The organism is Streptomyces sp. NPDC002784, from assembly GCF_053592135.1.
Genome location: NZ_JBSFVD010000001.1, coordinates 474,535 through 587,136, shown reverse-complemented (window position 1 = coordinate 587,136; position 112,602 = coordinate 474,535). Strand labels below are relative to the sequence as shown.

Below are 112,602 nucleotides of genomic sequence, written 5' to 3'. Positions count from 1 at the left end.
CGCCACCGGCCTCATCGACTACGAGGCCCTGCGCACCTCCGCCCGCGACTTCAAGCCGCTGATCATCGTCGCCGGTTACTCCGCCTACCCCCGTCTGGTGAACTTCCGGATCATGCGGGAGATCGCCGACGAGGTCGGCGCGACCCTGATGGTCGACATGGCCCACTTCGCGGGACTGGTCGCCGGCAAGGTCCTCACCGGCGACTTCGACCCGGTCCCGCACGCCCAGATCGTCACCACGACCACCCACAAGTCGCTGCGCGGCCCGCGCGGCGGCATGGTCCTGTGCGACGACTCCCTCAAGGACCAGGTCGACCGCGGCTGCCCGATGGTCCTCGGCGGCCCGCTGCCGCACGTCATGGCCGCCAAGGCCGTCGCCCTCGCCGAGGCCCGGCAGCCCTCCTTCCAGGACTACGCCCAGCGCATCGTCGACAACTCCCGCGCCCTCGCCGACGGTCTGATGCGCCGGGGCGCGACCCTGGTCACGGGCGGCACCGACAACCACCTGAACCTGATCGACGTGGCCACCTCCTACGGCCTCACCGGCCGCCAGGCCGAGGCCGCGCTGCTGGAGTCCGGCATCGTCACCAACCGCAACGCCATCCCGGCCGACCCCAACGGCGCCTGGTACACCTCCGGCATCCGCATCGGCACCCCCGCCCTGACCACCCGTGGTCTGGGCACCGCCGAGATGGACGAGGTCGCCGGTCTCATCGACCGCGTCCTGACCACCGCGGAGCCCGGCACCACCAAGTCCGGCGCCCCCTCCAAGGCCGCCCACGTCCTCGACCCCAAGATCGCGGACGAGATCTCCCGCCGGGCGACCGACCTGGTGGCCGGCTTCCCGCTGTACCCGGAGATCGACCTCGGCTGACCGGCACTCCCTGTTGAGTTGTCAAGGAACGGCGACGCGCACGGGTCGGTGACGCTCATGGGTCGGTGACGCGCACGGATCGGTGACCCGCTGACAGATCGGTGACCGGCGCACGGATCGGTGACCCGCGCACGGATCGGTGACGCTCACAGATCGATCAGCCGCTGTCGTGGCTCCTCCCGCGGCGGCCCCCCTCCAGGGCGGGTCGCCGCACGGCGTATCGCCAGCGTGCCGCCCGCCCCGGCGGCGAAGCCCACGGCCAGCCCCGGTATCGCCCACCACACGGCGTCCACCGCCGGGACCGGGCCGTCGGCCTCGGCCGAGGCCGCGCGCACCGGGCCGCCGAGCAGCCCCGACCGGTCCAGCCGCTCGAAGACCGAGCGCGGCGCCCGATGCCAGCGGATGTCGTCGTCCTCCACGTCCGGCGCCGGATCCGAACGCACCCACGGTGTGCCGTCCTCGGCGACGAACAGCTGGTCCTGCCGCTGCAGCGCCACGTCCCCGCCCGGCGGACTGGCGGTCATGGGCCAGCCGCCCACCCCCGTCAGCCCCCACACCACCATGAGCCGCACCGGCGGATGCCGTCCCTCGGTCCACGTCTCGGGCACCCGCTCGGTCCCGGTGTACGTCGGCTCCAGCAGCTGCCACAGCCGGGCGAACCGTGGTTCCCCGGACCGCACCGCGGTCGGCTGCCCCGCGCCGCCCGCGACCACCATCGCCACATCGGGCGCCCGCCCCGCACCGCCCACCGCCCCGGTCGCCGGTGCCCCGCCGCACAGCGCCAGCGCCGCCGACACCGGCCCCAGCAGCACCAGCCGCGCAGCCATCCGCCCCCTGGGCACCCTCATCCGCCCTCGACCTCCCCCTGTCGATCCCGTCCGCCCGTGCCCCTCACGCGTCCCGCAGCTCCTGCCGGGGCCCCGGCTCGCCCCTCCGGCCGCCCAGCGGAATCCGCGTGACGAAGGGCCGCAGTGTCAGCGCCAGCACCGCCCCGGCCGCACCGCCGGGCAGGGCCCACCACCAGTCGGTGTCCTCGCCCGTCCCCGAGGCCGCCACGGGCCGGGGCGCCGCGGCACCCTGCACCGGCGCCTCCGTCTCCTTCTCCGTCTCCGGAACGCTCGCTTGCTCCCCGCCGGCCGTGTACACCTCCCGCAGCGAGAAGGACGACAGATCCGCACCACCGTCCCCCTCACTCAGCACGCCCACGTCCGCCAGCAGGGCTCGCAGCCGCTCGGGGTTCGGGGCACGGTGCCAGCTGCCGTCCGTCCGTTCGGTGATGTCCATCGTCCGGTGCACCCAGACGTCCTCGCCCTCGGTGACGGGGAAGATCTGGTCGACCCGCCAGGGAGAGGTGTCGTGCACCAGCCAGGTGACGGTGACGCGCCGGTCCGCCATCGCGTCCTTGGGCGGGGCAGCCAGGGGGCCCGCCTGGAGGAGGGAGTCCAGCTGGGCGTACCTGCGGTCCGAGGCGTACAGCCCTCCCGCCTTCCCGGTCTCCGGGGAGGCCAGGAACGCGCTGGTCGGCCCCCCGGCCGAGGCCGGCGCCGCCTCCCACACCAGCATCCCCAGCGCCACCGTCAACGCCCCCGCCAGCGACGTCAGCCGACGCCGTCCGCCTCTCGAACCGAGCACTCGCCTGCACATCCGAAACCCCCAAGCAGCCGATCACCGAGCGGCCCGTCCGTGAGCCGCGTGTCACTTCTGGTACACCGCCCGGCCCGCCGGGGTTCCCACCCCCGACCGACTATTCGGAGGCCCCTTCCAGCGGCTGCGCGGCCTCCAGCGACGTCGCGATCTCCACCGCCCGCTCCTTCGACGCCACGCCCTCAAGACGCAGCGTGAGGATGTCGTCGTCCGCCGTGCCCGTCCCGTGCATCCACAGCAGGGTCGGCCCCGCCGTCCGCTCCTCGCGGGTGTACGGAGAACCGTCCGCGCTCACCAGCCAGAAGCTCAGCAGATGCGGTCGCGCGAACCACAGCGCGGGCTCCGGCACCGAGGAGCGGCCCAGCGTGAGCCACTCCGGCTGCTCCCGCACGGTCTTGATGAAACCGGTGTCCAGCCGGGCCGAGAACTCGTCCAGCCGGATCGTCCGGCCGCCCTGCTGCCAGCACAGGCTCACCAGGAACCGCCCCTGCGGCTCCCCGGTCACCGTCACCGCGTCCGGCGCGCCCAGCGCCCCCGGCACGGCCGGCTCGAACCCGGCCCGGCGCCCGGCCTGCGCGAGCGACACCGAGCCCGAGCCCTCGCAGCGAGGCACCTCGGCGCTCGCCGACGGCCGGGCGGACGGGTCGTAGCGGACCTCGACCCCGCCGAAGCCGAACCAGTCGAAGACCGCCGCCCGCACCGGGGGAGTGAGCACGAGCACCGTGAGCAGGCCGCACAGCGCCGCCGTCAGCGAACGCCGGCGCGCCCGCACCCACCGCCGCGCCGCCCGCATCCGCTCCCCGGCCCCCGCCGGCTCGGCCACCGGCGTCGGGATCCGCTCGGCGAGTATCTGCCCCAGCACGCGTTCGGCCATCGTCTCGGCGCCGTCCGCCCCCGGCCGGTCCAGCGACCGCCCGAGCGACCGCAGCTCCTCCGGCAGCCCGCGGCCGCCGTCACCGTCGTACGCCTTGTGCTCCTCACTCATGCTCCTCACCCCCTTCCCCGGGCTCGAAATCCGGCAGCAGCCTGCCGAGCTTGCGCAGTGCGCGGTTGAGCCGGGACTTGACCGTCCCGCGGGGCCAGCCCAGTGCCTGGGCCGTCTCCGGCTCGTCCATCTCCAGCAGATAGCGGTAGGTCACGACCAGGCGGTGCTCCTCGCTCAGTTTCTCCAGGGCGGCCAGCAGGGCCGCGCGGCGCTCCTCGCGCAGCGTCGCCGCTGCCGGGTCCGCCGCTTCCGGTATCAGCGGCTCGGCCTCCACGAAGGCGGCCTCCCGGCCGGCGAGCGTGCGCTGCCGGGCCGCCGTGCGCACTGTGTTCCTCGTCTCATTGGCGACGATCGACAACAGCCACGGCCGGAACGCCGAACCGTCCCGGAACCGCCCCAGCGCGCAGTACGCCTTGACGAAGGCCTGCTGCACCACGTCCTCCGCGTCCGCACCGGCTCCGAGCGCGGCGGCCGCCCGCAGCGCGATGCCCGTATGGGCACGCACCAGCTCCGCGTACGCCTCCGGATCCCCGGCGCGTACGCGAGCGATCACCACGGCCTCATCGACGATGCGGCCCCCCTCCCGCGTTCTCACACCCTTGTTACACCGCGGCAGACGGATCGGTTCCCACCTGTTGCGGACCAGTTCGCGATCAGTTCCGGATCGGGCGCCGAGACCTGAGAGAATGGTGAGCATGGCTTCTGACCGACCCCGTGTGCTCTCCGGAATCCAGCCCACCGCAGGCTCGTTCCACCTCGGCAACTACCTGGGCGCCGTCCGCCAGTGGGTGGCCCTCCAGGAGACCCACGACGCGTTCTACATGGTCGTCGACCTGCACGCGATCACGGTCCCGCAGGACCCGGCGGAGCTGCGCGGGAACACCCGGCTCGCCGTCGCCCAGCTCCTCGCCGCCGGTCTTGACCCCGAGCGCTGCACGCTCTTCGTCCAGAGCCATGTCCCCGAGCACGCCCAGCTCGGCTGGGTCATGAACTGCCTCACCGGTTTCGGCGAGGCCTCCCGCATGACCCAGTTCAAGGACAAGTCCGCCAAGCAGGGCACGGAGCGGGCCTCCGTCGGCCTGTTCACGTACCCGGTCCTCCAGGTCGCCGACATCCTGCTCTACCAGGCCCACGAGGTCCCGGTCGGCGAGGACCAGCGCCAGCACATCGAGCTGACCCGCGACCTCGCCGAGCGCTTCAACGGCCGGTTCGGCGCGACCTTCACGATCCCCAAGCCGTACATCCTCAAGGAGACGGCGAAGATCTACGACCTTCAGGACCCGTCGATCAAGATGAGCAAGTCGGCGTCCACGCCGAAGGGTCTGATCAACCTCCTCGACGAGCCCAAGGCCACCGCGAAGAAGGTCAAGAGCGCGGTCACCGACACCGACACCGTCATCCGCTACGACGCCGTGAACAAGCCGGGCGTCAGCAACCTGCTCACGATCTACTCGACCCTCACCGGGGCCGGAATCGCGGAACTGGAGCAGAAGTACGACGGCAAGGGCTACGGTGCGCTCAAGACGGACCTCGCCGAGGTCATGGTCGAGTTCGTGACGCCGTTCCGGGAGCGGACCCAGCAGTATCTGGACGACCCGGAGACGCTCGACTCGATCCTGGCCAAGGGTGCCGAGAAGGCACGTGCCGTCGCCGCGGAGACGCTGGCGCAGGCCTACGACAGGGTCGGCTTCCTGCCCGCCAAGCACTGAGCGCACCACCGCACACACGTACTACTGGCAGAGCGCTGCACATCACTTCGCTTGCGCCTGCCCCCAGCACAGCCGTGGCCGTACAGTCGATAGCCGACGGCTGAGAGAACCGACCGTCACGACGACAGGAGACGACGTGGGGACCGTAACGATCGGCGTGTCGATCGCGGTCCCGGAGCCTCACGGCAGCCTGCTCCAGGAGCGGCGCGCGGGCTTCGGCGACGCCGCGGCTCACGGCATCCCCACGCATGTCACCCTGCTGCCGCCCACCGAGGTGGACGCCTCGCTGCTGCCGGCGATCGAGGCGCACCTGATGGAGGTGGCGGCGGCCGGGCGGCCCTTCCCGATGCGGCTGTCCGGCACGGGGACCTTCCGGCCCCTGTCACCGGTCGTCTTCGTCCAGGTCGTCCAGGGGGCGGACGCCTGTTCGTGGCTGCAGAAGCAGGTGCGGGACGCGTCCGGTCCGGTGGCGCGTGAGCTCCAGTTCCCGTACCACCCGCATGTGACGGTCGCGCACGGCATCGACGAGGCGGCGATGGACCGCGCGTTCGAGGAACTCGCCGACTACGAGGCCGAGTGGCCCTGCACCGGGTTCGCGCTCTACGAGCAGGGCGCGGACGGCGTGTGGCGCAAGCTGCGGGAGTACGCCTTCGGCGGGGCGGTGGTGCCGCCGCAGGCGAGCCACGTCCAGCGCGGGTCGATCCCGGCGAGTTAGCTCCGCAGGGTGGGCCGGACGAAGGCCGCGGGTGATCTGCGGGCCGGTGCAGGCTGGTCGCGCCGTTCCTCGTGCCCCTGACACCGGCGCCGCCGATCTCCCGCCTAGATCGGCAGCCGCCGGAACAAGGCACGCGGCAGGTGCCGCAGCGCCGACATCACCATGCGCAGGGCCCCGGGCGCCCACACCGTCTCCGACCGGCGCCTGAGCCCCAGCTCGATCGCCGTCGCCACGGCTTCCGGGGTCGTCGACAGGGGGGAATCCTCCAGCCCGGCGGTCATCTTCGAGCGTACGAAGCCGGGGCGTACGACCATCACGTGGGCGCCCGTGCCGTGCAGGGCGTCGCCGAGGCCCTGCGCGAAGGTGTCGAGTCCCGCCTTGCTGGAGCCGTAGATGAAGTTGGCGCGGCGGGCGCGTTCGCCGGCCACCGAGGACAGCACGACCAGGGAGCCGTGGCCCTGGTTCTGCAGGGCGCCGGCACAGATCAGGCCCGCCGAGACCGCGCCGGTGTAGTTCGTCTGGGCCACGCGCACCGCGGCCACCGGGTCGCGCTCGTCGTGGGCCTGGTCGCCGAGGACGCCGAACGCCAGCAGCACGAGGTCGATGTCCCCCTCGGCGAAGATCTTGCCGAGCACCCACTCGTGGGACTCGGTGTCCAGCGCGTCGAAGGCGACGGTGTGCACGCGGGCGCCCAGCGCGCGCAGTTGCTCGGCCGACTCCTCCAGGGCGGGCGTCGGACGCCCCGCCAGCCACACCGTGCGGGTGCGCCGGGCGATCAGCCGGCGGGCGGTCGCCATCGCGATCTCGGACGTGCCGCCGAGGACGAGCAGGGACTGGGGGAGGCCGAAGGCGTCCTTCATGACGGCTCCTTGGGGGAGGGGGCGGGGAGGGGTGGAGTGGCGGGCCGCAGGCCGACGGGCGTGGGCTACAGGCCGAGGCGGCGGGAGAGGTCCGAGGTGAAGACCCCGCGCGGGTCCGTCTCGGCGCGCAGGGTGCGGAAGTCGGCCACGCGCGGGTACATCGCGGCGAGCAGCTCCGGGCGCAGGCGGGAGTCCTTGGCGAGGTAGACGCGGCCGCCCGCCGAGGCCACCTCCTCGTCCAGCTCGTCGAGGAGGGCGCCGAGGCCGGGGAGGTTCGCCGGGATGTCCAGGGCCAGCGTCCAGCCGGGGACCGGGAAGGACAGCCACCCGGGATCGGCCTCCCCGAAGCGCTTGAGGACCGCCAGGAACGACGGGCACCGGTGGTCCGAGATGCGCCGCACGATCCGGCGCAGGGCGTCTTCCCGCCCGTGTCCGACGACGAACTGGTACTGCACGAAGCCGCCGCGGCCGTAGACGCGGTTCCAGTGCGGGACCCCGTCCAGGGGATGGAAGAACCTGGAGATCCGCTGGAGTTCGCCGGTACGCGCGCGGGGCGCCCTGCGGTACCAGACCTCGTTGAACAGGCCGACCGTGCGGCGGCTGAGCAGGCCCTCGGGGAACAGGGCGGGCGGGGACGGCAGCTGGGAGGGGCGGAAGGCGAGCGGGTCCCTCCGCGCGCGCGTGCCGTCGCCCAGCGCCTCCAGGGGGGCGTGGTCGCCACGGGTGAGGACCGCGCGGCCGGTCGCGGCCCCGCGGGCCAGGAGGTCGATCCAGGCCACCGAGTAGCGGTAGCGGTGGTCGGTGGCGGTGAGGCGGGCCATCAGGTCGTCGAGGTCCGTCGCGCGCTCGGTGTCGACCGACATCAGCGAGGTCTCCACCGGCAGCAACTGGAGCGTGGCCGTCAGGACCACCCCCGTCAGACCCATGCCGCCCGCGGTCGCGTCGAACAGCGGCGTCCCCGGGCCGACGGTGTGGATCTCGCCGTCCGCGGTGAGCAGTTCGAGGGAGAGGACGTGCCGGGAGAAGGAGCCGGAGACGTGGTGGTTCTTGCCGTGGATGTCCGCGCCGATCGCCCCGCCGACGGTCACCTGGCGGGTGCCGGGCGTCACCGGCACGAACCAGCCGAGCGGCAGCAGCACCTGCATCAGCCGGTGCAGGGAGATGCCCGCGTCGCACAGGACGGTGCCGCCGTCGGCGTCGATGGCGTGCACCCGTTCCAGGCCCGTCATGTCGAGCACGGCGCCACCGGCGTTCTGCGCCGCGTCCCCGTACGCCCGCCCCAGACCTCTCGGGATGCCGCCCCGGGGCCCGCACGCGCGGACGGCGGCCGCGGCCTCCTCGTACGTCCGGGGGCGGATCAGACGGGCGGCGGTGGGAGCGGTGCGGCCCCATCCCGTGACGGAAACGGTGTCGGCAGGCATGTCGGCGACCGTATCGCCGGTTAACGAGCGATTCGTTGTGAAACATCCCTACTCTCCCCGAAATGGGTGATTAATGGGATGTCGCTCAATATTGCCGGAGTTACGGCGCGGTCGGCGTGAACAGTGAGTCCCCATGGACCATCTGGACCACCGAATCCTTTCGGCGCTGCGTGTGTACGGCGGTGATCCGCGCGTCGCCGGCCCCGCGCGGGCCCTGTCCTGGGCCGGTGAGCACGGTGCCCTGTGGCTGGCGGCGGGCCTCGCGGGAGCCGCCGCCGACGGAGCGCGGCGCGGCGCCTGGTTGCGCGGGACCGCGCTCACCGCGGGGGCGCACCTCGTGAGCATGGGGGTGAAGAGGGTGGTGCGCCGCCCGCGCCCCGCGCACGTCGCCCCCCTCGTACGCACCGCGGGCCGCCACTCCTTCCCCAGCTCCCACGCGGCCTCCGCAGCGGCCGCCGCGGTCGCCTTCGGCATGCTGACAACGCGCGGCAGCACAGCGACACCCTTGGCCGCCACGGCAGCCGCGCCCGCCCGCCACGCAGCCGACACCGCCGCCCGCCAGGCAGCTCGCACCACCCCCACAGCCACCCTCCCCACCCTCACAGCCGCCCGCGTCGTCCTCCCGCCCCTCGCTGCCGCCGTGTGTCTCTCCCGTCTGGTCGTCGGCGTCCATTACCCCTCCGATGTGGTGGCGGGCGCCGCCCTGGGAGTTCTCACGGCGTGTGCGGGCGCGCGGTGGATGAAGGGCGGCGCGCATGACTGAGGCCACGCCCCTGGCCGGCACCGCGCCCGGCGCCGCGCCCGGCACCAGAGAACCCGCGCTCCTGGAACAGCGCACGCCCTCGCGCGCCACCGGCGCCACGACCCCCGGCCGCGGCCTCCTGCGCGGCCTCCTCCGGACCGCCCGCCCCAAGCAGTGGGTCAAGAACGTCCTGGTGGTGGCCGCCCCCGCCGCCGCGGGACAGCTCTTCACCACCCACGCCCTCACCCGACTCGCCCTCGTCTTCGTGCTCTTCACCGCCTGCGCCGCCGCCGTCTACCTGATCAACGACGCCCGCGACGCGGAGGCCGACCGCGCCCACCCCACCAAACGGCACCGCCCGGTCGCCGCCGGCCAGGTCCCCGTACCGGTCGCCTACGCCGTCGGCGGCGCCCTCGCCGTCCTCGCCCCGGCCGCCGCCGCCTGGCTGAGCGATCCCCTGGTCGCCGCCCTGCTCGCCGCCTACCTGGGCATGCAACTGGCGTACTGCGTCAGCCTCAAGCACGTCCTGGTCGTCGACCTGGTGGTGGTGACCACGGGCTTCCTGATGCGGGCCATGGTGGGCGGGCTCGCGCTCGGCATCCCGCTCTCGCGCTGGTTCCTGATCACGACCGGCTTCGGCGCGCTGTTCATGGTGTCGGCCAAGCGCTACTCCGAAGCCGTGCAGATGGCCGGACAGGCGGGCGCCACGCGCGCGTTGCTCACCGAGTACACCACCGGCTACCTGCGCTTCGTGTGGCAGCTCGCGGCCGGGGTCGCCGTCCTCGGGTACTGCCTGTGGGCGCTGGAGGAGGGCGGGGTCCCGCACACCAGCGTGCTGCCCTGGCGGCAGCTGTCCATGGTCGCGTTCATCCTCGCGATCCTCCGGTACGCCGTCTTCGCCGACCGCGGCACGGCGGGCGAACCCGAGGACGTCGTGCTGCGCGACCGCGCCCTCGCCCTGATCGCCCTCGTCTGGCTCGCCATGTACGGCCTGGCGGTGGCCAATTGGTGAGGACGCGCGTGCGGGCGGACCGCCGGGAACTGCTGGGCTTCGCCGCCGCGGGCCTGCTCGCCTACGCCGTCGACACGGGCCTGTTCGTCGCCCTGCGCGGACCGGCCGGCCTCGACCCGCTCACCGCCAAGGCGCTGTCCTTCGTGGCCGGCTGCACGGTGGCCTACGCGGGCAACGCGCTCGGCACCTACCGGCACACCCGCCCCAGGGGCCTGCGCCCGTACGCCGCCTTCTTCGCGGTGAACGTCGCCGGGGCCGCCGTACAGCTGCTCTGCCTCGCCGTCAGCCACTACGGCCTGGGGTTCACCTCCCCACGCGCGGACGTCGTGTCCGGCGCCGGAGTGGGCATGGCGCTGGCGACTGTCCTGCGGTTCTGGGGAACCCGTACATGGGTCTTTCACAACGAGGGGAGAGTCGGATCATGGACTGGCTGAAAAAGCTCCCCGTCATCGGGCCGCTCATGGCCCGGTTGATGACCACGCACGCGTGGCGGTCGTACGAGCGCATGGACCGGGTGAAGTGGACGCGGCTGGCCGCGGCGATGACCTTCACCAGCTTCGTCGCGCTGTTCCCCATGCTCGCCGTGGCCGCCGCGATCGCCGCCGCCACGCTCAGCAGCGACCAGCAGAACACGCTCGAGGACAAGATCGCCGAGCAGGTGCCCGGCATCTCCGACCAGCTGAACGTCGACGGCCTGGTGGACAACGCCGGCACCATCGGCCTCATCGCCGGCGCCCTGCTGCTGTTCACCGGCATCAGCTGGGTCGGCTCCATGCGCGAGTGCCTGCGCGCGGTGTGGGAGCTGGACGACGAGGAGGACAACCCCGTCCTGCACAAGGCGAAGGACGCGGGCATCCTGCTGGGTCTCGGCGGCGCCGTGCTGGTCACGATCGCCGCCTCCGCCGTGGCGTCCGCGCTGGTCGGCCGGCTGATCAAGGAGCTGGGGATCGCCGAGGGCGGCTTCGGCAGCGTCCTGCTGCACGTCGTCGCCTTCGCGGTCGCCGTCCTCGCCGACTTCCTGGTCCTGCTCTACGTCCTCACGCTGCTGCCCGGGGTCGAGCCGCCGCGCCGCCGCCTGATGGTGGCCGCGCTGATCGGCGCGATCGGCTTCGAACTGCTGAAGCTGCTGCTCAGCGGCTATATGCAGGGCGTGGCCTCGAAGAGCATGTACGGCGCCTTCGGGGTGCCGGTCGCCCTGCTGCTGTGGATCAACTTCACCTCGAAGCTCGTGGTGTTCTGCGCGGCGTGGACGGCGACCGGCACCAAGGCCGAAGAGGTCACCGACGTCGGCGTACCAGATCCGGCAGCGGCCACCGGCGGTTGACCAGGAACGCGCCCGCCGCGAGCAGCACCAGCAGCCCACCGGCCACCCCGAGCGCGATCCCGACGCCGGTCGAACCGCCCTCGGCCGCGGCGCCCACCACCGGCTTCGCGACCGGCTCGCCGTCCCCGGAGCCACCGGCCTCCCCGGAGCCGGCGCCGGAGTCGTCGGCGCCCGGCTGGGCGCTCGCCTCGACGGCGCTCCTCGGCGGCACCAGCTCGCCCACCGGCTGGACCCTGCCGGCCGCCTTGAAGCCCCAGTCGAAGAGCTGCGCGGTCTCCTTGTAGACCTCGTTGTGCTCGTCCTTCTCCGGGTTCATGACGGTGACCAGCAGCACCTTGCCGTCACGCTCGGCGACCCCGGTGAAGGTGGCGCCCGCGTTGGTGGTGTTGCCGTCCTTCACGCCCGCGATGCCCTGGTAGACGGAGATGCCGGCGTCCCCGCTGAGCAGCCGGTTGGTGTTCTGGATCTCGAAGGACTCGCGGACCTTCTTGCCCTTCTTGGTCTTCTTCGTCTCGCCCGGGAACTTCGCGGAGACCGTGGAGCAGTACTCCCGGAAGTCCTCCTTCTGCAGCCCGGAGCGGGCGATCAGGGTCAGGTCGTAGGCGGAGGAGACCTGCCCGGGGGCGTCGTAGCCGTCGGGGGAGACCGCGTGGGTGTCGAGCGCCTGGAGCTCCTCGGCGTGCGCGTTCATCTCCGCCACGGTCTTGTCGATGCCGCCGTTCATCTTCGACAGCACATGCACGGCGTCGTTGCCGGAGCGCAGGAAGACACCCAGCCACAGATCGTGCACGGTGTAGCTCTCGCCCTCCTTTATCCCGACCAGGCTGGAGCCGGACCCCACGTCCATCAGGTCGGAGGGGACCACCTTGTGCTCGGTGGAGGAGGGGAACTTCGGCAGCAGGGTGTCCGCGAACAGCATCTTCAGCGTGCTCGCGGGGGCGAGCCGCCAGTGCGCGTTGTGCGCGGCGAGCACCTCGCCGGACTCGGCGTCGGCGACGATCCACGAGCGCGCGGACAGCTTCTTGGGCAGTACGGGCACCCCGCTCGCCAGCTCGACCTGGGTCCCCGGCCGCCCGAGCCGCTCGCCGCCCACCGTCGACATGGTCGCCGGGGGAGTCGCGGACGGAGTCGGCGAGGGACTCGGGGCCGCGTACGAGACGGGCACGCTCAGCGCGAGGGAGGCGACGACGGCGGAAGTGACCAGCAGCGATCGCCTGGTGGTCTTCTGGGGTGCGGGCACGGACGAGAACGTACAGGGCACCGCGGGTGATGTCCCGCCCCGACCCCCACCCCGGCCGGGGAACCGGACACGCGGCGGTGATACTGAACGTATGAAGCTCAGCCGCCCCGTCTCCTGGTTCCTGCTCGCCTTCGGGGTGTGGAGCTGGTTCATCTGGATCACTTTCGTCAAGAACCTCGTCAAGGACGGCAGCGGGCTCGCGTTCGACGACGCGGGCGACCCGACGGGCTACTTCTGGGTGCACCTGCTGCTCGCGGTCGTCTCCTTCGTATTGGGGACGGTTGTCGGGGCCATCGGGTTGCGCGGGGTGCGCGCATTGCGCCGGACGTCATAGGCAGAGGGATACGACTTCGTGGTCATCGTCTTCGTGGTGCTCGTCCTGGCGGTCATGGTGACCGCCAACTGGTACGTGTGGCGCCGCCTGTTCCGCGACACCTCCAGCGGCCCCGGCTGGGTCCGCCGCGCGGGCGCCGCGCTGATCGCCGGCGGCTGGCTGCTGGCGTTCGCCGCCCTGGTGGCCGAGCGCACCGGCGCGCCCTTCTGGCTGCAGCAGGTGCTGGCGTGGCCGGGCTTCCTGTGGCTGGCGCTCTCGATGTACCTGCTGCTGGCCCTGCTGGCGGGCGAGGCCCTACGACCGCTGCTGCGCCGCCTGCTGGAGCGCCGCGAGCCCGCCGAGGCGCCCGTGCGGCAGGCCGAGCCGGTGCCGGTGGGCGCGCCCTCCCCGCCCGAGCCCGAGGGCCCGCTGCTGGTCGCCGCCCCCTCCCGCCGCCTGTTCGTCTCCCGTGTCATCGGCGGCGCCGCCGCGGCGGCGGCCGTGGGGACCGTCGGGATCGGCACGTACGGCGTGCTGAACGGGCCGAGCGTGAAGCGGGTCACCGTCCCGCTCGCCAAGCTCCCGCGCGCGGCGCACGGTTACCGCATCGCCGTCGTCAGCGACGTCCACCTGGGCCCGGTCCTCGGCAGGGGCTTCGCGCAACGGGTCGTCGACACCATCAACTCCACCCGGCCGGACCTCGTCGCCGTCGTCGGTGACCTCGTCGACGGCAGCGTGCGGGACCTCGCCCCGGCCGTGGCCCCGCTCCGCGGCCTCGACGCCCCCGCCTACTTCGTCACCGGCAACCACGAGTACTTCTCGGGCGCCGAGCAGTGGGTCGAGGAGGTGCGGCGCCTCGGTCTGCTCCCGCTGGAGAACGCCCGGACCGAACTGCCCTGGTTCGATCTCGCCGGAGTCAACGACATCGCGGGCGAGGAGGAGGGCCAGGGCCCGGACTTCGCCAAGGCGCTCGGCGACCGCGACCCGGCACGCGCGTGCGTGCTCCTCGCCCACCAGCCCGTCCAGATCCACGACGCCGTCGAGCACGGCGTCGACCTCCAGCTCTCCGGCCACACCCACGGCGGCCAGCTCTGGCCCGGCAACCTCGTCGCGGCCGGCGCCAACCCGACCCTGGCGGGCCTGGAGCGGTACGGCGACACTCAGCTCTACGTCAGCCGCGGCGCCGGAGCGTGGGGCCCGCCCACGCGGGTCGGGGCCGAGTCGGACATCACGGTCATCCAACTGGCCTCCAGGCAGGCCTGATCCGGGGTGTACCGACGGCACCCCGCCCCCTCACGTCGGCAGGGTCACCATCACCGTCAGCCCCTCGTCCGGCGCCGTGTCCACGACTACTTCGCCCCCGTGCGCCTTCACCACCCCCTGCACGATCGCCATGCCCAGGCCGCTGCCCGCGCCTCCTCCGGCCCGGAAGAAGCGGTCGAAGATGCGGGCCGCGTCCTCCTGGGCCAGCCCCGGGCCCCGGTCCGCCACGCGCACCCGCACGACACCGTCCGCCCGCTCCACCGCGAGGTGGACCGGGGCGTCGACGGGCGTGTGCGTGCGGACGTTCCCGGTCAGGTTGCCCAGTACCTGCCGCAGCCCCGACTCGTCGGCCCGGACCAGGAGGGCGCCCTCCGCCGACACCGTCACCGGGCGGTCCGGCTGCTGGACGCGCAGGTCCTCCGCCGCGTCCCGGACCAGCCGGCTGATGTCCACGTTGCGGAAGCGGAGTTCGGGCTGCTGGTCCAGGCGGGCCAGGCACAGCAGCTCGTCCACCAGGCGGCCCATCCGGTCGGCCTCCGCCAGCACCCGCTCCCAGGCCCGCTTGCGCTGGTCGGGGTCGTTGAGCATGCCCTTGTCGTAGAGCTGCAGATAGCCGCGTATCGCCGCCAGCGGGGTGCGCAGTTCGTGCGAGGCGTCCGCCACGAAGCGGCGGAGCTGGGCCGCGCTGCGCTCCCGGGTGCGGTAGGCCAACTCCACCTGGTGGAGCATGGAGTTGAGGGCCAGCCGCAGCTGCTCCACCTCCAGGGTGGCTTCCCGGCTGGAGGGCACTCTGCGGGTCAGGTCGCCCTCCGCGATGGCCGAGGAGGTCTCCACCATGTCCTCCAGTGGACGCATCCTGCGGCTGACGCTGAACAGGGTCAGACAGGCCAGCAGGGCCAGCAGCAGGGTGCCGAAGGCGAGGTCCAGCTTGAGCGCCTTGGCCATGCCCTCGTGCAGGGCGTCGGTGGAGATCGCGATCAGGACCACCGGACCGTCGGAGAGACGGGCGGCGACCACCCGGTACGGGGTGCCCTCCACCTCGATGTCCCGGGGTTCCGCCGCGGCGGCCAGGACCGTGGGATCACCGACCTCGGCGGCCACCGAACGCTGCCGTGCCGTCGGTTCCAGCGGGCCCAGGGAGACGGGCCGGCCCGCGCGGTCGACGGCCACGAAGACCGACCCGGTCGAGCTGGGCAGGGATTCGGCGCCGCTGCCCGCGAACTGGTCCATGGCGATGCCCAGTTCACCGAGCGACTCGATCTGGCGCATGCTGAACCCGGCGTTCTGCAGGGTGGTGCGGGTCGCCAGCAGCTCGGAGTCGATCTTGTCGAGGAGGTAGTGGCGGGCGGCCATCAGGCTGATCGCGGTCGCCGCGACGATGCCCAGGGCCAGCAGGGCCACGTTCGCCAGGGTCAGCTTGGCGCGCAGCGAGTGGATGCCGCGATGCCCCCGGCCCAGGCACCGGAACCTCATGCCAGCCCGTAGCCGACGCCCCGGCGGGTGGTGATGACGGGCGGTCCGAGGGTGTCGAGCTTGCGGCGCAGATAGCTGATGTAGGTCTCCACGACGGTCGACTCGGGCGGGGTGTGCTCGTACTGCCAGACGTGCCGCAGCAGTTGCTCCTTGGGCACGATCCGGCCGCCGTTGCGGACCAGGAAGCGCAGCAGGGCGTACTCGGTGGGGGTGAGCTCGACGGTGCGGCCCGCGCGGTGCACGGAGTACGTCGACTCGTCCAGCTCCAGATCGCCGTAGCGCAGCGGCGGGCGCTGGGGGAGGACGTCGGCGGCGCGGGTGCGGCGCAGGACGGCGGTGACGCGGGCGATCACCACGTCGATGTCGAAGGGCTTGGTGATGTAGTCGTCGCCGAAGCCCAGGGCGCCGACGATCTCGGCGGGCGAGTCGCGGGCGGTGAGGAAGACCAGCGCCAGCTCCGGCTGGCCGGCGCGCAGCTGACGGCCGAGGGCGCGGCCGTCGCCGTCCGGCAGCATCACGTCCAGCAGCGCCACATCGGGCCGGGTGCGCCCGGCGAGCGCCAGGGCCTCGCGGACGGTGCCCGCGGTCATCACCTCGAACCGGTGGTAGCGCAGGGCGATGGCGAGGACGTCCGCGATGCTCTCCTCGTCCTCCACGACCAGCACGGTGCCCACAGCCGTAGTCATGTGCCCAGTATCGGCGCGACCACTGACAACCGGACCGGTTCCCGGTTTGGAGTTCCTTGAGAGTCGGGCCCCTCGCCTGTCCGCGCGCGAGCGGCGGCCCCGATGGTGGTGTGCAGGACCTGGGGGACCGACCGACGACCGATGAAGGAGCGTTGAGCGTGGCGACATTGGCACGGTGGTGCTATCGGCACCGGCTGGTGGTCCTGTTGCTGTGGGTGGGGGCACTGTTCGGCCTGGGCTTCGGCGGTTCCGCCGCGGGCACGGACTACGCGAACGTCTTCTCCCTGCCGGACACGGACTCCAAGCGCGCGTACGACCTGATGGAGAAGGCCTTCCCGGAGCGCGCCGGAGACACCGACACGGTGGTGTGGAAGGTGGACGAGGGTTCCGTGCGGGACGCGGCCGTGGAGAGCCGCGTACAGCCCGCGCTGGAGGAGATCGCGGGGATGGACGGGGTCGGTGAGGTCACCGATCCGCAGGTGAGCGAGGACGGGCGGATCGCGTACGCCCAGATCACCTTCAAGGAGCAGGCCAACGGCATCCCGAAGGAGGTGATCGAGGACATCGTCGACACCGCGCAGGCCGCCGAGCAGGCGGGACTCCAGGTGGAGCTGGGCGGACAGGCGATCGCGCGTACGCAGGAGCCGCCGGCCGGCACCGCCGAGGCGGTCGGCATCCTCGCCGCGGCGATCGTGCTGTTCCTCGCCTTCGGCTCGCTGTTCGCGATGCTGCTGCCGATCGTGGTGGCGATCGCGGGCGTGGGCACCGGCATGCTCTCCACGATGCTGCTCAGCCATGTCACGGACGTGCCCGAGGTCGCCCCGCTGCTCGGCTCGCTGATCGGCCTCGGCGTCGGCATCGACTACGCGCTGTTCATCGTGACCCGGCACCGGCGCGGCATCCTGCGCGGGATGAAGCCGGAGGAGGCCGCGGTGACGGCCCTGAACACCTCCGGGCGCGCGGTGCTGTTCGCGGGCGGCACGGTGTGCATCGCGCTCGCCGGCATGCTGGTGATGAACATGCGGTTCCTGGACGGCGTGGTCATCGCGACCTCGCTGACGGTGGTGCTCAGCGTGCTCGCCGCGATCACCCTGCTGCCCGCGCTGCTGGGCCTGCTCGGCCCGCGGGTGCTCAGCCGCAGGCAGCGCCGCCGGCTGGCCGCGACGGGACCGGAGCCGGACGAGGCGAGCGGGCTCGCGGCGCGCTGGTCGGTGTACGTCCAGAAGCGGCCGCGGTCGATCGCCGCGGGCGCCCTCGTCGTCATGGCGGTGCTGGCGCTGCCGGTGCTGTCGATCCGGCTCGGCGCCACCGACCAGGGCAACCACCAGGAGTCCACGACCACCCGGCAGGCCTACGACCTGCTCGCCGAGGGCTTCGGACCCGGTGTCAACGGCCCGCTCCAGGTCGTCGTGGACGGCCCCGCCCCCGACTCGCTGGTCACCGCCATCGAGTCCACCGAGGGAGTGGCCCAGGTGGCCGCCGTGCCGCCCGCCAACGGCGTCTCGGTGATCAATGTGGTGCCGACGACCTCGCCGCAGTCGGAGCAGACCGACCAGCTGATCGACCGGCTGCGCGACGACGTGATCGCCCAGGCGGGCGTCGAGGCCCATGTGGGCGGTGTGACGGCCGTGTTCAAGGACTTCGCGTCGGTGACCTCGGACCGGCTGCCCTACTTCATCGCGGCGATCATCGCGCTGGGCTTCCTGCTGCTGCTGGTGGCGTTCCGCTCGCTGGTCGTGCCGCTGACGGCCGCGCTGATGAACCTGATCGCGGCCGCCGCGTCCTTCGGGGTGCTGGTGGCGATCTTCCAGTGGGGCTGGGGCACCGAGCTGATCGGCGTCGGCAAGGAGGGCCCGATCACCTCGTTCCTGCCGGTCATCATGCTCTCGCTGCTCTTCGGCCTCTCCATGGACTACCAGGTCTTCCTGGTCAGCCGGATGCACGAGGAATGGGTGCACACCAAGGACAACGCGCGCGCCGTGCGGGTGGGCCTGGCGGAGACCAGCCGGGTCATCAACTGCGCGGCCCTGATCATGATCTGCGTGTTCTCCGCGTTCGTCCTCAGCGGTGACATGGAGGGCGCGATGGCGGGCGTCGGTCTCGCGGCGGCGGTGGCGCTGGACGCGTTCATCCTGCGTACGGCGCTGGTGCCGGCCGCGATGTTCCTGCTCGGCAAGTCCAACTGGTGGCTGCCGGCCGGTCTGGAGAAGCGGCTGCCGCATCTGGCGGTCGAGCCGAAGGAGGAGGCGCTGGAGCAGCGGCCGGCGGTCGAGGGCGGTGCCTCGGTGGTGCACGGCTTCATCCGTACCGCGGACGGCGACCCGGTGCCGGGAGCGGCCGTCACCCTGCTGTCCAAGGGCGGCCGCCAACTGGACCGGGTGACCTCCCTGGCGGACGGCTCGTACATCGTCTCGGTCCCGGCGCCGGGCACCTATCTGCTGGCGGCGACGGCCTCGGCGCACGGCTCGCGCGCGGGGCACGTGGTGGTGGACGGTGAGCCGCTGGTCTACGACGTGGAGCTCGCCGAGGGCGAGGTCGACGCGGTCAACTGAGCGGAGGCGGCTTCCTGCCGGGGCTCGGCAGCACCGGCGTCATCCCCGGCAGGAAGTCCGTGCACCGACCGGTGCGGATCAGGACGACTGTGCCGCCTGGTACAGGTTCTGCGCGTCGGCGCCGAAGTAGGGGCCGTACATCCGGTTCGGGAGGAAGTTGTACTTGAAGCTGTTCACCGAGGACAGCAGTCCGGTGCCGGTGGACTCGTCGAACTGGGTGAACCAGGGGCCGCCGCTGGAGCCGCCGGTCATGTTGCAGGTCATGCCGTGGTCGTTGGAGAGCAGGAAGTCCCGGCTGGTGCTGCCGGAGCAGTAGATGAACTTCTCCCCGTCGTAGGGGCTCGCGGCCGGGAAGCCGAAGGCGTACATGCGCAGGTTGTAGCCGGTGTTGAAGGCGAGGCCCTGTCCGCCGACGACGTCCGTCAGCGACCGCCCGTTCAGCGGGGCGACGACGGCGGCGCCGATGTCGTAGTTGATGTCCTCGCTCGCCGTCCACTGCGGGGTGGCGAGGGTCCTGGTGGCGGTCCAGCGGCCGTGCGGGGACTGGCCGTCGTGGTAGCCGGGCACGAAGACCCAGTTGGTGTGCCAGGCGCCGCCCATCCGCACGCAGTGGCCCGCGGTGATGACGGTGCTCTTGTTGGCGCTGGTGACGGCGTTGCCGGAACAGGACGCCGTACGGCCCTGGTAGGTGAAGAAGACCCGGCCCGCCGTGGAGACCACGGCCCCGCCGCCGGTCCAGGCGCCGCCGCCGTGCGGGAAGGCCTGGATGCCGGTGCCGGTGCCGGTGTCGGTGGCCGGGACGGTGGCCGGGACGGTGGTCCGTGCGCCCTTGGCCGGCGCCGTGCCGCGGTGGCCGCTCACCGGGAGCAGGTCCAGCGGCTCGGCCGCCCGCATCCGCGCCGGGGTCCAGAACGCGGCGGCTCTCTCCTGCGCGGCTTGGGTGACCGGACGGACGCCGGTGTCGGACCGGGGCCCGGCGCTCGCCGGTACGGCCAGCGCTCCGGCGGCGGTGAGCAGGGCGGTGACGCCGACGAGGAGGGAGCGGGTTATCCGAGGTATGCCTCGCACGCGTACTCCTTTGTGAGGGGTGCGGAGTGGATCGAAGCTGTCAGGAGCGTCCCACCTGAGCGCCATTTTGGAAGGGTGCATGCCAAGTCGATGGTCGAAAACCGGCCGCCTCGGCAGGCGCGGGTCGCCTCAGGGCTGCCGGCCGAGCGCCGGGCGCTTGGTGTAGTCGGTGAGGCCGAGGACGTTCCCCCAGGGGTCGGCGACCTCGACGGTCCATCCGGTGGCCCCCGGGAAGGGCTCGTCCAGCGGCGCGATCCCGGCGTCGGCGAGCCGGCGGGCGGCCGCGCGGGCGTCCGGCACCTCCAGCCACAGACGGGGCGCGTGCCAGGGCGGCGGGCGGTGGTTCAGCCCCTCCTCCTGCCGCAGCAGGATGCCGGGGGTCTCGCCGCCCACCTTCAGCAGCGCGATCCCCGCCTCGTCGAACCGGAACGCCGCCGTGAACCCGGCGCGTTCGTAGAACCCGACGGCCTCACCGAGGTCACCGACGGGCAGCAGCACGTTGTCGAACCCGAGCAGTTCGTAGGACTCGTCATCTGACACACAGTCAGAGTAGGCGGATGATCGGCCGGATCCCGGGATTGTCAGTGGCGGCTCGTACGGTTGGCGCATGGGACAGGCCACGGTGAGGAAGGCCCCGGAAAGCCCGAAGGCCCCGCTCCCGATGTGCGGGAGCAGGGCCCTGGGTCAACGCGGCGGAGCTCAGAAGCGGCGCGTGATCAGCGCCTTCTTGACCTCGGCGATCGCCTTGGTGACCTCGATGCCACGCGGACAGGCGTCCGTGCAGTTGAAGGTCGTGCGGCAACGCCACACGCCGTCCTTGTCGTTGAGGATCTCCAGGCGCTGCTCGCCGGCCTCGTCACGCGAGTCGAAGATGAAGCGGTGCGCGTTGACGATGGCCGCCGGGCCGAAGTACTGGCCGTCGTTCCAGAAGACCGGGCAGGACGACGTGCACGCGGCGCACAGGATGCACTTGGTGGTGTCGTCGAACCGCTCGCGGTCCTCGGCGCTCTGCAGCCGCTCACGCGTCGGCTCGTTGGTGTCCTTCGTGATGAGGAAGGGCATCACGTCGCGGTACGCCTGGAAGAACGGCTCCATGTCGACCACGAGGTCCTTCAGGACCGTGAGGCCCTTGATGGGCTCGACCGTGATCGGCTTCTCGGGGTTGATGTCCTTGATCAGCGTCTTGCAGGCGAGACGGTTCTTGCCGTTGATCCGCATGGCGTCGGAACCGCAGATGCCGTGCGCGCAGGAGCGGCGGAAGGTCAGCGTGCCGTCGACCTCCCACTTGATCTTGTGCAGACCGTCGAGGACGCGCTCCTTGGGGTCGATCTCCAGCTGGAAGTCTTCCCAGGTCGCCTCGGCCGAGACCTCCGGGTTGAACCGGCGGACGCGGAAGGTGACGGTGATGTAGGGAGAGGCGGCGGAGTCCGCCTCCACCTTGTCCAGAACGGGGGTTGCCATCAGTACTTACGCTCCATCGGCTGGTAGCGGGTCTGGACGACCGGCTTGTAGTCGAGACGTACGGACTCCGTGCCGTCGTCGCCCACCTCGCGGTACGCCATGGTGTGGCGCATGAAGTTGACGTCGTCGCGGTTGGGGTAGTCCTCGCGGTAGTGACCGCCGCGGGACTCCTTGCGGGCGAGCGCGGAGACGGCCATGACCTCGGCGAGGTCGAGCAGGTTGCCCAGCTCGATGGCCTCCAGCAGGTCGGTGTTGAACCGCTTGCCCTTGTCCTGGATCGACACGTTCCGGTAGCGCTCGCGCAGCTCGGCGATCTTCTCGACCGCCGTCTTGATCGTCTGCTCGGTGCGGAACACCATGACGTTGGCGTCCATGGTCTCCTGGAGCTCCTTGCGCAGCGTCGCCACCCGCTCGGTGCCGGTGGACGTGCGCAGGCTCTCCACCTGGGCCAGCACCAGCTCCGCCGGGTTCTCCGGCAGCTCGACGAAGTCGGCCTTCTGGGAGTACTCGGCGGCGGCGATGCCCGCGCGCTTGCCGAAGACGTTGATGTCCAGCAGCGAGTTGGTGCCCAGCCGGTTGGCGCCGTGCACCGACACACAGGCGACCTCGCCGGCCGCGTACAGGCCCGGGACCACGGTCGTGTTGTCGGCGAGCACCTCACCCTCGACGTTCGTCGGGATGCCGCCCATCGCGTAGTGCGCGGTCGGCTGGATCGGGATCGGGTCCGTGTAGGGCTCGATGCCGAGGTAGGTCCGCGCGAACTCGGTGATGTCCGGGAGCTTGGCGTCCAGCTGCTCCGGCGGGAGGTGGGTGAGGTCCAGGTAGACGTGGTCGCCCTCGGGACCGCAGCCGCGGCCCTCGCGGATCTCCGTGTAGATGGAGCGCGAGACGACGTCCCGGGAGGCGAGGTCCTTCATGACCGGCGCGTACTTCTCCATGAAGCGCTCGCCGTCCTTGTTGCGCAGGATGCCGCCCTCACCGCGGGCGCCCTCCGTCAGCAGGATGCCCATGCGCCAGATGCCGGTCGGGTGGAACTGGAAGAACTCCATGTCCTCCAGCGGCAGCCCGCGGCGGTAGACGGCGGCCTGGCCGTCACCGGTCAGGGTGTGCGCGTTCGACGTCACCTTGAAGAACTTGCCGCAGCCGCCGGAGGCGTAGATGACGGCCTTCGCCTGGAAGACGTGGATCTCACCGGTGGCCAGCTCGTACGCCACCACACCGGCGGAGCGCTTGACGCCGTCCACCTCGGTGATCAGCTGGTCCAGGACGTAGAACTCGTTGAAGAACTCCACGCCCTGCTTGACGCAGTTCTGGTACAGCGTCTGGAGGATCATGTGGCCGGTGCGGTCCGCGGCGTAGCAGGACCGGCGGACCGGGGCCTCGCCGTGGTTGCGGCTGTGACCGCCGAAGCGGCGCTGGTCGATGGTGCCGTTCGGGGTGCGGTTGAACGGCAGGCCCATCTTCTCCAGGTCGAGGACCGAGTCGATGGCCTCCTTCGCCAGGATCTCGGCGGCGTCCTGGTCGACCAGGTAGTCACCGCCCTTGACCGTGTCGAAGGTGTGCCACTCCCAGTTGTCCTCCTCCACGTTGGCCAGCGCGGCGGCCATGCCGCCCTGCGCGGCGCCCGTGTGGGAGCGGGTGGGGTAGAGCTTGGTGAGCACGGCGGTGCGGCTGCGCTTGGTGGACTCGATGGCCGCGCGCATGCCCGCGCCACCGGCGCCGACGATGACGGTGTCGTACTTGTGGATCTTCATGATTCTCGCAGCCCCGTGCCTAGCGGATGTTCGGGTCGAAGGTGAAGATCACCAGCGTGCCCAGCAGGATGGTGAACACCGTGGCGGTGTAGAGCAGGCCCTTCAGCCACAGCCGGGTGTTCGCGCGCTCCGCGTAGTCGTTGATGACCGTGCGCAGGCCGTTGGCGCCGTGCAGCGTCGCGAGCCAGAGCATCAGCAGATCCCAGACCTGCCAGAACGGGGATGCCCAGCGGCCCGCCACGAAGGCGAAGCCGATCTTGGAGACGCCGCCGTCGAGCACCAGCTGGATCAGCAGGTGGCCGATGACCAGGACGACCAGGACGATGCCGGACAGGCGCATGAAGAGCCAGGCGGCCATCTCGAAGTTGCCCCGGGTCGACTTCGGGGTGTTCCTGGTGCGCTTGCGCGGGGCCTCGATGTAGGGGGCCGGGTTGTCGACGTTGTACACGGAAGCGCCCTCGACGGGGCCGATTCCGGACGCGGTCTTCTCAGTCGTGGACATGGGCGTCAGCTCCCGAAGAGTTCACGAGCGGCGTGGCCGAGGAGGGGGTAGATCGCCCCCAGCATCAGCACCAGCCACAGACCGACGGCGGCCCAGAGCATCTGCTTCTGGTAGCGCGGGCCCTTGGACCAGAAGTCGACGGCGATGATGCGCAGACCGTTGAGCGCGTGGAAGAGGACGGCGGCGGACAGCCCGTACTCCATCAGCGCGATGATCGGCGTCTTGTACGTCGCGACGACCTCGTCGTAGGTCTCGGGGGAGACACGCACGAGAGAGGTGTCCAGCACGTGAACGAACAGGAAGAAGAAGATGAGGACGCCGGTGACTCGGTGAGCCACCCAGGACCACATTCCTTCCCGGCCGCGGTACAGCGTTCCAGCCGGCACGGAAGTCCCTCCGGGAGCGGGGATTGGGGCCGCGCCGGCTTGTGCTGTCGGTCGGGCCCGGCCGGGTACGGTCCTCCGGCCCCCAGCATCGTAGCGACGCGCTGTCGGGATGCTTACGCCGGGCCTGTCGGTGTGATCAAAGTGGCACGCATATGGGTGAGCGGGTTCACCGCCCCGCGCCCCTGAGCAGGCCCCGCAACCGGCCCCTGGCCAGGCGGCGGAGTTCCTCCCAGGCCACCACCCGCTCCTCCTCCGGATCGTTTGTCAATCGTGACCGGATGGCCGTCAGGACGTGGTCCAGGCACTCGTTCGGCGGCACCTCGTCCAGGCAAATGACGAACACATGGCCGAATTTCGCCTCGTAGGCGGCATTCGCGGCATCCAGTGCCGTGTGGGCGGCCGAGTACGCGTCCTCCGGCAGCGCCGGCAGCGTCTCGCCGGCCAGCGCCTCCGTCAGGTCCGCCGGGGTCAGGTCGTACGCCGCTTCGTCCGACGCGGCCAGCAGGGCTTCCGGGGTCGGATAGGGCCGGTGGGCCGTGATGCGGTGGGCCCAGCGGGGGCTGCGCAGGCAGGCCAGGAGGGTGTGCCGGAGCTCGTCGGCGGGTGCCGTGTTGAAGCGCTCCAGCGTGGTGCCGCGCTGCGGGTGGGGTATGGCCACTCGGCCAGGGAGGTGTGTGGGCGTCACGTGTGTTTCGGCAGGGGATGCTGTGAGAGATGTGTCGCCACGTTATCGACCGGGGGTAGGAGTCGTCCGACCGAGGACCGAATTTCAGCCGAACGGGAGAGTTTCGGAACGTGTGGTGGACGCGTACCGCGCTCGCCGGTCGTAGGTTGGCCGGGTGAGCCAGCACAGGCGCCGGGCGCCGGAGAAGAAGGTCGGACAGCGAGCCCTCCTGGTCGGGGCCCTGGTCGCCGCGTTCGGCGTGGGCCTCGGAGTGTGGGCCTCCGGCGACGGCGGCGGCTCCGCCGGGCCCACGGGGGCCGCGGTGCGGCAGCCGTCCGGCGAGGCCACGTCCCGGTCGGCCGGGGCGTCCCGGTCCGCCGCCGCGCCGGTGCCGAGCCCCAGCCTGTCGTACGCGCTGTCCCGTGCCCCCCGGACCATTCCGGCGGTCCGCTCGCACGCGCCGGCGCGCGGGCCGGGGTGGCGGCCCGAGCGGGGCGGGCGGGTGGTCGTCGGGGACGCCGACCTGGCGGACGAGGGGCGGCTGGTCGCCGAGGAGCTGGGGCTGACCTACGCGGGCGAGAAGGACGACGTGCGGGCCGGTGACGTACGGCTGTCGCTCAACGACGACGAGGGCGCCGATCCGGAGTCGTACGCGCTGACCGTGCGCGGCGGGCGGGTGAACATCAGCGGGCCCGCCGACGCGGGCGTGTTCTACGGCACCCGGACGCTGAAGCAGGCGGTGCACGGCGGCGGGACGGCGCCCGAGGGGGTCGTACGGGACGAACCGGCGAAGAAGGTGCGCGGGTTCATGCTGGACATCGCGCGCAAGAACTTCACCGCCGAGTGGATCGAGGACCGGGTCCGGGAGCTGGGGGACCTGAAGTTCAACCAGCTGGGGCTGCACTTCTCCGACGACCAGGCGTTCCGGATCGAGTCCTCCTCGCACCCCGAGATCGTCTCCGATCCGCATCTGACCAAGGCCCAGGTCCGGCGGATCGTCCGGATCGCGGCGGAGCGGCACATCACCGTCGTGCCCGAGATCGACTCCCCGGGGCACCTGGGGGCGGTGCTCGCGGCCCACCCCGATCTCCAGCTGCGCAACGCCTCGGGCGCGGCCACGCGCGGGGCGATCGACATCTCCCAGGACGAGTCCGCCGAGATCGTCGACGACCTGCTGAACGAGTACGCCGAGCTGTTCCCGGGCGGCCCCTGGCACCTCGGCGGTGACGAGTACCGGGCGCTGACCGTCGCCGACCCCGAGGCGTCCTACCCGCAGCTCGCGACCGCGGCGCGGGAGGCCTACGGCTCCGGGGCGACCGTCGAGGACCTGACCACCGGCTGGCTCAACGACCGCGCCGACACGGTCCGCGTCCACGACAAGAACCCCCGGGCCTGGAACGACGGCTTCTTCCGCGGCACCTCCGTCAAGGCCGACGAGGACATCGTGGTCGCCTACTGGACCGGCAAGGAGATCGGCGCCCGGCCCCCGGCGGAGTACCTGGCGGAGGGGCGGCAGGTCATCAACTACAACGACGAGTTCCTGTACTACGTCCTCGGGGAGCCGCAGACCTTCGTCTATCCGACCGGGCAGCGCATCTACGAGCAGTGGACGCCGCGCGTGCTGCGCGGCACCCAGGCGGTGGCGGCGCGGTACGACGACCAGATCCTCGGCGGGTCCTTCGCCGTCTGGTGCGACCTCGCGAACTCCCAGACCCAGGACCAGGTGGCGGCCGGCATCCGGATGCCGCTGCGGGCGACCGTCGAGAAGCTCTGGAACCCACGCACGCCCCGGCAGTCCTGGGCGGACTTCAAGGCGCTGGGCGACCGCCTGGGCTGAGGCCCCGATGCCCGCCCAGGAGCCGGATCGTCCGATCCGGCTGCGAACGGGCGTACGGCTGTGGTGTATTCGGCCCGAGTCGAAGCAACAAAGCCTGGGGGAACAGAAATGGGCTATTGGGGGTATTTCGTCGTGGGGCGTGCCGAGCGGCCGCTCGCGGAGCTGGCGGCGCTGGCCGGCGCGCCGGGGCTGACCCTGCGCCAGGAGGCGCCGGGCGGCTGGCAGGTCTGGGAGTACCCGGGCGGTGAGGGCGACGTCGGGAACATGCACGAGCTGGCGCATCAGACCGGGGAGCCCGCGCTGTTCGGGTACGTCATGGACAGTGACTGCGCGGTGGTGGAGGCGGCGGGCCCGGAGAGCGGGGCGTGGACGGCCTGCCTCGGGCGGGCGGCGATGGCCCAGCGGCTCGGCGCGGGCGAGGGGCTCGTCCTGGAGGACTACTTCCTGGAGCCCCGGGGCGCCGCCGAGCGGGCCGTCGCCTGGGCGGCGGAGGCCGGGCACACCGTGGCGGCCGAACCGCTGCTCGACGTGTTCGGCGCCGACCCCGATCCGTTGGCCGAAAACCTCTTCTTCCGGATGCTCGACCGGCTCGGAGTGGTGCCCCTGTGACACTCCTGGGGCGTCGCACGCAGTAAGGGGAAGTGCGGGCTCCGTGAGGAAGGTGCCCCGGTGGAGCCCCACAAAGGCCCGCAAGAGGGAGGCGTGGATGAGCCTGGTGGAGTTGATCGCTCAGGCCGACGAACGCGGACTGGCCGCCAGCGGGTTGGCTTGTTTGGATCGGTGCGTCCCCCTGCTGGGCGGTGACGACGATCTGCTGCGGCCCCTGTGGACGAGCCTCGCGGACCCCGCCGGCGACGACTGGAACGACCGCCTCGCCCAGGTGCGCGGCACGCTCGGCGGCGGGGCGGACGAGCCGGCGGAGGCCGCGGACGAGGCCGTACGGCTGGCCCGCCGGATGCTGGAGGCGGCCCCGGCCCGCCACGCGGCCGCCGAGGTGCGGGTGTGGGCGGACGCCTGCTCGGTGGCCTCGCTCCAGATCCACCGGATGCTCGACCTGGTCGCCGACGAGGCGTCCTCGGTCGACGCCCGCCGCCAAGGCCGTACGCACGGCATGTCGCCGCTCGTCGCCGCCGAACTGCGGCGCCAGATCACCGTCCTGGAGCTGCTCGCCGGGCACGGCGCGGGCGGGCTGCGGCCGGCGCTGGAGGTGTCCACCGAGGGGCGGCGGGTGCTGCGCGCGGTGGTGTCACGGCGGGCACGGGGCCGCGTCTGAGGGGCCCGCGTCCTGGACCGTCAGCGCACGGGAGCGGCCGGGTGGCATCTCTGTGGGGTGACGAAACCCCGCGCCGCCGCGCTCTTGTCGGTGTGACGACGACAGAGCAGCAGACCAGGCCCTCCGCTGCGGCGAAGCCGGTGCGGTGGGCGGCGGACGTGGTTTCGACGATGCGTGAAGGGGCGCGGCTGCGTCTCGACTACTCGGCGCAGAGCCTGTGGCGGCTGGACCGGGTGATCGACGATCTGCGCCGGGAGGGCACCCCGCCGGCGGCCGTGGAGTGCGTGCTGCGCGGATTCGGGGCGTACGCCGGTGAGGTGATCGTCCGTCAGTGCGGCGCCGAGTGGTGGTCGTCCGGCGGCGACCACTGGATACGTACGCCCGACGGCAGGCTGTGGGACCCCTTGGAGGAGGCGCGCCGGTGTTTCACCGGGGACGGGTCGCTGCGGCTGCTGTGCCGGGACGCGGTGCGCGGGGGTTGTACCGCGGAACGCGTGTGATGTGTCACTCAGGTCCGAGCACGGCCGCGCCCAGGCACCCGCCGTCGCGGCCGACAAGACGGAGGGCGCGTTCACCGTCCGGGCCGTCGCCCAGGGCAAGTCGGCGGTCTTCACCGGGCAGGTCAAGAAGCTGGCCTACCGCGTGACCGCCGTTCAGGGCGACGGGCAGCGCACCGGCCCCGAGGAGGCCTTCGGCGACAAGCTCCAGGCCCTCGTCGAGGTGGACGGCGCGCCCAAGGCCGGGGTGACCGTGCGGTTCGACGTCGAGTACACCGCATCCAAGAGCGGTCCGCGCTTCTCGCCGGACCACTACGTGGTCGGAGTCCAGGCGAAGACCGACGCGGAGGGCATCGCCACCACGCCGGTGCTGTACGCCGGTACCGACCCGGGCACTTACACCATCGTCGCCCGCCCTCGGCCGAGCCGAGCGGATCGGCCTCGTCCGCGCCGGGCGCGTCGTCCGACGGGGGTACGGACACCTCCGGCACCGGTGGTGCGCAGGGTGACGGCTCCGACGGCACCGGCGGCGGCCTGGCCCTGACCGGCGCCGGCGGCATCGGCCTGCTGCTGGGCACGGCCGTCGTCCTCGCCGGCCTGGGCGTCCTCGCCCTGCGGCTGCGCACCCGCCTGCAGAACCGGGGCTGACGGAACGACGAAAGCGGCCGGGGCCCACGCAGTGGTGTGGGCCCCGGCCGCTTCGCCGTGCCGCCGTTACGGCGCCAGCACCTGCCCGAGCCGGCCGTCGGTCGGCGTGCCCAGGGTGGTCTTGCTGTAGATCAGCGAGTCGCCGTAGCCGAGGCCCGTGCTGTTGCTCGGGATGTGCAGCAGGACGCCGTCCGTGCCGTCCTCGCCGTCCGCGCCCACGGTGAGGTCGGCGCGGCCGTAGCCGGACAGGTCGGTCAGCGTCACCGACGTACCGAACAGGTCGCCCGCCTCCGCGGCGCCGGGGACGCCCGCGGTGTCCTGCGAGATCGCCGCCGAGCCCGAGCCGGTCAGGCCCGTAGAGCTGCCCTTGACGAGGACCACGGAGCCCGCGTTGGCGTGGCTGACGCCGCTGCGGGTGAGGTCCTCGCCGCGGGCGCCGGCCAGGGCGTCGGCGTAGCCGTCGGCGTTGAAGTCGCCGGCCGAGACCGAGATGCCGAAGGAGTCGCCGGACTCGTTGCCGCCCGGGACGCCCGAGGTGTCCTGATGGATGACCTTCATGCCGGTGGTGGTGAAGCCGGTCGAGGTGCCGAACAGCATGGTGATCTGGCCGCCCGAGACGGCGCCCGACTCCGCAGCGACCGGCTGGCCGATGACGATGTCGTCGTAGCCGTTGCCGTTGAAGTCACCGGCGGCTATGGAGCGGCCGCCCTTGACCGAGAGGACCCCGGCCTTGGTCAGGCCGGTCGCCGAGCCCGCGAAGCGGACGACCCGGCCGATGCCGCCGGTGTCGCGGTAGTTGAGGGCGACGTCCGCGTAGCCGTCCCGGTTGAAGTCGCCGGTCGTGGCGTCGAGGTGGGCCACGGCGCCGGTGGCGGAGGTGAGCGTGCCGTACGTGGTGCCGGCGCCGGTCAGCCGGACGTGGTAGTTGCCGCCCTTGCCGGTGCCGGCCGAGAAGACGTCGGCCTTGCCGTCGCCGTTGAAGTCGCCGACGGTGACGGCCGAACCGAGCTTGGCGCCGGCCGCGGTGACCCCGGTCGTGGTGTACGAGAAACCGGTGCCGAGGGCGGGGCCGTACATGACGGTGACCGAGCCGCGGTCGGTGTTGCCGCTGGTGTCGTCCTCGCCCGGCGCGCCGATCGCGAGGTCGGCGTGGCCGTCGCCGTTGACGTCGCCCCAGGCGGTCGCGGCACCGAAGGAGTCACCGGACTCGGAGGTGCCGGGGACCCCGGGGCTGTTCTGGGTGAAGCCGGTCCGGGACGCGGTGACGGGGCCGTCGACGCCGCCCGGGACCACGGTGACGCGGTTGGCCTTCGGGGTGCCGGCGACCAGGTCGCTGACGCCGTCGCGGTTGTAGTCGGTGGTGGCCAGGGCGTGCGAGACGCCCGGCGCCTTGGCCAGCGAGGCGATCTGCCCGAGCTTCGGGTACAGGTTGAGGCCGGGGCAGGCCGTGGCGTTGGTGTCCTTGTGCCCGAAGACGCGCGGCAGCGTGATCTGCGTGCCCTCGGCGACCCTGTTGCCGCTGTAGTTGAGCGGCGCCCGCGAGGTCAGCGTGACCTTGCCGGCCGGGTCGATGCCGTACATCCCGAACTTCCAGGCGACGACCCGGGCGATGGCGTCCAGGGCGGCCTTGGTCGGCTTGGCCGACTCGAAGTTGCCGAGGTAGGAGATGCCGAGCGTGCCGGTGTTGAACCCGGCGTCGTGCGCGCCGGTCACCGGCAGGTCCATGCCGCCGCTGCGGCCCTCGAAGATCTGGCCGCACTTGTCGACGACGAAGTTGTAGCCGATGTCGAAGTAGTCCTGCCCGAAGTGCGCCTGCTGGATGGTGCGCATCCGGGCCCGGGACTCGGCGCAGGACAGCGTGTTGTCGCTGTCGACGCCGGTGTGGTGGACGACGGCGGCCTTGATGTCGGTGCCGTAGCTCGGCGTGCCGTTGTACTCCGTCGACGCGCCCCACTCGGCCTGCGTGATGATCGGGGGCTTCACCACCGTGGAGGGACGGGGCGCCGGGACCGTGGGCGTCGGGGTCGGCGTCGGCGTCGGGGAAGTCGACGAACTGGGCGTCGCCGACGGGGAGGCCGAGGCGCTGGGCGTGACCGGCGCGGAGGCCGAGGCGCTGTCCGACGGTGTCACCGCGGGCGTGGCCGACTCCTCCACGGCGAAGGCCGCGGGCTCCATCCCGCCCTCCGGGTCCGTGCCCGGGTCCAGCAGCTTGACGTCCATGCCGGCCGGCTGCCCGCCGACCTCGGTGCCGGCGGAGTTCACCACCCGCACCTCGACGCCGTCGGACGCGCCGGTCCACACCGACTCCGTACCGCCCCGCAGCGCGGCCCGTTCGGCCTCGGCGCCGTCCGCCTGGCTCGGCTCCGGGGCCAGCTCGCGCCACGGCGACCACTCGCCGGTCTCGATGTCCCGGGTGCGCACCTCGGGCGTGCCCTTGGCCCTGGCCTCGGGGTCGTCCCAGGTCACCACCACCGCGCTGAACTGCTCGGTCTCCCGCTTGTCCAGGCCCTTGCGGCCCGAGCCCTCGTTCTCGAGCTTCAGCGTGTGCACGGAGGGCTCGCGCTCGCCCGCCTTGCCGTCGGACGACACGGGCTGGTCCGCCATCGCATACGTGACGACACCCGCTCCGCTCAGCACCACCGCCCCGACGGTCAGCCAGGCCCGCCGCCGGAGACCGATCGGCTTGTACGCATGGGTCCTACGAGGACTCAACTACCCCACCCCTAGAGATTGGACACGATCGCCACACCTGTAACAGGCGCGCTCTCCTGTCAGCGTTGAGTCCGGTTCAAACATCACCCGGGCAAAAGGTTGTACGACCTCATGACTTTTCTGTGTGTGCATGAGCACAGCCGTGACGCGTGATGCCGGTGTGCCGGAATCCGCTGGACGCTGTGGGGGAGTCGCAGAGGTTCCCCCGTGGATCGACGGGAGGGGTGGGCCGATGGACCAGGGGGACGAGCGAAGAGGGCACGCGAACGCGATGCGCGGGCTCACGGCGGCTTTCGTCGCCGGTGTCACCGCCCGGCACCGGCTGCCGCTCGACTACTCGGTGGCCAGCCTGCGCGTCGTCGACTTCCTGATCGACGGCCTGCGCAAGGGCGGCGCCGACCGGGAACGCGCCCGCGAGACGCTCTTCGGACTCGGCGCCTACGTCGGTGAGGTGCTGGTGCGCCGGGCGGGCGCCGTCTGGGTCGACTTCGACGCCCACCAGCGCGCCTACTTCGGCCAGCCGGTCGGCGTACGGATGCCGGACGGCCGGGTCTGGAACCCGCTCGGCAAGGTCCACAACCGCTTCGACGCGGGCGGCCCCGAGGAATCCCTGCACACCTTCTACCTGACCCTGCCCGGCCGGGTCCGGCGGGCCGCCGCATGAGCCTCGGGAGGTCACGGCGGCCGCTGTGACACTTCCGTGCGGCCCGGCGCTGTTGACCATGGAGGGCGTGGGCAGAGGACGGAGCCGTGCCGGGGGTGCGGTCCGGCCATGAACTCGGCGGGACGAGGACAGTAGTTGGGCCAGGGAGCGGAACCCCGTCGCGGGCACGCGCACGACGGGGAGCTGGGCGCGGCCGTCGCGCGGGCGCAGGAGGGCGACGAGGCGGCCTTCGCGGTCGCCTACCGCATCGTGCAGCCCGGACTCCTCGGCTATCTGCGCGGCATCGTCGGCGACGACGCCGAAGACGTGGCCTCCGACGCCTGGCTGGAGATCGCCCGCGACCTCGGCCGGTTCAAGGGCGACGGGGCGGGCTTCCGCGGCTGGAGCGCGACCATCGCCCGGCACCGGGCGCTGGACCACCTACGACGGCAGCGGGTACGGCCCCGGTCGACGGCGACCGAGCAGGCCGTACTCGATCTGCCGGGCCCGCACAGCACGCACGAGCAGGCACTGGAGTCCATCTCCACCGAGTACGCCCTGGAGCTGGTCCGGGGGCTGCCGCGCGACCAGGCCGAGGCCGTGCTGCTGCGGGTGGTGGTGGGCCTGGACGGCCCGGCGGCCGCCCGGGTGCTCGGCAAGCGTCCCGGCGCGGTGCGCACCGCCGCGTACCGGGGTCTGAAGCGCCTGGCGAGCCAGCTGGGCGCCGAGGGTGTGACGGATGACGGCCCCCGGACGCTGGGGGAGTCGAAATGAACGGAGCGGGGAGCGCGCGCGTAGCACGGGGGGAGCGCCGCGCCTCCACAGGTCGCGGACGCCGTGTCGCCCTCGGGGCGCGCGGCCCGCAGGGGCCCCACGGGCCACACAGGATCCAGCGGGACCATGGGCCCCGGATCGGTCAGGTCGGACAGGAACGGAAACGGACATGGGTGAACAGCTGAGCGACGGCGGCACCGCCGACCGTCGGCCCGCGCACCCGCACGGCACCCCGTCCGGCCCGCCCGCGGACGCCGGCCGGCCCGACCTGGAGGCCCTGCTCGCCGCCGCGATGCGCCCCGCCGCTGTCGACGCCGAGGGCGAGCGGCGGGCCGTCGCCGCGTTCCGGGCCGCCCGGGAGGCGGGCGCGCACCGGTCCCGCACCCGGCGCCGGGACGACTGGCGGCCCCGGACGCGCGGCCGTTCCGTGCGCTCGCTGCGGGCCACGCTCTCGCTGTTCGTCGCGAGCCTCGCCCTCGGCGGGGCCGCCTTCGCCGCGATCGGTACGGCCGGTTCCTCCTCGGACGCCTCCGACGGCCCCGGCACGCCCACGCCGTCCACCGCTGCCGCCGACCCGGACCCCGAGCCCCCGGCCACGGCCTCCGGCACCGCCACCGCGCCCCGGGACCGTCCGTCCGCCGCCGCGGACACCGAGGCCAAGTGCCGGGCCTACGAGCGGGTCCGGGGCAGCGGCAGAGCGCTGGACGCCCCGGCCTGGCAGCGGCTGACCGAGGCGGCGGGCGGCGCCGAGAAGGTGGCCGCGTACTGCGCGCGGCGGCTCGCGGAGGCGACGGCGCAGGGCAAGCCGGGCGCCGGGAAGAACAACGGCACGGGTACGGACAACGCGGACAACACGGATAACAGCGGCATCGGGACGGGTACGGACAACGGCACGGGGGCGGGCTCCGGCTCCGGCACGGGTTCCGACAACGGCTCCGGCAAGAACAACAACAAGCCGGGCAAGAAGAACTGACGCCGACTGGCCGGGAGTTGACCCTCACCGGCCCGCTGATTCGGCCCCCCAGGGCCCCCGCCAAAGCAACGGCCGGGGCCGCCACCCCCCACAGGAGAGGCCCCGGCCGTCGCGCGGCACGGGCCGCGCGGCGGCCCGTACTTCCTACAGCGCCATGAGTGCGGTTTCTGTCACACCCCGATGCGTCCCCGGCCCACCGCATCTTGTCCGGACATGGACGAACAGCGGTTTCAGGTCGTAACGTGCCTTTCGCGTCGCACGGAAAGTTGAACGATCACTGAAACCGGCGGCGGGCCGCCGTGCCGGGGCCATCCACCCGACCATCTACCGAGGTACCGAGTGCTGGGGGACGACGCGGAGCTGACGGCCGCGGTGCTTGCGGCACAGGACGGGGACGAGACCGCGTTCCGGACTGTGTACCGCTCGGTGCACCCGCGGCTGCTCGGCTACGTACGGACGCTGGTCGGCGACCCGGACGCCGAGGACGTGGCGTCGGAGTCCTGGCTCCAGATAGCTCGCGACCTGGATCGCTTCAGCGGGGACGCGGACCGCTTCCGCGGCTGGGCGGCCCGGATAGCCCGCAACCGCGCGCTGGACCACATACGCATGCGCGGCCGCCGCCCCGCGATCGGCGGCGACGAGACCGAACTGACCGGCCGGGCCGCCGAGTGCGACACCGCGGGCGAGGCCATCGAGGCCCTGGCCACCGACGGCACCCTCTCCCTGATCGCCCGGCTGCCGCAGGACCAGGCCGAGGCCGTGGTGCTGCGCGTGGTGGTGGGCCTGGACGCGAAGACCGCCGCGGAGACGCTGGGCAAGCGCCCGGGCGCGGTCCGCACGGCGGCGCACCGGGGTCTCAAACGCCTCGCCGAACTGCTCGGCGACCCTCCGGAGGGCGATCCGGAATCCGCCGGGGTGCTCGCCGCCCTGCCGCCCCAGCGAGAACCGCGCGGCCGCGCCGTGACGTCCGCGAGTGTGACGCATACGCGTGCGCGGACGCAGAAGGATGTGTGATGGCCGACGAGCAGTACAGGTGGCTGGACCGGAGGACGGCGGAACGTCTGCTGAGCGGGGAGCCACTGGAAGCTGTGGACGCGGCCGACCGCGACCGGGCGGAGCGCCTCGCCAAGACGCTTGAGGCCCTGACCGCCCAACCCCCTCCGACCTCCGCCGAACTCCCCGGCGAGGCCGCCGCGCTGGCCGCCTTCCGCGCCGCCCGCTCCGAACGCGCCGCCGCCCCCGCGACCCCCGGCCACGGTTCCCGGCCGCACTCCGGCGACGCCGGGCTCGTCCGCATCGGCACGCTCCCGCGCGGGGCCCGTAGCCCCCGCTGGGCGCGCCCGGTGCGCCTCGGCCTGGCCGCCGCGCTGGCCGTCGGCATGGTCGGCGGCGTCGCGGTCGCGGCCGGAACCGGAGTCCTGCCCACGCCGTTCGAGGGCGGCGCACCGGAGCCCGCCGCGTCGGTCTCGGCCGCCGTGCCGCCCGAGCGCCCGCGGGTGTCGCCGTCCCCGGAGGACGCCGTGGAGGGCGAGTCCGTGCCCGACGGGACGTCCGGCGGGGCCACGCCGGACCCGGACGCCTCGCGGGAGACGGGGGGCGACGGCACCGACCCCGGCGCCGCGAACGGTGACCCTGAGGACCGGTGGAGCGGCGGCAAGCACAAGAGCGCCGCCGTCGCGGCCTGCCGTGACGTCAGCGCCGGCAAGCGGCTCGCCGACGACAGCAGGCGGGCTCTGGAGGCCGCCGCGGGCGGCTCGGGGCGCGTGTGGACCTACTGCAAGGGACTGCTCGGCGAGGCCCGGTCCGGGTCGGGGTCGGGGTCCGAGTCCGGGTCCGGGAGCGGTAAGGCTCACGGCCGGGAGGAGAACGCCGGCCGGGGCGGCGGCCAGGACGAGGACGACGACCAGGGCGAGAAGGACGAGAACGGCGAGAAGGGCGACCGGGGCCGCGGCGAGCGAGGCCGCGACAAGGGGAAAGGCAACGGTCACAGCAGCCCCGAGGACCACCCGCGCACCGACGGCACCACCCCCCGGACGCCCTCCTCGCCGGCCGGCACCCCCGCGCCGGACCGCTCAGAGTCCCCGGTGGCACCGGACGCCCCGGGCGTCTCACCGAGCCCGCCGTCCACCGCGCCCTGATCCCCGCGCGGGTGCTGCGACACGCCCGCTGAGCTGCGGTTTTGTAAACCGCGGAACTTTTTTCGCGCAGGGTGTGACGTTTTCGCCGATCCCGGCGCAGTATTCAGTGAGCCGACTGGTCATCGGCCGTCGCACGGAGCCGGGGTTCCCCCCGTACCTTCGGCTCGTGCACCTGGCGCGGGCGGGACACGTTCCCCCGGTCCCGCCCGCGCCCCACTACCAGGAGACGACGACCTTGTCGCCGTTCCTCACCTGCGCGAACAGCCCCGCGATGGCCCCCTCGTCCCGCACGTTGACACAGCCGTGCGAGGCGCCGGCGTAGCCCCGGGCCGCGAAGTCGGACGAGAAGTGCACGGCCTGACCCCCGCTGAAGAACATGGCGTACGGCATCGGCGAGTCGTAGAGCGTGGAGTGGTGGTGCCGGGACTTCCAGTAGACCTGGAACACGCCCTCCCGGGTCGGCGTGTACTGCGCGCCGAAGCGCACGGCCACCATGGACAGGGTGCGGCCGTCGACCATCCAGCGCAGGGTGCGGCTCGTCTTGTCGATGCACAGCACCCGGCCGGTCATACAGCGCGGATCGGGCGGGGCGGCGGGCTGCCCGCCCATCAGGTACAGGTCCCACTTCCCCGGCTCGCGGGTCATCCTCAGCAGCCGCTGCCAGGTGACGGAGTCCGTCCTCCCCGTTTGCGGCAGCCCGCGCTTGCCCTGGAACCCCTTGACCGCCCGCTCGGTGAGGTCGTCGTAGGTCCCCGTCGGGCCGTCGAACAGCCAGGCGACCTGCCGCAGCCGGGCCTGGAGCTCCCGGACGCCCCGGCCGCTGTCCCCGCGCGACCACAGGACCTCCGGGGCCGCGGACGGGGCGGGCGCGCTCGGCTTGGCGTCCTGCGGCGGCTGCGAGGGCGTACGGCTGGGCAGTTCGACCCGGACCGGGGACTGCCCCTCCCCGTCCGCCGCCCGGACCGTGCAGCCGCCGCACACGACCGCGAGCGCCGCCGCCGAGGCCAGCGCGCCGGCCGTTCTCCTCATGCTCCTCATCCGGCCCCCAATGCCGCCGATGTCCTCTGAGATGCTCCCCGCGGATGACTGGTTGCGAACGGCGGGGCATGGTTGTGACCGGGGCCGCATGGCGGCTGTGAGCAAGGTCCCAGCGTGCTGCACTCCTCCGGGCGCGCACCACGCCGCTACAGTCCGTCGAAGGGTCGGTCTGTACCAGTGAGTAAGCAGCGAGCGAACAGCTCGGCGGGAGGCAACACACCATGGCGCGCGAGTCGGAGTCCGGACTGCCCATCGAACCGGTCTACGGACCGGATGCCCTGGCGGGCTGGGACGCGGCCGAGAAGCTGGGCGAACCGGGGTCGTACCCCTTCACCCGGGGTGTCTACCCGTCGATGTACACCGGCCGTCCCTGGACGATGCGCCAGTACGCCGGCTTCGGCACCGCGACCGAGTCCAACGCCCGCTACAAGCAGCTGATCGCCAACGGCACCATGGGCCTGTCGGTCGCCTTCGACCTGCCCACCCAGATGGGCCACGACTCCGACGCGCCGATCGCCTCCGGCGAGGTCGGCAAGGTCGGCGTGGCGATCGACTCGATCGACGACATGCGGGTGCTGTTCGGCGGCATTCCGCTGGACAAGGTCTCCACGTCGATGACGATCAACGCGCCTGCCGCGCTGCTGCTCCTGCTGTACCAACTCGTCGCCGAGGAGCAGGGCGTCAGCGCGGACCAGCTGACCGGCACGATCCAGAACGACGTGCTGAAGGAGTACATCGCGCGCGGGACGTACATCTTCCCGCCCAAGCCCTCCCTGCGGCTGATCGCGGACATCTTCAAGTACTGCAAGGCCGAGATCCCGAAGTGGAACACCATCTCGATCTCCGGCTACCACATGGCGGAGGCCGGCGCGTCCCCCGCGCAGGAGATCGCGTTCACGCTCGCCGACGGCATCGAGTACGTCCGTACGGCCGTCGCGGCGGGCATGGACGTCGACGACTTCGCGCCCCGGCTGTCCTTCTTCTTCGTGGCCCGTACGACGATCCTCGAAGAGGTCGCCAAGTTCCGTGCCGCGCGCCGCATCTGGGCCCGGGTGATGAGGGACGAGTTCGGCGCGAAGAACCCCAAGTCCCTGATGCTGCGCTTCCACACGCAGACGGCGGGCGTCCAGCTGACGGCCCAGCAGCCGGAGGTCAACCTGGTCCGGGTCGCCGTCCAGGGCCTGGCGGCGGTGCTGGGCGGCACCCAGTCGCTGCACACCAACTCCTTCGACGAGGCCATCGCCCTGCCGACGGACAAGTCCGCCCGCCTGGCCCTGCGCACCCAGCAGGTGCTGGCCTACGAGACGGACGTGACGGCGACGGTCGACCCCTTCGCGGGCTCCTACGTCATCGAGAAGATGACGGACGAGGTCGAGGAGGCGGCGCTGGAGCTGATGCGGAAGGTCGAGGACCTCGGCGGCGCGGTCACCGCCATCGAGCACGGCTTCCAGAAGAGCGAGATCGAGCGCAGCGCCTACCGCATCGCCCAGGAGACGGACTCCGGCGAGCGGGTGGTCGTGGGCGTCAACCGCTTCCAGCTCGACGAGGAGGAGCCGTACGAGCCCCTCCGGGTGGACCCGGCGATCGAGGCCCAGCAGGCGGCGCGGCTCGCCGCACTCCGGGCCGAGCGCGACCAGGAGGCGGTGGACGCGGCCCTGGCGGCCCTGAAGAAGGCGGCCGAGGGCGAGGACAACGTCCTGTACCCGATGAAGGACGCGCTGCGGGCCCGGGCCACGGTCGGCGAGGTGTGCAACGCGCTGCGGGAGGTCTGGGGGACGTACGTCCCGAGCGACGCCTTCTGACCCGGGCCGACCCGCCCGCCCGTCTCCCCGCCTGCCGCCGAAATTCGGCATCGGAGTGTCGTACCCCCGTGCGACACTCCTTTCCATGTTCGGCGTCATCGACCTCCCCACCTATCTCGCGGGCCTGATCCTGATCGTGCTGCTGCCCGGCCCCAACTCGCTGTACGTGCTGTCCGTGGCCGCCCGCCGGGGCGTCCGCCCGGGGTACACGGCCGCGGCCGGGGTCTGGTGCGGGGACGCGGTGCTGATGACGCTCTCCGCGGCCGGAGTCGCCTCCCTGCTGCAGACCAACGCCGTGCTGTTCGGCATCGTGAAGTACGCCGGTGCCGGGTATCTGACCTGGCTGGCGCTCGGGATGCTGCGGGCGGCCTGGGGGATGTGGCGGGACCGGCGCGAGCAGCGCCGCACCGCCGAGAAGGACCCGTCCGCCTCCGACTCCGGTGAGCGGCCCTTCCGGCGGGCCCTCGTGGTGAGCCTGCTCAACCCCAAGGCGATCCTGTTCTTCGTCGCCTTCTTCGTGCAGTTCGTCGATCCGGCGTACGCCTATCCCGCGCTGTCGTTCGTGGTGCTGGGTGTCTTCGCGCAGCTCGCCAGCTTCCTGTACCTCAGCGCGCTGATATTCGGCGGCACCCAGCTGGCGGCGGCCTTCCGGCGGCGCAAGCGGCTGTCCGCGGGGGCCACTTCGGCGGCCGGGGCGCTGTTCCTCGGGTTCGCGGTGAAGCTGTCCCTGGCCGGTTCCTGACCTCAGGGGCGCGGGAAACCGCGCACTCGGGCTCCACCGGCCCGCGGCTCACGCGCCCGCCGCACCGCCCGGGTGACGATCGGCGGCAACAGCTCGGCGGCCAGCCGCCGGGACCGGGACCTCCGTGACGTCCGCGCCGACACCGGCCCCGCATAGTGCCGGGACCGCGGGAACTCCGGCGGCCGCATCCCGTGCGAGCGGACCCGCACCAGCCGGTGCCCCGCCGCGTGCTGCACGCTCAGCCCGCAGTCCTCGCGGCCCCGGAACGCCGAGAGCAGCTCCTCCTGGACGGCCGCGGGCTCCCCCCAGGTGCCGTACAGCTTCTGCGTGCTCAGGCACACCGGCCGCAGCCCCCGGTTCAGCACCGCCTCCCAGGCCGCGACCGAGACCCCGGGCGTGTGCTCGGAGCGGAAGTCGTCCACGACCACGATCCCGTCCGGCACGAGCAGCTCCCGCGCCGCGCCGATGTCGTCGTACACGTGCTCGTACAGATGCGAGGCGTCGATGTGGACGAAGCGGCAGGTCCCGGCCCCCACCTCGCCGGTGATCACCGAGGTGGGCCCCTGGATGACCCGGGGCAGGGTGTCGTGGAAGGAGAGGTAGTTCCGCTCGAAGGCCTGCCGGGTCAGGGACGCGTACGACTTCGACGCCTCCGCCTGGTTCGCCCCGTCCGGCGCGTCGCTCTCGAAGAGGTCGCAGACCGTGAACGTCTCACCGGGGCGCAGATGCCGGCCCAGCAGGATCGCGCTCTTGCCCAGGTAGGCCCCCAGTTCCAGCAGGTCCCCCCGCAGGCCGAGGCTCTCCTGCCGCTCCAGGAACCAGGTGAACAGCGTCTGGTCCAGGGGCGGGAACCAGCCCGGCACATCGCCGAGCTCACCGGGGAGTACGGGTGACTGCTGTGCGTTGGCCATGTGTGACGCGCCTGCTCACTGGGGTCCGGGCAATGCGTCACCGGGTTGAACTCCCGGTGAACAGCGGCTGCCCAGCAGTCTTGCCGCGCCCGGACCTCAGCGCATCTTGGTGAGGGCCGTCCGGAGGCGTGGGGTCAGCGGCTTCTCGACGTAACGGTTCAGCAGCCAGGCCAGCAGCAGCATCGAGCCGATCGTCAGGGTGAACGTCGCCCAGGAGGACAGGTACAGGTCCTGGTGGAGGGTCTTGATGACCACCCAGCCCAGGTGCTCGTGGACCAGGTAGAAGGGGTACGTCAGCGCCCCGGCCACGGTCAGCCAGCGCCAGTTCGCCCACCGCAGCCAGCCGAGCGCGATGGCCGCGACCGCCACGAAACCGAGGGTCACCACCAGGACGATCCCGAACGAGGTGCGGTGGGCGAACGCGTCCGGGCTGGGGGCGCGCCACAGGTTCTGCACCGCGTAGTGCTGCCCGATCAGCCAGCTGACCCCGACGATGCCCCAGGCGTAGGCGTCCCGGCGGTCGCGGTGGACCAGGTAGAGGCCGACGCCGCCGATGAAGAAGGGCGCGTACTCGGGCATCAGGACCAGGTCCAGCAGCGGTTCGTTCGCCGCCTCGGCGATGACCGCCGCGAGGGTCCAGCCGGCGCAGAACATGATCACGCGCTGCCGGGTCGCGCCGGGCAGCACGACGCACAGCGCGAACAGGGCGTAGAAGCGGACCTCCGCCCACAGCGTCCAGCACACCCCGAGCACCCGGTCCACGCCCAGCGGCTGCTGGAGCATCGTCAGATTGACCAGCGCGTCGCTCGGCGAGACCGCCTGGTAGGCGACCACGGGCAGCGCGAAGACCGCCGTGACCAGCAGGACCGCCGCCCAGTAGGCGGGCAGCAGACGGGAGGCGCGGGAGGCGAAGAAGGACTTCAGCGGCCGTCCCCAGCCGCTCATGCAGATCACGAACCCGGAGATGACGAAGAAGACCTGGACGCCGAGACAGCCGTAGGCGAAGTACTCGTGCAGCGTGGGGAACTGGACCGTCGGCGAGCTGCCCCAGGCCGCGGTGACCTCGCCGCCCCGGCCGCCGTAGTGGTAGGCGGCCACCATCAGCGCCGCGACCAGCCTGAGTCCGTCCAGCGCCCGTAGCCGGGTCTCCCTGCGCCCGGTCCGTTCCGCCCTCCGGGGCGGCTCGATCACCGTTCGGACGGTCGTGCTGGTCACAGAAATCCCCTTGCCAGGCGTTCTCGTTCTCCAGGGTGGAGCTAGGCACGTTAGTCCGAATCGCAGGCTTGTCTCGGGCGCCGGGCCAACGATTAGTCCTGTAGTACCTATGAGTTCACCTGAATGTCGTTTTGCCTTCCTAATTTTTCTCAGCATCCCCCCACGGATAATCACACGGTTTCAAGATCCCCCACCCGCCGGCGAACCGCGGCGAACACAGCATTGGCTTGGCGAATACCAGGAGTGCCATGACGAGGGTCCAGAACAGACGGGCACGTGCGCGCGGAGGGGAGCTGGACGACTGTTTGCGTGCCTGCGCGGTGCACAGCGGCAAACTCGTCGGCAGCGTCGACCGCCGCCGTATCGAACTCGCCGAGCAGCTCAGAAGGCTGCTCGTCGTATGGGGAACCACCCCCGCCGCCCCCGCGCCCGCCCCGGCGACCGGCGCGACCGCGCTGCTCAAGCGTGCCGTGAAGGGCGCCGCGACCCCCGCCACGGGTATCGCCAACGAACTGCTCGACGCGCTGCTCGCCGTCGCCAACCAGGCGCTCAAGTGCGGCTACGACGACGAGCTGAACCTCGCTCTGGTGATCAGCGACACCGTGCTCGCGCAGCGCAAGAACTCCCGCGCCGGATGGCGGCTGCGCGCCCGCCTGATGGAGGCGCTCGGCGACGACGCCGAGGCGCTGGAGGCGTACGAGAAGTACCTCGGGCTCACCGACGACGACGGCTTCGGCGTCCGCGCCCGCATCGCGGGCCTGCGCGCCGCGAGCGAGCGGGAGCGGGACCTGCTCGCCCTGCTGCGCCGCCAGTGCCCGCGCGCCGAGGAGTTCACCCGCGGCGACGCCACCGCCGTATGGGCCGAGGGCCTGGCCGCGCACGCCGTCGGCGACTGGGCCGCGGCCGAACCCCGGCTGGTGGGAGCGCTCCTGGCCATGGCGGACGCCCCGGTCGAGGACCGCCAGGAACTGCTCAGCCAGTACCTGGACCTGCGGATCGCCGTCGACACCGATGTCACCGCCCTGGCGGAGCTCACGGACGTCCTCGCGCTCTACGCCGAGCAGCGCCGCACCCGGATGCGCGGGCCCGTCGCCGACCCCACCATCGGCGGCGTGCAGTGGATCAGCCTGGGGGAGTTCCGCAACCGGATCGCCGGCAAGTCGGTCTGCCTGATCGCCAACTCCGGCCGGGTGGGCGCCAGTTCGATGGGCGCCGAGATCGACGCGTACGACCTCGTGGTGCGCTTCAACTCCTTCCGGCTCGACCCGAAGCACACCGGCAGCCGTACCGACATCCACGCCACGATCCACAAGCACGGCTTCAACTGGGACAAGCAGGTCGACACCCGGCTCGTCTTCGGCGGGATCTCCGGCGACTGGAAGTGGTCGCTGCGCAACCGCCTGGTGCCCGGCGCCCAGACGTATCTGGGTGACGAGTCGCTGCGCTGGCCCGTGCGCAACATCGGCAAGCTCTCCACCGACGTCTGGTCGGGCATCCCGACCACCGGCTTCAACATGCTGTTCCTGCTGGACTTCCTGGACGTCAGCCCCACGCTCGACCTGATCGGCTTCGACTTCTACGAGAGCGGCCCGTACCGCGTGCCGGAAGCGATGAAGCTCGCCATCACCTCCGTGCACGAATACACCAGCGAGAAGGCATGGGTCATGGACCGGGCCCAGAGCGTGACCGACATGAGGATATCCCTGCGATGACCACGACCACCCTGCCCGCGGCCCCCGTCACCGACGCGGCCGCCCTCACCGGCAAGCGGCGCATCGCCTTCGCGTCCTACGTCGACGAGAACTACCTCCCGGGCTTCCTCGTCCTGCTGCGCAGCCTCGCCCTGTCCAACCCGGCCGTCTGCGAGGACTTCGTCGTCCTCTACGACGACCTGCGCCCCGCCTCGATCGCCAGGATCCGCGCCCTGCACCCGCGCATCGTGCTGCGCCGCGTCAACGACACGCACTACGACGCCTACCAGAAGGGCGACCAGGACAACTACCTGGTCCGCAAGGCGTACTTCATCCTCGACGTCTTCCGGCTGCGCGAGTACGACACCGTCATCACCCTCGACACCGACATGGTCGTCCTCGGTGACCTCGGCGAACTGCTCAAGCTGCGCGAGGGCCTGGCCGCCGTCCCGCAGTTCTTCTACGGGCAGCACAAGCTCAACTCCGGTCTGCTGGTCATCCAGCGCGAGTACCTGAGCGACGAGTTCTGCGCCAAGCTGGACGCCACCGGCCGCAGCGGCGACTACGAACTCGACAAGCACGACCAGGGCATCCTCAACGCCGTCCTCAGCGGCGACTTCATCCGCCTGGACCCGCGCTACAACTTCGTCAAGCGGCGCCTGTCCGGTGACCTCCCGGTCCCCGAGGACACCGCGATCCTGCACTTCACCGGCCGCCACAAGCCGTGGCAGGGCGGTGAGTCCGGGTACAGCCAGGCCGAGGAGAAGTGGCGCGAGTACGAGCTGTCCGACGCCGAGTTCCAGGCCGAGTACCTCTCCCGGGCGGGCGGCCTGCACCACGACCTGGTCGTCCACTACGGCACCCCGCACGTCGCCCGCACCGGTGACGTCGAGGCCGCCCGCAAGGTGGCCGCCGCGCACATCGCGTCCGGCGACTACCAGGACGCCGTCGACATCCTGCGGAGCGTCCGCATCCCGCTCGACGAGGCATGGCCGCACGAGGTGCTCGGCCACGCCCTGATGAGCGTCTCGCGCTACGCCGAGGCCAAGGCCCAGCTGCTGCTGGCGACGGCCGCCCCCAACCGGGCCGCCACCGCCTACGCCCGGCTCGCCCAGATGTCCTGGGTGCACGGCGACAACGCCTCGGCGCTGAAGTACGCCACGGCCGGGATGTCCGTGGACATCACCCACCGCTCCAGCCGGCTGTGGGCGCAGCGCGCGGCCTCCGTCCCGGCCCAGGAACTGGGCGCCCCCGAGGACCAGCTGGCGCACGTCGCCTTCTACATGGACCGCCAGGGCAACGCGGGCGACAAGCTGCTCCCGGAGAGCGTGCGCAGCGCCTTCGGCCCGGACACCACCACCCGGCGCTGGCACTCCGTGCACGCCCACCGGCTCTTCGACGAGGCGGCCCTGGAACGCGTCAACGCCCGGCGCGGCCTGGTCATCGGCGGTGGCGGCCTGTTCATCCCGGACACCATGCCCAACGGCAACAGCGCCTGGCAGTGGAACGTCCCGGACGAGCTGATGCGCCGGATCGACGTGCCGATCGCGGTCTACGCCGTCGGCTTCAACGCCTTCGACGGCCAGTCCTACCGCGCCGGCCGGTTCCGTGAGTCGCTGCGCCTGCTGGTGGAGAAGTCCGCCTTCTTCGGGCTGCGCAACCACGGCTCGATCGAGAAGGTGCGGGCCATGCTCCCGGAGCATCTGCACGGCAAGGTCCGCTTCCAGCCCTGTCCCACCACGGTCACCCGCCAGCTGGTGCCGGGCTGGCAGGACCCGGCGAGCCGCGAGGACACCATCCTCCTCAACGCCGCCTACGACCGCGCCGGCCTGCGCTTCGGCCACGACTACGGCTACTTCCTGGCCCAGATGGCCCGGGCGGTCCGGGACCTGGGCGAGCTGGCCGAGGTCAAGTGCGTGGCGCACTCGCTCGACGACGAGAAGATCGCCTTCGATCTGCGGCGCGAGCACGGCATCTCGATGCCCGTCATCCCGATGTACGACTTCGAGAACGACGAGATCCGCGATCTGTACGCGCGCACCAAGCTGGTCATCGGCATGCGCGGCCACGCGGGCATGATCCCGTTCGGCTGCGGCACGCCGATCATCAGCCTGATCTCGCACCCGAAGATGGCGTACTTCCTGCGCGACATCGAGCGACCCGAGTGGGGCGTCTCGGTCCACGACCGCCACCTGGCCGCCCGCCTGGTGGAGCGCTCCAAGGACCTGCTCCGCGACCACCGGGCGACCGTCGCCGATGTGCACGGCCGTCAGCAGGAGCTGTGGAAGGTCACCGAGGCGAACGCCGCGGACCTGAAGGCCATCCTGGGCGGCTGACGCACGACGGAAGGAGGGTGAGCCCGCGCGGGGGCTCACCCTCCTTTCTCAGCGTCCGGCGACCTTCCTGACCACCCGGGTCAGCAGCGAGCCGCCCTTGCCGCCACCGTCCATCTCGTACGCCGTCCTCAGCTGCGCGAAGTGGTCGGCGCGGGTCCGGGCGAGGTACTCGTCGCCGGTCAGCTTCCGCGCGATGGACCAGGCCTGCCGGTGCCGTCCCTCGTAGTGCGCCACGTACGCCTTCGCCAGCTCCAGCACCGACTTGAAGGGGATGCCGCCGGTGTGGTCGCGGTCGATGCGCTCCTGCACGGCCGAGATCAGCTTCAGCTTCTCGTCGAGGGTCCAGGCGTCCTCGGAGATCCTGCGGAGCACGTCCTCGGGGATCGGCCGGGTCACCTCGAAGGCGAGCGTGGAGCGGATGGGCGGCCCGGCGATCTCGATGTAGGGCAGCAGCGCGCCCGTGCTGTGGTGCAGCCACGGCAGCCGGGGCCCGGCGAAGTCCTGGTGCAGCACGACGGAGCCGGGCCGCAGCCGGGTCAGGAAGCGCTCGGAGACACAGCGGAAGACCCGGGCCGTCTTGGCGATGTCGATGTGCAGGAACTCGATCGGGCTGGTGTCGTCCGGGTCCGAGGTCTGCCAGATGTCACCGGCGTGGATCTCCAGGAACGGCAGGAAGGGCGCCAGCCGCTCGGTGAAGTCGTCGAGGAACGAGCTGTCGCCGTCCGCGGGCTTCGTCCCGGCCGTGAAGAACTTCTCGGTGGCGAAGGTGCCCTTGCCGACGTGGAAGAAGTCGTACGCGTGCAGCCGTCCCGTCCGCTCGTCGAACACGGGGCTGTCGCGCAGCCCGAGCGCGAGCGCGTAGGTGGAGCCGCCGCCGCCCGAGCCCAGCTCCACGAGCCGGTACTCGCCGGTGAGGCGATGGCGCCCCAGCAGGTACAGGAAACGCAGCTCCCAGGAGCTGACCTGGGAATAGGGCAGGTCGTCAGGCAGCTTTACGCCGTCGAGCATGGGGTACAGCCGGCCGAGGTTCGTCATGAGGGCCTCACGGGGTGGGATGGGGCGGCGTTCCGTGATCCTAGGGATTCGAACGCCGCCCACACCATGGATTCATCGGTTTAATCCGACGGTGTGCCCCCGTTTCCTCGGCCTTTCCCGGTAGTTCACCGGGTATTGGCTCAGCGGCGCACCGCCTTCTTCAGCGCCTTGGCCCGCCGCACCACCCGGCGGGCCGTGGAGTTGCGCGGCAGGAACGACAGCCGCTCCGGAATACCGCCGGGCAGGCCCAGCGAGGTGAGCCGCTTGCGCTTGAAGTAGCGCTGGGTGCGCGGCGTGAAGTGCTCCGCGAGATACCGCTCGGCGGCGGGCCGCAGGGTCGGGTAGATCTGCGGCTGCATGGTGAACCCTATGGCGGCGATCAGCGCGCCCAGCGTCCGTGCCGGGACGGTCTCCTCGCCCTTGCGGTTCTCCAGATCGGGCAGTACCGCGTCCGCCAGCACCGCGGGGATGCGGTTGCTGTTCTGGTACGGCGTCAGCCGGTCCAGCAGCGGCTCGGTGCCGATCCGGGCGACCGGCAGGTCGTAGAAGGCGGACGCGGTGAACAGCGCGGTCGAGAAGCAGCCGACGACCAGGCCGGGGCGGGACTTCTCGAACAGCACCTCGGCGAGCACCGGGGTGTCCAGCACGGTGAGTTCGACGCCCAGCCGCTCGGCCTCGGTCTCCAGGGCGCGGCTGTAGCGGGCCGGCGCCGTGGGGTGCGGCTTGAACACGATCGCCCGGTGCCCGCGCTGCACCGCCCCGCGCATCATCCGTACGTGCAGCTCCTCCTCCGCCTCCGGGGTGAGGATGTTCAGCGCGGAGAGGTACTGCCCGAGCAGGAGTGCGGAGTTGTCCGGGAAGACCGGCAGCTCCTCGACGGCGCCCGCGAGTTCGCCCATCACCTTCAGGAAGGCCGTGCCCGGCACGACCTCGGCGGGCACGTCGAACTCGGTGAGCAGCAGGGGGGTCAGGCCCGGCACCAGGTCCAGGTGGAGCAGGCGCCGGACGCGGGTGCCGACCAGCGGGTCGAGCTTGTTGCGGGTGGGGCCGTAGCTCATCAGGCCGTCGGCGTAGACGTGCAGCGGGGCGCCGGTGAAGATCTGGGCGAGCGCCAGCGCCGGGTTGACCTGGATGGACTCCAGGACGATCTCCACGTCGTCGTCGCCCAGGCCCCACAGCAGCCGCAAGTACCGCTCGAACAGCGGCAGGTCGTCGGTGCGCGGCGCCCAGGCCCCGGGGTGGAACGGCCGGATGGCCTCGTTGAAGGAGATCACCCCGTCGAAGTGGTCCCGCAGCGACTCGAACCCCGGCATCTCGTCCACCGCCACAGTGGTCTCCGGGGTCGCGGAGTTGTTGAACACCAGCAGCAGCCGGCGGTCCGCCTCGGCGAAGCACTCCGAGTCCAGCGCGGCGGCCAGGGTGGCGGCCCCGTAGAGCGTGGAGACGCAGAAGATCTGGGTGGTGTTACGGGACATCACGCGGCCGCCTTCGCAGTGGTGGCCCGGCGCCGCAGCCGGCGCAGCTTGCTGGCCCGGCGCAGGTCCATGGTTTCGAGCACGTCCCCGAGCGCGTCCTGCGGCATCCGCTTTATGGCCGCCGCGCTCATCGCGCGCAGCTGCTTGGCCACGGCCGGTTCCCACTTGGACTCGTCCGAGAGGTGATGCGCGATGATCGCACAGTAGGTGCGTACCGCCTTGGGCAGCAGCTGGTCGGCCTCCCGGTCAGCCGCGGTTTCCTCGATGACCTGATCGAAGGCGCGGATGAAGTCGAGTTGACGGATGTCACCGATCTGGGTGAGAGAACCGGCGACGCCCCGGCGGTAGAAGACGCCGAGCAGACTGACGACGGCGAACGACTCGGCCTCGCGGTGCAGCTTCCAGATCCACGGCCGGTCCTCTGCGGTGCGCAGTCCGTCGGTGAAGTGCAGCAGGCCCTTGTCCAGCAGCCGCCGGTGGTAGGCGCCGGCCCAGGCGTAGGCGTAGTCGACGGAGGTCGTCCGGTCGGCGGGCAGGATCGCCGCCCGCGGGTCGAGGACCTCGCCCCGGCGGCCGTGCGGTACCCGGTGCACCGAGCGGGCGCGGGCGTGGGCCTGGACGTGGTCCGTCCGGACGAAGTCGCAGCCCAGCTCCTCGATGGCGCCCACCAGTTCGGTGAAGTAGCCGGGCGCGAGCCAGTCGTCGCCGTCGAGGAAGGTCAGGTATTCGCCGGTCGCGGCGTCCAGACCGGTGTTTCGGGCGGTGGCGAGACCTCCGTTCACTTCATGGCGGAGGTAACGCACTTGTGCGACGTCCGAGAGTTGCTCGGCCGCTCGTTCGAGAATGGCGGGAGTTTCATCCTTCGAACAGTCGTCCACAAGGATGAACTCGAAGTCGCTCCGGGCGTTCGCACGAAGGCTCCTGAGGGTGTCCGGGGCGTATTGCTGCACGTTGTAGAACGGCACGATCACGGAAAGCTTTGGCACCTGAGAAAGGTTAGAAGGGTGCTCGGCGGTGGAACTGGACGGCGCGCGTACGGCGGGTGAACTCAGTGTGTCGGAACGGTGCATGCCATGTACTTCCCGGGTTTTGACGGGCCAGTTCGGCTCGCGGTGGGATGTTGTTAACTTTTCGTTGATTCGCGGTTGGGCTATACCTAGGAAATGCTTCCTAGCGTCATCTTCGTGCCAGCAAGTACAACGAAGCCGCCGCGTATCGCCGTCCTCGCGGACTCCGACACCCGCTGGAAATGGGGTGCGCTGACGGCGGGCCGCATCGCCCCGGGCCCGTCCATGGAAGCCGGAGCGGAAGGGGACACGCAAGTCGCCCCTTCCCTCGATGGATTCCTGTTGCGCGGCCGGGCCACGCCGACCGCCCGTCAACTGGCGGAGGTCGGCGTGCAGGCCGCCTCGATGCGCGAGGTGACCACGGTGGAATTCCTGCGCACGATGGCCGACGAGGAGTACGACATCCTCGTCCTGGCCCTCGTCGGCGGTGGTGTCCAGGCTGTGCTGCACGGACTGAAGAGGGTCTGGGAGGGCCGCGAGAAGCGCCCCGTCGTCGTCACCGGCTACGTCGGCGTGGTCTACGAGAAGCTCGCCGACGGCCTGCTGCTGCGGCACGGCGCCGACCTCGTCCTCGCCAACTCCCGCCAGGACGCGGAGCGCTTCCGCGCGGTCTACGAGGGGGTCGGCGCCGACGCCTCGGCGGTGACGGAGGTGGCGCTGCCGTTCCTCGGCGGCGCGCCCTACGAGGGGGAGCACGACCCGTACACGGTCGTCTTCGCCGCGCAGCCCTCCGTCCCCGAGAGCCGCAAGGACCGTACGTACCTGCTGAACCGCCTGGTCCGGCACGCGCGGCTGCACCCCGAGCGCGAGGTGCTGCTCAAGCTGCGCTCCAAGCCGGGCGAACACACCACGCACATCGAGGAGTTGCCCTACCAGAAGCTGGTGCAGAAACTGGACGTACCGGCCAACTTCCGGCTGGTGTACGGGCACATGGGCGAGGTGCTGGACCGTACCGACCTGCTGGTCACGGTCAGTTCGACGGCCGCGCTGGAGTCCCTGCACCGGCGGATCCCCACCGTCGTGCTCACCGACCTCGGGGTGCGCGAGACACTCGGCAACCACCACTTCGTCGGCTCCGGCTGCCTCGCCTCCTGGGACCAGCTGGACGAGGGACACCGTCCGGTCCCCGACGAGCAGTGGGTGGCCCGCCAGGGCGTCGCGGCGGACGGCGGGTACGAGACCGCCTTCGACGCCGCGCGCGGGCGGATCGCCAAGTTGCGCGCCCTGCCCGGCGGGTTGGCTCCGCTGACCCCGTACTACACGCCCGTGACGGCGCCGGGCTACCTGCCCGGCATCCTCGCCCGCCACCATCTCGGTCCCGACGGCAGTCCGCTGCCGGGCGCTCCCGCGCATGACAAGGACCCGGGACCCGTCCGGCAGATCGTGCGCCGGGCCGCCCGTGGCGCCTATCGGCACGGGGTGCAGCGGGTGGCGCCCGTCATCCGCCGGATGGGGGAGCTGTGAGCGGTCGTTCGCTGTCCGCCGCGCCGTCCGGGCCTGCCGCGCCCCGCGGCGGAGCCGCCGACCGGTACCGCCCCGCGCCCCTCACGGGCGGCCCCGCCGCCTTCCGTACCTCCGCGAATCCTGGAGTGCAATCCATGTCCGACTCCCCGGCGGACGCCGCCTTCGTGCGCCGCGTGCTCGCCGTCATTCCCGCCCGCGGCGGCTCCAAGGGCGTGCCCGCGAAGAACCTCGCTCCGGTCGGCGGGGTGCCCCTGGTGGCTCGTGCGGTGCGCGAGTGCCTGGCCACCCGGCTGGTGACCGACGTCGTGGTCTCCACGGACGACCAGGCCATCGCCGCCGCCGCCCGTGAGGCCGGCGCCGAGGTGGTGCTGCGCCCCGCCGCCATCGCCGGTGACACGGCCACCTCCGAGGCGGCCGTCCTGCACGCCATGGACACCCACGAGGCGCTGCACGGCGCGCCGGTCGACGTGGTCATGCTGGTCCAGTGCACCAGCCCCTTCGTGATCCGCGAGGACATCGACGGGGTCGCGGCGGCCGTCGTCGAGAACGGCGCCGACACCGCCGTCACCGTGGCCCCCTTCCACGGCTTCGTCTGGCGCGACGCCGAGGAGCCCGCCGACGGCGGCGTCGGCGTCAACCACGACAAGTCCTACCGCCCGCGCCGCCAGGACCGTCCCCAGGACTACCTGGAGACCGGCGCCGCCTACGCGATGGACGCGGCCGGGTTCCGGACCCACAACCACCGCTTCTTCGGCCGGACCGAACTCGTCCGCACCGACCCCGCGCGCGTGCTGGAGATCGACGACCCGCACGACCTCGCGCGCGCCCGCGCCCTCGCGCCGCTGTTCGACGCGGACCGCCCCGGTGCGCTGCCGACCGCCGCCGACATCGACGCGGTCGTCCTGGATTTCGACGGCACCCAGACCGATGACCGGGTGCTGATCGACACCGATGGAAAGGAGTTCGTCTCCGTGCACCGCGGGGACGGCCTCGGCATCGCCGCCCTGCGCAGGAGCGGCCTGACGATGCTGATCCTCTCCACGGAGCAGAACCCTGTGGTCGCCGCCCGGGCCCGGAAGCTCAAGATCCCGGTCCTGCACGGCATCGACCGCAAGGACCTCGCACTGAAGCAGTGGTGCGAGGAGCAGGGCATCGCGCCTGAGCGCGTGCTCTACGTCGGCAACGACGTCAACGACCTCCCGTGCTTCGCCCTCGTCGGCTGGCCCGTGGCGGTCGCGAGCGCCCACGACGTCGTGCGCGGCGCCGCACGCGCGGTCACCACCGTCCCGGGTGGCGACGGCGCGATCCGAGAGATCGCCAGCTGGATCCTCGGCCCCTCTCTCGACTCCCTCACCAAGTAAGGACAGTTCACGCCATGAGCACCAACTCCCGTGTCCGCAAGTTCGGTTCCTCCCGCCTGGCCGGCCCCGGCCAGCCCGTCTACATCTGCGGCGAGATCGGCATCAACCACAACGGCGAGCTGGAGAACGCCTTCAAGCTGATCGACGTGGCGGCCGAGGCCGGCTGCGACGCGGTCAAGTTCCAGAAGCGCACCCCCGAGATCTGCACCCCGCGCGACCAGTGGGACATCGAGCGCGACACCCCCTGGGGCCGCATGACCTACATCGACTACCGCCACCGCGTGGAGTTCGGCGAGGACGAGTACCGCCAGATCGACGAGTACTGCAAGTCCAGGAACATCGCCTGGTTCGCCTCCCCGTGGGACACCGAGGCCGTCGCCTTCCTGGAGAAGTTCGACGTCCCCGCCCACAAGGTGGCCTCCGCCTCGCTGACCGACGACGAGCTGCTGCGCGCCCTGCGCGCCACCGGCCGCACCGTCATCCTCTCCACCGGTATGTCCACCCCGAAGCAGATCCGCCACGCGGTCGAGGTCCTCGGCTCGGACAACATCCTGCTCTGCCACGCCACGTCGACCTACCCGGCCAAGGCCGAGGAGCTCAACCTGCGCGTGATCAACACCCTCCAGGCCGAGTACCCGAACGTCCCGATCGGCTACTCCGGCCACGAGACGGGCCTGCAGACCACCCTCGCGGCGGTCGCCCTGGGCGCCACCTTCGTCGAGCGCCACATCACCCTCGACCGCGCCATGTGGGGCTCGGACCAGGCCGCCTCGGTGGAGCCGCAGGGCCTCACCCGCCTGGTGCGCGACATCCGCACGATCGAGTCCTCCCTCGGCGACGGCGTCAAGAAGGTCTACGACTCCGAGCTGGGCCCGATGAAGAAGCTGCGCCGCGTCCAGGGTGTCGTCGCCGAGGCGGAGATCGCCGCGGCCGCGGGCGAGCCGCTGTCGGTCTGACCCACCACCCTTCCCCGATCCTCCTACGACGGGACGGTCGTACGTAGATGAGCCCCCGCGCCGGGACCGCCGGCTCCCGCACTCTCGCGTTCGTCGAGAGTCCGGTACAGCTGCTCAACGTGCTGGAGTGGGCGCATGCCCAGGAGCAGGCGCTCGGCGCGGGGCTCACCCTGGTGGTCCTCTCCCCGATCGACCCGATGACCCGCGGCCAGCTGCGACGCATGTCGGAGCTGGCCCGCGAGGAGGGGCACGAGGTCCGCTGGGAGGAGGCGCGCAGCGGCGCGACGGCGCCCTTCCAGACGATCGCGGGCCTGGCGGGCACCCTGCGCCGGGCACCCCGCGTGGTCCTCGGGGACCCCTTCTCCCGCTACGTCCAGCTGCTGCTGACGATCACCCGGGCCCGGGACCTGGTGGTGGTCGACGACGGCACGGCGACGATGGAGTTCGTCGCCCAGCTGGCCCGCGGCGAACGCCTGGTGCGCTGGCACCGCAAGGGCGGCCGCCGCGGCCCCCGGGACCTGCTCCTGGCCCCGGTCTCCTCGGTGGCCCGCCGCCGGCTGACGCCCGGGGAGGACCGCCGGGTGGAGATCTTCTCCTCCATGCCGATGGAGGAGACCCTGCCGGGCCTGGCGGTGTCGGCGAACGACTTCGCCTGGACCCGCGCCCGCTTCGGCCCGCCGCGCATCGGCAAGGGCGCGGACCTGGTCGGCACCTCGCTGGTGGAGACCGGCGTGGTGGACGCCGAGCGCTACGTGGAAGCGGTCCGCACCCTCGCCAAGGCGCACGGCGCCACCCGCTACTTCGCCCACCGCCGCGAGAGCACGGAGAAGCTCCACCGCCTCGCGGTCGAGACCGGGCTGGAAATAGTCCGCCCGGACCTCCCCCTCGAACTGATCGCCCGCCGGGGCCCGATCGGCAGGACGATCCTGAGCTTCCCGTCCACGGTCGTCCACACCCTCCCCCTCGCCCTGGCCGGCACCGATGTGAAGGTCGCGGTCTGCGACATCGACCCCACCTGGCTGACCGACCACGCCTCCCCCCGGGCGCAGGGCTTCCTGTCCGGGGTCACGGGCTCGGCGAAGGACGTCCACCGGCTGGCGGCGGTGACGGCGGTCTAGCCGGGCTCGCGGGCCGGCAGGAACGCCTCTCCTGCGCCACGGGCTCCCGCACCCTCCCCGACCCCGGGCAGGATGGCCGCTGTGAACGGTGTGCACAGTGGTGATGACCTCGTCTTCCGCTCCCGCCGGCGGCGGGCCCTGCGGGTCGTCGTGGGGATCATGGCGGCCGGAGCCGTGCTCGCCGCCCTCGGCCTCGCCCTCGGCGGTCCGGTTCCGCTCGCCGGTGTCGGCGTGCTGTGCCTCGGCCTCGGTCTCGCCGCGCTGCGCCTCGCCACCGCGGAGGTCCGCGCCGGCGCCCGCGGCATCCGCGCCCGGCGCCGGACCGTGCCCTGGCCGGACATCGCCGACCTTCGCATCCGGGTGAAGACCTGGCGCCGGGGTGGAGAGTCCCGGCACGTCCTGCTGGTGCTGCGCGACGGGTCCGAGCGGCAGCTGCCGCTGCCCGTGGGATGGAGCGGGAGCGGGACCGACGCGGACTTCGACACCGGCCTGGACGCCCTGCGCGCCCTGCACCGCCGCCACGGAGCCCCCGAGTCGGACCACCTCGTCGTCGTCTCCCAGCGCACCGCCGGCCGCGGCTCGATCTGGGTCCCCGTGCTGTGCGTCCTGCTGCTCGCGGGCGCGGGCCTCGCCGCCTGGCTCGTCCCGCACGTCGACGCGGACCGCCGGGAGTGGCGGGCGGCCGCTCCGTGCACCGCCACGACCCCCGCCGAGGACCGGCGTGAGTGCCTGACGCGCATCCCGGCCGTGATCGAGCGCACCGAACAGGACGGGCCGCGACGCGGCAGGCTCCTGTACTTCGCCGACGACCGGCCGATCGACCGGCTGGCCGTGTCGCGCGAGGCCGCTCAGGAGTTCGAACCCGGCGACCGGGTCGAGCTCACCGCCTGGCGCGGCGAGGTGATGGAGGTCGCCGGAAGCCGGTACGTCTGGCGCCGGCACGTCCCCGTCCCCGGCGACATGGCCGCCGTAGCGGCCGGACTCGCCCTCGCCGCGGGCTACCCCGGGGCCCTGATGCTGATGCGGCTGCGCGGGCGCCGCCTCCCCGCCGGCGAGGTCCTTCCGTCCGCCCTGCCCTTCGCGGCCGTCCTCGCCGGAACCGGGGCGTGGCTGCTGCCGCTGTGCCACCGCCACCCCACGACCCTCTTCGACACCCCCGAGACCGTCGTCTGGGCCGCCGCGGGCACCGCCGCGACCCTCGCCATGGCCGCCCGGGCCTGGCGGGCCACCCGGGTCCGTCCCCCGCAGGGGGCTGCCCCGGACGAGGCGCGGGAGGAGGCGCGGGAGGAGGTCTTCCTGCCCGCCCGCTTCCTGGAGTCCACCGACTACAACCCGCACGGCTTCGGCACCCACATCGCCCTGGGCGGTGAGCAGCCGCCCGCGGTGACCCCCGGCCCCGGCCGGTTCGCGGCGCGGACCATCCCCGTGCGGCGGCTCACCGTCAAGGAGGTGCGCCGGGCCCGGGGCACCGACGGTGACAGCGTGCCCCGGAGCTGGCACATCGCCGGCCTCGACGACGCCGGCGCCCCCGTCCGCCTGGCCGCCGCCCCGGCCGACCTGGCCCGCATCCTGCGCGCCGTCGAGGCTGCACAAACGCTCGAGGACGCCTCGACGCAGGCTTCCGGCAGATGAACAGAACCGACAGGACTGCCCGCGGCGTGGTAAGGGTTGGTAGGAGAGCGGATGAGTAACCATGATCGACTCGTTCGAAAAAGAGCGGGAGTTTACCCATCCCAGACCACGCCTATGCGCCTGGCGGTCAGTTTTTCTTCCCCTAACGGGCTGAACTTTTGTTGATCGAGGGTCAGTTGACCACCCGGGCGTCCTACCCTTCAGAGGGTGAAGCACTTGATGTCCGTAGAGTCCGAGGCCGATCTCCGCGTCGAAGCCGGGGAAGCGTCGCTTCCCGGCACGCTCCCCGAGGCGCTGCGTGCCGAACTCGTCGCGTTCCGCCGTGACTTGCACATGCACCCCGAACTCGGCAACCAGGAGTTCCGTACCACCGCCGCGATCAAGGAGCGGCTGGAGAAGGCGGGCCTGAAGCCGCGGGTGCTCCCCGCGGGGACCGGGCTCGTGTGTGACATCGGCAACTGGGACGACGGGCTGCCCGCGCTCGCCCTGCGGGCCGACATCGACGCCCTGCCCATCCCGGACGCCAAGACCGACTGCCCGTACCGCTCGACCGTGCCCGACCGGGCGCACGCCTGCGGACACGACGTGCACACCACCGTGGTGCTCGGCGCCGGTCTGGTCATGGCCGACCTGCACGGCAAGGGCCTGCTGCCCCGGCCGGTACGGCTGATCTTCCAGCCCGCCGAGGAGGTCCTGCCCGGCGGCGCCGCCGACGTCATCGAGAGCGGGGCGCTGCAGGGCGTCGGCCGGATCCTCGCCGTGCACTGCGACCCCCGGGTGGACGCCGGGCGGGTCGGTCTGCGCGAGGGGCCGATCACCTCCGCCTGCGACCGTCTGGAGATCGCGCTGGGCGGCCCCGGCGGCCACACCGCGCGCCCGCATCTGACCACCGACCTGGTCACCGCCGTCGCCCGGGTGGTGACCGACGTCCCCGCGCTGGTCGCCCGGCGCGTGGACACCCGTAGCGGACTCGCCGTGACCTGGGGCCGGATCGAGTCCGGCCACGCGCCGAACGTCATCCCGCAGCACGCCGAGCTCTCCGGGACCGTGCGCTGCCTGGACATCGCCGCCTGGCGCCAGGCGCCCGACATCGTGGTCGCCGCGATCGACGAGGTCGCCAACCTGCACCGCGCCAAGTCCGAGATCAACTACGTCCGCGGGGTGCCGCCCGTGGTCAACGACCCCGGCGTCACCGAACTGCTCCGCGACGCGATGATCGCCCGCCGCGGCGCCGACTCCGTCGAGGGCACCGAGCAGAGCCTCGGCGGCGAGGACTTCTCCTGGTACCTGGAGCACGTGCCGGGCGCGATGGCCCGGCTCGGCGTCCGCACGCCGGGCGAGCGCACGGTGCGCGACCTCCACCAGGGTGACTTCGACGTGGACGAGCACGCGATCACGGTGGGCGTGGAGCTGTTCACGGCGGCGGCGCTGATCGACCTGTAGGGGGTGCTCCGGTTGCGGCCGGAGGTCCCCGGGTGGAGCCTGGCCCCAGGGCGCTCAGCCATGCGCCCCGGCACTGACAGGCACACCGGGATGTCCAGGAATGCATATTTTCCGTCCAGTGGTTCACGGGGACGTAACCGGCCATCGGCACGAATGGATAACGGCCACGCGGTACCCCGTTCCCAGGAGTGTCTACGCGCGTTAATGTGCGCCGAACTCAGCACCCACTGCGGGGCTTGGAGAATGGGGAACTTCACGATGCGTCGGACATCCAAACTGACCCGTGTCGCGGTGGGGGTCGCGTCCATCGCGCTCGCTGCCACGGCCTGCGGCGGTACCAGCAGCGACGACAGCGACAGCGGCTCCTCCAAGGAGGACCTCGGCCTCGCGATCGCGTACGACATCGGCGGCAAGGGCGACCAGTCCTTCAACGACGCCGCGTACGCCGGTCTGGAGAAGGCCCAGAAGGAGTTCGGCTACAAGACGGCCGACATCGAGCCCACCGAGGGCGAGACGGACGCCGACAAGGAGCAGCGGCTGGCCTCCCTCGCCAAGCAGGGCTACAACCCGGTGATCGGCGTCGGCTTCGCCTACGGCCCCGCCATGGAGGCCGTGGCCAAGAACCACCCGGACACCACCTTCGGCATCGTCGACTCCGTGGTCGAGGGCGACAACGTCGCCTCCCTGGTCTTCGCCGAGGAGCAGGCCTCGTACCTCGCCGGTGTCGCCGCCGCCAAGGCCACCAAGACCAACACCGTGGGCTTCGTCGGCGGTGTGGACATCCCGCTGATCCACAAGTTCGAGGCCGGCTACAAGCAGGGCGTGCAGGACACCAACTCGAAGGTCAAGGTCATCTCGCAGTACCTGACCCAGACCGCCGAGGAGGGCGGCTTCTCCAGCCCCGACAAGGGCAAGGCCGCCGCCGAGGGCCAGATCGAGAAGAAGGCCGACGTCGTCTACCAGGCGGCCGGTCTCTCCGGCCAGGGCGTGATCGAGGCCGCCGCCAAGGCGAAGGTCTGGGCGATCGGCGTCGACTCCGACCAGTACCAGCAGGAAGCGCTCGGGGCGTACAAGGAGTACATCCTGACCTCCGCGCTCAAGGACGTCGGCGGCGCGGTCTACGCCCTCGCCAAGTCCGTCCACGACGACAAGCCGCTGACCGGCGTCCAGACCTTCGACCTGAAGGTGAACGGCGTGGGCCTCGCGGAGAGCAACCCGAAGATGGCCGAGATCGCGGGCCTGACCGATGCCGTGGCCAAGGCCAAGGAAGGCATCATCGACGGCACCATCAAGGTCAAGACGGAGTAGTCCTGCGCCCGGACCGGGTGGTCCGGATCGCCGAGCGGGCGGTGGGCCCTGTGCCCCCGCCCGCTTCGGCGTTCCCGGGCAAGGTCACCCAACGCCACCTCTCCTTTGCGTTCGGCAAGCCTCCGGCCAGGGCTCGGGTGGCGTTGGGCACGGGCGGATAACAAGGTGGACAGAAGGGGTTTTCAGGTTGGTCTACGCGCGTTAATCTGCGGCGAAGCCCAGCGCCGAAGCTGTGAAGCACTGTCCTCCGGCGCTTGTACGACTAGGAGCACCTCACATGCGCCGGATTTCCCGGATCACGGTCGCAGGCGCAGCGACCGCCTCTCTGGCCCTCGCGCTCTCCGCCTGCGGCGGCACCTCCTCCGAGAGCTCGTCCGAGTCGAAGGGCGACAAGGGCCTGGCCATCGCGTACGACGTCGGCGGCAAGGGCGACCAGTCCTTCAACGACGCGGCCTACGCCGGCCTGGAGCGGGCGAAGAAGGAGTTCGGCTACGCGACGCAGGACGTCGAGCCCACCGAGGGCGAGACGGACGCGGACAAGCAGCAGCGCCTGGAGTCGCTGGCCAAGCAGGGCTACAACCCGGTCGTGGGTGTCGGCTACGCGTACGCCGCCGCCGTCAAGGGCGCCTCGGAGAAGTTCCCGGACACCACCTTCGGCATCGTGGACGACTCCACGGTCGAGGCGAAGAACGTCGCCGACCTGGTCTTCTCCGAGGAGGAGGCGTCCTACCTGGCCGGCGTCGCCGCGGCCAAGAGCACCGAGTCGAACGTCGTCGGCTTCGTGGGCGGTGTGGACATCCCGCTGATCCACAAGTTCCAGGCCGGCTTCGAGCAGGGCGTCAAGGACACCAACCCCAAGGCGAAGGTCCTCTCCCAGTACCTCACGCAGACCGCGGAGGAGGGTGGCTTCTCCAGCCCCGACAAGGGCAAGACGGCCGCCGAGGGCCAGATCGAGAAGAAGGCCGACGTCGTCTACGCGGCGGCCGGTCTCTCCGGCCAGGGCGTCATCGAGGCCGCCGCCGCGAACAAGGTGTGGGCCATCGGTGTCGACTCCGACCAGTACCGGCAGGAAGCCCTCGCCAAGTACAAGGACTCGATCCTCACCTCGGCGATGAAGGACGTCGCCAAGGCGGTCTACAACCTGGCGAAGTCGGTCGAGGACGGCAAGCCCGAGACCGGTATCGTTCGTGGCGATCTGAAGACCGGCGAGGTGAGCCTGTCGAACTCCAACCCGAAGTTCGCGGACAACGCCGAGCTCCAGGAAGCCATCGAAACGGCCAAGGAGAAGATCATCAAGGGCGAGATCAAGGTCAAGTCGAGCTGACAATCAAGCAACACCCTGAGCAGCGTGTAACCGCGGGGTTACGTCCGCTCGACGGGGTACGGGGGGCCGGCTCCCCGTACCCCGTTGTCAGCGGTGCGTCGCCCCTTTGTATGCCGTAGGGGCGCTACGCGCGTAGACGACCCCCGTCCCCAGGAGAGTGCGCCATCAACGCGTCCAGCAGCCCTCCGGCCGACGCGGCGGTCAACGGTCAGGTGACCGCCGTCGAACTCGCCGGGATCACGAAGCGATTCCCGGGCGTCGTGGCCAACCACGACATCCACCTCACCGTCCGCAAGGGCACCGTCCACGCCCTCGTCGGCGAGAACGGCGCCGGCAAGTCGACCCTAATGAAGATCCTCTACGGCATGCAGAAGCCGGACGAGGGCACCATCGCCATCGACGGCGAGCAGGTCACCTTCTCGTCGCCGGCCGACGCCATCGCCCGCGGCATCGGCATGGTCCACCAGCACTTCATGCTCGCCGACAACCTCACGGTCCTGGAGAACGTGGTCCTCGGCAGCGAGAAGCTCCACGGCATCGGCGCCAAGGCCCGCCGCCGGATCAAGGAGATCTCCGAGCGCTACGGCCTCGGCGTGCAGCCCGACCTCCTGGTCGAGGAGCTCGGGGTCGCCGCCCGCCAGCGCGTGGAGATCCTCAAGGTCCTCTACCGCGGCGCCACCACGCTGATCCTCGACGAGCCCACCGCCGTCCTGGTGCCGCAGGAGGTCGACGCGCTCTTCGACAACCTGCGCGAGCTCAAGGCCGAGGGCCTCTCCGTCATCTTCATCTCGCACAAGCTCGGCGAGGTGCTCTCCGTCGCCGACGAGATCACCGTCATCCGCCGCGGCACCACCGTCGGCACGGCCGTCCCCGCCGAGACGACCCCGCGTCAGCTCGCCGAGATGATGGTCGGCAGCGAGCTGCCCACCCCGGAGACCGCCGAGTCCACGGTCACCGACCGCCCGGTCATCACCGTCGACAAGCTGCGCCTGGCGGCGCCCGGCGGCAAGGCCCTGCTGGACGACATCAGCTTCACCATCCACGCGGGCGAGGTCCTGGGCATCGCCGGCGTCGAGGGCAACGGCCAGACGGAACTGGTCGACGCCCTCATCGGCCTCAAGAGCGCCGACTCCGGCACGATCAGCCTCGCCGAGGAGGAGATCACCGCCTGGACCACCCGCAAGCGCCGCGAGCAGGGCATCGGCTACATCCCCGAGGACCGCCACCGGCACGGCCTGCTCCTGGAGGCCCCCCTCTGGGAGAACCGCATCCTCGGCCATGTCACCGAAAAGCCCCTCGCCAAGGGCGTATGGCTGGACCCGAAGGCCGCGCAGGAGGACACCCGCCGCATCGTCGAGGCCTACGACGTCCGCACCCCCGGCATCGACGTCACCGCCGCCTCCCTGTCCGGCGGCAACCAGCAGAAGCTGATCGTCGGCCGCGAGATGAGCCACAGCCCGCGCTTCCTGATCGCCGCCCACCCCACCCGCGGTGTGGACGTCGGCGCCCAGGCCGCGATCTGGGACCACATCCGCGAGGCCCGCCGCGAGGGCCTGGCCGTGCTGCTGATCTCCGCCGACCTGGACGAGCTGATCGGTCTGTCCGACACGCTCCGGGTGATCTACAACGGCAAGCTGGTCGCGGACGCCGACCCGGCCACCATCACCCCGGAGGAGCTCGGCTCGGCGATGACCGGTGCCGCGACCGGCCACCTGGAGCACGAAGAAACCGCTGAAGACGCCCCTGAGTCTTCTGAGCCCGGCGAAGACGAGGCCCGCTGATGAAGAAGTTCGACAAGGAGCGCGTGCTCCTCGCGGTGGCCGGTCCGGTCATCGCGCTCGCCGTGGCCTTCGCGCTGAGCTCGGTGGTGCTCATCGCCTCGGGCAAGAACCCGGTCGAGCCGTACACCCTGATGTTCGAGCAGGCCTCGTTCTCCGACATCCAGGTGCTGATCATCAACCAGGCCTCGATGTACTACATCGCGGCCCTCGCGGTGGCCATCGGCTTCCGGATGAACCTGTTCAACATCGGCGTCGACGGCCAGTACCAGCTCGCCGCCATGATGGCCGCCATCGTCGGCGCCCACGCCGACCTGCCGGCCGCCGTCCAGGTCCCGCTGCTGCTCCTGACCGCCCTCTGCACCGGCGCCTTCTGGTCCGGCATCGCCGGTGTCCTCAAGGTCACCCGGGGCGTCAGCGAGGTCGTCGCGACGATCATGCTCAACGCGATCGCGACCTCCGTGATCGCCTACCTGTGGCTGCCCGACGTCTTCGGTGTGAAGGTCGGCAACAACAACACCACCGGCGAGATGCACGAGTCCGGCTGGATCCCCGGCATCGACATGGGCGACGCGGGCGAGATCTACGGCCTGGTCATCCTCGCCGTGCTGCTCGGCATCGGCTACTGGGTCGTCCTCAACCGCACCCGCTTCGGCTTCGACCTGCGCGCCTCCGGCGCCTCCGAGTCCGCCGCCGCGGCCAGCGGTGTCGACCCCAAGCGCATGGTGCTCACCGCCATGCTGATCTCCGGCGCCATCGCGGGCCTGGCCGGTCTGCCGATCCTGCTCGGCGACACCCACACCTACAGCCTGAACTTCCCCACCGGCATCGGCTTCCTCGGCATCGGCATCGCCCTGCTCGGCCGGAACAGCCCGGTCGGCATCGCGTTCGCCGCGCTGCTGTGGGCCTGGCTCGACAAGGCCTCGCCCGAGCTGGACTTCCACGACTACGACAAGGAGATCGCGGTCATCATGCAGGGCCTGATCGTGCTCTCGGTCGTCGTCTCCTACGAAGCCGTCCGCGAGTGGGGCCTGCGCCGCCAGCAGCGCCGCGTCGGCGCGGAGCTCGCCGCCGGGCACGTGCTCGGCGCCGACAACAACACGAAGGAGGTGGCGGGCCGATGACCACCCCCCAGACCTCAGCGGTCGACGTCAACCAGCCCACGCTCCAGCCCGCGGCACCCACCGGCCGCCGCCTGTCGTGGCCCGTCCTGCTGCTGGTCATCGCCGGAGCCCTGGCGCTGACCTCCCTCGTCCGCATCATCACCGGCGCCGACGGCATCACCAACGTCAGCCAGATGTCCACCGCGCTCCAGCTCGCCGTGCCGATCGGCCTCGCCGGTCTCGGCGGTCTGTGGGCCGAGCGGGCGGGCGTCGTCAACATCGGCCTCGAGGGCATGATGATCCTCGGCACCTGGTTCGGTGCCTGGGCCGGCTTCCAGTGGGGCCCGTGGACCGGTGTCCTCGTCGGCATCATCGGCGGCTGCATCGGCGGTCTGCTGCACGCCTTCGTCACCGTCACCTTCAACGTCAACCACATCGTCTCCGGTGTGGCCATCAACATCCTCGCCCTCGGCGCCACCCGCTACCTCGCCCCGCTCGCCTTCGAGGGCCACGCGGGCGGCTCCGCCAAGCAGTCCCCGGCGGTCGAATCGCTCGGCCACTTCACCGTGCCGGGGCTGTCCGACGGGCTGCGGGACCTGAACGACAAGGGCTGGTTCTTCATCTCGGACATCGCCGGTCTGCTCGGCGGCCTGGTCACCAACGTGTCCTGGCTGACCCTGATCGCGGTCGCGCTGATCCCCGCCACCTGGTGGATCCTGTGGCGTACGGCGTTCGGTCTGCGGCTGCGCTCCTGCGGCGAGAACCCGGTCGCCGCCGAGTCCCTCGGCGTGAACGTCTACAAGTACAAGTACCTGGCCGTGATCATCTCCGGCGGTCTGGCCGGCCTCGGTGGCGTCTTCCTCTCCATCGTCGCCAACCCCTTCTATCTGGAGGGCCAGGTCAGCGGCCGCGGTTACATCGGCCTCGCCGCGATGATCTTCGGCAACTGGATGCCGGGCGGCCTCGCCATCGGCGCCGGTCTGTTCGGCTACACCGACAGCCTCAACCTGCGCGGCGGCTCGGAGAACGTCCACGCCCTGCTGCTGCTCGGCGCGCTGCTGCTGGTCATCGGGGCGATCTGGCTGGCCGTGCGCAAGAAGTACGTCCACGCGGCCGTCACGCTGCTCATCGGCGCCCTGGTGTTCGCCTGGTACGCGGGCACCAACGAGGTCCCGAACCAGGTCGTCTCGGCCACGCCGTACGTCATCACGCTGATCGTCCTCGCCCTGTCGGCCCAGCGCCTCAGGATGCCCAAGGCGGACGGTCTGCCCTACCGGAAGGGCCAGGGCAAGTGACGCCGGGCGACTTCGACTGGGACGCCCTGCGGGAGGTGGCGCGGGAGGCGATGAGCCACGCCTACGCCCCCTACTCGGGTTACCCGGTCGGCGTCGCGGCCCTCGTCGACGACGGCCGCACGGTCTCCGGCTGCAATGTGGAGAACGCCTCCTACGGCCTCGGCCTGTGCGCCGAGTGCGGTCTGGTCTCGGAGCTCCAGCGCACCGGGGGCGGCCGGCTCACGCACTTCACCTGCGTGGACGGCGGGGGCGAGATCCTCGTCCCGTGCGGCCGCTGCCGGCAGCTGCTGTACGAGTTCGGCGGGGCCGAGCTGCTGGTGGAGACACCGGCGGGGATCCTCCCGCTGTCGGAGATGCTGCCGCAGGCCTTCGGCCCGGGCCATCTCGCCAAGTAACTCCCGTGCGGCCCCTCTGAACCGCTTCAGAGGGGCCGCGCACTTTCTTGAGAACGTCGGAAGGAAAGCCATGGCTGTTGTGTTGTCGGACGCCATCTCCGTGATCCGCACCAAGCGGGACCGCGGTGAGCTCAGCGACGAGCAGATCGACTGGGTCATCGACGCGTACACCCGCGGCGAGGTCGCCGACGAGCAGATGTCCTCGCTCGCCATGGCGATCCTGCTCAACGGCATGAACCGGCGGGAGATCGCCCGCTGGACGGCCGCGATGATCGCGAGCGGCGAGCGCATGGACTTCTCGTCCCTGTCCCGTCCGACGGCCGACAAGCACTCCACCGGCGGCGTCGGCGACAAGATCACGCTGCCGCTGGCGCCCCTGGTGGCGGCGTGCGGCGCGGCCGTGCCCCAGCTCTCGGGCCGCGGCCTCGGCCACACCGGCGGCACGCTGGACAAGCTGGAGTCGATCCCGGGCTGGCGCGCGCTGCTGTCGAACGAGGAGATGCTGTCCGTCCTCGACACCACCGGCGCGGTGATCTGCGCGGCGGGCGACGGACTGGCCCCCGCGGACAAGAAGCTCTACGCGCTGCGGGACGTCACCGGCACGGTCGAGGCGATCCCGCTGATCGCCTCCTCGATCATGTCGAAGAAGATCGCCGAGGGCACCGGCTCGCTGGTGCTGGACGTGAAGGTGGGCACCGGCGCCTTCATGAAGACGATCGAGGACGCCCGTGAGCTGGCGTCCACGATGGTGGGCCTGGGCACGGACCACGGCGTGAAGACGGTCGCGCTCCTCACGGACATGGCGACCCCGCTGGGCCTGACCGCGGGCAACGCGCTGGAGGTCCGCGAGTCGGTGGAGGTCCTGGCGGGCGGCGGCCCCTCGGACGTGGTCGAGCTGACGATCGCGCTGGCCCGGGAGATGCTGGCGGCGGCGGGCATCCGGGACGCCGACCCGGCCAAGGCCCTCGCCGACGGCTCGGCGATGGACGTCTGGCGCCGGATGATCGCGGCGCAGGGCGGCGACCCGGACGCCGAACTGCCGGTCGCGAAGGAGCAGCACGTCATCACGGCGCCGGCGTCGGGCGTCCTGACCCGCCTCGACGCGTACGGCATCGGCGTGGCCGCCTGGCGGCTTGGCGCGGGCCGGGCCCGCAAGGAGGATCCGGTCCAGGCGGGCGCGGGCGTGGAGATGCACGCCAAGCCCGGCGACGAGGTCCGCGCGGGCCAGCCCCTGCTGACCCTGCACACCGACACCCCGGAACGCTTCGACTACGCGCTCCAGGCGGTGGAGGGCTCCTACGACATCGCGGCGCCGGGAACGGCCTTCACGGCGTCGCCGGTGGTGCTGGAACGCATCGCCTGACCTGGGGTTTCCCCCTCAGGGCGCACGGGACCGGCGGACTGCCGCCGGTCCCGTCGCCGTCTCGGCGACGCTGCTCGCCCGCCGGTCCGCGATGAGTTCCGCGCGCCCGCCCGGTCTACCGGTTGTGGACGCCATGACACCCGCTGTACTCGTGCCGGCAGGACCCGTCACCAAGGACCAGGTGACCGGCCTGTGCGACGACGTGCGCGCACTGCTGGAGGGGTCCGGTGCCGGGGTCGTGGTCTGCGACGTCGGCGGCCTCGGCCCCCCGGGCCTCGGCGCCGTCGACCTGCTGGCGCGGCTCCAGCTGACCGCCCGGCGCTGCGGCGGCCGGATCCGGCTGCGCGACCCCGACCCGGCCCTACACGCCCTTCTCGGCCTGGTCGGCCTCCGCTTCGAGGTGGAGGGGCAGCCCGAACAGCGGGAACCAGCGCTTGGTGTCGAGGAAGCAGTGGAAACCGGTGATCCGCCCGTCTGAGACCTCCAGCACCTGCACCGCCCACGCGGTGTAGCCGCCGGTCTCCTCGTCCGGCTTGTAGTGGGCGAAGCCGGGCAGGCCGTTGGCCTGGACGGGCCGCAGCCGGGAGTCGGCGCAGGAGGCACCGAGCGTGGTCATGAAGCCGGTGATGTCCGCCGGGCCGGCCAGCCACAGGTCGAACGGCGGCATCGTCATGATGGCGTCCTCGTGCAGCAGCGCCGTCAGTGCCGTCATGTCGTAGCCCTCGAAGGCCGCGACATACCGCTCCAGGAGCTTTTGCTGCTCCTCGTCCAGCGGGTTCGACACGGAGGCGTCCGCGCCCCGCTCCTCCCGCTCGGCCAGGGTGGCGCGGGCCCGCTGCAGGGCGCTGTTGACCGACGCGACCGAGGTGCCGAGCAGCTCGGCGACCTCGCTCGCCTTCCAGGCCAGCACCTCGCGCAGGATCAACACCGCCCGCTGCTTGGGCGGCAGTTGCTGGAGGGCGGCCATGAAGGCCAGCCGCACGGACTCCTTGGCGACGGCCGCCTCGGCCGGGTCCTCCACCGTCGGCAGCACACGGGCGTCGGGCATGGGCTCCAGCCAGGTGTGGTCGGGGCGGGGGGAGAGGGCGGCCTGGGCGAGCGGTGTGGCCTCGGTCAGGTCCATCGGGCGGGCCCGTTTGTTGCCCGCGGACAGCATGTCCAGGCAGACATTGGTCGCGATGCGGTACAGCCAGGAGCGGACGCTGGAGCGGCCCTCGAACTTGTCGTAGCTGCGCCAGGCCCGGACGAGGGTGTCCTGCACCGCGTCCTCCGCCTCGAAGGACGAGCCGAGCATCCGGTAGCAGTACCCGGTCAGTTCGACCCGGTGCCGCTCCAGTGTCTCGTCGAGGTCCGTCGTAGTCGCCGTGTTGCCCATCGTCCACCCACCCCTGTGGCCGTTCCTGTGTTGTACGCCTCATCGCGTCCAGCACTTCGGAAGCTACCGCAGCCCACTGACAATGGCGTGCGGAGTGGGAAAACGCGCAGGTCGGACGGGTTCGCGCCGGCGAGGGAATCGGCGTCCCGCCCGAAGCGCCGCGACCTTCCGCCCAGTGCCGCTCAGTGCGCCGCGACCGGCGTCCGGCGGGCCGCCAGCCGGGCCGCCCGGGTCCCGAGCACCGTGATCGCCACCACGCCGGCAACCGCCAGCAGACCGACCCCGACGGTCCCCGCCCAGCCGCCCGCGTGGAACGCGATCGCGCCGACCGTGCTGCCCGCGCTGGAGCCGATGTAGTACGCCGACTGGTACAGCGCGGATGCCTGCGCCCTGCCGTGCGTCGCCGTCTTGCTGACCGCCGAGGAGGCCACCGCGTGGCCCGCGAAGAACCCGGCGGTGATCAGGACCAGGCCCAGCAGGACCAGCGGCAGGGAGTCGGCCAGGGACAGCAGCAGGCCCGCCGCCGTGGTGCCGCCCGCCGCGTACAGCGCGCCCCGGCGGCCCAGGCGGCCCACCAGCCGGCCCGCCGTCGACGCGGACACCGTGCCCACCAGGTAGACCAGGAAGACCGAGCCGACGATGCCCTGCGGCAGCCCGAACGGCGCCTCCGTCAGGCGGTAGCCGATCACCGTGTACACCCCGCCGAACACCGTCATGAACAGCGCGCCGATCGCGTAGAGGCGGCGCAGCAGCGGGTCGGAGAGGTGGTCGCGGACCGCACCGGCGAGGACCCGCGGCTTCAGCGAGCCCGCCGCGAAGTGCCGCGGCTCAGGCAGCAGCAGCCGGAACGCCACCGCGCAGGCCACCGCCAGCGCCCCGATCACTCCGACGGCCACCCGCCAGCCCCACTCCTGCGCGACCCAGCCGGTGATCACCCGGCCGCTCATACCCCCCACGCTGTTGCCCGCGACGAACAGGCCGATCGCCGTGATCAGCGCCTTGGGGCGGACCTCCTCGGCCAGATAGGCGGTCGCCGACGCCGGCAGCCCGGCCAGCGCCGCGCCCTGCACCGCCCGCAGCACGACCAGGGCGGTCAGGTTCGGCGCGAAGGGCACCAGCAGTCCGAGGGTCACCGCGACCGCGAGCGACGCCGTCATGACCGTACGACGGCCGAAACGCTCCGACAGCGCGCTCATCGGGAGGACGAACAGCGCCAGACCGCCGGTCGCCGCCGCCACCGTCCAGCTCGCCTCGCTCGCCGTCACCCCGAACTCGCCGGAGATCAGCGGCAGCAGGGCCTGGGTGGAGTACAGGAGGGCGAAGGTCGCCACCCCCGCGAGGAAGAGGGCGAAGCTCATCCGGCGGTAGCCGGGGCCGCCCGGGGTCAGACGGGAGTCGGGGGAGTCGGCGGCGGGGACGGACGTGACGGCGCCCACGGTGGTGGACGCCCCGGTACTGGCGGGAGACATGACTCGACCGTACGAAGGCCGCTCTCATCCGTCCAATGCATGGAATCGCCATAATCGTTCCCATGGAGCATCAGCAGAGGTCACAGCCGCGACTGTCACCGTCCAGTGACACAGAAGACAGGGCCGAGATGGCGAGGCTGCTGGCGCCGCGCCTGGCCTACTTCGCCGGCGTCGCCCGCACCGAGCACGTCACCCGCGCCGCGCAGGAGATGCAGGTCCCGCAGTCGACCCTCTCGCGGGCCATGGTCCGCCTCGAACAGGACCTGGGCGTCGACCTGTTCGCCCGCCGCGGCCGGACCGTCTCCCTCACGCCGGCCGGACGTACCTTCCTCGTTTCGGTGGAACGCGCCCTCGCCGAGGTGGAGCGCGCCGCCGACGAGGTCCGTGCCGACGCCGACCTCGCCACCGGCAAGGTCGCCTTCGGCTTCCTGCACACCATGGGCTGGGAGACGGTCCCGGGCCTGATCAGCGCCTTCCGCGCCGACCACCCCCGGGTGCGCTTCAGCCTGGTCCAGAACTACGGCGAGGCGATGATCGAGCGGCTGCGCGCGGGCGAGCTGGACCTGTGCCTGACGTCCCCGGTGCCGGACGCCCCGGACCTGGTCGCCCGCCGCCTGGACGAACAGAAGCTCCGCCTGGTGGTCCCCGCCGACCACCGGCTCGCCGCCCGCCGGCGCGTCCGCCTCGCCGAGGCCGCCGACGAAACCTTCGTCACCCTGGAACCGGGCTACGGTCTGCGCCGCATCACCGACGACCTGTGCCGGGAGGCCGGCTTCAAGCCGCGCGTCGCCTTCGAGGGGGAGGAGGCGGAGACCCTGCGGGGTCTGGTCGCGGCCGGGCTGGGCGTCGCGCTCCTGCCCCCGCCCGCGGTACCCCGGCCGGGGGTGGTGGAGCTGACGGTCACCGCTCCGCGCGCGGTGCGGGAGATCGGAGTGGCATGGCTGGACGGCCACCCGGACACCCCGCCGGTGGCGGCCTTCAAGAAATTCCTGCTCTCGAAGAGGGGCAACCTGCTGGCGACCTAGGAGTGTTACCGCCGCTGCCCGAAGCCGGAGGCGAGCGGCATGCGCAGTCCCAGGGGCGGCGGAGCCGCGAACGCGTCCTCCACCGGGCGGGCGAACGCCCGCCCGAACAGCGCCCCCATCACGAAGTCCTCGGCCAGCGACAGCACTTCGGCCCGGTGCTGGTGCAGCCCGTGCCCGTCCGAGTGCACCTCGAACCGGCACACGTCCCGGTTCGTCTTCTTCGCCCGCGCCGCCAGCCGGAAGGACAACTCGGGGTCCGTGCGCTGATCGTTCGTCCCGTGCACGATCAGCACCCGCCGCCCGGCGAGCTGCTTCACCGGTTCGGGTGGCGCCGCGACATCCTCCTCCGGCAGCCAAGGGGCGATGGCGAGGACGGAGTTGACCGCCTCGTGCCCGGCCGCCCGCAGCGCCGCCCGCCCGCCCATGTCGAACCCGGCGAGGCACACCGGCACATCGCCGTAACGCCGTACGGCCTCCTCCACGGCCCAGTTGGCGTCCCGGGCCAGATTCGCCTCCGTGCCGTTCCACCCCCGCCAGCGGTAGTGCACGGCGTGCGCCGCCAGGCCCTCGTCCCGTGCCGCGCGGGTCAGCCTGCGCCCGAGGGCGCGGACCGATGCCGCCGCCAGCATCGCGGAGGGACGGCGATGTGACGTCTCGTCACCTCCGGGGAGCAGCAGCACCACCCCGCTCACCGTCGTCGGTTCCGGGCCGAGCGCTCTGCCCAGGCGGGCCGTGCGAACCGGCGTCGCTTCCTGTGCCATGACAGAACAGTGTCAGAAGCGCGGGTGTACGCCACCCGTCCGTGGGATCACCGTTACGTATCGACGGAAACGTCCACCAGGCGCTCTACGCGCGTAGGCGTTAAAGTGCGGAAATGACGAGCCAGACCATCGCGAACACCCCGACACCGGAGCAGATCCGCCGGGCGCCCAAGGTTCTGCTGCACGACCATCTCGACGGCGGCCTGCGCCCCGCCACCGTCGTCGGACTCGCCCGCGACAGCGGGTACTCCCAGCTCCCCGAGACCGACCCCGACAAGCTCGGCGTCTGGTTCCGCGAGGCCGCCGACTCCGGCTCCCTGGAGCGCTACCTGGAGACCTTCTCGCACACCGTCGGCGTGATGCAGACCCGGGACGCCCTGGTGCGGGTCGCGCGCGAATGCGCCGAGGACCTCGCCGCGGACGGTGTCGTCTACGCCGAGGTGCGGTACGCCCCCGAGCAGCACCTCGCGGCCGGGCTCGGCCTCGAAGAGGTCGTCGAGGCCGTCAACGAGGGATTCCGGGAAGGCGAGCGGCTCGCCCGGGAGCGCGGCCACCGCATCCGCGTCGGCGCGCTGCTGACCGCCATGCGGCACGCCGCCCGTGCCCTGGAGATCGCCGAACTCGCCAACCGCTACCGTGACCTGGGCGTCGTCGGCTTCGACATCGCCGGGGCGGAGGCCGGTTACCCGCCCACCCGGCACCTGGACGCCTTCGAGTACCTGAAGCGCGAGAACAACCACTTCACCATCCACGCCGGTGAGGCATTCGGGCTGCCGTCCATCTGGCAGGCCCTGCAGTGGTGCGGCGCCGACCGGCTCGGGCACGGGGTGCGGATCATCGACGACATCGAGGTCAAGGACGACGGCACGGTCCACCTCGGCCGGCTCGCCTCCTACGTCCGCGACAAGCGCATCCCGCTGGAGCTGTGCCCCAGCTCCAACCTCCAGACCGGCGCCGCCACCTCCTACGCCGAGCACCCGATCGGACTGCTGCGCCGGCTGCACTTCCGGGCGACGGTGAACACCGACAACCGGCTGATGTCCCACACCAGCATGAGCCGGGAATTCGAGCACCTTGTCGACGCGTTCGGCTACACGCTCGACGACATGCAGTGGTTCTCCGTCAATGCGATGAAATCAGCGTTCATTCCTTTCGATGAACGACTCGCGATGATCAATGACGTCATCAAGCCGGGTTACGCCGAGCTGAAATCCGAGTGGCTGTTCCAGCAGACCGCCTCCACCAGCCGTTCTTCGGCCGAAGAAGGCTGATCGCGGGATTTCGGTGACGGGACATGCGGACGGACGTTCACCAGTCGTCCGCATTTCGATGTTTGCGGCGGGCACCTCGGCATGTTTACGGTCAAGGACCGCTCACATTCCCCGTCATCCCATTTCGAGGACGCATTCAATGAAGCAGTCTGCTGCCAAGACCCTCGGTGTCGCCGCCCTCGGTGCCGCCTTCGCCGCCACCGGTGCGGGCGCCGCGAACGCCGCCCCGGCCCTGCCGGACGCCGGTTCCGCGCTGGACACGGTGACCCGGACGCTGCCCGCGGAGAACCTCTCCCAGGTGCTGCCGGGTGGTGAGGCCCTGGCCAAGGGGCAGACCGCGGCCGACGCGAGCGCGACCGCCGCCCAGCCGCTCGCCCAGAAGCTGCTCGCCGAAGGCCCGACCAAGCCGGTCGCCGGTCTCCTCGGCGGCCTCCCGGTCGGCAAGATCCTGCCCGGCGGCGGCGCCGGCACCGGGGTGAACGGCCTGCCGCTCGGCTGAGCCCTCCCGAACGCGCCGACGGGGCGCACCCTCGGACACGGGGTGCGCCCCGTCGGCGTACGGGTGTCGGCCGGTCACCAGGCGGTGCGCGCCTTCTCCTCCGAGGGCAGGAAGATCCAGAGCCCTATGTAGAGCAGGAACTGCGGGCCCGGCAGCAGACAGGACAGCAGGAACAGCACGCGCATCGTGGTCGCCGACATGCCGAAGCGTCGCGCCAGCGCGGCGCACACTCCGCCGATCATGCGGCCGTTGGTGGGTCGGGCGAGGCGGGACATCTGCGGCTCCTTCGTGAGCGTCGGTCAGAGGCGGCGTCTCGTGGCTGCCTCATCTGCCTGCAACGCTACGGAGACGAAGGGGGCAAAGCGTCGCTCTACGGTGCGATCCCGACCCTGGGAATCGTCGGGGTCCTACCCTGAGGAGCCTCGTCCTTCAGGGCCGACGCCGGCGGGTGGGCGCGCTCGGTCCGGCGGCGCAGCCGGCGGCGGGCCGCCGGTACGACGGCCGCGTGCACGAGCGTCACGCCGACCGTGTTCAGCAGCACCGAATCCACGTCCACGACCTGGCCCGGCACCCCGGTCTGCAGCAGTTCGATGCCCATCGAGATCAGGATGCCCGCGGCGACCGTACGGAGCAGGGACGCCAGGGGCGAGGCGGCGATCCTGCCGTGCACCGCGGGCAGCAGGACGCCCAGCGGGGCGAGCAGCGCGATGGCCTCGGCGAGGCGGCGCAGCCCGTCCTGCCAGCCCAGCGCCAGATCGGCCTCTATCCCGGCGAGCGGGCGCAGATTGGGTGGCAGCACCCAGGGAACGTCCAGGGGACGCAGCGTGAGCCAGGCGACGAACGTGAGGTGGGCGACCAGGAGGACGCCCCCTGTCACCCGGATACGGATCGCGATGCCGCCGCTGTCGGAGCCTTGACGCTGCACGCTGGGCTAGACGCGGTCTTCGGGGCGGTTGGTTCCGGGGCCGTTGTTCGGCTGCGGGCCGTGGGGGCTTGTCGCGCAGTTCCCCGCGCCCCTTCCCGGCGCCGCCCAGCCCCGAGTTCCTCAGTCCCCGGTGATCTCCGACGACGGCGGTGTCTCCGTGTACGGCCGCGTCCGCACGTCGTCCGTGCACTCGTACCGCCGGAGCGGGTAGCCGTCCGGGCCGCCCAGGATCACCGAGCCGTCGCCCTCCGCCGCCTCCGAGTCGGAGAACGTGCAGACGATCTGGGCGAGGGCCACCGGCGCCAGGGCGTCGGGCGGGGTGCTCAGGCGGAGGGTGTCGTCGGGGTCGCCGGCGCGCGGGCCGGTCACCGTCGGCTTGCCGCGGACCTCGCTCGTGTAGCCGGCCTCCAGCTCCGCCGCCGACGGAGTCGCCTTCAGCTCGTCCAGCAGGCCCTGCGCCACCAGCACCCGCCGCTGCGAGTCCGCCGCGCCCTGCGGAACCCGTACCGTCCGGTCCACGGCCACCAGCGACGAGCGGCACAGCAGGAACACCTGGGCGGGCAGCCCCCGCGAGGCCTGGGTCGCCACGTCCGGCTCGGCCAGCGAGCAGTGCACCCGGGAGGGCGCGGGCCCGAAGTCGGTGGGAACCTCGGTGGCCCGGATCCCGCACCCGGCGAGCAGCCCGGCGAGCAGCGGGAGCGCCAGCAGACGGCGTACGGTCATCACGCCTCGTCCTTCTCGTCCGGGCCCTTGTGCTCCTCGGCCGCCTGGGTCAGCGCCGAGGCGTCCCGGGGCAGCCGCAGCGTGAACACCGCGCCGCCCTCGGGGGAGTTGGCGGCGGTGATCTCGCCGCCGTGGATGTGGGCGTTCTCCAGGGCGATGGACAGGCCCAGGCCGCTGCCCTCGGAGCGGGGGCGGGAGGCGCTCGCCTTGTAGAAGCGGTCGAAGACGTGCGGGAGGACGTCCTCGGGGATGCCCGGGCCGTGGTCCCGTACCGCGATCACGACCTCCGCGTCCTCCTCCCGCACCGACACCCGCACCGGCGAGCCGCCGTGCTTGAGGGCGTTGCCGATGAGGTTGGCCAGGATGACGTCCAGGCGGCGCGGGTCGAGCTGGGCGTGGATGCCGCGCTCGGCCTCCAGGTCGACCGCGTCCAGCCAGGCGCGGGCGTCGACGCAGGCGGTGATCTGGTCGGCGACGTCGACGTCGTCCAGCACCAGACGGGCGGTGCCCGCGTCGAAGCGGGTGACCTCCATCAGGTTCTCCACGAGGTCGTTCAGGCGGCGGGTCTCGCTGACGACGAGCCGTACGGCGGGTTCGATCATCGGGTCCATGGACCCGGTCTCCGCCTCCAGCTCCTCCTCCAGGATCTCCGTCACGGCGGTGATCGCGGTGAGCGGTGTCCGCAGTTCATGGCTCATGTCCGCGACGAACCGGCGGGACGCCTCGTCCCGCGCGGCCATGTCGTCGACCCGTTTCTCCAGCGCCTCCGCCGCGTGGTTGAACGTCCGCGAGAGATCGGCCAGTTCATCGGTTCCGGACACCCGCAGCCGGGTGTCCAGCTTGCCCTCGCCGAGCCGCCGCGCGGCAACTCCCAGCCGGTGCACGGGCTTCAGTACGGTCGTGGCGGCGGCCTGCGCGAGCAGCGCCGAGCCGATCAGGGCCAGGCCGGTGGCGATCCCCAGCGACCAGGCGAGGGAGTTGAGGTCCTTCGCCTCCGGCTCCAGCGACTTGAGCATGTACCCGGTCGGCCCGCCGCCGATCACCTTCGTACCGGCCACCAGATACGGGGTGTCGTCCTCCACGATCCGCTGCCAGTACAGGTGGTAGGCGTACTTGTTGGTGGAGTCGACCGCCTGCTCCTCGTTCACCGCCTCGCGCAGCGACTCGGGCACGTCCTTGAGCGTGAAGCCGCTCAGCCCGCCCGAACTGCCGGAGACGGTCTCGCCGGTGGCGTTCTCGGCGACGAGCAGCACACCGAACCGCTGGCTGCTGTTGGCCATCTGCCCCGCGGCGCGCTGGAGTTCGTCCTGCGTCGGCCGCTCGGGCAGCACCCCCGCCCGGTTCTGCATCTCCTGCTGGAAGTCCCGCAGCACCGCGTCCTGGGTACGGGTGAGCACGGCCTCCCGGTTGAGCCAGTACGCGATGGCGGACGCGGACACGGCGGCGGTCAGCGCCACCAGGCCGAACACCACGACCAGCCGCAGCCTCAGGCTGGTCAGACGCAGCCGCGACCAGACTCCCTTGCGCTCCGCGAACCAGCCGCGGAACCCCCCGTGCGCTGGTGTCACTGAGGCGCGTCCAGCCGGTAGCCGACCCCGCGGACCGTACGGATCAGGGTCGGGGACGACGGCACGTCCTCGACCTTGGCGCGCAGCCGCTGCACACAGGCGTCCACCAGACGGGAGTCACCGAGGTAGTCGTGCTCCCACACCAGCCGCAGCAACTGCTGCCGGGACAGCGCCTGTCCGGGGCGCCGGCTCAGCTCCAGCAGCAGCCTCAGCTCGGTCGGCGTCAGCTGGAGGTCCTCGCCGTTCTTCGTCACCGTCATCGCCGCCCGGTCGATGACGAGGCTGCCGAAGCTCGCCGCGTCGTTGGACTCCCGCTCCCCGCGCCGCAGCACGGCCCGGATCCGGGCGTCCAGCACCCGCCCCTGCACGGGTTTGACGACATAGTCGTCGGCACCGGACTCCAGGCCCACCACCACGTCGATGTCGTCGCTGCGCGCGGTGAGCAGGATGATCGGCAGCTGGTCGGTGCGCCGGATGCGACGGCACACCTCGAAGCCGTCGATGCCGGGCAGCATCACGTCCAGCACGATCAGGTCCGGCCGCTGCTCACGCAGCAGCTTCAGGCCGTCCTCACCGGTGGCAGCCGTGGCAACCCGGTGACCCTGGCGCGTCAGTGACAGCTCCAGGGCCGTGCGGATGGCGTCGTCGTCCTCGATCAGCAACAGGGAAGGCACGGGGCTCATTCTGGCCCATGGCGGGGTGGGGTTTCGACACCTGTACAGGTACGGCAAGGACCGCTGCTCTCCGTGACCGGGCGGTGCGTGAGCTACGACGGACCCCTGTGACAGCTCTGTGACAGTCGGCGGACACGGCCATGAAGTGCCCCGGGCAAGCTTTTCCACACCAGCAAGGAAGCAAGCCGAACACCGGAAGTCCACGACGGGGGGCGCGAGATGAACACGCTGCACAGCTCAAGCACGAGCGCAGTTGTCACGCGTCTGCACGACGTGCACGGGGGCCGGGGTCCGGAGAAGTCCGGTGCCGATGGGGGTCCCTCCCGCGCGAGCGGATTCGAGCGTGGGGGAGGGCGGGGGTGCGCTCGCGGCGCCGGGCGTCAGCACACCGCGTACATGACGGTGGTTGACGGTTTCACGGGGGAAGCACACGGGGGAAGCGCGTACAGGGAGGGCACGGGGGAGCGTCGTTCGCTGTCGGAGGCGGAGTTCACCGCCTACGTCCAGGAGCGCCGCGCCTCCCTGTACGCCACCGCCTACCACCTCACCGGTGACCGCTTCGAGGCCGAGGACCTGCTGCAGAGCGCGCTGTTCTCGACGTACCGGGCGTGGGACCGGATCAGTGACAAGGCCGCCGTCGGGGGTTACCTGCGGCGGACGATGACCAATCTGCACATCAGCGCGTGGCGCCGCCGCAAGCTGAACGAGTACCCGACCGAGGAACTGCCGGAGACGCCCGGCGACACGGACGCGATGCGCGGCACCGAGCTGCGCGCGGTCCTGTGGCAGGCGCTGGCCCGGCTGCCCGAACTCCAGCGGACGATGCTGGTCCTGCGGTACTACGAGGGCCGGACCGACCCGGAGATCGCGGACATCCTCGGCATCAGTGTCGGCACGGTGAAGTCCAGCATCTGGCGGTCGCTCCGCCGGCTGCGCGAGGACGAGGTCCTCAGCTTCGGCCGTGACGAGGAGGACGCCTTCGGCGAGCTGGTCGCCTGAAGGTACGGGGGAGCACGGGGGAGCACCAAGGAGAAGCGGGACCGGTCGGCCGGGGGGTCCGTCCAGTCCCGCTTCTTCGTGCGCCCGGGTGCTCAGGCCGCCGCGCTCGCCGGTACGGGCCGTCCCGCGGCCGCGTCGGCCAGCCGGCCCAGTGCCTCGTCCCGGTCGCAGGCGTGGGCGCCGAGCGCGGTCTGGCGGGCCACGATCGACCGCTCGGCCCGCATCAGGCGCCAGCCGCGGCGCAGCAGGAAGGGCACGGACTTACGGCCCTCGCGCAGGTCCCGGAGGAAGCGGCGGCGGAAGGTGGTGACCGGGCCGCGGCTCAGGCACAGCGCGTCGGCCAGGACGCCCAGCTCCCGGCAGCGGTTGACGATCTCCGCGGCGAAGATGCCCTCCGCGATGAACAGCGGGGTCCGCCCGATGTCGACGGGCTCCTCACCGGTGCGGGCGCTCAGGGAGAGGTCGTAGAGCGGGACCGTCGTACGACCGGAGCGGCACAGCTCCTCGATCGCGGCCACGGCCTTGTCGGCGTCCCACGACCCGGGGTGGTCCCAGTCGATGTCGGAGCTCCCGAGGACCTGCGGCAGCGTCGGGTCGCCGGCCTCCTTGTAGAAGTCGTCGAGGCGCAGCACCGGGAGGCCGGAGCGGGCCGCGAGGAGGGACTTGCCGGAGCCGGAGGGGCCGCAGAGCAGCACGACTCGGGCCGGTACGGGCGGAAGGGAGCTCACGGGACACCAATATGACGCATTCACCTGCTGTTCATCGACTCCGCGGGTCGGCTTTGAAGCGCGCGTCACACCTCAACTACCCTTCGTGTCATCCTGATTACTCACTGCGTCAGAAGGTGGCAGAACAGATGGCCGGACAAGCGTCCTTCCCCCACCCCACCGCCCGGCGGGCCCTGGTCGCCCTCGCGACCGCGGGCGCGGCCCTCGGCGTCACCGCGCCGACGGCCGCCGCGGACGCCGAGCCGGTCCTCGACGTGGTCCACACCCGCCCCACCTCCCTGGGCAAGATCGACCCCCAGGGCGGTTTCCGGGCGGTCACCGGCATGGTCGGCTATGTCACCGGACCGGTCGCGGGCCTGAAGCCCAACCCGCTGGCCGGCACCGGCGTGGACCCCCTCGACAACGGCGTCGGCACCCAGCTCGGCGACTTCCAGCCGCTGACCTCCCAGATGCTCACCGCCCCGGTCGCGCAGGCCCGGTCCATCGGCAGCATCCCGGTGCTCGGCCAGGCGGCCAGCCTGCTGGGCGGCTGACCCCGACGGCAGAGAGCCGCGCTTCCCCCGGACGGAGGGGAGGCGCGGCTCTCCGGTTTCGGGCGGCTCTAGTACGCCGAGCCGGACGCGCCCAGCGAACCCGTGGGGTGCCAGACCGTCTTCGTCTCCAGGAACGCCGTCATGCGGTCGATGCCCGGGGGCACCGCGTAATCCACAGGCTGTGGACGCAGAACGCGCTTGAGGTTGTCCGCCGCCGCGATCTCCAGCTCCTTCGCCAGCGCCTCGTCGGCCCCCGCGAGGTCGATGGCGTTGACGTCCTGGTGCGCGGCCAGCGGGGCGGCGATCTCCGCCGTACGGCCCGACAGGACGTTGACGACCCCGCCGGGCAGGTCGGAGGTGGCCAGGACCTCGCCGAGGGAGAGGGCCGGGAGCGGGGACTGCTCGCTCGCGATCACGATCGCGGTGTTGCCGGTCGCGATCACCGGGGCGATCACCGAGACCAGACCGAGGAAGGACGACTCCTGGGGGGCCAGGACGACGACCACGCCGGTCGGCTCGGGCGACGACAGGTTGAAGTACGGGCCCGCGACCGGGTTTCCGCCGCCCACCACCTGGGCGATCTTGTCGGTCCAGCCCGCGTACCAGACCCAGCGGTCGATCGCCGCGTCCACCTGGGCGGCGGCCTTCGACTTCGACAGGCCCTCGGCGGCGGCCACTTCCCGCACGAACTGCCCGCGGCGGCCCTCCAGCATCTCGGCGACGCGGTACAGGACCTGGCCGCGGTTGTACGCCGTCGCCCCGGACCAGCCGCCGAACGCCTTGCGCGCGGCGACCACCGCGTCACGGGCGTCCTTGCGGGAGGAAAGGGGCGCGTTGGCCAGCCAGTTGCCCTGGGAGTCGGTCACTTCGTACACCCGGCCGCTTTCGGAGCGGGGGAACTTGCCCCCGACGTACAGCTTGTAGGTCTTGAGGACGGAGAGTCGGGTCGCGTCAGACATCGAGGTACGCCTCCAGGCCGTGGCGGCCGCCCTCGCGACCGAAACCCGACTCCTTGTACCCGCCGAACGGCGAGGCCGGGTCGAACTTGTTGAACGTGTTGGACCAGACGACGCCCGCGCGCAGCTTGCCCGCGACGGCCAGGATCCGCGATCCCTTCTCCGTCCAGATGCCCGCCGACAGGCCGTACTGGCTGTTGTTGGCCTTGGCGACGGCCTCGTCCGGGGTGCGGAAGGTGAGGACGGACAGCACCGGGCCGAAGATCTCGTCGCGGGCGATGGTGTGCGCCTGGGTGACGTTGGTGAAGAGCGTCGGGGCGAACCAGTAGCCGCTCTCGGGGAGTTCGCAGGCGGGCGACCAGCGCTCGCCGCCCTCCGCCTCGCCCCGCTCGACGAGCGAGGTGATCCGGGTGAGCTGCTCCTCGGAGTTGATCGCGCCGATGTCGGTGTTCTTGTCCAGCGGGTCGCCGAGGCGCAGCGTGGACAGCCGGCGCTTCAGGGAGTCCAGCAGCTCGTCCTGCACGGACTCCTGGACCAGCAGCCGGGAGCCCGCGCAGCAGACCTGGCCCTGGTTGAAGAAGATGCCGGTGACGATGCCCTCGACGGCCTGGTCGATCGGGGCGTCGTCGAAGACGATGTTGGCGCCCTTGCCGCCCAGTTCCAGGGTCAGCTTCTTGCGGGTGCCGGCGACCGTCCGCGCGATCTCCTTGCCGACCGCGGTGGAGCCGGTGAAGGCCACCTTGTTCACGTCCGGGTGGGCCACCAGGGCCGCGCCCGTGTCGCCGTAGCCCGGCAGGATGTTGACGACACCCTTGGGCAGGCCCGCCTGGCGGCAGATGTCCGCGAAGAAGAGGGCCGACAGCGGGGTGGTCTCGGCGGGCTTGAGGACGACCGTGTTGCCGGTCGCGAGCGCCGGGGCGATCTTCCACGCCAGCATCAGCAGGGGGAAGTTCCAGGGGATGACCTGGCCCGCCACGCCCAGCGGGCGCGGGTCGGTGCCGTAGCCGGCGTGCTCCAGCTTGTCGGCCCAGCCCGCGTAGTAGAAGAAGTGCGCGGCGACCAGGGGCAGGTCGGCGTCGCGCGTCTCCCTGATCGGCTTGCCGTTGTCCAGGGTCTCCAGGACGGCGAGCTCACGGCTGCGCTCCTGGATGATCCGGGCTATCCGGAACAGGTACTTGGCCCGCTCCGAGCCGGGCAGCGCCGACCACTTCTCGAACGCCTTGCGGGCGGCCCTGACCGCGCGGTCGACGTCCGCCTCACCGGCCTGGGCGACCTCGGAGAGCACTTCCTCGGTGCTCGGCGAGACGGTCTTGAAGACCTTGCCGTCGGCCGCCTCCACGAACTCGCCGTCGATGAACAGGCCGTAGGACGGCGCGATGTCGACGACCGAGCGGGACTCGGGTGCCGGTGCGTATGCGAATGCGGAAGTCTTGTTGTCCATGTTCATGGGGTCTCAGTCCACCGTCACGTAGTCGGGGCCGGAGTAGCGGCCGGTGGCCAGCTTCTGACGCTGCATCAGCAGGTCGTTGAGGAGGGAGGAGGCGCCGAAGCGGAACCAGTGGTTGTCCAGCCAGTCCGCACCGGCCGTCTCGTTCACCAGGACCAGGAACTTGATCGCGTCCTTGGTGGTACGGATGCCGCCGGCCGGCTTCACACCGACCTGGACCCCCGTCTGGGCGCGGAAGTCCCGCACCGCCTCCAGCATCAGGAGGGTGTTCGCGGGCGTCGCGTTCACCGCCACCTTGCCGGTCGAGGTCTTGATGAAGTCGGCCCCGGCCAGCATGCCGAGCCAGCTCGCGCGCCGGATGTTGTCGTACGTCGACAGCTCGCCGGTCTCGAAGATGACCTTCAGCCGGGCGGCGTCCCCGCAGGTCTCCTTCACGGCGACGATCTCGTCGTAGACCTTCAGGTAGTTCCCCGCGAGGAAGGCCCCGCGGTCGATGACCATGTCGATCTCGTCGGCGCCCGCGGCGACCGCGTCCCGCACGTCCGCCAGCTTCACCGCGAGGGCGGCGCGGCCGGCCGGGAAGGCGGTGGCGACGGAGGCGACCTTGACGCCGGAACCGGCGACGGCCTCCTTGGCCACGGCCACCATGTCCGGATAGACGCAGACCGCGGCCGTGGGCGGGGCCGTCCGGTCGGTGGGGTCGGGGCGGACCGCCTTGGCGCCGAGCGCCCGGACCTTGCCCGGGGTGTCCGCGCCTTCCAGCGTCGTCAGGTCGACCATCGAGATCGCGAGGTCGATGGCGTACGCCTTGGCGGTCGTCTTGATGGAACGGGTGCCGAGGGAGGCGGCACGTGCCTCCAGGCCGACCGCGTCGACGCCGGGCAGCCCGTGGAGGAAGCGGCGCAGCGTGCTGTCGGAGGCGGTGACGTCCGCGAGGAGCGCTGCGGTGGGTGCATTGGTGGGCATGGTCACCAGACGAGCATATCTACGCGCGTAGCGGCTGTACAGCCCCGGGCGCTCATCTTCGGAGCGGGCACCGCGGATGAGCGTCGGCGGGCGCGTCGTGCAGAATCGGGGGCATGACGACCCCGGAGCGCCCCTCATCAGTGCCGCAGCCGCCGGTTCCGCCCGCGCGGGACCGGGTCTACCGCTCGCCCATGGGCATGGTGGGTGGTGTTCTGCTGCTCGGCGTCGCGCTCTGGCTGGGGATCGACGCGCTGGTGCAGGGGTCGGGGCGGGCGCCCTGGCTGGCGCTGGCGTCGCTGCTGCTGATCGTGCCCGCGGTGACCGCGTTCACGCTGCGGCCGGCGGTCTTCGCCAACGAGGACCGGCTGCGGATCCGGAACCCGTTCCGGGCGGTGGTGCTGCCCTGGGGGCAGGTCGTCTCCCTGCGGTCCGGGTACTCCAACGAGGTCGTGGACCGGTCCGGGGCGAAGTACCAGCTGTGGGCGATCCCCGTGTCCCTGCGGGCCCGGAAGAAGGCGGCCCGGCGGACCGCGCGGGCGGAGGCCCAGCGCAGCGGGCAGCGCGTCGGCCGGGGCGGCCTCGGGCTGGGGTTCGGGGGGCTCGGGGGCGGCGATGAGATCGACGGGCCCGTGCGCGCCGAGACCGACCGGGTGATGGACGAGCTGCGGGAGCTGCACGCGAGCCGGGAGAAGGCCGAGTCCGCGCAGGGTGAGGTCACCGTGCGATGGGCCTACGAGGTGCTCGGACCGTTCGTCGCGGGGCTTGTGCTGCTGGTCGTGCTGTTGCTGGTGGGCTGAGGGAGCGTTGCTGCCGGTTTTTGCCGGGGGCGCCTTCTCGGCGCCGCAACCAACCCGGTCGCTCGCGTGTCTCGTCAGTGATGACTACACATGTTCGGCCGCCGTCGCCCCTGCCCCTGCCCGAGTCCGTGGTGCCCCCGGGCGCCCTGCCCTGGAGCGGTGAACAGGGGCGGGGCTGGGTCGCGGAGCTGCCGCCCCGGTGGGTGCCTCTACGGGCGTACGGACGGTACGACGAACTGGTGACCGCCGCGGCCGGCGGGATCACCCTCGCCCTGGCCGCCGCGGGTGTGGAGCCGTATCTCGCGGCCTTGCTGCCGCTCCAGCTGCTGTGGGTTCTGCTGCGGCCCGAGGTGGTGCGGGTCGCCGCGCCGGGGCTCGTGGTGGCGGTCGCCCTGGAGGGGCCGGGGTGGGCCGGGCTGCTCGGGGCGGGGGTGCTCGCCGGAAGCTGCCTCGCGCTCGCCGAGGTGCGGCTGCGGGCCCGGAAGCGGCAGCGGGCGTGCGCGCTGGCCGCCGCGGCGGGGGTCACGGCTGCGGTGCCGGTGGCCGGGTCGCCGTTGCGGCGGGGTGTGCTGCTCGGGGTGTTCGGGGTGGTGCTGATCGTCGGTGGCGGGGTGGCGGTCGGGTTCGGCGGGGTGGCCGCCGCCGTCGGGTTCCTGCTGATCGGGGTGGGCCTCACGGTCCTGGTCTCGGGCGGGCTCGGGCGGGTCCGTGCCTCCCGGCTGGGGGCGGGGCCGGCGCCGGTCCTGCGGGTGCTGGTGCGGGACGATCCGGCGGCCCTGACCGAGGTGTTCGCCGCGGATGACGTGGCCGCGCGGCGGCCGCTGTTCGCTGTGTCGGTGCTGCCCTTGGACTCCGACGAGGAGGAGTCCAAGGCCGATGACGAGGCCGATGACGAGGCCGACGACGGCCTTCTCGAGCGGATGGACGACGACGCGCCTGGCCCGCTGCGCGAGGGGCTGCTCTACGGGGTGCCCTACGACGGTGCCGAGGTCGTGATCGTCAGTGCCGACGAGGACCCGGGCCACCCGCCCGTCGTGGAGCGGTCGGTCGGGGCCGTGCGGCCGGTGCGGGGCGTCCCTTCGGCCGCGGAGGCGCCGGTCGAGGTCGCCATCGTCGCCCAGCCCGTGCTGCGGTGGCGTGCGGGGCGGCTGGACTGGCTGGCGGCCGTGCTGCTGGCGCAGTGGGGTGTCTGGCTGAGCTGGGCGGTGTTCACGGATGCCGGGGTGCCGCTGTGGCAGCAGCTGCTGGTCCTGGTGGTGGGGCTCTACGGCGCCGCCCGGCTGCCGGTGAAGGCGGGCTGGCGGATCACCGCCGACCGGACGGGACTGTGGATCAACGGCCTGTTCAAGGTCACCCACATCCCCTGGGACGACTTCCGCTCCGCCCGCCATCAGTCCATGGAACTGAAGCTGCGGTGGCGCGGCGGACACTCCTGGACCATCGCCGCCCCCCGCTGGCAGTGGCTGGAACGACGACGCGCCCTGAGCCACCCCTACGACCGCCTGGCCGCCGAGCTGAACACCCTGTACTCCGACCCGGACCTGCGGCCGACGGGCGAGGCCGAGGGCCGCGAACGCGGGCGACTGCTGTGGCCCTGGGCCCTGTTGCTGGCGGTCACGTGGGTAGCGGCACTGGCGGCGGTCCGGGCTGGGATGTAGGAGGCGCGGGGCGCCTGCGGCCTGCGTCTGTGGGTGGGGCGACCGGCGCGAGTGTGGGCGGGTGCTGTGGCCTTGTGGCGCTGCCGCTTGCGAGCGGCTGGGGCGGATCGGGCCGTGCCGCAGGGGGTGCGACGTGGCTCGGCTGGGCGTTTGAGCGGCCCGCGGTGCGTACGAGGACGTGTGCGGCCGGGTGTTCGCGGCCGACGGCCTTTTGGCACGGGTCGTCGTATGACCGGACGAGGCTGGCCGTTGACGGGCCCGCGGCCCGCGGCCCGCGGTCCGGGCGCGAGTGCGGGTGGGGTGCTGCTGCGGCCTTGGTTGCTGTTCGGGTCGGGGTGTAGCGCGGCGGCCCCCGTTACGACACGCCCCGCCGACCCCGACCTCCCTGCTCGGCCCCCCGTTACGGTGCGCTCGCCCAGACCAAGGGGATGTAGGCGCTGAAGTACGCCGAGGTTGCTGCCGCTGTGGTCAGGGTCAGGGTGCGGTAGCGGGGGGAGGAGCGCGTCAGGTGGAGGGCCAGGGGGAGGAGGAGGGGGAAGGCCGGGAGGAGGAAGCGGGCGCGGGGGAAGTAGACGGCGTCGCTGGTCAGGACGATGGCCAGGAGCGTGCCCGTGAACACCAGCAGCGGCAGCGGCTGCCGGTCCGCCACGGACAGTGCGAAGAGCACCGCCGACGCCAGCAGGACGCCTGTCACCAGCACCAGGAACAGCTCGGGCGTGGAGTCGTACAGCAGGATCTCGCGCATCCGGCGCAGGGTCCCGGCGCCGCCGTCCAGTTCGTTGCGCCACAGCCGCTGTACGGCGAAGTAGCCGTCCCAGCGGCCCGTGCGCAGGCCGACCCAGCCGACGTAACCGCACCAGCCGAGCGGGGCCAGGACCGCGGCGGCGAGGGCGCGGCGCGGGAAGGGGCGCCGGCGCAGGGCGAGGAGCGCGGTGACCGTGACCGCGGCCGCCACCGCGATGCCGGTCGGGCGGGTCAGGCCCGCGAGGACCGCGCCGGTCGCCGCCCACAGCCAGCGGCCGGTCAGCACGGCGTACAGGGACCAGGCGGCGCAGGCCGTGAACAGGGACTCGGTGTAGCCCATCCACTGCACGAGGCCGACCGGGTTCGCGGCCCACAGGGTGGTCACCAGGACGCCGACGCGCCTGCCGTACAGCAGGTCGCCGATGGCGAAGATGCCCCACGCGGCCAGCAGCGAGGCGACCACGGCGAGGCAGAGGCCGGTGCTCGCGGGGCTGCCCGGAGCGACGGCCGAGACGGTTTTGATCAGCAGCGGGTGGAGCGGGAAGAACGCCAGGTTGTTGGCGTTGTAGGCGGTGCCGAGGACGGTCGCGTAGCCGTGCTCGGCGATGCCCAGGTACCAGTCGGCGTCCCACTTCGTCGCCAGGATCGGCCAGACGTCCTGCCCCTTGCGGTGCGCCCAGAGGGTCAGCACCAGCAGGCCCGTCACGCGTACGGCGACGTAGGCGAGGAGCGCCGGGGCCGCGCGGCGGAGGGGGCCGGGACGGCGAGCGGGTAAGGCGGGGGCGGGGGTCGCTCGGGGTGTCGGCCGGAAGGCGGTCGAGGACACGGCGGCGGCTCCTGGGCTGACGTGGGGGCGGGTGCCGGTCCACGGTTGCCCGGAGGGCGCGGTGGCGCGGGGCGTCCGCGTCCACCGCCGCGCCGAAATCACCCGATGGGGCGCCCCCGCGCGGAGGCGCCCCGTCGTCGGCCGCGGGAGCCGCGGATCAGATGCCGGCCGCCGCCGACAGATCCCGCTTGACCGCCGCCAGCAGCTCGGTGGCCCGGGCGCGGGCCGCCGGCAGGGCGGAGTGGCCGGCGACCGGCACGACGACCTCCAGGTAGCACTTGAGCTTGGGCTCGGTGCCGCTGGGGCGGACGATCACCCGGGCGCCGTCCAGGGTGTAGCGCAGCCCGTCGGTGGGCGGCAGCCGGTCCGTGCCCCGGGTGAGGTCCTCGGCCCGGGTGATGGCGAGGCCCGCCAGCTCCGTCGGCGGCTGCTCGCGCAGTCTGCGCATGGCGTCCGCGATGACCGACAGGTCCTCCACGCGCACCGAGAGCTGGTCGGTGGCGTGCAGCCCGTGCTCGACGGCGAGGTCGTCCAGGAGGTCGAGCAGGGTGCGGCCCTGCTCCTTCAGCTCCGAGGCCAGCTCGGTGATCAGCAGCGCCGCGGTGATGCCGTCCTTGTCGCGGACGCCGTCGGGGTCGACGCAGTAGCCGAGGGCCTCCTCGTAGCCGTAGCGCAGACCGTCCACGCGGGCGATCCACTTGAAGCCGGTGAGGGTCTCCTCGTACGGGAGGCCCGCCTTCTCGGCGATCCGGCCGAGGAGGGAGGAGGAGACGATCGACTCGGCGAACGTGCCGGTCGCGCCCCGGCGGACCAGGTGCGCGGCGAGCAGCGCGCCGACCTCGTCGCCGCGCAGCATCCGCCACGCGTCCCCGCCCTTGACGGCCACGGCGCAGCGGTCGGCGTCGGGGTCGTTGGCGATGACGAGGTCCGGTCCGGTCGCGCGGGCCTTCGCGAAGGCGAGGTCCATCGCGCCGGGCTCTTCCGGGTTGGGGAAGGCGACGGTGGGGAAGTCCGGGTCGGGCTCGGCCTGTTCGGTGACGAGCGCGGGCGCCGGGAAGCCGGCCCTCGCGAACGCGGCGAGCAGCACGTCCTTGCCGACGCCGTGCATGGCCGTGTAGACCGTGCGGGCGGTACGGGGGGAGTCCGGGGCGAGGACGGCGTCCGTGCGGGCGAGGTAGGCGTCCAGGACGCTCTCGTCGAGGGTCTCCCAGCCGGTGGCGGGGCGCGGGACGGTGGTGAGGGAGCCGATGGCGTCGATCTCGGCGGCGATCTCGGCGTCGGCGGGCGGCACGATCTGGGAGCCGTCGCCGAGGTAGACCTTGTAGCCGTTGTCCCGGGGCGGGTTGTGGCTGGCGGTGACCTCCACGCCGGCGACCGCGCCGAGGTGCCGTATGGCGTACGCCAGGACGGGGGTGGGCAGCGGGCGGGGGAGTACGGCGGCCCGCAGGCCGGCGCCGGTCATCACGGCGGCGGTGTCGCGGGCGAAGTCCTCCGACTTGTGGCGGGCGTCGTAGCCGATGACCACGAGGCCGCCGTCCTGGCCCTGCTTCTTCAGGTACGCGGCGAGGCCGGCGGCGGCGCGGATGACGACCGTGCGGTTCATGCGCATCGGGCCGGCGCCGATCTCGCCGCGCAGGCCCGCGGTGCCGAACTGGAGGGTGCCGCTGAAGCGTGCGGCGAGCTCCGCGGTGTCCTTGGCGTCGATCAGCCCGGCGAGTTCGGCGCGGGTGTCCGCGTCGGGGTCCTCGGCGAGCCATGCCTGGGCCCTTGCGATGAGATCGTCGTGCACGTCGGGTCAACCTCTCGTGTTCGTTCGTTCGTTCGGCGCGGTGGGGTGCTCGGCGGGTTTCTTCGCCCCGGCCGCCCCTGCCCGTCCCGTCCTCCAGGGGCTGCCGCCCCTTCGACCCCGCCCCAGGGGGCTCTGCCCCCTGGACACCCGCTCCTCGAACGCCGGAGGGGCTGGTCGCAGCGAGGGCGAGGGAGCAGTCCGCCCGGATTACAGGCGTCCCAGCACCTGTGCCAGCAGGGAGCCCATCCGGGTCGCGCTGTCGCGGCCGGCCTGGAGGACTTCCTCGTGGTTCAGGGGCTCGCCCGTCATCCCCGCGGCGAGGTTCGTGACCAGGGAGATGCCCAGCACCTCCGCGCCCGCCTCACGCGCCGCGATGGCCTCCAGGACCGTCGACATGCCCACCAGGTCCGCCCCGATGACCCGCGCCATGCGGATCTCCGCCGGAGTCTCGTAGTGCGGGCCGGGGAACTGGGCGTACACGCCCTCCTCCAGCGTGGGGTCGATCTCCTTGCACAGCGCCCGCAGCCGCGGCGAGTACAGGTCCGTCAGATCGACGAAGTTCGCGCCCACGATCGGCGAGGTCGCGGTGAGGTTGATGTGGTCGCTGATCAGGACCGGCTGCCCGGGGCGCATGCCCTCGCGCAGACCACCGCACCCGTTCGTGAGCACGATGGTCTTGCAGCCGGCCGCGACCGCGGTACGGACGCCGTGCGCGACCGCGGCCACCCCACGGCCCTCGTAGTAGTGCGTACGCCCGAGGAAGACCAGCGCCCGCTTCTCGCCGATCCTGTACGAGCGGACCTTGCCGCCGTGGCCCGCGACCGCCGGCGCCGGGAACCCGGGCAGCTCGGTGACCGGGAACTCGGCGTCGGGATCACCGAGGGCCCCCACGGCCGGCGCCCAGCCGGAGCCCATCACGAGGGCGACGTCGTGGGTCTCGGCCCCGGTCAGTTCGCGCAGGCGAGCGGCGGCGGCGTCGGCGGCGGAATAGGGGTCGCCCTGGATGTCGTCCGGAAGAAGAGATGCGTTCACGCCGACGAGGGTAGCCGGTCTCTGCCTACGCGCGTAGATGACAGAGCCCACGGGATGGCGATCGTTGTCTTGTTGTTTCCGACGAAACGCTCCCCGGCCGGGGCACCTCAGCAGGGCCGCTTGCGCAGTTCCATCACGTAGTCGTGCGGCGCCCCCGCCGACTCCGCCGCGTCGGCCACCTCGCCGAGGTAGCGGGCCGAGGGCAGGCCGCCCTCGTAGCCGTCCAGGACGTACGCCCAGGCGGACTCCTCGCCGTCCAGGGTGACCGGCCGTACCCGCGTCCGGCGGTAGACGCCCAGGCCCACGCCCTCCCAGCGGTCCAGGGACTCCTCGTCCATCGGGGCGATGTCGTACAGCGCGACGAAGACCTGGGACAGGGGGTCCTCGACGATCGTCGCCAGCGCGCCCTCCCAGCCCATCTGCTCGCCCCCGAAGGTCAGCCGCCACCCGTTCAGCCAGCCGGTGGCGCGCAGCGGCGAGTGCGGGGCGCGGCGGGTCATCAGCCGCGCGTCGAGGTTGCCGGCGTACGCGGCGTAGAGCGACATGGGGAGAGGGTACGGCAGGCGCCCCGGCAGTCCCTCCCGTAACAGTGGGATCTCGGGCGGGCCCCTGGGCCGTAGCACCGGGGCGCGTGCGGGACAATGGAGTACGTGACTCGGATCGTGATCATCGGTGGCGGACCCGGCGGATACGAAGCGGCGCTGGTCGCCGCTCAGCTCGGCGCGGAGGTGACCGTCGTCGACTGCGACGGCCTGGGCGGGGCGTCGGTGCTCACCGACTGCGTACCGTCCAAGACTCTGATCGCCACGGCCGAGGTGATGACCACCTTCGACTCCTCGTACGAGGAGCTCGGCATCATCGTGGCCGACGACACCCCGCACATCGACACCCCCGCGCGGGTCGTCGGCGTGGACCTGGGCAAGGTCAACCGGCGCGTGAAGCGGCTGGCGCTCGCCCAGTCGCACGACATCACCGCTTCCGTGACCCGCGCGGGCGCCCGGGTCCTGCGCGGCCGGGGACGGCTCGACGGGATGCAGTCCCTCGACGGCTCCCGCAAGGTGATCGTCACCGCCGCCGACGGCACCGAGGAGATCCTCCCCGCCGACGCCGTCCTCATCGCCACCGGCGGTCACCCGCGCGAGCTGCCCGACGCCCAGCCCGACGGCGAGCGCATCCTCAACTGGACCCAGGTCTACGACCTCGACGAGCTGCCGGAGGAGCTCATCGTGGTCGGTTCGGGTGTGACCGGCGCCGAGTTCGCCGGCGCCTACCAGGCCCTCGGGTCGAAGGTCACGCTCGTGTCCTCGCGCGATCGCGTCCTGCCCGGTGAGGACCCCGACGCCGCCGCCGTCCTCGAGGACGTCTTCCGCCGCCGCGGCATGAACGTCATGGCCCGCTCCCGCGCCTCCGCCGCCAAGCGCGTCGGCGACCGGGTCGAGGTCACCCTCGCCGACGGCCGCGTCATCACCGGCTCGCACTGCCTGATGGCCGTCGGCGCCATCCCGAACAGCGCCGGGCTCGGCCTGGAGGAGGCCGGCGTCCGGCTCCGCGACTCCGGGCACATCTGGACCGACAAGGTGTCCCGCACCACCGCCCCGGGGGTGTACGCCGCGGGCGACGTCACCGGCGTCTTCGCCCTCGCGTCCGTCGCCGCCATGCAGGGCCGCATCGCCATGTACCACTTCCTCGGCGACGCGGTGACCCCGCTGAACCTCAAGACGGTCTCCTCCAACGTCTTCACCGACCCGGAGATCGCGACCGTCGGCTACAGCCAGTCCGACGTGGACGCCGGGAAGATCGACGCCCGGGTCGTCAAGCTGCCGCTGCTGCGCAACCCGCGCGCCAAGATGCAGGGCATCCGGGACGGCTTCGTCAAGATCTTCTGCCGCCCCGGCACCGGCATCGTGGTCGGCGGCGTGGTCGTCGCCCCGCGCGCCTCGGAACTGATCCACCCCATCTCGATCGCCGTCGACAACAATCTGACGGTCGAACAGATCGCGAACGCGTTCACCGTGTACCCGTCTCTTTCGGGGTCGATCGCCGAGGTGGCCCGGCAGCTGCACACCCGCAAGAACGGCGGCGAGGCCTGACGGCTTGAACCGACTCCCCGCTGGTCACGGGGAGTTGTCGAGCATGCGTGCGGCATAGGCGCGGGGCGTAGCCCCTATACCACTTCCCGCCCTTCTGTACGAACAACTTCTGCTATTCGGCGCAAACTGCTGAAACCAGACGGTCGTTGGGGTTACTGTCAGTTTCGTGTTCGCTGCAGAACGTCGCCAATTGATCCTCGAAATGGTGCGAGCGAACGGGGCCGTGTCGCTCCGTGAGCTCGCCCGCGTCGTCCAGACCTCCGAAGTGACCGTACGGCGGGACGTGCGCGCGCTGGAGGCAGAAGGACTCCTCGACCGCCGGCATGGCGGTGCGGTATTGCCGGGCGGGTTCACGCGGGAGTCCGGCTTTCCGCAGAAATCACATCTCGCGACCGCCGAGAAGACGGCCATCGCCGATCTCGCCGCGAACTTCGTCGAAGAGGGCGAGGCCATCGTGGTCGGGGCCGGTACGACCACGCAGGAGCTGGCCCGCCGGCTGGCCCGGGTGCCCGGGCTGACCGTCGTCACCAACTCCCTGCTGGTGGCCCAGGCGCTGGCCCACGCGAACCGGGTGGAGGTCGTGATGACCGGCGGCACCCTGCGCGGTTCCAACTACGCCCTCGTCGGCTCCGGCGCCGAGCAGTCCCTCCAGGGGCTGCGGGTCTCCCGGGCCTTCCTGTCCGGGAGCGGCCTCACGGCCGAGCGCGGCCTGTCCACGTCCAACATGCTCTCGGCGTCCGTCGACCGGGCGCTGGTGCAGGCGGCGGCCGAGGTCGTCGTGCTCGCCGATCACACCAAGCTCGGCACGGACACCATGTTCCAGACCGTGCCCACGGACGTGATCACGCGGCTGGTGACCGACGAACCGCCGGCCCATGACGACCGTGCCCAGACCGAACTGCAGGCCCTTGCCGATCAGGGGGTGCAGATCGCCGTGGCCGGGGCGAGCGGGAGCCCGGGGGGTGACGAAGTCCCGGCGCGGAGGGCACGTTCCGTGCCGGGGCCCCGGCGGAGTACTCCGGCCGGCCTTCGCTCCGCGATGCTCGGGGAGCCGGTTCCAGGGTCCGAGCGGGCGCGGGTCGCCGACCTCCGGCGACGGTAGGTCCCCCGCGCTCCTAGCGGTCCGCTTTCAGTCCCCGCAGGGTCAGCATCAGCAGCCGCTCCGCCAGGTCCGGGTCCCCCGGCCGCTCCTCCGCCGCCAACGCGATGGCGTGGGTGAGCTGGAGCAGATCACCGATCGCCACGTCCGTGCGGACCATGCCCGCCTCCTGCGCCCTGCTCAGCAGCTCGCCGCCCGCCTCCCTGATGGGGTCGCTGCAGCGGGACAAGGCCGACGTGTCGTCGTGGGAGACCGACATCAGCGCCCGCGACAGCCCCCGGTACTCGCTCGCGTGCCGGACCATCTCCCGCAGCCAGGTCACCAGGGCCGTGCACGGCTCCGGGGCCCGGCACAGTTCGCGGGCCCGGTCCAGCAGGTCGCTCACCGCGTCCTCGAAGACCGCGCTCAGCAGTGCGTGCCGGTTGGGGAAGTGGCGGTAGAGGGTGCCGATTCCCACGCCCGCCCGGCGGGCCACGTCCTCCAGCGACGCGTCCGTGCCGTGCTCGGCGAAGGCGGCGCGGGCCTCGGTGAGGAGGCGCTCGTAGTTGCGCCGGGCATCGGCGCGCATCGCCCGCGGAGCGACCGGCGCCGCCGTCGCACCAGCGCTCTCCGCGGTCCCGCGCGAGGTCGCGCCCACCATGGCCCCCACCTGCTCTCATCAGCGCCCGGCTCTTCCCTCAGGATGCCATCGCCCACCCCCGAGCGGCCCTCCCGGACCGGGCCCGGCGCCGTACGGGAAAACGAGGCGCCCGGCGGACTGTTCGGTGCAGTCCGCCGGGCGCCTCGGGAGATGCGTACGGCTCAGTCCTTGATCTCGCAGATCGCGGCGCCGGAGGTGAGGGACGCGCCGACCTCGGCCGACAGGCCCTTGATGGTACCGGACTTGTGGGCGTTGAGCGGCTGTTCCATCTTCATGGCCTCCAGGACGACGACCAGGTCGCCCTCCTTGACCTCCTGGCCCTCCTCGACCGCGATCTTCACGATCGTGCCCTGCATCGGCGAGGCGAGGGTGTCGCCGGAGGCGACGGGACCGGACTTCTTCGCCGCGCGCCGCTTGGGCTTGGCGCCCGCCGCGAGGCCGGTGCGGGCCAGCGACATGCCGAGCGAGGACGGCAGCGAGACCTCCAGGCGCTTGCCGCCCACCTCGACGACGACCGTCTCCCGGCCCGTCTCCTCGTCCGCGTCCACGTCGGCGGGCGCGGCGAAGGGCTTGATCTCGTTGACGAACTCGGTCTCGATCCAGCGGGTGTGAACCGTGAACGGGTCCTGGCTGCCGGTGAGTTCGGGGGCGAACGCCGGGTCCTTGACGACCGCGCGGTGGAACGGGATGGCCGTGGCCATGCCCTCGACCTGGAACTCCTCCAGGGCGCGCGCGGCCCGCTGGAGGGCCTCCTTGCGGGTGCGGCCGGTCACGATCAGCTTGGCCAGCAGCGAGTCCCAGGCGGGGCCGATGACCGAGCCGGACTCCACGCCCGCGTCCAGCCGGACACCGGGCCCGGACGGCGGGTCGAAGGCGGTGACGGTGCCGGGCGCCGGGAGGAAGTTGCGGCCCGGGTCCTCGCCGTTGATGCGGAACTCGAAGGAGTGCCCGCGCAGCACCGGGTCGCCGTAGCCGAGCTCCTCACCGTCGGCGATCCGGAACATCTCGCGCACCAGGTCGATGCCCGCGACCTCCTCGGTGACCGGGTGCTCCACCTGCAGACGGGTGTTGACCTCCAGGAAGGAGATCGTGCCGTCCATGCCGACCAGGAACTCCACCGTGCCGGCGCCGACGTAGCCGGCCTCCTTCAGGATGGCCTTGGAGGAGGAGTACAGCTCCGCCATCTGCGCCTCGGACAGGAACGGCGCCGGGGCCTCCTCGACCAGCTTCTGGTGCCGGCGCTGCAGCGAGCAGTCACGGGTCGACACCACGACGACATTGCCGTGGGTGTCGGCCAGGCACTGGGTCTCCACGTGCCGCGGCTTGTCCAGGTAGCGCTCGACGAAGCACTCGCCCCGCCCGAACGCGGCGACGGCCTCGCGGACCGCCGAGTCGTACAGCTCCGGCACCTCTTCGAGGGTCCGGGCGACCTTCAGACCACGGCCACCGCCACCGAAGGCGGCCTTGATCGCGATCGGCAGACCGTGCTGCTCGGCGAAGGCGACGACCTCCTCGGCGCCGGAGACCGGGTCGGGCGTACCGGCGACCAGCGGCGCACCGGCGCGCTGGGCGATGTGACGGGCGGCGACCTTGTCCCCGAGATCCCGGATCGCCTGCGGCGGCGGGCCGATCCAGATCAGGTCCGCGTCGAGAACCGCCTGAGCGAACTCGGCGTTCTCCGAGAGGAAGCCGTAGCCGGGATGGATGGCGTCCGCCCCCGACTCGCGCGCCGCCTTCAAGACCTTGTCGATGTCCAGGTAACTGGTGGCCGGAGTGTCACCGCCCAGCGCGAACGCCTCATCCGCGGCGCGGACATGCAGAGCGTCCCGGTCCGGGTCGGCGTATACGGCCACGCTCGCGATACCGGCGTCCCGGCATGCCCGGGCCACGCGGACAGCGATTTCGCCACGGTTGGCGATGAGCACCTTGCGCACGATTGAGGCTCCCTCCTTGAAACAAGCCGAGTTTAGGGACTGCCGACACGGCACTTCGACCCGTCCCCAATGGTGAGCTTGCCCACACGGAGCGTGATTCGAGGCTCGCTCGACCCGCGAAATCCCTTGTCGCACCGCCGTACGCAGGACTCCTCGGGGCAACCCTAGCCCTCGGGTGTGGTCAAGGTCTCTGTGAAGGCGTGCTGCGGCCCACTCTGTTTCTTTGTGGAGTCCCTACGAATGGCCCAATGATTCTTTGCCACTCCCAGAACCCTTGTCCCGAGGTTTACCCGTTAGTAGCGTTCGATGTCCTGAACGTACTTGCAGTAACCGCAGTCCTGCTAGGACGGCGCTAGAGCGCTCGGAAGTGGGTGGGGGCCGGTGGTGCGCAGACCGGTGGCATGGGTGGTGGCGGTCGTCCTGTTCGCCGAGGCGTTCGGCATCGCGGCGGTGCAGTGGTTCCTGGGCGTCGTGGTCGACCGCCAGGACATGTCCCTGGCGGGCCTCGACCCGGACGTGATGTCGGTGTCCTCGAAGATCGGCGGACTCGTCTTCGGCCTGTACTTCGCCCTGTGCGGCGTGGTCGCCCTGCTGGTGGCGCTGCGCGACCGCCCGGCGGCGGGCCTCGGCCGGGTGCTGCTGATCAGCGCGGCGGTGGTGCACGGACTGCTCGGCGCGTTCGCCTGGGGGCTGCTCGGCTGGGCCGAGTTCCTGTTCATGGTCGTGGTGCTGGGGCTGATCGTGCTGCTGCTGATGACCTACGACAGCCTCGCGGAGCCCGCCGACGCCGTGCCCGACGGGGAGGGCACGCCGCCGCCCGTCACCGGTCCGCCGGCGCCCACAACTCCGTGATCCCCACGCCCAGTTCGGCCAGCAGGCGGCGCAGCAGGGGCAGGCTGAGGCCGATGACGTTGCCGTGGTCGCCGTCGATGCCCTCGATGAACGGGGCCGAGCGGCCGTCCAGGGTGAACGCCCCGGCGACGTAGAGGGGTTCGCCCGAGGCGACGTACGCGGCGACCTCCTCGTCGGTGGGCTCGCCGAACCGGACGACGGTGGACGCGGTCGCGGAGGCGTACCGTCCGCTCGCGGTGTCCCAGACGCAGTGCCCGGTCTGCAGGGTGCCCGCCCGGCCGCGCATCGCCTTCCAGCGGGCGGTCGCCTCCTCGGCGTCGGCGGGCTTGCCGAGGGCCTGTCCGTCCAGGTCGAGGACGGAGTCGCAGCCGATCACCAGCGCGCCCATGACCTCCGGCCGGGCCGCCACGACGGAGGCCTTCGCCTCGGCCAGGGCGAGCGCCAGCTCGGCGGGGGTGGGTGCGGTGACGGCGTCCTCGTCGACGCCGCTCACGATGACCTCCGGGTCCAGGCCGGCCTGGCGCAGGAGGTTCAGCCGGGCGGGGGACTGGGAGGCGAGAACGAGCCGGCGGCGGGGGTGATCGGTCATGTGGTTCAGGGTAGACCGGTGACCAGCATCGCGAGCACCATGGCCAACGCCACGAGAACACCCAGTCTGCGGAGCATGCGTTGCATGTCGCGCAGTTCCTCGGGGGGCTCATCCTTGGGGTCGGACCACAACATGTTCCCAGCGTGCGTCGTGGCCGTCCCGGGCGCCTGAGTACGCGTACTCAAGTAGGCGCCCGGGGTTCCACTTCGCTGCGCTGGTCCGGTGTTTCAGCTCGGCCAGTACGTCCGTGCCCACGTCGTCGGCCCCGGCTGCGGCAGCCGGTGTGCCGCGACCCTCGCCGGGTCGGACCACGCGGCGCCCGGCTGGTCCGCGCCGGACGGCTCGGCCACCGCCGCCGCGGCGCGGGCGCGGACCACCGCCAGGGCGGCGGCCAGCTCCTCGGGTGTGGGGTTGCCCCGCAAGACCTTGATCGTCACAGCGGCTCCTTTACAGAGGGATGTTGCCGTGCTTCTTCGGCGGCAGGGACGCCCGCTTGGTGCGCAGCTGACGCAGCCCGCGCACGAGGTGCCGGCGGGTCTCCGACGGCATGATCACCGCGTCGACGTAGCCGCGCTCGGCCGCGACGTAGGGGTTGAGGAGGGTGTCCTCGTACTCCTGGATCAGCCGGGCGCGCACCACCGCTGCTTCTTCGGGGTCCTTCCCGTTCGCCTCGGCCTCGGCGATGGTCCTGCGGTGCAGGATGTTCACCGCGCCCTGCGCGCCCATCACCGCGATCTGCGCGGTCGGCCAGGCCAGGTTCAGGTCGGCGCCCAGGTGCTTGGAGCCCATGACGTCGTAGGCGCCGCCGAAGGCCTTGCGGGTGATGACGGTGATCAGCGGGACCGTCGCCTCGGCGTAGGCGTAGATCAGCTTGGCGCCGCGCCGGATGATGCCGGTGTGCTCCTGGTCCACGCCCGGCAGGAAGCCGGGCACGTCCACGAAGGTGAGGACGGGCACGTTGAACGCGTCGCACGTGCGCACGAACCGCGCGGCCTTCTCGGACGCGTCGATGTCCAGGCAGCCCGCGAACTGCATCGGCTGGTTGGCGACGACACCGACCGGCCGGCCCTCCACCCGCCCGAACCCGGTGAGGATGTTCGGCGCGAACAGCGGCTGCGTCTCGAAGAACTCGGCGTCGTCCAGGACATGCTCGATCACCGTGTGCATGTCGTACGGCTGGTTCGCGCTGTCCGGCACGATCACGTCCAGCTCGCGGTCCTCGTCGGTGAGTTCGAGGTCCGCCTCCTCCGGGAACGCCGGGGGCTCGGAGAGGTTGTTGGACGGCAGGTACGACAGCAGCTGCTTGACGTACTCGATGGCGTCCTTCTCGTCCCCGGCCATGTGATGGGCCACGCCCGAGGCGGAGTTGTGGGTCCGCGCGCCGCCCAGCTCCTCGAAGCCGACGTCCTCACCGGTGACGGTCTTGATGACGTCCGGACCGGTGATGAACATGTGCGAGGTCTGGTCGACCATGACCGTGAAGTCGGTGATGGCCGGCGAGTACACCGCGCCGCCCGCGCACGGCCCGACGACCAGGCTGATCTGCGGGATGACGCCCGAGGCGTGGGTGTTGCGGCGGAAGATCTCGCCGTAGGCGCCCAGCGACGCGACACCCTCCTGGATGCGGGCGCCGCCGGAGTCGTTGATGCCGATGACCGGGCAGCCGGTCTTCAGCGCGAAGTCCATCACCTTGACGATCTTCTGGCCGTAGACCTCGCCCAGCGCACCGCCGAAGACGGTGAAGTCCTGCGAGAACACCGCGACGGGGCGGCCGTCGACGGTGCCGTACCCGGTGACGACGCCGTCGCCGTAGGGGCGGTTGTGCTCCAGGCCGAAGTTGCTGGAGCGGTGCCGGGCGAATTCGTCCAGCTCGACGAACGAGCCTTCGTCCAGGAGGAGTTCGACCCGTTCACGGGCCGTCAGCTTGCCCTTGGCGTGCTGCTTCTCCACGGCACGTGCGGAGCCGGCGTGCGTCGCTTCCTCGATGCGGCGCTGAAGATCCGCGAGCTTGCCCGCGGTGGTGTGGATGTCGATCTGCTCTTCCGGCTCGGACATCGGGATCGCGGCTCCCTGCCTGCTCAAAAGGGGGGACGGTTACTCATCCGTAGAGTAGTGGTGCGTCTACCGATCGGCAGTGCGGCGTTTGCCACACCTAGGGTGGCTTGCATGACGCCGCGAGATGCATCAGACGACAGCCGCTGGTCCGACCTCGAACGCCCTCCGCTCAACGCCGTGGCGCTGCGCCGGGCGCTGGTCCGCGAGGGGGGTCTCTACCGTGAGCTGGAGGTGGTCCAGCGCACCGGGTCCACCAACTCCGACCTGGTGGCGCTGGCCGCGAAGGGCGCGGCCGAGGAGGGCGCGGTCCTGGTCGCGGAGGAACAGACGGCGGCCCGGGGCCGCCTGGACCGGCAGTGGACGGCACCGCCGCGCTCGGGTCTGTTCTTCTCCGTCCTGCTGAAGCCGGCCCAGGTGCCGGTCGAGCGGTGGGGCTGGCTGCCGCTGCTCACCGGCGTGGCGGTGGCGACGGGGCTGTCGCGGGCGGCCGGGGTCGACACGGCACTCAAGTGGCCGAACGACCTGCTGGTGACCGTGGGCGGGGAGGAGCGCAAGGCCGGTGGCATCCTCGCGGAGCGGGCCGGGGACGACGGGGTGGTGATGGGCGTCGGCATCAACGTCACCCTCAAGGAGGAGGAGCTCCCGGTGCCCCAGGCGGGGTCGCTGGCGCTGGCCGGGGCGGTGAGCACGGACCGGGACACCCTGCTGCGGGCGGTAATGCGGTCGCTGGAGGCCTGGTACGGGCGGTGGCGGTCGGCCGGGGGCGACCCCGCGGTGAGCGGCCTCCAGGAGACGTACGCGGCGGGCTGCGCGACGCTCGGCCGGGTGGTGCGGGCGGAGCTGCCCGGGGACCGGTCGATCGTCGGGGAGGCGGTGGCCGTGGACGGGGACGGGCGCCTGGTGATCGCGACGGAGGAGGGCGTGCGGGAGCCGGTGGGGGCGGGGGACATCGTGCACTTGCGGCCGGCGTGAGCGACGGCCCGGCCGGCCCGACGCCGAATACCGGAACGGACGCGATCAGGAAACCCTCTGCCCCGCTTAACGGAGTGAGCTGGCGCACACCTGCCGTAGAGTTGGGGCCGGTCGATACCTGACCGCGGCAGATCGGAAGGGCAGCAGGCGTGACCGTCGACGACACGGGCTCCGGCATGGACCCCCACGCCGCCGACCCCGGCGACGATCCACTCGCCCTGCGTCTCGAGCAGCTCATCCTCGGCGCGGAGCGGCGCTACACCCCTTTTCAGGCCGCCCGCAGCGCCGGTGTCTCCATGGAGCTGGCCTCCCGCTTCTGGCGGGCCATGGGCTTCGCCGACATCGGGCAGGCCAAGGCGCTGACCGAGGCCGACGTGCTGGCGCTCAGACGCCTCGCCGGTCTCGTCGAGGCGGGACTGCTGAGCGAGGCCATGGCCGTCCAGGTGGCCAGGTCCACCGGGCAGACCACCGCCCGGCTCGCCGAGTGGCAGATCGACTCCTTCCTGGAGGGCCTGACCGAGCCCCCCGAGCCGGGCATGACCCGCACGGAGGTCACCTACCCCCTGGTCGAGCTGCTCCTGCCCGAGCTGGAGGAGTTCATCGTCTACGTCTGGCGCCGCCAGCTCGCCGCCGCCACCGGCCGGGTCGTGCAGGCCGCCGACGACGAGGAGATGGTCGACCGGCGCCTCGCCGTCGGCTTCGCCGACCTGGTGGGGTTCACCCGCCTGACCCGGCGGATGGAGGAGGAGGAGCTCGGCGAGCTGGTCGAGGCGTTCGAGACCACCGCCGCCGACCTGGTCGCCGCGCGCGGCGGACGGCTCATCAAGACGCTCGGCGACGAGGTGCTGTACTCCGCCGACGACGCGGGCGTCGCCGCGGAGATCGCGCTGCGCCTCATCGAGACCATGGCGAACGACGAGACCATGCCGGAGCTGCGGGTCGGCATCGCCTTCGGCACGGTCACCACCCGTATGGGCGATGTCTTCGGTACGACCGTGAACCTCGCCTCCCGGCTGACCTCGATAGCTCCTCGGGACGCCGTCCTCGTCGACAGCGCCTTCGCGCAGGAGCTGATCCGGACCGGGGAGGCACCGGCCTCCGAGGCGGAGGCGGCCGAGGCCGCTGCCGCCGCCGAGAAGGAGGGCGAGGAACCGCCGACATACCGGTTCGCGCTGCAGCCGATGTGGCAGCGGCCCGTGCGTGGCCTCGGCGTGGTCGAGCCGTGGTTGCTCACCCGGCGGGACGCGACGCCGTCGTAGCGGTCAGTCCTCGCGCTCGGCCGGCGGGTCCCCGGTCGATGTGGCGGCGGCCGGTGGGTGGCCGTGGTGTGGTCGAGCCGTGGTTGCTCACCCGGCGGGACGCGACGCCGTCGTAGCGGTCAGTTCACGCGCTCGGCCAGCGGATCCACGCACAGCCCGATGACCGGCAGGCACACGCCCGGCCGGTCGGTGGGGCCGGGCGTGGGCTCCGGGGCCGGTGTGTGCGCGGGCCGGCTGGGGGCGGCGGGCTGAGGCGCCGGGTGGGTCGTCGCGGGCGGCGGCTGCGGTGTGTCGGTCCTCGGGGCCTCGGGAATGGTCGTGGCCGGGTCCAGCGGAGCCTGTGGATCTTGCGGAGGCGAGGGCGTGGGTGCGGTCGGCGCCGGGTTCGCCGGTGCTGGACTCGGGGGTGCCGTGGGGGTCGGGGCGCCCGGGCCGCCCAGCGCGGTGGTCGCGGACGGGCTGACCCGCGGGAGCGGGCCCACCGCCGCGGCGGCGTTCGTGGCGTGGTCGGTGGCCGGGTCCGCGTCCCGCCAGGGTTCCGCCTCCGGTGCGTCCAGGGCGCCGAGACCCGACTCGGGGGTCAGCCGTACGAGGCTCAGGGCGCCGGCCGCCAGGGCGAGGCCCCCCGCGGCGAGCAGGACCTTGCGGGGACGGGGGCGGCGGTGCCGGCCGCGGGGGCCGAAGAGCCGGACGGGGGCACCGGTCTCCGGGTCCGGCACGGTCTGTGCCGCCGACGATTCCGTCACCGCCCTCACACTCCCTCCCCGCTCCGCCATGGCGGACGCACGCTATGCGCTCGGCGGACCAGGCGGGGCGGTTTGTGGGGATGTCACCCGAACGGGGTGCCTTCCGTGGAGGGGATCGGGCTGCGATGATCGGGGCGGTTGTTGTTAACCCGCGTTAACAGGAGGGTGTCATGAGCGAGGAGCGGTACGGGGAGTTCGTGCTGGTACGGCGGCACGGGGACGGCGGGCATGTCGCGGAGCTGGCCCTGGACCGGCCGAAGGCCATGAACGCCGTGTCCACGCAGATGGCGCGGTCCGTCGGCGAGGCGTGCGCCGCGCTGGGGGCGGACCCGGGCGTACGGGTGGTGGTGCTGACCTCGACGCATGAGCGGGCGTTCTGCGTCGGGGCTGATTTGAAGGAGCGGAACTCCTTCAGTGACGCGGATCTGGTGCGGCAGCGGCCGGTGGCCCGGGGTGCGTACACGGGGGTGCTGGAGCTGCCGGTGCCGACGATCGCGGCGGTCCACGGGTTCGCCCTCGGGGGCGGCTTCGAGCTGGCGCTCTCCTGCGACCTGATCGTGGCGGACCCGACCGCGGTGGTGGGGCTGCCGGAGGTGTCGGTCGGGGTGATCCCGGGCGGCGGCGGTACGCAGCTGCTGCCGCGGCGGGTCGGGGCGGCCCGGGCGGCCGAGCTGATCTTCACGGCACGGCGGGTGGAGGCCGTGGAGGCACGGGAGCTGGGTCTGGTGGACCAGCTGGTGGAGGAGGGGCGGGACCGGGAGGAGGCGCTGACCCTGGCCGGCCGGATCGCGGGGAACTCCCCGGTGGGCCTGCGGGCCGCCAAGCGGGCGCTGCGGCTCGGACAGGGGCTGGACCTCCGGGCCGGTCTCGAGGTCGAGGACGCGGCCTGGCGGGCGGTGGCGTTCTCGGGCGACCGGGCGGAGGGAGTGGCGGCCTTCAACGAGAAGCGAAAGCCGGCGTGGCCGGGGGAGTGAGGGGGCGGGGGCCGGTGCGGCCGGGGGTGTGACGGGGCGGGGGCCGGTGCGGCCGGGGGTGTGACGGGGCGGGGCCTGCCTCGTCGGGAGTGGCGGGGTGCGGTTTCGGCGGGGACGGAAATCCGGCCGGTCGGGGGCCTGGCGGGGTTTCGGTGGGGGACGGGGGCCCGCCTGGCCCGGGGGTGAAGGGGTGGGGGCCTGCCTGGTCGGGGTGTGGCGGGGGGCGGTTTCGAGGGGGGCGGAAATCGGGCTGGTCGGGGCGGTGGCGGGGTTTCGGCGAGGGGCGAGGGCCCGCCTGGCCCCGGGGTGATGGGGCGGGGAGCTGCCTGGGCGGGGGAGTTGCGGGGTGCGGGTTCGATGGGGGTGTGGGGCCGGCTGGTCGGCGCCGTGGAGCCGGGGTCGTTCGCGGTGCTGATCGGCCCCCGGTGGTGACACCTGTTCGCCGTATCAATGTCCCTAATTGTCGTGAACGTCCCTAGCCTGGGGTGATGGGTGACGACAACCGGCTCGCGGCCGTCGTGGCGTTGGCGCAGGGGATGGCGGCGGCGCACAGCTCGCGCGAGGCGTGGCGGGCCGCCGCCAGCGGGGCCTGCCGTGCGCTCGGCGGGAGCTTCGCCGCGCTGTCCGTCTGGGAGCGGGAGCTGGGCCGGTTGCGGGTGCTGGTGAACGTGGGGGACCGGGCACCCGACGAGGAGGAGTTCCCCGAGCGGGAGGCCTACCCCGTCCACCAGTTCCCCGAGATCACCGAGTTCCTGCACGAACGCTGGGCCGGGGGCGGTGAGCCCAACGCCTGGGTGGAGACCGCGGAGGGGCCGGCCGCGGGGCGGCGCCCGGGATACGTGCATCAGCGCGTGGCCGCCCTGCGGCGCCGGGGCCGCGGCTGCTGCGTCGTCGCACCGATCGTGCTGCACGGCAGGGCGTGGGGCGAGCTCTATGTCGCCCGCCCCACCGGCGCCCCGCTCTTCGCACGGGAGGACGCCGACTTCGCCACCGTCCTCGCCGCGGTCGTGGCCGCCGGGATCGCCCAGGCGGAACGGCTGGAGGAGGCCCGGCGGCTGGCGTACACCGACGCGCTCACCGGTCTCGCCAACCGCCGGGCCGTGGACGGACGCCTGGACGAGGCCATCGACCGGCACCGCGCGGAGGGTGTCGTCGTCAGCCTCGTCGTCTGCGATCTGAACGGGCTCAAGCGCGTCAACGACACCCGCGGGCACGCCGTGGGCGACCGGCTGCTGGAACGGTTCGGCTCGGTGCTCTCCCTGTGCGGCGCCATGCTCCCCGGCGCGCTGGCCGCCCGCCTCGGCGGTGACGAGTTCTGTCTGCTCGCGGTCGGCCCGTCCGCCGACGAGGTCGTCCGCACCGCCGACGAACTGTGCCGCCGCGCCGCCGAGTTGGAGCTGGGCGACGGAGTGGCCTGCGGCGTCGCCTCCACCGCCGACCCCATCGGCCCCGTCGTCTCGGCCCGCCGCCTCTTCCGGCTGGCCGACGCCGCCCAGTACCAGGCCAAGGCCCTGCGGGCCACCAAGCCGGTGGTGGCGGGCCGGGAGGGCCCCGACGACCCGGTCGTCCGGCTCGCCGACTCGCCGTCCACCGAGCCCCCCGCCGGGGAACGCCGTCGCTTCCGGGGCCGCCGCTGACGTGACCGATCGGTAAGGGGCGAACCCCGCCCCCACTGGTGACATCCGGGAATTCACTGCGTACGCTCCTGAATATGGATATGCACACTGTGGTGGTGGGGACGTCCGGGGTGACCGCGTCCGACGTGCTCGCCGTGGCGCGCGACGGCGCCCGCGTCGAGCTGAGCCAGGAGGCCGTGGCCGCTCTCGCCGCGGCCCGGGAGATCGTGGACGCCCTCGCGGCCAAGCCCGAGCCCGTCTACGGCGTCTCCACCGGCTTCGGCGCCCTGGCGACCCGGCACATCAGCCAGGAACTGCGCGGCCGGCTCCAGCGCAACATCGTCCGCTCGCACGCCGCCGGCATGGGCCCGCGCGTGGAGCGCGAGGTCGTGCGGGCCCTGATGTTCCTGCGGCTGAAGACCGTCTGCTCGGGGCACACCGGCGTGCGGCCCGAGGTCGCGCAGTCCATGGCCGACCTGCTCAACGCCGGCATCACGCCGGTCGTCCACGAGTACGGCTCCCTCGGCTGCTCCGGCGACCTCGCCCCGCTCTCCCACTGCGCCCTCGCGCTCATGGGCGAGGGCGACGCCGAGGGCCCGGACGGCACCGTACGCCCCGCCGCCGAACTGCTCGCGGAGCACGGCATCGCCCCCGTCGTCCTGCGCGAGAAGGAGGGCCTCGCCCTGCTCAACGGCACCGACGGCATGCTCGGCATGCTGGTCATGGCGCTGGCCGACCTGGAGAGGCTGTACAAGTCCGCCGACGTCACCGCGGCCCTCTCCCTCGAAGCACTGCTCGGGACCGACAAGGTGCTCGCGCCCGAGCTGCACGCCATCCGCCCCCACCCGGGGCAGGGCGCCTCCGCCGCCAACATGCTCGCCGTACTGAAGGACTCCCAGCTCACCGGGCACCACCAGGACGACGCCCCGCGGGTGCAGGACGCCTACTCGGTGCGGTGCGCTCCGCAGGTCGCCGGTGCCGGGCGGGACACCCTGGCCCATGCCCGGCTGGTCGCCGAGCGGGAGCTGGCCTCCGCCGTGGACAACCCCGTCGTCCTGCCGGACGGCAGGGTGGAGTCCAACGGCAACTTCCACGGGGCGCCGGTCGCCTACGTGCTCGACTTCCTCGCCATCGCCGCCGCCGACCTCGCCTCCATCGCCGAGCGGCGCACCGACCGGCTCCTGGACAAGAACCGCAGCCACGGCCTGCCGCCGTTCCTCGCGGACGACGCGGGCGTCGACTCGGGGCTGATGATCGCCCAGTACACGCAGGCGGCTCTGGTGAGCGAGATGAAGCGGCTCGCGGTGCCCGCGTCCGCCGACTCGATCCCCTCCTCCGCCATGCAGGAGGACCACGTCTCCATGGGCTGGTCGGCCGCGCGGAAGCTGCGTACCGCCGTCGACAACCTCACGCGGGTCGTCGCGATCGAGCTGTACGCGGCCACCCGGGGCGTCGAACTGCGGGAGGGGCTCACCCCCGCGCCCGCCACCCGGGCCGTCATCGAGGCCGTACGGAAGGCCGGGGTCCAGGGGCCCGGGCCGGACCGTTTCCTGGCGCCGGATCTCGCGGCGGCGGACGCCTTCGTACGCGACGGGCGGCTGGTCGCGGCCGTGGAGAGCGTCACCGGGCCGCTGCGGTAGCGGACAGCACGGAGCCCCCGCCGTACGCGCGTACGGCGGGGGCTCCCGATGACTACTTCAGCTTGCCCAGCTGGGCCGTGACGATCTCCGCCGGGATCTCCGCAGCCTTGCCCGTGCCGAGCGACGCGAGGTTCACCGTGTAGAACGTGGCGATGGTGCTGCCCTTGCGGACCACCTCGGTGGTGAAGGTGGCGGTGCCCTCGCCGTCCATGTCGACGTCCTGCGTGAACGCCACGGACTCGTCGCCCTGACCGGCGGCCTTCGCCGAGCCGACCTTGGTGACCTTGGTGCTCTCCGCGGCCGCCTTCATGCCGTAGCCGCCGGAGCAGGCCGCGACACCGTCGTTGACGGCCTTCATGGTCTTCTCGGCGCCGTCGCCGTCGTAGGACGACAGGCCCACGAACGTCATGTTGAAGTCGAAGGCGTCCTCGACGCTCTCCGGCGCCGCCGTCGGCGAGGCCGCCTTGTCCTCGGCGACCGTGTTGGACGCGTTCGCGTCCGTCTCACCCGGGGCCAGGGCAGCCGTGGCCCACGCCAGCGGGTCGCACTCGGCCTTGTCCGCCTTCACCTCGGTCTTGGCCTTGGGGAGCGTCTCGTCCCCCGCGTCGACCTTGTACCCCTTGACGTCCCCCTGCGCGAGCAGCAGCTTCTCCAGCTCCGCGGCGCTCAGCGCCTTCGCGGCCTGGGTCGGGGAGGCGGACGCCTCCGTACCCGCACCCTTGTCGGAGTCCTTGGAGTCCTCGCTCGAACAACCCGTGATGAGGGCGAGCGCCACCGCACTCATGGCGGCCGTGGCGCCTATCCGCGCCCTCGAAGATCTCTTCATGAGGCGGACTATGAACGTTTCGTTGAAGAAACGTCAAGTCAGTTCAGAAACCGTGACGTTCCCGTCGAACCGAATAGACCACGAAGCCGGCGCCCACCGCGAGCGAGAAGGTCCCGCCCACGACGTAGGGCGTGCTGTCGAAGCTTCCGGTGTCGGCGAGTTCGACCCCGGAGTCCGCGGAGTCCGCCACGGCGGCGGCCCGGGCCTGCTGGGTGACCTGCGTCGACGGGGCCGGCGAGGGCACGTCTCTCGCCGGCTCGTCCCCGGTCGCGTTCGCGGAGGGGACGAACCACAGGGCGCCCAGCAGGGTCCCCGCGGCGGTGGCGGTCAGCAACGGACGGCGAGCGGATGACACGGAATATCGATCCCCTTGTGGCGCTGGCGAATTGGCCGTGTGGAGCGATGCTAATGAAAGCCCCCGGTCGCGGGAAAGTCGTGGGAGCCTCAAGACATCCTCGGGCCGTACGCTCCGGGGCATGAGTACTGAAGAGACATCACGGTTTGTACGGCTTCGGGTGGAACTCGTCCTGGAAGTGGACGACGCGGACGCCGTGACGAAGGCGGCCCTGGGGCGGATCGGCGACGACAGTGCGATGCCCGCCGACGAGCGGACGCACGCCGAGAGCGCTGTGACGGAAGACACCGCGGAGGCCCTGGCCTACCTCGTGGACCCGTTCGACCTGGTCAGCGAGATCCCGGGGGTCGACCTGGCGCAGGCCTCCTGGTCCAGCGAGCAGATCGACTACGACCCCGATTCGCCGGACTGGGACCTCGACGAGGATGATGTCGACGGGGACGACGACGAAGAGACGGTTGACTGAGTCCGCTTGGGGAAACCGTGACCCCGGTCGGCAACCGCCGCCCGGGGTTTCGTCGTCTCAAGGGACGCACTGACCGACACCCTCACCACCCGCCGCGGCGACGTGGTGTGCCCCACACCTCCAAGGGATGTGGAACGGGACGAACCGGTCGTAGCGTTGAAGATTCTTGACGGGGACTCTCGGGGTATGGGGATTCGGCAGCGATGGAGAAGCGTGTGATGACGGACAGTAAGCGGCGCAGGGGCCTGACGGTCGCGTCCGCACTGCTCGGCGGTGTGCTGGTGCTCTCGGCGTGCTCCGGCGGCGACGAGGCCTCCGGCAACGACGGCGGCGGCGACACCTCGCAGGCCAAGGTCGACGAGGCGGCGGCGCAGGAGACCTCCGAGGCCCAGATCAAGATCACGCCGAAGGACGGCACCGACAACGCCTCCATCAACAACTCCGCCACCGTCACCGTGAGCAAGGGCACGCTCACCGAGGTGACGATGAAGACCGCCGACGGTGCCGCCGTCGAGGGCGCGATATCCGCCGACAAGAAGAGCTGGAAGCCCAGCACCCAGCTGGAGCGGTCCACCACGTACAAGATCACCGTGACCGCCGAGGACGCCAAGGGCCTGAAGGCCCACGAGAACGCCTCCTTCAGCACGCTCTCCCCGACCAACAGCTTCCTCGGCTACTTCACGCCGGAGGACGGCTCCACCGTCGGCGTGGGCATGCCGGTCTCGATCAACTTCGACAAGTCGATCTCCAACAAGGCGGACGTCCAGCAGGGCATCACCGTCTCCTCGACCAGCGGCCAGGAAGTCGCCTGCCACTGGTTCAACGACACCCGCATGGACTGCCGCCCCGACGAGTACTGGCAGGAAGGCTCCACCGTCACGCTGAAGCTCGCGCTCGACGGTGTCGAGGGCGCCGAGGGGGTCTACGGCGTCCAGCAGAAGACGGTCACCTTCAAGATCGGCCGCAACCAGGTCTCCTACGTCGACGCGAAGACCAAGCAGATGAAGGTCACGCAGGACGGCGAGGTCGTCAAGACCATCCCGATCTCCGCCGGCTCGCCCGAGAACAAGACCTACGAGGGCCAGATGGTGATCTCCGAGAAGTTCAAGGAGACCCGGATGAACGGCGCGACGGTCGGTTTCACCGACGACGACGGCAAGGGCGAGTACGACATCAAGGACGTCCCGCACGCCATGCGCCTGTCGACCTCCGGCACCTTCATCCACGGCAACTACTGGGGCGCGGACTCGGTCTTCGGCAACGCCAACACCAGCCACGGCTGCGTCGGCCTGAACGACACCAAGGGCGCCAACGACAAGGGCACCGAGGGCTACTGGTTCTACACGAACTCGATCGTCGGTGACGTCGTGGTCGTCCAGAACACCGGCGACAAGACGATCGCCCCGGACAACGGCCTCAACGGCTGGAACATGAGCTGGGCGGACTGGAAGGCGGGCTCGGCGGTCTGATCCACCGCCTTTCCCCTTCCTCCTGATCCACGAGAAGCGGCCTCCGGGACCTTGAGTCCCGGAGGCCGCTTCCCTTTGTCCGCCTGCTACTTGCCGTAGTAGGCGTTGTAGATCGAGAGGGTCGCCTTGTTGCCCTTCTTGTCGGCGACCTTCGCGTGGAAGGAGATGGCCTTGCCCTTCTCCGGGTTCTTCACCTTGATCTTGCCGCCGGTGACGGAGACCTTCTTCCAGGTCTGGCCGTAGTCGTACGACACCCACACCGACAGCGACTTGAGGTTGCTGCCCGCGGCGGCGCCCACGACGCTGACCGGGACGGTCTTCGTCAGGCCCGCCGTGACCCGGCTGCTCAGGTCCGTCTTGGCGTTGAAGCGGACCGTGGAGGCGGGGAGCCTGACCTGGTCGGACGCCGGCTTCTTGGACTTGAACGTCCAGCTGGCGTCGATCCGCGTGGAGGCGGCGGCGACCTTGACGCTCCGCTTGACCGAGGTCGTCAGCTTGTACTCGGCCTCGGCGGACGGAACCTTGAAGACGCCCTCGCCGAACAGCGGGTCGGTGTTGGAGCCGATCTTCGTGCCGTTGCGGTACAGCTCCGTCTTCACCGAGGTGAAGTCGGAGGAGCCCGCGTGCTTGGCCCCGTCGGCGAACAGCGGCAGGAAGCCGTAGACGCTGTTGCCCTCGCGGAACAGGCCGTAGTCCGCGTTGATGTGCGGGCCGAAGACCGCGGTGTTGAAGGTCTTCTGGTAGGTCTGGCCCGCCTTGAAGGTCTGCGACGCGCCGAGCGTGTAGAAGGCGTCCGGGACCGGGAAGCCCTCGGGCGTGTGGCTGCCGTACTGCTCTACGTCGAACGTCCACCGGATGTTGTCGGACGTGGAGAGGTACATCGTGCGGGTGCCCGGCAGCTTCTGCTCGACCGGCATGCCGATCACGAAGTCATTCGGGAACTCGCCGTACGAGGTCACACCGCCGGTCTTGCCGGAGGCCGAGGCGCCCAGGCGGTTCTTCACCGTGGCGAGCTCGCTCGCCTTGAAGTGGCGGACCTTGTCGCCCTGGATCTTCTTCACCTTGGCCGTGGTGGCCACGTCGTACTCGGCGCTCGCGCCCTTGGTCCACTGGCCGCTCCAGGTCTGCTGGAGACCGGAGACCTCGCCGCCCAGGTGCTTCATGCGCACATTGGCGAAGGAGTCGAGTCCGACCCCGATGCCGATGCCGGCCGGGTCGTACATGTAGCCGATCATCGCCGAGAGCTGCTCGGCCCCCGCGTCCGGCACCGTGATGTCGGCAGCCTGGGTCTTACGGGCGTCGATCGTCACCGAGGTGTTCTTGGTGACGGTCAGCCTCGGCTGGACCAGCCAGTCCAGGCCGCCCTTCATCTCGGCGAAGTCCTCGGCGATCCAGGCGTCCAGCAGGTACTGGCCCTTGGGCAGCCGCAGCGTGGTGGTGCCGGAGGCGACCGGCGGAACACCGTAGGAGCGGTCGGTGGCCAGGCCCGTGTAGCCGAGCAGGACGGTGTTGTAGACGTCGGTCGGCTTGCCGTCCTTGCCGATGTGCTTGACGGTGACGTCGTACGACTCCACCTCGCGCTGCACCGCGGCGGCCGTACGGACCGTCTGCCCGCCGCCCGTCGCCGTCACGTACGCCGAGTAGGCGCCGTCCAGCGTGCCGCCCAGCTTGGTGTTGACCGTCATGCCGACGGTGGCCTTGCCGCCCGCCGGGACGGTCACCGTGGAGGCGGCCAGCTTGAAGAAGCCCGCCGGGGCCGGCCGGCCCTTGGGGTCGGTGGCGGTCGCCGACAGCTTCAGGGTGACGTCCTGCGTACCGAGGTTGCGGTACGTCAGCTCCTTGGTGACCGGCTTGTCGTCGGTGTGCGGCCACTGCTGCACCCCGAAGCTCAGCGACACCGGGTCGGCGATCAGGGTCTGCTTGATCGCCTTGTCGACCTGGATCCGGCCCGAACCCTGCTCGAACGGCGTGTACGTGCCGCCCTTGGCGGACGCGGTCAGCGCGCCCTTGAGCTCGGCGTACGTCCACTCCGGGTGCTGCTGCTTCAGGATCGCGGCGGCGCCCGCGACATGCGGGGTGGCCATCGACGTACCCGAGATGGTCAGGTACCCGGCCGGCTTCTCGCCGACCTCCTGCTCGATCATGCTGCCCTTGGCGGACGCGGCCGTGATGTCCACGCCCGGGGCGGTGACGTCCGGCTTGATCACGCCGTCGCCCAGCCGCGGTCCGGTGCTGGAGAACCCGGCGAGCCGGTCCTTGTCGTCGACCGCGCCGACGGTGAGCGCGGCGTCCGCGCTGCCCGGCGAACCGACCGACTCCGGGCCGGAGTTGCCCGCCGCGATGGCGAACAGGATGCCCTTCTCGGCGGACAGCTTGTTGACCGCCGCCTCCAGCGGGTCCACCTCGGGGGTGTCCATGCCGCCGAGGCTGAGGTTGACGACCTGGGCGCCCTGCTCGGCCGCCCACTCCATGCCGGCCAGGATGCCGGAGTCGTCACCGGAGCCGGTGTCGTCCAGGACCTTGCCGTTGAGGACCTGGGCGCCGGGCGCCACGCCCTTGAACTTGCCGCCGGACTTCGCTCCGGTGCCCGCCGCGATGGACGCGACGTGCGTGCCGTGGCCGACCTTGTCCTCGACGGTGGCCGCCGGGGTGAAGTTCTTCGACGCGATCACCTGGTCCTTGAGGTCCGGGTGGTTCACGTCGACACCGGTGTCCAGGACGGCGATCTTGACGCCCTTGCCGTCGTACCCCGCCGCCCATGCCTTGGGGGTGCCGATCTGGGCCACCGAGGTGTCGAGGGTGGCCTTGCGGGTGCCGTCGAGCCAGATGTGGGCGATGCCCGAGGCGGTCCGGTCGCCGTTGGTGACGGCGTCCCACAGGTCGGGCGTCTCGGTGTACGGCGTCTGGACCGCGTCCGCGTTCAGGGACTTCAGGGTCCGGCGGAGCTGGCCCGCGTCCCGGACGTCGGCCTTGGTGCCGGCCGCGGCGCCCTTATAACCGACGATCACCTTCAGGCCCTTGGCCTGCGACTTGCGGGTGGCCGACTTGTTGAGCTCGGTGACGTCGAACAGCCGCTGGTCGAGCTTGCCCGCGGTGATCAGGCGGGCCGCGTCGGCGGGTATGACGAGCGTGTGCCCGTCGGCCTTGCGGATCTGCACGGGTATGTGCTGACGTCCCTCCGCCCGCTGCAGGCCGATCACGCGGCCCTTGGCGTCGACGGTGACCCGGTCGCCCGTGATCAGGGTGATGGCGTGATGGGCGGTCAGCTGAGCGGCGCCGGTTGCGCGCGGCTCGGGCTTCGCCGATGCCGGGCTGGTCATGCCGGCGGCGAGGGCGACGGCGGCGGCCGTGGCGACGGTGGCCGCGCATGCTCTTTTCACTTGTCTGCGCAAGTTTCCCCCTTGCTGAAGTACCGGGTGAATTCCCCCTTCACCCGGCCGGGGGTGGTCTGCACAGACGTACGTGCCCCCCGGAATAGGCAGTATGCCGGGGGGTGATCAGCTACCTCAATAGACAGGGGACGGACAGAATCGGACTGTTACGCGCCCGCGTTTTCCTTGACGGAGATCTTTCCCTTGCGGATGGTCGCGACGCGGGGGGCCTTCTTCGCGAGGGCCGAATCGTGCGTGACCATGATGAAGGTGAGCCCGAGCTCCTTCCACATGCGTTCGAGTACGTCCATGATCTCGTCGCGCATCGACTCGTCCAGGTTGCCCGTGGGTTCGTCGGCGAGCAGCACCTTGGGCTGTTTGACCAGGGCGCGGGCGATCGCGACGCGCTGCTGCTGTCCTCCGGACATCTCGGAGGGGAGGTGGGTGAGCCGTTCGCCGAGGCCGACGGATTCCAGGGCCTGGGCCGCGTGTTCCCTGCGGTCCTTCGGCTTCGTGCCGAGGGGTACGAGGGCGGTTTCCACGTTCTCCTGGGCGGTGAGGGTGGGGATCAGATTGAAACTCTGGAAGACGAATCCGATGTTCTCGCTGCGGACGCCGGTCAGTTTGGCCTCGGAGAGTTTGGCGAGATCCGTGCCGTCCAGGACGACCTCGCCCGACGTCGGGCGGTCGAGGCCGCCGAGCATCTGGAGCAGGGTGGACTTGCCGCCGCCGGTGGGGCCCTGGATGACGAGACGGTCCCCGTCGGGGATGACGAGGTCGACTCCGTCGAGGGCGCGCACGGTTTCTTTCCCTCGGGTGTAGAGCTTGGTGACGTTTCTGAGGTCGTACATGGGTGGCTCCTGGGTGGGGTCGTCGTTGGGGTGGCGGG

At 71.8% G+C, this 112,602-nt stretch carries 105 protein-coding genes (1 of these 105 only partly in view); 55 read left to right on the top strand and 50 right to left on the bottom strand.

What is annotated here, in order from left to right:
* Window positions 1-874: the 3' portion of a glycine hydroxymethyltransferase gene (locus tag ACWD1Z_RS02670; protein WP_451114938.1), read on the top strand. The gene continues 575 nt to the left of window position 1, outside the view; 874 of the gene's 1,449 nt are visible here — the last part of the coding sequence; the start codon falls outside the window, past its left edge; the stop codon is at window positions 872-874.
* A 146-nt stretch (window positions 875-1,020) separates the two neighbouring features.
* Here the strand turns inward: ACWD1Z_RS02670 and ACWD1Z_RS02665 are convergent, their stop codons facing one another.
* The 4 genes from ACWD1Z_RS02665 to ACWD1Z_RS02650 all read right to left on the bottom strand — a co-directional run bounded on the left by ACWD1Z_RS02665 (window position 1,021) and on the right by ACWD1Z_RS02650 (window position 4,056).
* Window positions 1,021-1,701, bottom strand: coding sequence for a hypothetical protein (locus ACWD1Z_RS02665; RefSeq protein ID WP_451114937.1), 681 nt, complete (start codon window positions 1,699-1,701; stop codon window positions 1,021-1,023).
* Window positions 1,702-1,765: 64 nt separating this feature from the next.
* The gene (locus ACWD1Z_RS02660; RefSeq protein ID WP_451114935.1) at window positions 1,766-2,506 is read right to left on the bottom strand and encodes a hypothetical protein; all 741 of its coding nucleotides are present in this window, start codon (window positions 2,504-2,506) and stop codon (window positions 1,766-1,768) included.
* Window positions 2,507-2,618: 112 nt separating this feature from the next.
* A complete protein-coding gene (locus tag ACWD1Z_RS02655; RefSeq protein WP_451114933.1) occupies window positions 2,619-3,503 on the bottom strand; it encodes a hypothetical protein in 885 nt (294 codons plus the stop codon).
* Entirely contained in the window at window positions 3,496-4,056 is a 561-nt protein-coding gene (locus ACWD1Z_RS02650; RefSeq protein WP_451114932.1) for an RNA polymerase sigma factor, read from the bottom strand. Before ACWD1Z_RS02650 ends, ACWD1Z_RS02655 begins: the two co-directional genes overlap by 8 nt.
* A 142-nt stretch (window positions 4,057-4,198) precedes the next feature.
* Between ACWD1Z_RS02650 and trpS the strand changes: the two genes are divergently transcribed.
* Both trpS and ACWD1Z_RS02640 read left to right on the top strand, forming a co-directional pair.
* Complete coding sequence (gene trpS / locus ACWD1Z_RS02645) at window positions 4,199-5,212, top strand: tryptophan--tRNA ligase (protein ID WP_451114930.1); 1,014 nt, start codon at window positions 4,199-4,201, stop codon at window positions 5,210-5,212.
* A gap of 136 nt (window positions 5,213-5,348) precedes the next feature.
* Entirely contained in the window at window positions 5,349-5,927 is a 579-nt protein-coding gene (locus ACWD1Z_RS02640; RefSeq protein WP_451114929.1) for a 2'-5' RNA ligase family protein, read from the top strand.
* A 104-nt stretch (window positions 5,928-6,031) separates the two neighbouring features.
* On the opposite strand, the gene ACWD1Z_RS02635 is transcribed toward ACWD1Z_RS02640, so the two are convergent.
* Both ACWD1Z_RS02635 and ACWD1Z_RS02630 read right to left on the bottom strand, forming a co-directional pair.
* Window positions 6,032-6,787 (bottom strand): decaprenylphospho-beta-D-erythro-pentofuranosid-2-ulose 2-reductase, encoded by a 756-nt coding sequence (locus tag ACWD1Z_RS02635; protein ID WP_451114928.1) that lies wholly within the window; start codon window positions 6,785-6,787, stop codon window positions 6,032-6,034.
* 65 nt (window positions 6,788-6,852) lie between these two features.
* Window positions 6,853-8,208, bottom strand: a complete 1,356-nt coding sequence (locus tag ACWD1Z_RS02630; RefSeq protein ID WP_451114927.1) for an FAD-binding protein — start codon at window positions 8,206-8,208, stop codon at window positions 6,853-6,855.
* Window positions 8,209-8,341: 133 nt separating this feature from the next.
* On the opposite strand from ACWD1Z_RS02630, the gene ACWD1Z_RS02625 reads away from it, so the two are divergent.
* From ACWD1Z_RS02625 to ACWD1Z_RS02610, 4 genes are read left to right on the top strand one after another with little or no spacing between them, the layout of a single operon-like run.
* A complete protein-coding gene (locus ACWD1Z_RS02625) occupies window positions 8,342-8,971 on the top strand; it encodes a phosphatase PAP2 family protein (RefSeq protein WP_451114926.1) in 630 nt (209 codons plus the stop codon).
* Window positions 8,964-9,962: a decaprenyl-phosphate phosphoribosyltransferase gene (locus ACWD1Z_RS02620; protein WP_451114925.1), complete on the top strand. Its 999-nt coding sequence runs from the start codon at window positions 8,964-8,966 to the stop codon at window positions 9,960-9,962. The genes ACWD1Z_RS02625 and ACWD1Z_RS02620 overlap by 8 nt, the downstream gene beginning before the upstream one ends.
* Entirely contained in the window at window positions 9,959-10,396 is a 438-nt protein-coding gene (locus tag ACWD1Z_RS02615; RefSeq protein WP_451114924.1) for a GtrA family protein, read from the top strand. Before ACWD1Z_RS02620 ends, ACWD1Z_RS02615 begins: the two co-directional genes overlap by 4 nt.
* A complete protein-coding gene (locus ACWD1Z_RS02610) occupies window positions 10,384-11,286 on the top strand; it encodes a YihY/virulence factor BrkB family protein (RefSeq protein WP_451114922.1) in 903 nt (300 codons plus the stop codon). The genes ACWD1Z_RS02615 and ACWD1Z_RS02610 overlap by 13 nt, the downstream gene beginning before the upstream one ends.
* Here ACWD1Z_RS02610 and ACWD1Z_RS02605 read toward each other — a convergent pair.
* Window positions 11,240-12,526, bottom strand: coding sequence for a D-alanyl-D-alanine carboxypeptidase family protein (locus tag ACWD1Z_RS02605; RefSeq protein WP_451114921.1), 1,287 nt, complete (start codon window positions 12,524-12,526; stop codon window positions 11,240-11,242). The genes ACWD1Z_RS02610 and ACWD1Z_RS02605 overlap by 47 nt on opposite strands.
* 91 nt (window positions 12,527-12,617) lie before the next feature.
* Between ACWD1Z_RS02605 and ACWD1Z_RS02600 the strand changes: the two genes are divergently transcribed.
* Together ACWD1Z_RS02600 and ACWD1Z_RS02595 are read left to right on the top strand one after the other, a co-directional pair.
* The gene (locus tag ACWD1Z_RS02600; protein ID WP_389415308.1) at window positions 12,618-12,860 is read left to right on the top strand and encodes an SCO4848 family membrane protein; all 243 of its coding nucleotides are present in this window, start codon (window positions 12,618-12,620) and stop codon (window positions 12,858-12,860) included.
* 18 nt (window positions 12,861-12,878) lie between these two features.
* On the top strand, window positions 12,879-14,102 hold the full coding sequence (locus tag ACWD1Z_RS02595; RefSeq protein ID WP_451114919.1) for a metallophosphoesterase: 1,224 nt from the start codon (window positions 12,879-12,881) through the stop codon (window positions 14,100-14,102).
* A gap of 30 nt (window positions 14,103-14,132) precedes the next feature.
* On the opposite strand, the gene ACWD1Z_RS02590 is transcribed toward ACWD1Z_RS02595, so the two are convergent.
* Window positions 14,133-15,575 (bottom strand): sensor histidine kinase, encoded by a 1,443-nt coding sequence (locus ACWD1Z_RS02590; protein WP_451114917.1) that lies wholly within the window; start codon window positions 15,573-15,575, stop codon window positions 14,133-14,135.
* Window positions 15,572-16,261 (bottom strand): response regulator transcription factor, encoded by a 690-nt coding sequence (locus ACWD1Z_RS02585; protein ID WP_451114916.1) that lies wholly within the window; start codon window positions 16,259-16,261, stop codon window positions 15,572-15,574. The genes ACWD1Z_RS02590 and ACWD1Z_RS02585 overlap by 4 nt, the downstream gene beginning before the upstream one ends.
* Window positions 16,262-16,428: 167 nt before the next feature.
* Between ACWD1Z_RS02585 and ACWD1Z_RS02580 the strand changes: the two genes are divergently transcribed.
* Window positions 16,429-18,813, top strand: coding sequence for an MMPL family transporter (locus ACWD1Z_RS02580; protein ID WP_451115444.1), 2,385 nt, complete (start codon window positions 16,429-16,431; stop codon window positions 18,811-18,813).
* 78 nt (window positions 18,814-18,891) lie between these two features.
* Here the strand turns inward: ACWD1Z_RS02580 and ACWD1Z_RS02575 are convergent, their stop codons facing one another.
* The 7 genes from ACWD1Z_RS02575 to ACWD1Z_RS02545 all read right to left on the bottom strand — a co-directional run bounded on the left by ACWD1Z_RS02575 (window position 18,892) and on the right by ACWD1Z_RS02545 (window position 24,669).
* Window positions 18,892-19,881, bottom strand: a complete 990-nt coding sequence (locus ACWD1Z_RS02575; protein ID WP_451114914.1) for a peptidase — start codon at window positions 19,879-19,881, stop codon at window positions 18,892-18,894.
* Window positions 19,882-20,010: 129 nt separating this feature from the next.
* Complete coding sequence (locus tag ACWD1Z_RS02570; protein WP_451114912.1) at window positions 20,011-20,421, bottom strand: VOC family protein; 411 nt, start codon at window positions 20,419-20,421, stop codon at window positions 20,011-20,013.
* A gap of 159 nt (window positions 20,422-20,580) precedes the next feature.
* On the bottom strand, window positions 20,581-21,342 hold the full coding sequence (locus tag ACWD1Z_RS02565; protein WP_389415302.1) for a succinate dehydrogenase iron-sulfur subunit: 762 nt from the start codon (window positions 21,340-21,342) through the stop codon (window positions 20,581-20,583).
* On the bottom strand, window positions 21,342-23,096 hold the full coding sequence (gene sdhA, locus ACWD1Z_RS02560) for a succinate dehydrogenase flavoprotein subunit (RefSeq protein WP_451114910.1): 1,755 nt from the start codon (window positions 23,094-23,096) through the stop codon (window positions 21,342-21,344). Before sdhA ends, ACWD1Z_RS02565 begins: the two co-directional genes overlap by 1 nt.
* Window positions 23,097-23,115: 19 nt before the next feature.
* Window positions 23,116-23,598, bottom strand: coding sequence for a succinate dehydrogenase hydrophobic membrane anchor subunit (locus ACWD1Z_RS02555; RefSeq protein WP_451114908.1), 483 nt, complete (start codon window positions 23,596-23,598; stop codon window positions 23,116-23,118).
* Between the two features lie 5 nt (window positions 23,599-23,603).
* Entirely contained in the window at window positions 23,604-23,984 is a 381-nt protein-coding gene (gene sdhC, locus ACWD1Z_RS02550; protein WP_308293287.1) for a succinate dehydrogenase, cytochrome b556 subunit, read from the bottom strand.
* Between the two features lie 166 nt (window positions 23,985-24,150).
* Window positions 24,151-24,669, bottom strand: a complete 519-nt coding sequence (locus tag ACWD1Z_RS02545; protein ID WP_451114906.1) for a 2-oxo-4-hydroxy-4-carboxy-5-ureidoimidazoline decarboxylase — start codon at window positions 24,667-24,669, stop codon at window positions 24,151-24,153.
* A gap of 154 nt (window positions 24,670-24,823) precedes the next feature.
* Here ACWD1Z_RS02545 and ACWD1Z_RS02540 point away from each other — a divergent pair, with 154 nt between their 5' ends.
* From ACWD1Z_RS02540 to ACWD1Z_RS02520, 5 genes are all read left to right on the top strand, one after another.
* A complete protein-coding gene (locus tag ACWD1Z_RS02540; protein WP_451114904.1) occupies window positions 24,824-26,485 on the top strand; it encodes a beta-N-acetylhexosaminidase in 1,662 nt (553 codons plus the stop codon).
* Between the two features lie 108 nt (window positions 26,486-26,593).
* The gene (locus ACWD1Z_RS02535) at window positions 26,594-27,094 is read left to right on the top strand and encodes a hypothetical protein (protein ID WP_451114902.1); all 501 of its coding nucleotides are present in this window, start codon (window positions 26,594-26,596) and stop codon (window positions 27,092-27,094) included.
* A gap of 97 nt (window positions 27,095-27,191) precedes the next feature.
* Window positions 27,192-27,758: a hypothetical protein gene (locus tag ACWD1Z_RS02530; protein ID WP_451114900.1), complete on the top strand. Its 567-nt coding sequence runs from the start codon at window positions 27,192-27,194 to the stop codon at window positions 27,756-27,758.
* A 92-nt stretch (window positions 27,759-27,850) separates the two neighbouring features.
* Complete coding sequence (locus ACWD1Z_RS02525; protein ID WP_451114898.1) at window positions 27,851-28,258, top strand: hypothetical protein; 408 nt, start codon at window positions 27,851-27,853, stop codon at window positions 28,256-28,258.
* A 1-nt stretch (window position 28,259) separates the two neighbouring features.
* Window positions 28,260-28,799, top strand: a complete 540-nt coding sequence (locus ACWD1Z_RS02520; protein ID WP_451114897.1) for a hypothetical protein — start codon at window positions 28,260-28,262, stop codon at window positions 28,797-28,799.
* Between the two features lie 170 nt (window positions 28,800-28,969).
* Here the strand turns inward: ACWD1Z_RS02520 and ACWD1Z_RS02515 are convergent, their stop codons facing one another.
* Window positions 28,970-31,615 (bottom strand): FG-GAP-like repeat-containing protein, encoded by a 2,646-nt coding sequence (locus tag ACWD1Z_RS02515; RefSeq protein WP_451114895.1) that lies wholly within the window; start codon window positions 31,613-31,615, stop codon window positions 28,970-28,972.
* Between the two features lie 232 nt (window positions 31,616-31,847).
* Here ACWD1Z_RS02515 and ACWD1Z_RS02510 point away from each other — a divergent pair, with 232 nt between their 5' ends.
* The 5 genes from ACWD1Z_RS02510 to ACWD1Z_RS02490 all read left to right on the top strand — a co-directional run bounded on the left by ACWD1Z_RS02510 (window position 31,848) and on the right by ACWD1Z_RS02490 (window position 36,143).
* Window positions 31,848-32,279 carry a hypothetical protein gene (locus tag ACWD1Z_RS02510; protein WP_451114893.1) on the top strand — a complete coding sequence of 144 codons (432 nt, stop codon included), beginning with the start codon at window positions 31,848-31,850 and terminating at the stop codon, window positions 32,277-32,279.
* Window positions 32,280-32,414: 135 nt separating this feature from the next.
* A complete protein-coding gene (locus ACWD1Z_RS02505) occupies window positions 32,415-33,032 on the top strand; it encodes an RNA polymerase sigma factor (RefSeq protein WP_451114891.1) in 618 nt (205 codons plus the stop codon).
* A gap of 169 nt (window positions 33,033-33,201) precedes the next feature.
* Window positions 33,202-34,005 (top strand): hypothetical protein, encoded by an 804-nt coding sequence (locus ACWD1Z_RS02500; RefSeq protein WP_451114889.1) that lies wholly within the window; start codon window positions 33,202-33,204, stop codon window positions 34,003-34,005.
* 339 nt (window positions 34,006-34,344) lie between these two features.
* Window positions 34,345-35,019, top strand: coding sequence for an RNA polymerase sigma factor (locus ACWD1Z_RS02495; protein ID WP_451114887.1), 675 nt, complete (start codon window positions 34,345-34,347; stop codon window positions 35,017-35,019).
* Window positions 35,019-36,143: a hypothetical protein gene (locus tag ACWD1Z_RS02490; RefSeq protein WP_451114886.1), complete on the top strand. Its 1,125-nt coding sequence runs from the start codon at window positions 35,019-35,021 to the stop codon at window positions 36,141-36,143. The genes ACWD1Z_RS02495 and ACWD1Z_RS02490 overlap by 1 nt, the downstream gene beginning before the upstream one ends.
* 216 nt (window positions 36,144-36,359) lie before the next feature.
* On the opposite strand, the gene ACWD1Z_RS02485 is transcribed toward ACWD1Z_RS02490, so the two are convergent.
* Window positions 36,360-37,172: a L,D-transpeptidase family protein gene (locus tag ACWD1Z_RS02485; protein WP_451114884.1), complete on the bottom strand. Its 813-nt coding sequence runs from the start codon at window positions 37,170-37,172 to the stop codon at window positions 36,360-36,362.
* 230 nt (window positions 37,173-37,402) lie between these two features.
* Here ACWD1Z_RS02485 and ACWD1Z_RS02480 point away from each other — a divergent pair, with 230 nt between their 5' ends.
* Window positions 37,403-38,983, top strand: a complete 1,581-nt coding sequence (locus tag ACWD1Z_RS02480) for an acyl-CoA mutase large subunit family protein (protein WP_451114882.1) — start codon at window positions 37,403-37,405, stop codon at window positions 38,981-38,983.
* Between the two features lie 85 nt (window positions 38,984-39,068).
* On the top strand, window positions 39,069-39,725 hold the full coding sequence (gene leuE, locus ACWD1Z_RS02475) for a leucine efflux protein LeuE (protein ID WP_451114880.1): 657 nt from the start codon (window positions 39,069-39,071) through the stop codon (window positions 39,723-39,725).
* Window positions 39,726-39,727: 2 nt separating this feature from the next.
* Here leuE and ACWD1Z_RS02470 read toward each other — a convergent pair whose 3' ends face one another.
* Both ACWD1Z_RS02470 and ACWD1Z_RS02465 read right to left on the bottom strand, forming a co-directional pair.
* Window positions 39,728-40,636, bottom strand: a complete 909-nt coding sequence (locus tag ACWD1Z_RS02470; RefSeq protein ID WP_451114878.1) for a class I SAM-dependent methyltransferase — start codon at window positions 40,634-40,636, stop codon at window positions 39,728-39,730.
* Window positions 40,637-40,732: 96 nt separating this feature from the next.
* On the bottom strand, window positions 40,733-41,851 hold the full coding sequence (locus ACWD1Z_RS02465; protein WP_451114876.1) for an acyltransferase family protein: 1,119 nt from the start codon (window positions 41,849-41,851) through the stop codon (window positions 40,733-40,735).
* A gap of 248 nt (window positions 41,852-42,099) precedes the next feature.
* On the opposite strand from ACWD1Z_RS02465, the gene ACWD1Z_RS02460 reads away from it, so the two are divergent.
* On the top strand, window positions 42,100-43,563 hold the full coding sequence (locus ACWD1Z_RS02460; RefSeq protein ID WP_451114874.1) for a glycosyltransferase family 29 protein: 1,464 nt from the start codon (window positions 42,100-42,102) through the stop codon (window positions 43,561-43,563).
* Entirely contained in the window at window positions 43,560-45,878 is a 2,319-nt protein-coding gene (locus ACWD1Z_RS02455) for a glycosyltransferase (protein WP_451114872.1), read from the top strand. The genes ACWD1Z_RS02460 and ACWD1Z_RS02455 overlap by 4 nt, the downstream gene beginning before the upstream one ends.
* Window positions 45,879-45,926: 48 nt before the next feature.
* Here the strand turns inward: ACWD1Z_RS02455 and ACWD1Z_RS02450 are convergent, their stop codons facing one another.
* The 3 genes from ACWD1Z_RS02450 to ACWD1Z_RS02440 all read right to left on the bottom strand — a co-directional run bounded on the left by ACWD1Z_RS02450 (window position 45,927) and on the right by ACWD1Z_RS02440 (window position 49,374).
* Window positions 45,927-46,913: a hypothetical protein gene (locus ACWD1Z_RS02450; RefSeq protein WP_451114870.1), complete on the bottom strand. Its 987-nt coding sequence runs from the start codon at window positions 46,911-46,913 to the stop codon at window positions 45,927-45,929.
* A 140-nt stretch (window positions 46,914-47,053) separates the two neighbouring features.
* The gene (locus ACWD1Z_RS02445; RefSeq protein WP_451114868.1) at window positions 47,054-48,388 is read right to left on the bottom strand and encodes an alpha-2,8-polysialyltransferase family protein; all 1,335 of its coding nucleotides are present in this window, start codon (window positions 48,386-48,388) and stop codon (window positions 47,054-47,056) included.
* Window positions 48,388-49,374, bottom strand: a complete 987-nt coding sequence (locus ACWD1Z_RS02440) for a glycosyltransferase family 2 protein (protein WP_451114866.1) — start codon at window positions 49,372-49,374, stop codon at window positions 48,388-48,390. The genes ACWD1Z_RS02445 and ACWD1Z_RS02440 overlap by 1 nt, the downstream gene beginning before the upstream one ends.
* Before the next feature lie 198 nt (window positions 49,375-49,572).
* On the opposite strand from ACWD1Z_RS02440, the gene ACWD1Z_RS02435 reads away from it, so the two are divergent.
* From ACWD1Z_RS02435 to ACWD1Z_RS02370, 14 genes are all read left to right on the top strand, one after another.
* Window positions 49,573-50,919, top strand: coding sequence for a DUF6716 putative glycosyltransferase (locus tag ACWD1Z_RS02435; protein WP_451114864.1), 1,347 nt, complete (start codon window positions 49,573-49,575; stop codon window positions 50,917-50,919).
* Between the two features lie 134 nt (window positions 50,920-51,053).
* Entirely contained in the window at window positions 51,054-52,280 is a 1,227-nt protein-coding gene (locus ACWD1Z_RS02430; protein ID WP_389415278.1) for a cytidylyltransferase domain-containing protein, read from the top strand.
* Window positions 52,281-52,294: 14 nt separating this feature from the next.
* Entirely contained in the window at window positions 52,295-53,236 is a 942-nt protein-coding gene (locus tag ACWD1Z_RS02425; RefSeq protein ID WP_451114862.1) for an N-acetylneuraminate synthase family protein, read from the top strand.
* 47 nt (window positions 53,237-53,283) lie between these two features.
* On the top strand, window positions 53,284-54,354 hold the full coding sequence (locus tag ACWD1Z_RS02420) for a hypothetical protein (RefSeq protein ID WP_451114860.1): 1,071 nt from the start codon (window positions 53,284-53,286) through the stop codon (window positions 54,352-54,354).
* A 72-nt stretch (window positions 54,355-54,426) separates the two neighbouring features.
* Window positions 54,427-55,986: a PH domain-containing protein gene (locus ACWD1Z_RS02415; RefSeq protein WP_451114859.1), complete on the top strand. Its 1,560-nt coding sequence runs from the start codon at window positions 54,427-54,429 to the stop codon at window positions 55,984-55,986.
* Window positions 55,987-56,205: 219 nt separating this feature from the next.
* On the top strand, window positions 56,206-57,429 hold the full coding sequence (locus tag ACWD1Z_RS02410; protein WP_451114857.1) for a M20 family metallopeptidase: 1,224 nt from the start codon (window positions 56,206-56,208) through the stop codon (window positions 57,427-57,429).
* Window positions 57,430-57,687: 258 nt separating this feature from the next.
* Window positions 57,688-58,737, top strand: coding sequence for a BMP family lipoprotein (locus tag ACWD1Z_RS02405; protein ID WP_451114855.1), 1,050 nt, complete (start codon window positions 57,688-57,690; stop codon window positions 58,735-58,737).
* 277 nt (window positions 58,738-59,014) lie between these two features.
* Window positions 59,015-60,061, top strand: a complete 1,047-nt coding sequence (locus tag ACWD1Z_RS02400; protein WP_451114853.1) for a BMP family lipoprotein — start codon at window positions 59,015-59,017, stop codon at window positions 60,059-60,061.
* A gap of 212 nt (window positions 60,062-60,273) precedes the next feature.
* Entirely contained in the window at window positions 60,274-61,842 is a 1,569-nt protein-coding gene (locus tag ACWD1Z_RS02395) for an ABC transporter ATP-binding protein (protein WP_451114852.1), read from the top strand.
* Window positions 61,842-62,963: an ABC transporter permease gene (locus tag ACWD1Z_RS02390; protein WP_451114850.1), complete on the top strand. Its 1,122-nt coding sequence runs from the start codon at window positions 61,842-61,844 to the stop codon at window positions 62,961-62,963. The genes ACWD1Z_RS02395 and ACWD1Z_RS02390 overlap by 1 nt, the downstream gene beginning before the upstream one ends.
* On the top strand, window positions 62,960-64,237 hold the full coding sequence (locus ACWD1Z_RS02385) for an ABC transporter permease (protein WP_451114849.1): 1,278 nt from the start codon (window positions 62,960-62,962) through the stop codon (window positions 64,235-64,237). The genes ACWD1Z_RS02390 and ACWD1Z_RS02385 overlap by 4 nt, the downstream gene beginning before the upstream one ends.
* Entirely contained in the window at window positions 64,234-64,632 is a 399-nt protein-coding gene (locus tag ACWD1Z_RS02380) for a cytidine deaminase (RefSeq protein ID WP_451114847.1), read from the top strand. The genes ACWD1Z_RS02385 and ACWD1Z_RS02380 overlap by 4 nt, the downstream gene beginning before the upstream one ends.
* A 79-nt stretch (window positions 64,633-64,711) precedes the next feature.
* Window positions 64,712-65,995: a thymidine phosphorylase gene (locus ACWD1Z_RS02375; protein ID WP_451115442.1), complete on the top strand. Its 1,284-nt coding sequence runs from the start codon at window positions 64,712-64,714 to the stop codon at window positions 65,993-65,995.
* 91 nt (window positions 65,996-66,086) lie between these two features.
* Window positions 66,087-66,473 (top strand): STAS domain-containing protein, encoded by a 387-nt coding sequence (locus tag ACWD1Z_RS02370; RefSeq protein ID WP_451114845.1) that lies wholly within the window; start codon window positions 66,087-66,089, stop codon window positions 66,471-66,473.
* Here ACWD1Z_RS02370 and ACWD1Z_RS02365 read toward each other — a convergent pair.
* Window positions 66,357-67,370, bottom strand: coding sequence for a sigma-70 family RNA polymerase sigma factor (locus tag ACWD1Z_RS02365; protein ID WP_451114843.1), 1,014 nt, complete (start codon window positions 67,368-67,370; stop codon window positions 66,357-66,359). The two genes, ACWD1Z_RS02370 and ACWD1Z_RS02365, sit on opposite strands and share 117 nt — an antisense overlap.
* Before the next feature lie 182 nt (window positions 67,371-67,552).
* Complete coding sequence (locus ACWD1Z_RS02360; protein WP_451114841.1) at window positions 67,553-68,839, bottom strand: MFS transporter; 1,287 nt, start codon at window positions 68,837-68,839, stop codon at window positions 67,553-67,555.
* A 62-nt stretch (window positions 68,840-68,901) separates the two neighbouring features.
* Here ACWD1Z_RS02360 and ACWD1Z_RS02355 point away from each other — a divergent pair, with 62 nt between their 5' ends.
* Window positions 68,902-69,864 carry a LysR substrate-binding domain-containing protein gene (locus ACWD1Z_RS02355; protein ID WP_451114839.1) on the top strand — a complete coding sequence of 321 codons (963 nt, stop codon included), beginning with the start codon at window positions 68,902-68,904 and terminating at the stop codon, window positions 69,862-69,864.
* A gap of 5 nt (window positions 69,865-69,869) precedes the next feature.
* On the opposite strand, the gene ACWD1Z_RS02350 is transcribed toward ACWD1Z_RS02355, so the two are convergent.
* Complete coding sequence (locus ACWD1Z_RS02350; RefSeq protein ID WP_451114837.1) at window positions 69,870-70,625, bottom strand: alpha/beta hydrolase; 756 nt, start codon at window positions 70,623-70,625, stop codon at window positions 69,870-69,872.
* Between the two features lie 113 nt (window positions 70,626-70,738).
* Between ACWD1Z_RS02350 and ACWD1Z_RS02345 the strand changes: the two genes are divergently transcribed.
* Together ACWD1Z_RS02345 and ACWD1Z_RS02340 are read left to right on the top strand one after the other, a co-directional pair.
* On the top strand, window positions 70,739-71,896 hold the full coding sequence (locus tag ACWD1Z_RS02345; protein WP_451114835.1) for an adenosine deaminase: 1,158 nt from the start codon (window positions 70,739-70,741) through the stop codon (window positions 71,894-71,896).
* A 139-nt stretch (window positions 71,897-72,035) separates the two neighbouring features.
* A complete protein-coding gene (locus ACWD1Z_RS02340; RefSeq protein ID WP_451114834.1) occupies window positions 72,036-72,395 on the top strand; it encodes an ATP-binding protein in 360 nt (119 codons plus the stop codon).
* A 74-nt stretch (window positions 72,396-72,469) separates the two neighbouring features.
* On the opposite strand, the gene ACWD1Z_RS02335 is transcribed toward ACWD1Z_RS02340, so the two are convergent.
* From ACWD1Z_RS02335 to afsQ1, 5 genes are all read right to left on the bottom strand, one after another.
* Window positions 72,470-72,670 carry a PspC domain-containing protein gene (locus ACWD1Z_RS02335; protein ID WP_250077959.1) on the bottom strand — a complete coding sequence of 67 codons (201 nt, stop codon included), beginning with the start codon at window positions 72,668-72,670 and terminating at the stop codon, window positions 72,470-72,472.
* Between the two features lie 95 nt (window positions 72,671-72,765).
* On the bottom strand, window positions 72,766-73,320 hold the full coding sequence (locus tag ACWD1Z_RS02330) for a VanZ family protein (RefSeq protein ID WP_451114832.1): 555 nt from the start codon (window positions 73,318-73,320) through the stop codon (window positions 72,766-72,768).
* A 120-nt stretch (window positions 73,321-73,440) separates the two neighbouring features.
* The gene (locus tag ACWD1Z_RS02325; RefSeq protein WP_451114830.1) at window positions 73,441-74,043 is read right to left on the bottom strand and encodes a hypothetical protein; all 603 of its coding nucleotides are present in this window, start codon (window positions 74,041-74,043) and stop codon (window positions 73,441-73,443) included.
* Window positions 74,043-75,611, bottom strand: a complete 1,569-nt coding sequence (locus ACWD1Z_RS02320; protein WP_451114828.1) for an ATP-binding protein — start codon at window positions 75,609-75,611, stop codon at window positions 74,043-74,045. The genes ACWD1Z_RS02325 and ACWD1Z_RS02320 overlap by 1 nt, the downstream gene beginning before the upstream one ends.
* Complete coding sequence (gene afsQ1 / locus ACWD1Z_RS02315; protein WP_062722075.1) at window positions 75,608-76,285, bottom strand: two-component system response regulator AfsQ1; 678 nt, start codon at window positions 76,283-76,285, stop codon at window positions 75,608-75,610. The genes ACWD1Z_RS02320 and afsQ1 overlap by 4 nt, the downstream gene beginning before the upstream one ends.
* 219 nt (window positions 76,286-76,504) lie before the next feature.
* Here afsQ1 and ACWD1Z_RS02310 point away from each other — a divergent pair, with 219 nt between their 5' ends.
* Complete coding sequence (locus ACWD1Z_RS02310; protein WP_451114826.1) at window positions 76,505-77,284, top strand: SigE family RNA polymerase sigma factor; 780 nt, start codon at window positions 76,505-76,507, stop codon at window positions 77,282-77,284.
* A gap of 92 nt (window positions 77,285-77,376) precedes the next feature.
* On the opposite strand, the gene ACWD1Z_RS02305 is transcribed toward ACWD1Z_RS02310, so the two are convergent.
* Window positions 77,377-78,081: a uridine kinase family protein gene (locus tag ACWD1Z_RS02305; RefSeq protein WP_451114825.1), complete on the bottom strand. Its 705-nt coding sequence runs from the start codon at window positions 78,079-78,081 to the stop codon at window positions 77,377-77,379.
* Window positions 78,082-78,140: 59 nt separating this feature from the next.
* On the opposite strand from ACWD1Z_RS02305, the gene ACWD1Z_RS02300 reads away from it, so the two are divergent.
* Window positions 78,141-78,545, top strand: a complete 405-nt coding sequence (locus ACWD1Z_RS02300; protein ID WP_451114823.1) for a hypothetical protein — start codon at window positions 78,141-78,143, stop codon at window positions 78,543-78,545.
* 68 nt (window positions 78,546-78,613) lie between these two features.
* On the opposite strand, the gene ACWD1Z_RS02295 is transcribed toward ACWD1Z_RS02300, so the two are convergent.
* The 3 genes from ACWD1Z_RS02295 to deoC are packed head-to-tail and all read right to left on the bottom strand — an operon-like array spanning window position 78,614 to window position 81,914.
* Window positions 78,614-79,504: an aldehyde dehydrogenase family protein gene (locus ACWD1Z_RS02295; protein WP_451114821.1), complete on the bottom strand. Its 891-nt coding sequence runs from the start codon at window positions 79,502-79,504 to the stop codon at window positions 78,614-78,616.
* Window positions 79,497-80,942, bottom strand: coding sequence for an aldehyde dehydrogenase family protein (locus tag ACWD1Z_RS02290; RefSeq protein WP_451114819.1), 1,446 nt, complete (start codon window positions 80,940-80,942; stop codon window positions 79,497-79,499). Before ACWD1Z_RS02290 ends, ACWD1Z_RS02295 begins: the two co-directional genes overlap by 8 nt.
* A 12-nt stretch (window positions 80,943-80,954) precedes the next feature.
* Entirely contained in the window at window positions 80,955-81,914 is a 960-nt protein-coding gene (gene deoC, locus ACWD1Z_RS02285) for a deoxyribose-phosphate aldolase (RefSeq protein WP_451115440.1), read from the bottom strand.
* Between the two features lie 113 nt (window positions 81,915-82,027).
* Here deoC and ACWD1Z_RS02280 point away from each other — a divergent pair, with 113 nt between their 5' ends.
* A complete protein-coding gene (locus ACWD1Z_RS02280; protein ID WP_451114817.1) occupies window positions 82,028-82,711 on the top strand; it encodes a PH domain-containing protein in 684 nt (227 codons plus the stop codon).
* Window positions 82,712-82,791: 80 nt separating this feature from the next.
* Window positions 82,792-84,369: a hypothetical protein gene (locus ACWD1Z_RS02275; protein ID WP_451114815.1), complete on the top strand. Its 1,578-nt coding sequence runs from the start codon at window positions 82,792-82,794 to the stop codon at window positions 84,367-84,369.
* A 400-nt stretch (window positions 84,370-84,769) separates the two neighbouring features.
* Here the strand turns inward: ACWD1Z_RS02275 and ACWD1Z_RS02270 are convergent, their stop codons facing one another.
* From ACWD1Z_RS02270 to ACWD1Z_RS02255, 4 genes are all read right to left on the bottom strand, one after another.
* The gene (locus ACWD1Z_RS02270) at window positions 84,770-85,939 is read right to left on the bottom strand and encodes a hypothetical protein (RefSeq protein ID WP_451114813.1); all 1,170 of its coding nucleotides are present in this window, start codon (window positions 85,937-85,939) and stop codon (window positions 84,770-84,772) included.
* 157 nt (window positions 85,940-86,096) lie between these two features.
* Entirely contained in the window at window positions 86,097-87,728 is a 1,632-nt protein-coding gene (locus tag ACWD1Z_RS02265; RefSeq protein WP_451114811.1) for a phospho-sugar mutase, read from the bottom strand.
* Between the two features lie 207 nt (window positions 87,729-87,935).
* On the bottom strand, window positions 87,936-88,760 hold the full coding sequence (locus tag ACWD1Z_RS02260) for a purine-nucleoside phosphorylase (protein ID WP_389415249.1): 825 nt from the start codon (window positions 88,758-88,760) through the stop codon (window positions 87,936-87,938).
* 107 nt (window positions 88,761-88,867) lie between these two features.
* Window positions 88,868-89,305 carry a gamma-glutamylcyclotransferase gene (locus tag ACWD1Z_RS02255; protein ID WP_451114809.1) on the bottom strand — a complete coding sequence of 146 codons (438 nt, stop codon included), beginning with the start codon at window positions 89,303-89,305 and terminating at the stop codon, window positions 88,868-88,870.
* A gap of 96 nt (window positions 89,306-89,401) precedes the next feature.
* Here ACWD1Z_RS02255 and ACWD1Z_RS02250 point away from each other — a divergent pair, with 96 nt between their 5' ends.
* Window positions 89,402-90,850, top strand: coding sequence for an NAD(P)H-quinone dehydrogenase (locus ACWD1Z_RS02250; RefSeq protein ID WP_451114808.1), 1,449 nt, complete (start codon window positions 89,402-89,404; stop codon window positions 90,848-90,850).
* Window positions 90,851-91,016: 166 nt separating this feature from the next.
* Window positions 91,017-91,952 (top strand): DeoR/GlpR family DNA-binding transcription regulator, encoded by a 936-nt coding sequence (locus ACWD1Z_RS02245; protein ID WP_451114806.1) that lies wholly within the window; start codon window positions 91,017-91,019, stop codon window positions 91,950-91,952.
* Between the two features lie 13 nt (window positions 91,953-91,965).
* On the opposite strand, the gene ACWD1Z_RS02240 is transcribed toward ACWD1Z_RS02245, so the two are convergent.
* Together ACWD1Z_RS02240 and ACWD1Z_RS02235 are read right to left on the bottom strand one after the other, a co-directional pair.
* Window positions 91,966-92,517 (bottom strand): TetR/AcrR family transcriptional regulator, encoded by a 552-nt coding sequence (locus ACWD1Z_RS02240; RefSeq protein ID WP_451115438.1) that lies wholly within the window; start codon window positions 92,515-92,517, stop codon window positions 91,966-91,968.
* 233 nt (window positions 92,518-92,750) lie between these two features.
* Window positions 92,751-94,523 carry an acetyl/propionyl/methylcrotonyl-CoA carboxylase subunit alpha gene (locus tag ACWD1Z_RS02235; RefSeq protein ID WP_451114804.1) on the bottom strand — a complete coding sequence of 591 codons (1,773 nt, stop codon included), beginning with the start codon at window positions 94,521-94,523 and terminating at the stop codon, window positions 92,751-92,753.
* A gap of 381 nt (window positions 94,524-94,904) precedes the next feature.
* Here ACWD1Z_RS02235 and ACWD1Z_RS02230 point away from each other — a divergent pair, with 381 nt between their 5' ends.
* The gene (locus ACWD1Z_RS02230; protein WP_451114802.1) at window positions 94,905-95,375 is read left to right on the top strand and encodes a hypothetical protein; all 471 of its coding nucleotides are present in this window, start codon (window positions 94,905-94,907) and stop codon (window positions 95,373-95,375) included.
* Here the strand turns inward: ACWD1Z_RS02230 and ACWD1Z_RS02225 are convergent.
* The 4 genes from ACWD1Z_RS02225 to ACWD1Z_RS02210 form a co-directional block, all read right to left on the bottom strand.
* Window positions 95,344-95,964: a nucleoside triphosphate pyrophosphatase gene (locus tag ACWD1Z_RS02225; RefSeq protein WP_451114800.1), complete on the bottom strand. Its 621-nt coding sequence runs from the start codon at window positions 95,962-95,964 to the stop codon at window positions 95,344-95,346. The two genes, ACWD1Z_RS02230 and ACWD1Z_RS02225, sit on opposite strands and share 32 nt — an antisense overlap.
* Before the next feature lie 5 nt (window positions 95,965-95,969).
* Window positions 95,970-96,098: a morphogenic membrane protein MmpB gene (gene mmpB, locus ACWD1Z_RS02220; RefSeq protein ID WP_451114798.1), complete on the bottom strand. Its 129-nt coding sequence runs from the start codon at window positions 96,096-96,098 to the stop codon at window positions 95,970-95,972.
* A 93-nt stretch (window positions 96,099-96,191) separates the two neighbouring features.
* Window positions 96,192-96,401 carry an acyl-CoA carboxylase epsilon subunit gene (locus tag ACWD1Z_RS02215; RefSeq protein WP_451114796.1) on the bottom strand — a complete coding sequence of 70 codons (210 nt, stop codon included), beginning with the start codon at window positions 96,399-96,401 and terminating at the stop codon, window positions 96,192-96,194.
* Between the two features lie 10 nt (window positions 96,402-96,411).
* Window positions 96,412-98,019 carry an acyl-CoA carboxylase subunit beta gene (locus ACWD1Z_RS02210; RefSeq protein WP_451114794.1) on the bottom strand — a complete coding sequence of 536 codons (1,608 nt, stop codon included), beginning with the start codon at window positions 98,017-98,019 and terminating at the stop codon, window positions 96,412-96,414.
* Window positions 98,020-98,130: 111 nt separating this feature from the next.
* On the opposite strand from ACWD1Z_RS02210, the gene ACWD1Z_RS02205 reads away from it, so the two are divergent.
* Entirely contained in the window at window positions 98,131-98,991 is an 861-nt protein-coding gene (locus ACWD1Z_RS02205) for a biotin--[acetyl-CoA-carboxylase] ligase (protein ID WP_451114793.1), read from the top strand.
* 149 nt (window positions 98,992-99,140) lie between these two features.
* Window positions 99,141-100,250, top strand: a complete 1,110-nt coding sequence (locus ACWD1Z_RS02200) for an adenylate/guanylate cyclase domain-containing protein (RefSeq protein WP_451114791.1) — start codon at window positions 99,141-99,143, stop codon at window positions 100,248-100,250.
* Between the two features lie 119 nt (window positions 100,251-100,369).
* On the opposite strand, the gene ACWD1Z_RS02195 is transcribed toward ACWD1Z_RS02200, so the two are convergent.
* Window positions 100,370-100,996: a hypothetical protein gene (locus ACWD1Z_RS02195; protein ID WP_451114789.1), complete on the bottom strand. Its 627-nt coding sequence runs from the start codon at window positions 100,994-100,996 to the stop codon at window positions 100,370-100,372.
* Window positions 100,997-101,166: 170 nt separating this feature from the next.
* Between ACWD1Z_RS02195 and ACWD1Z_RS02190 the strand changes: the two genes are divergently transcribed.
* The 3 genes from ACWD1Z_RS02190 (at window position 101,167) to hutH (ending at window position 105,226) form a co-directional block, all read left to right on the top strand.
* Window positions 101,167-101,970: an enoyl-CoA hydratase/isomerase family protein gene (locus ACWD1Z_RS02190; RefSeq protein WP_451114787.1), complete on the top strand. Its 804-nt coding sequence runs from the start codon at window positions 101,167-101,169 to the stop codon at window positions 101,968-101,970.
* Window positions 101,971-102,458: 488 nt separating this feature from the next.
* On the top strand, window positions 102,459-103,607 hold the full coding sequence (locus ACWD1Z_RS02185; protein ID WP_451114785.1) for a diguanylate cyclase domain-containing protein: 1,149 nt from the start codon (window positions 102,459-102,461) through the stop codon (window positions 103,605-103,607).
* A gap of 80 nt (window positions 103,608-103,687) precedes the next feature.
* Entirely contained in the window at window positions 103,688-105,226 is a 1,539-nt protein-coding gene (gene hutH, locus ACWD1Z_RS02180) for a histidine ammonia-lyase (protein ID WP_451115436.1), read from the top strand.
* Between the two features lie 52 nt (window positions 105,227-105,278).
* On the opposite strand, the gene ACWD1Z_RS02175 is transcribed toward hutH, so the two are convergent.
* Together ACWD1Z_RS02175 and ACWD1Z_RS02170 are read right to left on the bottom strand one after the other, a co-directional pair.
* The gene (locus ACWD1Z_RS02175; RefSeq protein ID WP_451114784.1) at window positions 105,279-106,052 is read right to left on the bottom strand and encodes a hypothetical protein; all 774 of its coding nucleotides are present in this window, start codon (window positions 106,050-106,052) and stop codon (window positions 105,279-105,281) included.
* 43 nt (window positions 106,053-106,095) lie between these two features.
* Window positions 106,096-106,407, bottom strand: coding sequence for a hypothetical protein (locus ACWD1Z_RS02170; RefSeq protein ID WP_451114782.1), 312 nt, complete (start codon window positions 106,405-106,407; stop codon window positions 106,096-106,098).
* A gap of 121 nt (window positions 106,408-106,528) precedes the next feature.
* On the opposite strand from ACWD1Z_RS02170, the gene ACWD1Z_RS02165 reads away from it, so the two are divergent.
* Both ACWD1Z_RS02165 and ACWD1Z_RS02160 read left to right on the top strand, forming a co-directional pair.
* Window positions 106,529-106,873 carry a hypothetical protein gene (locus ACWD1Z_RS02165; RefSeq protein ID WP_451114780.1) on the top strand — a complete coding sequence of 115 codons (345 nt, stop codon included), beginning with the start codon at window positions 106,529-106,531 and terminating at the stop codon, window positions 106,871-106,873.
* Between the two features lie 203 nt (window positions 106,874-107,076).
* Window positions 107,077-108,342, top strand: coding sequence for a L,D-transpeptidase (locus tag ACWD1Z_RS02160; RefSeq protein WP_451114778.1), 1,266 nt, complete (start codon window positions 107,077-107,079; stop codon window positions 108,340-108,342).
* Window positions 108,343-108,428: 86 nt separating this feature from the next.
* On the opposite strand, the gene ACWD1Z_RS02155 is transcribed toward ACWD1Z_RS02160, so the two are convergent.
* Both ACWD1Z_RS02155 and ACWD1Z_RS02150 read right to left on the bottom strand, forming a co-directional pair.
* The gene (locus ACWD1Z_RS02155; protein ID WP_451115434.1) at window positions 108,429-111,662 is read right to left on the bottom strand and encodes a S8 family peptidase; all 3,234 of its coding nucleotides are present in this window, start codon (window positions 111,660-111,662) and stop codon (window positions 108,429-108,431) included.
* Between the two features lie 218 nt (window positions 111,663-111,880).
* The gene (locus ACWD1Z_RS02150; protein WP_451114776.1) at window positions 111,881-112,564 is read right to left on the bottom strand and encodes an ABC transporter ATP-binding protein; all 684 of its coding nucleotides are present in this window, start codon (window positions 112,562-112,564) and stop codon (window positions 111,881-111,883) included.
* Window positions 112,565-112,602: the final 38 nt, after the last annotated feature.

Bases quoted from the DNA above. Each gene is read 5' to 3' on its own strand.
- ACWD1Z_RS02530 (WP_451114900.1), top strand. From the start codon at position 27,192: ATGAGCCTGGTGGAGTTGATCGCTCAGGCCGACGAACGCGGACTGGCC.
- ACWD1Z_RS02390 (WP_451114850.1), top strand. From the start codon at position 61,842: ATGAAGAAGTTCGACAAGGAGCGCGTGCTCCTCGCGGTGGCCGGTCCG.
- ACWD1Z_RS02510 (WP_451114893.1), top strand. From the start codon at position 31,848: ATGGACCAGGGGGACGAGCGAAGAGGGCACGCGAACGCGATGCGCGGG.
- ACWD1Z_RS02500 (WP_451114889.1), top strand. From the start codon at position 33,202: ATGGGTGAACAGCTGAGCGACGGCGGCACCGCCGACCGTCGGCCCGCG.
- ACWD1Z_RS02160 (WP_451114778.1), top strand. From the start codon at position 107,077: ATGGAGAAGCGTGTGATGACGGACAGTAAGCGGCGCAGGGGCCTGACG.
- ACWD1Z_RS02185 (WP_451114785.1), top strand. From the start codon at position 102,459: ATGGGTGACGACAACCGGCTCGCGGCCGTCGTGGCGTTGGCGCAGGGG.
- mmpB (WP_451114798.1), bottom strand. From the start codon at position 96,098: ATGTTGTGGTCCGACCCCAAGGATGAGCCCCCCGAGGAACTGCGCGAC.
- ACWD1Z_RS02340 (WP_451114834.1), top strand. From the start codon at position 72,036: ATGAAGCAGTCTGCTGCCAAGACCCTCGGTGTCGCCGCCCTCGGTGCC.
- ACWD1Z_RS02450 (WP_451114870.1), bottom strand. From the start codon at position 46,913: ATGACGAACCTCGGCCGGCTGTACCCCATGCTCGACGGCGTAAAGCTG.
- ACWD1Z_RS02555 (WP_451114908.1), bottom strand. From the start codon at position 23,598: ATGTCCACGACTGAGAAGACCGCGTCCGGAATCGGCCCCGTCGAGGGC.
- ACWD1Z_RS02355 (WP_451114839.1), top strand. From the start codon at position 68,902: ATGGAGCATCAGCAGAGGTCACAGCCGCGACTGTCACCGTCCAGTGAC.
- ACWD1Z_RS02460 (WP_451114874.1), top strand. From the start codon at position 42,100: ATGACGAGGGTCCAGAACAGACGGGCACGTGCGCGCGGAGGGGAGCTG.
- leuE (WP_451114880.1), top strand. From the start codon at position 39,069: ATGTTCGGCGTCATCGACCTCCCCACCTATCTCGCGGGCCTGATCCTG.
- ACWD1Z_RS02535 (WP_451114902.1), top strand. From the start codon at position 26,594: ATGGGCTATTGGGGGTATTTCGTCGTGGGGCGTGCCGAGCGGCCGCTC.
- ACWD1Z_RS02470 (WP_451114878.1), bottom strand. From the start codon at position 40,636: ATGGCCAACGCACAGCAGTCACCCGTACTCCCCGGTGAGCTCGGCGAT.
- ACWD1Z_RS02655 (WP_451114933.1), bottom strand. From the start codon at position 3,503: ATGAGTGAGGAGCACAAGGCGTACGACGGTGACGGCGGCCGCGGGCTG.
- ACWD1Z_RS02630 (WP_451114927.1), bottom strand. From the start codon at position 8,208: ATGCCTGCCGACACCGTTTCCGTCACGGGATGGGGCCGCACCGCTCCC.
- ACWD1Z_RS02405 (WP_451114855.1), top strand. From the start codon at position 57,688: ATGCGTCGGACATCCAAACTGACCCGTGTCGCGGTGGGGGTCGCGTCC.
- ACWD1Z_RS02190 (WP_451114787.1), top strand. From the start codon at position 101,167: ATGAGCGAGGAGCGGTACGGGGAGTTCGTGCTGGTACGGCGGCACGGG.
- ACWD1Z_RS02225 (WP_451114800.1), bottom strand. From the start codon at position 95,964: ATGACCGATCACCCCCGCCGCCGGCTCGTTCTCGCCTCCCAGTCCCCC.
- ACWD1Z_RS02155 (WP_451115434.1), bottom strand. From the start codon at position 111,662: ATGACCAGCCCGGCATCGGCGAAGCCCGAGCCGCGCGCAACCGGCGCC.
- ACWD1Z_RS02255 (WP_451114809.1), bottom strand. From the start codon at position 89,305: ATGTCGCTCTACGCCGCGTACGCCGGCAACCTCGACGCGCGGCTGATG.
- ACWD1Z_RS02210 (WP_451114794.1), bottom strand. From the start codon at position 98,019: ATGTCCGAGCCGGAAGAGCAGATCGACATCCACACCACCGCGGGCAAG.
- ACWD1Z_RS02280 (WP_451114817.1), top strand. From the start codon at position 82,028: ATGACGACCCCGGAGCGCCCCTCATCAGTGCCGCAGCCGCCGGTTCCG.
- ACWD1Z_RS02565 (WP_389415302.1), bottom strand. From the start codon at position 21,342: ATGGCAACCCCCGTTCTGGACAAGGTGGAGGCGGACTCCGCCGCCTCT.
- ACWD1Z_RS02610 (WP_451114922.1), top strand. From the start codon at position 10,384: ATGGACTGGCTGAAAAAGCTCCCCGTCATCGGGCCGCTCATGGCCCGG.
- ACWD1Z_RS02590 (WP_451114917.1), bottom strand. From the start codon at position 15,575: ATGAGGTTCCGGTGCCTGGGCCGGGGGCATCGCGGCATCCACTCGCTG.
- hutH (WP_451115436.1), top strand. From the start codon at position 103,688: ATGCACACTGTGGTGGTGGGGACGTCCGGGGTGACCGCGTCCGACGTG.
- ACWD1Z_RS02625 (WP_451114926.1), top strand. From the start codon at position 8,342: ATGGACCATCTGGACCACCGAATCCTTTCGGCGCTGCGTGTGTACGGC.
- ACWD1Z_RS02480 (WP_451114882.1), top strand. From the start codon at position 37,403: ATGGCGCGCGAGTCGGAGTCCGGACTGCCCATCGAACCGGTCTACGGA.
- ACWD1Z_RS02350 (WP_451114837.1), bottom strand. From the start codon at position 70,625: ATGGCACAGGAAGCGACGCCGGTTCGCACGGCCCGCCTGGGCAGAGCG.
- ACWD1Z_RS02485 (WP_451114884.1), bottom strand. From the start codon at position 37,172: ATGAGGAGAACGGCCGGCGCGCTGGCCTCGGCGGCGGCGCTCGCGGTC.
- ACWD1Z_RS02360 (WP_451114841.1), bottom strand. From the start codon at position 68,839: ATGTCTCCCGCCAGTACCGGGGCGTCCACCACCGTGGGCGCCGTCACG.
- deoC (WP_451115440.1), bottom strand. From the start codon at position 81,914: ATGCCCACCAATGCACCCACCGCAGCGCTCCTCGCGGACGTCACCGCC.
- ACWD1Z_RS02345 (WP_451114835.1), top strand. From the start codon at position 70,739: ATGACGAGCCAGACCATCGCGAACACCCCGACACCGGAGCAGATCCGC.
- ACWD1Z_RS02175 (WP_451114784.1), bottom strand. From the start codon at position 106,052: ATGAAGAGATCTTCGAGGGCGCGGATAGGCGCCACGGCCGCCATGAGT.
- ACWD1Z_RS02310 (WP_451114826.1), top strand. From the start codon at position 76,505: ATGAACACGCTGCACAGCTCAAGCACGAGCGCAGTTGTCACGCGTCTG.
- ACWD1Z_RS02490 (WP_451114886.1), top strand. From the start codon at position 35,019: ATGGCCGACGAGCAGTACAGGTGGCTGGACCGGAGGACGGCGGAACGT.
- ACWD1Z_RS02205 (WP_451114793.1), top strand. From the start codon at position 98,131: ATGACGCCGCGAGATGCATCAGACGACAGCCGCTGGTCCGACCTCGAA.
- sdhA (WP_451114910.1), bottom strand. From the start codon at position 23,096: ATGAAGATCCACAAGTACGACACCGTCATCGTCGGCGCCGGTGGCGCG.
- ACWD1Z_RS02290 (WP_451114819.1), bottom strand. From the start codon at position 80,942: ATGGACAACAAGACTTCCGCATTCGCATACGCACCGGCACCCGAGTCC.
- ACWD1Z_RS02150 (WP_451114776.1), bottom strand. From the start codon at position 112,564: ATGTACGACCTCAGAAACGTCACCAAGCTCTACACCCGAGGGAAAGAA.
- ACWD1Z_RS02410 (WP_451114857.1), top strand. From the start codon at position 56,206: ATGTCCGTAGAGTCCGAGGCCGATCTCCGCGTCGAAGCCGGGGAAGCG.
- ACWD1Z_RS02385 (WP_451114849.1), top strand. From the start codon at position 62,960: ATGACCACCCCCCAGACCTCAGCGGTCGACGTCAACCAGCCCACGCTC.
- ACWD1Z_RS02415 (WP_451114859.1), top strand. From the start codon at position 54,427: ATGGCCGCTGTGAACGGTGTGCACAGTGGTGATGACCTCGTCTTCCGC.
- trpS (WP_451114930.1), top strand. From the start codon at position 4,199: ATGGCTTCTGACCGACCCCGTGTGCTCTCCGGAATCCAGCCCACCGCA.
- ACWD1Z_RS02600 (WP_389415308.1), top strand. From the start codon at position 12,618: ATGAAGCTCAGCCGCCCCGTCTCCTGGTTCCTGCTCGCCTTCGGGGTG.
- ACWD1Z_RS02635 (WP_451114928.1), bottom strand. From the start codon at position 6,787: ATGAAGGACGCCTTCGGCCTCCCCCAGTCCCTGCTCGTCCTCGGCGGC.
- ACWD1Z_RS02365 (WP_451114843.1), bottom strand. From the start codon at position 67,370: ATGGGCAACACGGCGACTACGACGGACCTCGACGAGACACTGGAGCGG.
- ACWD1Z_RS02620 (WP_451114925.1), top strand. From the start codon at position 8,964: ATGACTGAGGCCACGCCCCTGGCCGGCACCGCGCCCGGCGCCGCGCCC.
- ACWD1Z_RS02295 (WP_451114821.1), bottom strand. From the start codon at position 79,504: ATGTCTGACGCGACCCGACTCTCCGTCCTCAAGACCTACAAGCTGTAC.
- ACWD1Z_RS02455 (WP_451114872.1), top strand. From the start codon at position 43,560: ATGACCACGACCACCCTGCCCGCGGCCCCCGTCACCGACGCGGCCGCC.
- ACWD1Z_RS02240 (WP_451115438.1), bottom strand. From the start codon at position 92,517: ATGCGCGCCGATGCCCGGCGCAACTACGAGCGCCTCCTCACCGAGGCC.
- ACWD1Z_RS02370 (WP_451114845.1), top strand. From the start codon at position 66,087: ATGAGTTCCGCGCGCCCGCCCGGTCTACCGGTTGTGGACGCCATGACA.
- ACWD1Z_RS02430 (WP_389415278.1), top strand. From the start codon at position 51,054: ATGTCCGACTCCCCGGCGGACGCCGCCTTCGTGCGCCGCGTGCTCGCC.
- ACWD1Z_RS02585 (WP_451114916.1), bottom strand. From the start codon at position 16,261: ATGACTACGGCTGTGGGCACCGTGCTGGTCGTGGAGGACGAGGAGAGC.
- ACWD1Z_RS02325 (WP_451114830.1), bottom strand. From the start codon at position 74,043: ATGACCGTACGCCGTCTGCTGGCGCTCCCGCTGCTCGCCGGGCTGCTC.
- ACWD1Z_RS02420 (WP_451114860.1), top strand. From the start codon at position 53,284: ATGAGCCCCCGCGCCGGGACCGCCGGCTCCCGCACTCTCGCGTTCGTC.
- ACWD1Z_RS02400 (WP_451114853.1), top strand. From the start codon at position 59,015: ATGCGCCGGATTTCCCGGATCACGGTCGCAGGCGCAGCGACCGCCTCT.
- ACWD1Z_RS02300 (WP_451114823.1), top strand. From the start codon at position 78,141: ATGGCCGGACAAGCGTCCTTCCCCCACCCCACCGCCCGGCGGGCCCTG.
- ACWD1Z_RS02445 (WP_451114868.1), bottom strand. From the start codon at position 48,388: ATGTCCCGTAACACCACCCAGATCTTCTGCGTCTCCACGCTCTACGGG.
- ACWD1Z_RS02665 (WP_451114937.1), bottom strand. From the start codon at position 1,701: ATGGCTGCGCGGCTGGTGCTGCTGGGGCCGGTGTCGGCGGCGCTGGCG.
- ACWD1Z_RS02275 (WP_451114815.1), top strand. From the start codon at position 82,792: ATGACTACACATGTTCGGCCGCCGTCGCCCCTGCCCCTGCCCGAGTCC.
- ACWD1Z_RS02250 (WP_451114808.1), top strand. From the start codon at position 89,402: ATGGAGTACGTGACTCGGATCGTGATCATCGGTGGCGGACCCGGCGGA.
- ACWD1Z_RS02165 (WP_451114780.1), top strand. From the start codon at position 106,529: ATGAGTACTGAAGAGACATCACGGTTTGTACGGCTTCGGGTGGAACTC.
- ACWD1Z_RS02425 (WP_451114862.1), top strand. From the start codon at position 52,295: ATGAGCACCAACTCCCGTGTCCGCAAGTTCGGTTCCTCCCGCCTGGCC.
- ACWD1Z_RS02335 (WP_250077959.1), bottom strand. From the start codon at position 72,670: ATGTCCCGCCTCGCCCGACCCACCAACGGCCGCATGATCGGCGGAGTG.